This is a genomic window from Giesbergeria giesbergeri (genome assembly GCF_054779375.1).
The window spans coordinates 442,719-555,709 of sequence record NZ_BAAGYJ010000001.1 but is presented as its reverse complement, the minus strand read 5'-3'; the positions used below and the strand labels follow the sequence as shown (position 1 = coordinate 555,709).

Annotated in this window: 105 protein-coding genes, 1 tRNA gene and 1 riboswitch (2 of these 107 cut by a window edge); of the genes, 40 read left to right on the top strand and 66 right to left on the bottom strand. The window is 57.7% G+C overall.

The genetic code is table 11. The features are described from left to right. The 9 genes from ACYVB2_RS02515 to ACYVB2_RS02475 form a co-directional block, all read right to left on the bottom strand. On the bottom strand, nt 1-445 hold the 5' portion of the coding sequence (locus ACYVB2_RS02515) for a precorrin-8X methylmutase (RefSeq protein ID WP_382429339.1). The gene continues 245 nt to the left of window position 1, outside the view; the window shows 445 of its 690 coding nt (coding positions 1-445); its start codon is at nt 443-445; the stop codon falls past the left edge of the window. After that, complete coding sequence (locus ACYVB2_RS02510; RefSeq protein ID WP_382429341.1) at nt 442-1,344, bottom strand: sirohydrochlorin chelatase; 903 nt, start codon at nt 1,342-1,344, stop codon at nt 442-444. Before ACYVB2_RS02510 ends, ACYVB2_RS02515 begins: the two co-directional genes overlap by 4 nt. Continuing rightward, complete coding sequence (cobM, locus tag ACYVB2_RS02505; protein WP_382429343.1) at nt 1,341-2,135, bottom strand: precorrin-4 C(11)-methyltransferase; 795 nt, start codon at nt 2,133-2,135, stop codon at nt 1,341-1,343. The genes ACYVB2_RS02510 and cobM overlap by 4 nt, the downstream gene beginning before the upstream one ends. Next, nucleotides 2,132-2,992 (bottom strand): energy-coupling factor ABC transporter ATP-binding protein, encoded by an 861-nt coding sequence (locus ACYVB2_RS02500; RefSeq protein WP_382429345.1) that lies wholly within the window; start codon nt 2,990-2,992, stop codon nt 2,132-2,134. The genes cobM and ACYVB2_RS02500 overlap by 4 nt, the downstream gene beginning before the upstream one ends. Then, nucleotides 2,989-3,732, bottom strand: coding sequence for a cobalt ECF transporter T component CbiQ (gene cbiQ / locus ACYVB2_RS02495; RefSeq protein WP_382429347.1), 744 nt, complete (start codon nt 3,730-3,732; stop codon nt 2,989-2,991). Before cbiQ ends, ACYVB2_RS02500 begins: the two co-directional genes overlap by 4 nt. Further along, the gene (locus ACYVB2_RS02490) at nt 3,722-4,060 is read right to left on the bottom strand and encodes an energy-coupling factor ABC transporter substrate-binding protein (protein WP_382429349.1); all 339 of its coding nucleotides are present in this window, start codon (nt 4,058-4,060) and stop codon (nt 3,722-3,724) included. The genes cbiQ and ACYVB2_RS02490 overlap by 11 nt, the downstream gene beginning before the upstream one ends. Next, nucleotides 4,057-4,725, bottom strand: coding sequence for an energy-coupling factor ABC transporter permease (locus tag ACYVB2_RS02485; protein WP_382429351.1), 669 nt, complete (start codon nt 4,723-4,725; stop codon nt 4,057-4,059). The genes ACYVB2_RS02490 and ACYVB2_RS02485 overlap by 4 nt, the downstream gene beginning before the upstream one ends. A 126-nt stretch (nt 4,726-4,851) precedes the next feature. Next, nucleotides 4,852-5,065, bottom strand: a riboswitch (cobalamin riboswitch). 5 nt (nt 5,066-5,070) lie between these two features. Further along, nucleotides 5,071-6,342, bottom strand: a complete 1,272-nt coding sequence (locus ACYVB2_RS02480) for a CaiB/BaiF CoA transferase family protein (protein WP_382429353.1) — start codon at nt 6,340-6,342, stop codon at nt 5,071-5,073. An 85-nt stretch (nt 6,343-6,427) separates the two neighbouring features. Continuing rightward, entirely contained in the window at nt 6,428-7,621 is a 1,194-nt protein-coding gene (locus tag ACYVB2_RS02475) for an acyl-CoA dehydrogenase (RefSeq protein ID WP_382429355.1), read from the bottom strand. Between the two features lie 131 nt (nt 7,622-7,752). On the opposite strand from ACYVB2_RS02475, the gene ACYVB2_RS02470 reads away from it, so the two are divergent. Further along, the gene (locus tag ACYVB2_RS02470) at nt 7,753-8,712 is read left to right on the top strand and encodes a LysR family transcriptional regulator (RefSeq protein WP_382429357.1); all 960 of its coding nucleotides are present in this window, start codon (nt 7,753-7,755) and stop codon (nt 8,710-8,712) included. Nucleotides 8,713-8,720: 8 nt separating this feature from the next. Here ACYVB2_RS02470 and ACYVB2_RS02465 read toward each other — a convergent pair whose 3' ends face one another. The 4 genes from ACYVB2_RS02465 to ACYVB2_RS02450 all read right to left on the bottom strand — a co-directional run bounded on the left by ACYVB2_RS02465 (nt 8,721) and on the right by ACYVB2_RS02450 (nt 12,194). Then, on the bottom strand, nt 8,721-10,754 hold the full coding sequence (locus tag ACYVB2_RS02465; RefSeq protein WP_382429359.1) for a CHASE2 domain-containing protein: 2,034 nt from the start codon (nt 10,752-10,754) through the stop codon (nt 8,721-8,723). Between the two features lie 14 nt (nt 10,755-10,768). After that, nucleotides 10,769-11,416 carry an OmpA family protein gene (locus tag ACYVB2_RS02460; protein WP_382429361.1) on the bottom strand — a complete coding sequence of 216 codons (648 nt, stop codon included), beginning with the start codon at nt 11,414-11,416 and terminating at the stop codon, nt 10,769-10,771. Continuing rightward, nucleotides 11,413-11,865 carry a FecR family protein gene (locus tag ACYVB2_RS02455; protein ID WP_382429363.1) on the bottom strand — a complete coding sequence of 151 codons (453 nt, stop codon included), beginning with the start codon at nt 11,863-11,865 and terminating at the stop codon, nt 11,413-11,415. The genes ACYVB2_RS02460 and ACYVB2_RS02455 overlap by 4 nt, the downstream gene beginning before the upstream one ends. A 77-nt stretch (nt 11,866-11,942) precedes the next feature. Continuing rightward, nucleotides 11,943-12,194: a YfhL family 4Fe-4S dicluster ferredoxin gene (locus ACYVB2_RS02450; RefSeq protein ID WP_382429365.1), complete on the bottom strand. Its 252-nt coding sequence runs from the start codon at nt 12,192-12,194 to the stop codon at nt 11,943-11,945. Between the two features lie 144 nt (nt 12,195-12,338). Here ACYVB2_RS02450 and ACYVB2_RS02445 point away from each other — a divergent pair, with 144 nt between their 5' ends. From ACYVB2_RS02445 to ACYVB2_RS02415, 7 genes are all read left to right on the top strand, one after another. Next, nucleotides 12,339-13,301 carry an ABC transporter permease gene (locus ACYVB2_RS02445; RefSeq protein ID WP_382429367.1) on the top strand — a complete coding sequence of 321 codons (963 nt, stop codon included), beginning with the start codon at nt 12,339-12,341 and terminating at the stop codon, nt 13,299-13,301. Nucleotides 13,302-13,310: 9 nt separating this feature from the next. After that, complete coding sequence (locus tag ACYVB2_RS02440) at nt 13,311-14,195, top strand: ABC transporter permease (protein WP_460535124.1); 885 nt, start codon at nt 13,311-13,313, stop codon at nt 14,193-14,195. Nucleotides 14,196-14,218: 23 nt separating this feature from the next. Beyond that, nucleotides 14,219-15,232 carry an ABC transporter ATP-binding protein gene (locus ACYVB2_RS02435; protein ID WP_382429369.1) on the top strand — a complete coding sequence of 338 codons (1,014 nt, stop codon included), beginning with the start codon at nt 14,219-14,221 and terminating at the stop codon, nt 15,230-15,232. A 53-nt stretch (nt 15,233-15,285) separates the two neighbouring features. Next, entirely contained in the window at nt 15,286-16,206 is a 921-nt protein-coding gene (locus ACYVB2_RS02430; protein WP_382429785.1) for an ATP-binding cassette domain-containing protein, read from the top strand. Nucleotides 16,207-16,239: 33 nt separating this feature from the next. Continuing rightward, nucleotides 16,240-17,724, top strand: a complete 1,485-nt coding sequence (locus tag ACYVB2_RS02425; protein ID WP_382429371.1) for an ABC transporter substrate-binding protein — start codon at nt 16,240-16,242, stop codon at nt 17,722-17,724. A 97-nt stretch (nt 17,725-17,821) separates the two neighbouring features. Next, the gene (locus ACYVB2_RS02420; protein ID WP_382429373.1) at nt 17,822-19,816 is read left to right on the top strand and encodes a methyl-accepting chemotaxis protein; all 1,995 of its coding nucleotides are present in this window, start codon (nt 17,822-17,824) and stop codon (nt 19,814-19,816) included. A gap of 55 nt (nt 19,817-19,871) precedes the next feature. Further along, nucleotides 19,872-20,486, top strand: a complete 615-nt coding sequence (locus tag ACYVB2_RS02415; protein WP_382429375.1) for a hypothetical protein — start codon at nt 19,872-19,874, stop codon at nt 20,484-20,486. A gap of 14 nt (nt 20,487-20,500) precedes the next feature. On the opposite strand, the gene ACYVB2_RS02410 is transcribed toward ACYVB2_RS02415, so the two are convergent. The 4 genes from ACYVB2_RS02410 to mutM all read right to left on the bottom strand — a co-directional run bounded on the left by ACYVB2_RS02410 (nt 20,501) and on the right by mutM (nt 25,775). After that, a complete protein-coding gene (locus ACYVB2_RS02410; RefSeq protein ID WP_382429377.1) occupies nt 20,501-21,862 on the bottom strand; it encodes a glycosyltransferase in 1,362 nt (453 codons plus the stop codon). Between the two features lie 20 nt (nt 21,863-21,882). After that, nucleotides 21,883-22,914, bottom strand: a complete 1,032-nt coding sequence (mutY, locus tag ACYVB2_RS02405) for an A/G-specific adenine glycosylase (protein ID WP_382429380.1) — start codon at nt 22,912-22,914, stop codon at nt 21,883-21,885. Continuing rightward, the gene (locus ACYVB2_RS02400; protein ID WP_382429383.1) at nt 22,911-24,869 is read right to left on the bottom strand and encodes a dynamin family protein; all 1,959 of its coding nucleotides are present in this window, start codon (nt 24,867-24,869) and stop codon (nt 22,911-22,913) included. The genes mutY and ACYVB2_RS02400 overlap by 4 nt, the downstream gene beginning before the upstream one ends. A 90-nt stretch (nt 24,870-24,959) precedes the next feature. Beyond that, nucleotides 24,960-25,775 carry a bifunctional DNA-formamidopyrimidine glycosylase/DNA-(apurinic or apyrimidinic site) lyase gene (gene mutM, locus ACYVB2_RS02395; protein WP_382429385.1) on the bottom strand — a complete coding sequence of 272 codons (816 nt, stop codon included), beginning with the start codon at nt 25,773-25,775 and terminating at the stop codon, nt 24,960-24,962. A 46-nt stretch (nt 25,776-25,821) separates the two neighbouring features. On the opposite strand from mutM, the gene ACYVB2_RS02390 reads away from it, so the two are divergent. The 7 genes from ACYVB2_RS02390 to pth all read left to right on the top strand — a co-directional run bounded on the left by ACYVB2_RS02390 (nt 25,822) and on the right by pth (nt 31,550). Next, nucleotides 25,822-27,594, top strand: coding sequence for a tetratricopeptide repeat protein (locus tag ACYVB2_RS02390; protein ID WP_382429387.1), 1,773 nt, complete (start codon nt 25,822-25,824; stop codon nt 27,592-27,594). Then, nucleotides 27,594-28,115, top strand: coding sequence for a lipoprotein insertase outer membrane protein LolB (locus tag ACYVB2_RS02385; RefSeq protein ID WP_382429389.1), 522 nt, complete (start codon nt 27,594-27,596; stop codon nt 28,113-28,115). Before ACYVB2_RS02390 ends, ACYVB2_RS02385 begins: the two co-directional genes overlap by 1 nt. An 11-nt stretch (nt 28,116-28,126) precedes the next feature. Beyond that, nucleotides 28,127-28,981, top strand: coding sequence for a 4-(cytidine 5'-diphospho)-2-C-methyl-D-erythritol kinase (gene ispE / locus ACYVB2_RS02380; protein WP_382429391.1), 855 nt, complete (start codon nt 28,127-28,129; stop codon nt 28,979-28,981). A gap of 37 nt (nt 28,982-29,018) precedes the next feature. Further along, nucleotides 29,019-29,095: transfer RNA gene (locus tag ACYVB2_RS02375), tRNA-Gln, on the top strand. Nucleotides 29,096-29,145: 50 nt separating this feature from the next. Next, nucleotides 29,146-30,117: a ribose-phosphate pyrophosphokinase gene (locus tag ACYVB2_RS02370; RefSeq protein WP_382429393.1), complete on the top strand. Its 972-nt coding sequence runs from the start codon at nt 29,146-29,148 to the stop codon at nt 30,115-30,117. Nucleotides 30,118-30,214: 97 nt separating this feature from the next. Continuing rightward, nucleotides 30,215-30,841, top strand: a complete 627-nt coding sequence (locus tag ACYVB2_RS02365; RefSeq protein WP_382429395.1) for a 50S ribosomal protein L25/general stress protein Ctc — start codon at nt 30,215-30,217, stop codon at nt 30,839-30,841. 94 nt (nt 30,842-30,935) lie between these two features. Next, the gene (gene pth / locus ACYVB2_RS02360; RefSeq protein ID WP_382429397.1) at nt 30,936-31,550 is read left to right on the top strand and encodes an aminoacyl-tRNA hydrolase; all 615 of its coding nucleotides are present in this window, start codon (nt 30,936-30,938) and stop codon (nt 31,548-31,550) included. On the opposite strand, the gene ACYVB2_RS02355 is transcribed toward pth, so the two are convergent. Continuing rightward, nucleotides 31,547-32,809 carry an RNA-guided endonuclease InsQ/TnpB family protein gene (locus ACYVB2_RS02355; RefSeq protein ID WP_382429399.1) on the bottom strand — a complete coding sequence of 421 codons (1,263 nt, stop codon included), beginning with the start codon at nt 32,807-32,809 and terminating at the stop codon, nt 31,547-31,549. The two genes, pth and ACYVB2_RS02355, sit on opposite strands and share 4 nt — an antisense overlap. A 113-nt stretch (nt 32,810-32,922) precedes the next feature. Between ACYVB2_RS02355 and hrcA the strand changes: the two genes are divergently transcribed. From hrcA to ACYVB2_RS02295, 12 genes are all read left to right on the top strand, one after another. Then, the gene (hrcA, locus tag ACYVB2_RS02350) at nt 32,923-33,927 is read left to right on the top strand and encodes a heat-inducible transcriptional repressor HrcA (RefSeq protein ID WP_460535111.1); all 1,005 of its coding nucleotides are present in this window, start codon (nt 32,923-32,925) and stop codon (nt 33,925-33,927) included. 72 nt (nt 33,928-33,999) lie between these two features. After that, nucleotides 34,000-34,896 carry an NAD kinase gene (locus tag ACYVB2_RS02345; protein WP_382429403.1) on the top strand — a complete coding sequence of 299 codons (897 nt, stop codon included), beginning with the start codon at nt 34,000-34,002 and terminating at the stop codon, nt 34,894-34,896. A 2-nt stretch (nt 34,897-34,898) separates the two neighbouring features. After that, a complete protein-coding gene (gene recN, locus ACYVB2_RS02340) occupies nt 34,899-36,572 on the top strand; it encodes a DNA repair protein RecN (RefSeq protein ID WP_382429405.1) in 1,674 nt (557 codons plus the stop codon). Further along, nucleotides 36,569-37,432: an RNase adapter RapZ gene (rapZ, locus tag ACYVB2_RS02335; RefSeq protein WP_382429407.1), complete on the top strand. Its 864-nt coding sequence runs from the start codon at nt 36,569-36,571 to the stop codon at nt 37,430-37,432. Before recN ends, rapZ begins: the two co-directional genes overlap by 4 nt. Before the next feature lie 93 nt (nt 37,433-37,525). After that, on the top strand, nt 37,526-38,443 hold the full coding sequence (locus tag ACYVB2_RS02330) for an MBL fold metallo-hydrolase (RefSeq protein ID WP_382429409.1): 918 nt from the start codon (nt 37,526-37,528) through the stop codon (nt 38,441-38,443). Nucleotides 38,444-38,674: 231 nt separating this feature from the next. Beyond that, nucleotides 38,675-40,066, top strand: a complete 1,392-nt coding sequence (locus tag ACYVB2_RS02325; protein ID WP_382429411.1) for a phenylacetate--CoA ligase family protein — start codon at nt 38,675-38,677, stop codon at nt 40,064-40,066. A 324-nt stretch (nt 40,067-40,390) separates the two neighbouring features. Continuing rightward, nucleotides 40,391-42,208 carry a PHA/PHB synthase family protein gene (locus tag ACYVB2_RS02320; RefSeq protein WP_382429413.1) on the top strand — a complete coding sequence of 606 codons (1,818 nt, stop codon included), beginning with the start codon at nt 40,391-40,393 and terminating at the stop codon, nt 42,206-42,208. Further along, nucleotides 42,198-42,626 carry a hypothetical protein gene (locus ACYVB2_RS02315; protein WP_382429415.1) on the top strand — a complete coding sequence of 143 codons (429 nt, stop codon included), beginning with the start codon at nt 42,198-42,200 and terminating at the stop codon, nt 42,624-42,626. Before ACYVB2_RS02320 ends, ACYVB2_RS02315 begins: the two co-directional genes overlap by 11 nt. 81 nt (nt 42,627-42,707) lie before the next feature. After that, nucleotides 42,708-43,487 (top strand): enoyl-ACP reductase FabI, encoded by a 780-nt coding sequence (fabI, locus tag ACYVB2_RS02310; protein ID WP_382429417.1) that lies wholly within the window; start codon nt 42,708-42,710, stop codon nt 43,485-43,487. A gap of 45 nt (nt 43,488-43,532) precedes the next feature. Further along, nucleotides 43,533-44,963 carry a bifunctional enoyl-CoA hydratase/phosphate acetyltransferase gene (locus tag ACYVB2_RS02305; RefSeq protein WP_382429419.1) on the top strand — a complete coding sequence of 477 codons (1,431 nt, stop codon included), beginning with the start codon at nt 43,533-43,535 and terminating at the stop codon, nt 44,961-44,963. Between the two features lie 9 nt (nt 44,964-44,972). Then, nucleotides 44,973-46,211: an acetate/propionate family kinase gene (locus tag ACYVB2_RS02300; RefSeq protein ID WP_382429421.1), complete on the top strand. Its 1,239-nt coding sequence runs from the start codon at nt 44,973-44,975 to the stop codon at nt 46,209-46,211. A gap of 247 nt (nt 46,212-46,458) precedes the next feature. Next, complete coding sequence (locus ACYVB2_RS02295) at nt 46,459-47,736, top strand: MgtC/SapB family protein (protein ID WP_382429423.1); 1,278 nt, start codon at nt 46,459-46,461, stop codon at nt 47,734-47,736. A gap of 18 nt (nt 47,737-47,754) precedes the next feature. On the opposite strand, the gene ACYVB2_RS02290 is transcribed toward ACYVB2_RS02295, so the two are convergent. The 5 genes from ACYVB2_RS02290 to ACYVB2_RS02270 form a co-directional block, all read right to left on the bottom strand. Next, complete coding sequence (locus tag ACYVB2_RS02290; RefSeq protein ID WP_382429425.1) at nt 47,755-48,483, bottom strand: ABC transporter ATP-binding protein; 729 nt, start codon at nt 48,481-48,483, stop codon at nt 47,755-47,757. Beyond that, complete coding sequence (locus ACYVB2_RS02285; RefSeq protein WP_382429427.1) at nt 48,480-49,283, bottom strand: ABC transporter ATP-binding protein; 804 nt, start codon at nt 49,281-49,283, stop codon at nt 48,480-48,482. Before ACYVB2_RS02285 ends, ACYVB2_RS02290 begins: the two co-directional genes overlap by 4 nt. Next, nucleotides 49,280-50,380 (bottom strand): ABC transporter permease subunit, encoded by a 1,101-nt coding sequence (locus ACYVB2_RS02280; protein ID WP_382429429.1) that lies wholly within the window; start codon nt 50,378-50,380, stop codon nt 49,280-49,282. Before ACYVB2_RS02280 ends, ACYVB2_RS02285 begins: the two co-directional genes overlap by 4 nt. An 11-nt stretch (nt 50,381-50,391) precedes the next feature. Next, entirely contained in the window at nt 50,392-51,324 is a 933-nt protein-coding gene (locus ACYVB2_RS02275) for a branched-chain amino acid ABC transporter permease (RefSeq protein WP_382429431.1), read from the bottom strand. 72 nt (nt 51,325-51,396) lie between these two features. After that, complete coding sequence (locus ACYVB2_RS02270; RefSeq protein ID WP_382429433.1) at nt 51,397-52,509, bottom strand: branched-chain amino acid ABC transporter substrate-binding protein; 1,113 nt, start codon at nt 52,507-52,509, stop codon at nt 51,397-51,399. A 162-nt stretch (nt 52,510-52,671) separates the two neighbouring features. Here ACYVB2_RS02270 and dbpA point away from each other — a divergent pair, with 162 nt between their 5' ends. Genes dbpA through dtd form a run of 3 tightly spaced genes read left to right on the top strand, consistent with a single transcriptional unit; the run spans nt 52,672 to nt 55,531 of the window. Beyond that, the gene (gene dbpA, locus ACYVB2_RS02265; protein ID WP_382429435.1) at nt 52,672-54,069 is read left to right on the top strand and encodes an ATP-dependent RNA helicase DbpA; all 1,398 of its coding nucleotides are present in this window, start codon (nt 52,672-52,674) and stop codon (nt 54,067-54,069) included. 35 nt (nt 54,070-54,104) lie between these two features. Then, on the top strand, nt 54,105-55,067 hold the full coding sequence (locus ACYVB2_RS02260) for a cation diffusion facilitator family transporter (protein ID WP_382429437.1): 963 nt from the start codon (nt 54,105-54,107) through the stop codon (nt 55,065-55,067). Then, entirely contained in the window at nt 55,064-55,531 is a 468-nt protein-coding gene (gene dtd, locus ACYVB2_RS02255; protein WP_382429439.1) for a D-aminoacyl-tRNA deacylase, read from the top strand. The genes ACYVB2_RS02260 and dtd overlap by 4 nt, the downstream gene beginning before the upstream one ends. A 9-nt stretch (nt 55,532-55,540) precedes the next feature. Here the strand turns inward: dtd and gspD are convergent, their stop codons facing one another. The 16 genes from gspD to ACYVB2_RS02175 form a co-directional block, all read right to left on the bottom strand. Beyond that, a complete protein-coding gene (gspD, locus tag ACYVB2_RS02250; RefSeq protein WP_382429441.1) occupies nt 55,541-58,021 on the bottom strand; it encodes a type II secretion system secretin GspD in 2,481 nt (826 codons plus the stop codon). Next, a complete protein-coding gene (locus ACYVB2_RS02245) occupies nt 58,018-58,665 on the bottom strand; it encodes a GspMb/PilO family protein (RefSeq protein ID WP_382429444.1) in 648 nt (215 codons plus the stop codon). The genes gspD and ACYVB2_RS02245 overlap by 4 nt, the downstream gene beginning before the upstream one ends. Then, nucleotides 58,662-60,023 (bottom strand): hypothetical protein, encoded by a 1,362-nt coding sequence (locus tag ACYVB2_RS02240; RefSeq protein ID WP_382429446.1) that lies wholly within the window; start codon nt 60,021-60,023, stop codon nt 58,662-58,664. The genes ACYVB2_RS02245 and ACYVB2_RS02240 overlap by 4 nt, the downstream gene beginning before the upstream one ends. Nucleotides 60,024-60,076: 53 nt before the next feature. Then, nucleotides 60,077-61,021 carry a hypothetical protein gene (locus ACYVB2_RS02235; RefSeq protein ID WP_382429448.1) on the bottom strand — a complete coding sequence of 315 codons (945 nt, stop codon included), beginning with the start codon at nt 61,019-61,021 and terminating at the stop codon, nt 60,077-60,079. Continuing rightward, nucleotides 61,021-61,665 carry a type II secretion system protein gene (locus tag ACYVB2_RS02230; protein ID WP_382429450.1) on the bottom strand — a complete coding sequence of 215 codons (645 nt, stop codon included), beginning with the start codon at nt 61,663-61,665 and terminating at the stop codon, nt 61,021-61,023. Before ACYVB2_RS02230 ends, ACYVB2_RS02235 begins: the two co-directional genes overlap by 1 nt. Next, on the bottom strand, nt 61,662-62,159 hold the full coding sequence (locus ACYVB2_RS02225) for a prepilin-type N-terminal cleavage/methylation domain-containing protein (RefSeq protein ID WP_460535091.1): 498 nt from the start codon (nt 62,157-62,159) through the stop codon (nt 61,662-61,664). Before ACYVB2_RS02225 ends, ACYVB2_RS02230 begins: the two co-directional genes overlap by 4 nt. Further along, the gene (locus ACYVB2_RS02220) at nt 62,125-62,607 is read right to left on the bottom strand and encodes a prepilin-type N-terminal cleavage/methylation domain-containing protein (RefSeq protein WP_382429454.1); all 483 of its coding nucleotides are present in this window, start codon (nt 62,605-62,607) and stop codon (nt 62,125-62,127) included. The genes ACYVB2_RS02225 and ACYVB2_RS02220 overlap by 35 nt, the downstream gene beginning before the upstream one ends. Nucleotides 62,608-62,612: 5 nt before the next feature. Next, nucleotides 62,613-63,065: a type II secretion system major pseudopilin GspG gene (gene gspG, locus ACYVB2_RS02215; protein WP_382429456.1), complete on the bottom strand. Its 453-nt coding sequence runs from the start codon at nt 63,063-63,065 to the stop codon at nt 62,613-62,615. A gap of 16 nt (nt 63,066-63,081) precedes the next feature. Then, complete coding sequence (locus ACYVB2_RS02210) at nt 63,082-64,290, bottom strand: type II secretion system F family protein (RefSeq protein WP_382429458.1); 1,209 nt, start codon at nt 64,288-64,290, stop codon at nt 63,082-63,084. Continuing rightward, nucleotides 64,287-65,885 (bottom strand): GspE/PulE family protein, encoded by a 1,599-nt coding sequence (locus ACYVB2_RS02205; protein ID WP_382429460.1) that lies wholly within the window; start codon nt 65,883-65,885, stop codon nt 64,287-64,289. Before ACYVB2_RS02205 ends, ACYVB2_RS02210 begins: the two co-directional genes overlap by 4 nt. Before the next feature lie 121 nt (nt 65,886-66,006). Further along, complete coding sequence (locus ACYVB2_RS02200; RefSeq protein ID WP_382429462.1) at nt 66,007-66,321, bottom strand: STAS domain-containing protein; 315 nt, start codon at nt 66,319-66,321, stop codon at nt 66,007-66,009. Continuing rightward, nucleotides 66,305-66,943, bottom strand: coding sequence for an MlaC/ttg2D family ABC transporter substrate-binding protein (locus tag ACYVB2_RS02195; RefSeq protein ID WP_382429464.1), 639 nt, complete (start codon nt 66,941-66,943; stop codon nt 66,305-66,307). Before ACYVB2_RS02195 ends, ACYVB2_RS02200 begins: the two co-directional genes overlap by 17 nt. Nucleotides 66,944-66,977: 34 nt before the next feature. Next, on the bottom strand, nt 66,978-67,766 hold the full coding sequence (locus ACYVB2_RS02190; protein ID WP_382429466.1) for an MlaA family lipoprotein: 789 nt from the start codon (nt 67,764-67,766) through the stop codon (nt 66,978-66,980). Further along, nucleotides 67,766-68,251 carry an outer membrane lipid asymmetry maintenance protein MlaD gene (gene mlaD, locus ACYVB2_RS02185; RefSeq protein ID WP_382429468.1) on the bottom strand — a complete coding sequence of 162 codons (486 nt, stop codon included), beginning with the start codon at nt 68,249-68,251 and terminating at the stop codon, nt 67,766-67,768. Before mlaD ends, ACYVB2_RS02190 begins: the two co-directional genes overlap by 1 nt. A 37-nt stretch (nt 68,252-68,288) precedes the next feature. After that, a complete protein-coding gene (gene mlaE, locus ACYVB2_RS02180; protein WP_382429470.1) occupies nt 68,289-69,071 on the bottom strand; it encodes a lipid asymmetry maintenance ABC transporter permease subunit MlaE in 783 nt (260 codons plus the stop codon). Then, entirely contained in the window at nt 69,068-69,901 is an 834-nt protein-coding gene (locus tag ACYVB2_RS02175) for an ABC transporter ATP-binding protein (protein ID WP_382429472.1), read from the bottom strand. Before ACYVB2_RS02175 ends, mlaE begins: the two co-directional genes overlap by 4 nt. 137 nt (nt 69,902-70,038) lie before the next feature. Here ACYVB2_RS02175 and speD point away from each other — a divergent pair, with 137 nt between their 5' ends. Next, nucleotides 70,039-70,449 (top strand): adenosylmethionine decarboxylase, encoded by a 411-nt coding sequence (gene speD / locus ACYVB2_RS02170; protein WP_382429474.1) that lies wholly within the window; start codon nt 70,039-70,041, stop codon nt 70,447-70,449. Nucleotides 70,450-70,476: 27 nt separating this feature from the next. Here speD and ACYVB2_RS02165 read toward each other — a convergent pair whose 3' ends face one another. Together ACYVB2_RS02165 and ACYVB2_RS02160 are read right to left on the bottom strand one after the other, a co-directional pair. Then, on the bottom strand, nt 70,477-72,150 hold the full coding sequence (locus ACYVB2_RS02165) for a methyl-accepting chemotaxis protein (RefSeq protein WP_382429476.1): 1,674 nt from the start codon (nt 72,148-72,150) through the stop codon (nt 70,477-70,479). 18 nt (nt 72,151-72,168) lie between these two features. Then, nucleotides 72,169-72,594 carry a cache domain-containing protein gene (locus ACYVB2_RS02160; RefSeq protein ID WP_382429478.1) on the bottom strand — a complete coding sequence of 142 codons (426 nt, stop codon included), beginning with the start codon at nt 72,592-72,594 and terminating at the stop codon, nt 72,169-72,171. 465 nt (nt 72,595-73,059) lie between these two features. On the opposite strand from ACYVB2_RS02160, the gene ACYVB2_RS02155 reads away from it, so the two are divergent. Both ACYVB2_RS02155 and ACYVB2_RS02150 read left to right on the top strand, forming a co-directional pair. Then, a complete protein-coding gene (locus ACYVB2_RS02155) occupies nt 73,060-74,424 on the top strand; it encodes a hypothetical protein (RefSeq protein WP_382429480.1) in 1,365 nt (454 codons plus the stop codon). Between the two features lie 10 nt (nt 74,425-74,434). Beyond that, nucleotides 74,435-74,860, top strand: a complete 426-nt coding sequence (locus ACYVB2_RS02150; protein ID WP_382429482.1) for a phosphate ABC transporter substrate-binding protein — start codon at nt 74,435-74,437, stop codon at nt 74,858-74,860. A 121-nt stretch (nt 74,861-74,981) separates the two neighbouring features. Here ACYVB2_RS02150 and ACYVB2_RS02145 read toward each other — a convergent pair whose 3' ends face one another. The 14 genes from ACYVB2_RS02145 to ACYVB2_RS02080 form a co-directional block, all read right to left on the bottom strand. Continuing rightward, the gene (locus ACYVB2_RS02145; RefSeq protein WP_382429484.1) at nt 74,982-76,460 is read right to left on the bottom strand and encodes a glutamate synthase subunit beta; all 1,479 of its coding nucleotides are present in this window, start codon (nt 76,458-76,460) and stop codon (nt 74,982-74,984) included. Nucleotides 76,461-76,505: 45 nt separating this feature from the next. Further along, on the bottom strand, nt 76,506-81,233 hold the full coding sequence (locus ACYVB2_RS02140) for a glutamate synthase-related protein (RefSeq protein ID WP_382429486.1): 4,728 nt from the start codon (nt 81,231-81,233) through the stop codon (nt 76,506-76,508). 168 nt (nt 81,234-81,401) lie between these two features. Continuing rightward, nucleotides 81,402-82,127, bottom strand: coding sequence for a transposase (locus ACYVB2_RS02135; RefSeq protein WP_382429488.1), 726 nt, complete (start codon nt 82,125-82,127; stop codon nt 81,402-81,404). Nucleotides 82,128-82,209: 82 nt separating this feature from the next. Then, the gene (locus ACYVB2_RS02130; RefSeq protein ID WP_382429490.1) at nt 82,210-83,121 is read right to left on the bottom strand and encodes a class I SAM-dependent methyltransferase; all 912 of its coding nucleotides are present in this window, start codon (nt 83,119-83,121) and stop codon (nt 82,210-82,212) included. After that, nucleotides 83,118-83,753, bottom strand: coding sequence for a DUF1415 domain-containing protein (locus ACYVB2_RS02125; RefSeq protein WP_382429492.1), 636 nt, complete (start codon nt 83,751-83,753; stop codon nt 83,118-83,120). The genes ACYVB2_RS02130 and ACYVB2_RS02125 overlap by 4 nt, the downstream gene beginning before the upstream one ends. 36 nt (nt 83,754-83,789) lie before the next feature. Continuing rightward, entirely contained in the window at nt 83,790-84,437 is a 648-nt protein-coding gene (locus ACYVB2_RS02120; RefSeq protein WP_382429494.1) for a hypothetical protein, read from the bottom strand. Between the two features lie 47 nt (nt 84,438-84,484). Beyond that, nucleotides 84,485-85,630: a 3-dehydroquinate synthase gene (gene aroB / locus ACYVB2_RS02115; protein ID WP_382429496.1), complete on the bottom strand. Its 1,146-nt coding sequence runs from the start codon at nt 85,628-85,630 to the stop codon at nt 84,485-84,487. A gap of 57 nt (nt 85,631-85,687) precedes the next feature. Continuing rightward, nucleotides 85,688-86,293 carry a shikimate kinase gene (locus ACYVB2_RS02110; protein ID WP_382429498.1) on the bottom strand — a complete coding sequence of 202 codons (606 nt, stop codon included), beginning with the start codon at nt 86,291-86,293 and terminating at the stop codon, nt 85,688-85,690. After that, entirely contained in the window at nt 86,293-89,040 is a 2,748-nt protein-coding gene (locus ACYVB2_RS02105; RefSeq protein WP_382429500.1) for a beta strand repeat-containing protein, read from the bottom strand. Before ACYVB2_RS02105 ends, ACYVB2_RS02110 begins: the two co-directional genes overlap by 1 nt. 25 nt (nt 89,041-89,065) lie before the next feature. Then, nucleotides 89,066-91,210, bottom strand: a complete 2,145-nt coding sequence (gene pilQ / locus ACYVB2_RS02100; RefSeq protein WP_382429502.1) for a type IV pilus secretin PilQ — start codon at nt 91,208-91,210, stop codon at nt 89,066-89,068. Then, nucleotides 91,207-91,746, bottom strand: coding sequence for a pilus assembly protein PilP (locus ACYVB2_RS02095; RefSeq protein WP_382429504.1), 540 nt, complete (start codon nt 91,744-91,746; stop codon nt 91,207-91,209). The genes pilQ and ACYVB2_RS02095 overlap by 4 nt, the downstream gene beginning before the upstream one ends. Further along, nucleotides 91,743-92,417: a type IV pilus inner membrane component PilO gene (locus ACYVB2_RS02090; protein ID WP_382429506.1), complete on the bottom strand. Its 675-nt coding sequence runs from the start codon at nt 92,415-92,417 to the stop codon at nt 91,743-91,745. The genes ACYVB2_RS02095 and ACYVB2_RS02090 overlap by 4 nt, the downstream gene beginning before the upstream one ends. 3 nt (nt 92,418-92,420) lie before the next feature. Then, on the bottom strand, nt 92,421-93,044 hold the full coding sequence (locus ACYVB2_RS02085) for a PilN domain-containing protein (RefSeq protein ID WP_382429508.1): 624 nt from the start codon (nt 93,042-93,044) through the stop codon (nt 92,421-92,423). After that, complete coding sequence (locus ACYVB2_RS02080; RefSeq protein WP_382429510.1) at nt 93,041-94,120, bottom strand: pilus assembly protein PilM; 1,080 nt, start codon at nt 94,118-94,120, stop codon at nt 93,041-93,043. Before ACYVB2_RS02080 ends, ACYVB2_RS02085 begins: the two co-directional genes overlap by 4 nt. A 257-nt stretch (nt 94,121-94,377) precedes the next feature. Here ACYVB2_RS02080 and ACYVB2_RS02075 point away from each other — a divergent pair, with 257 nt between their 5' ends. Next, entirely contained in the window at nt 94,378-96,804 is a 2,427-nt protein-coding gene (locus tag ACYVB2_RS02075; protein WP_382429512.1) for a PBP1A family penicillin-binding protein, read from the top strand. 24 nt (nt 96,805-96,828) lie between these two features. On the opposite strand, the gene cyaY is transcribed toward ACYVB2_RS02075, so the two are convergent. Next, nucleotides 96,829-97,164 (bottom strand): iron donor protein CyaY, encoded by a 336-nt coding sequence (cyaY, locus tag ACYVB2_RS02070; RefSeq protein WP_382429514.1) that lies wholly within the window; start codon nt 97,162-97,164, stop codon nt 96,829-96,831. Between the two features lie 11 nt (nt 97,165-97,175). Here cyaY and lptM point away from each other — a divergent pair, with 11 nt between their 5' ends. The 3 genes from lptM (at nt 97,176) to ACYVB2_RS02055 (ending at nt 99,536) form a co-directional block, all read left to right on the top strand. Further along, entirely contained in the window at nt 97,176-97,346 is a 171-nt protein-coding gene (gene lptM / locus ACYVB2_RS02065; protein ID WP_382429516.1) for an LPS translocon maturation chaperone LptM, read from the top strand. Then, nucleotides 97,343-98,626 (top strand): diaminopimelate decarboxylase, encoded by a 1,284-nt coding sequence (gene lysA / locus ACYVB2_RS02060; RefSeq protein ID WP_382429518.1) that lies wholly within the window; start codon nt 97,343-97,345, stop codon nt 98,624-98,626. Before lptM ends, lysA begins: the two co-directional genes overlap by 4 nt. A gap of 79 nt (nt 98,627-98,705) precedes the next feature. Next, on the top strand, nt 98,706-99,536 hold the full coding sequence (locus ACYVB2_RS02055) for an oxygen-binding di-iron domain-containing protein (RefSeq protein WP_382429520.1): 831 nt from the start codon (nt 98,706-98,708) through the stop codon (nt 99,534-99,536). On the opposite strand, the gene ACYVB2_RS02050 is transcribed toward ACYVB2_RS02055, so the two are convergent. From ACYVB2_RS02050 to ACYVB2_RS02020, 7 genes are all read right to left on the bottom strand, one after another. Further along, a complete protein-coding gene (locus ACYVB2_RS02050) occupies nt 99,537-100,370 on the bottom strand; it encodes an SDR family oxidoreductase (protein ID WP_382429522.1) in 834 nt (277 codons plus the stop codon). 70 nt (nt 100,371-100,440) lie between these two features. After that, nucleotides 100,441-101,370, bottom strand: coding sequence for a DMT family transporter (locus ACYVB2_RS02045; RefSeq protein ID WP_460535063.1), 930 nt, complete (start codon nt 101,368-101,370; stop codon nt 100,441-100,443). A 101-nt stretch (nt 101,371-101,471) separates the two neighbouring features. Beyond that, nucleotides 101,472-102,983, bottom strand: coding sequence for a tripartite tricarboxylate transporter permease (locus tag ACYVB2_RS02040; protein WP_460535060.1), 1,512 nt, complete (start codon nt 102,981-102,983; stop codon nt 101,472-101,474). Nucleotides 102,984-102,998: 15 nt separating this feature from the next. Beyond that, complete coding sequence (locus ACYVB2_RS02035) at nt 102,999-103,487, bottom strand: tripartite tricarboxylate transporter TctB family protein (protein ID WP_382429528.1); 489 nt, start codon at nt 103,485-103,487, stop codon at nt 102,999-103,001. A 111-nt stretch (nt 103,488-103,598) separates the two neighbouring features. Further along, on the bottom strand, nt 103,599-105,401 hold the full coding sequence (locus ACYVB2_RS02030; RefSeq protein ID WP_382429530.1) for a GspE/PulE family protein: 1,803 nt from the start codon (nt 105,399-105,401) through the stop codon (nt 103,599-103,601). A 32-nt stretch (nt 105,402-105,433) separates the two neighbouring features. Continuing rightward, nucleotides 105,434-106,204, bottom strand: coding sequence for a class I SAM-dependent methyltransferase (locus ACYVB2_RS02025; protein WP_382429532.1), 771 nt, complete (start codon nt 106,202-106,204; stop codon nt 105,434-105,436). Between the two features lie 98 nt (nt 106,205-106,302). Further along, nucleotides 106,303-107,151, bottom strand: coding sequence for a TatD family hydrolase (locus tag ACYVB2_RS02020; protein WP_382429534.1), 849 nt, complete (start codon nt 107,149-107,151; stop codon nt 106,303-106,305). Between the two features lie 92 nt (nt 107,152-107,243). On the opposite strand from ACYVB2_RS02020, the gene ACYVB2_RS02015 reads away from it, so the two are divergent. Next, nucleotides 107,244-108,320 (top strand): HNH endonuclease, encoded by a 1,077-nt coding sequence (locus ACYVB2_RS02015; RefSeq protein ID WP_382429536.1) that lies wholly within the window; start codon nt 107,244-107,246, stop codon nt 108,318-108,320. Between the two features lie 88 nt (nt 108,321-108,408). On the opposite strand, the gene ACYVB2_RS02010 is transcribed toward ACYVB2_RS02015, so the two are convergent. From ACYVB2_RS02010 to ACYVB2_RS02000, 3 genes are all read right to left on the bottom strand, one after another. Beyond that, complete coding sequence (locus ACYVB2_RS02010; RefSeq protein ID WP_382429538.1) at nt 108,409-108,954, bottom strand: helix-turn-helix domain-containing protein; 546 nt, start codon at nt 108,952-108,954, stop codon at nt 108,409-108,411. 82 nt (nt 108,955-109,036) lie between these two features. Continuing rightward, entirely contained in the window at nt 109,037-109,756 is a 720-nt protein-coding gene (lolD, locus tag ACYVB2_RS02005; protein WP_382429540.1) for a lipoprotein-releasing ABC transporter ATP-binding protein LolD, read from the bottom strand. Beyond that, on the bottom strand, nt 109,749-111,002 hold the full coding sequence (locus tag ACYVB2_RS02000; protein ID WP_382429542.1) for a lipoprotein-releasing ABC transporter permease subunit: 1,254 nt from the start codon (nt 111,000-111,002) through the stop codon (nt 109,749-109,751). The genes lolD and ACYVB2_RS02000 overlap by 8 nt, the downstream gene beginning before the upstream one ends. 58 nt (nt 111,003-111,060) lie before the next feature. Between ACYVB2_RS02000 and ACYVB2_RS01995 the strand changes: the two genes are divergently transcribed. Together ACYVB2_RS01995 and ACYVB2_RS01990 are read left to right on the top strand one after the other, a co-directional pair. Continuing rightward, entirely contained in the window at nt 111,061-112,746 is a 1,686-nt protein-coding gene (locus ACYVB2_RS01995; RefSeq protein ID WP_382429544.1) for a SulP family inorganic anion transporter, read from the top strand. A 56-nt stretch (nt 112,747-112,802) separates the two neighbouring features. Then, a protein-coding gene (locus ACYVB2_RS01990) for a phosphoglycerate mutase (RefSeq protein WP_382429546.1) crosses the window boundary here: on the top strand, nt 112,803-112,991 show its 5' portion. It continues 813 nt past the right edge of the window; 189 of the gene's 1,002 nt are visible here — the first part of the coding sequence; its start codon is at nt 112,803-112,805; the stop codon falls past the right edge of the window.

Genomic DNA, 112,991 nt, shown 5'->3' with positions numbered 1-112,991 from the left:
TGGGTGCATTGCCAATGCCGACGATGGCCCCTTGCAGCAAGCCTTGGCGATGGGCTTTGCGCATGGCCTGTACGGCACGGGTGGTGTCTTGGGCTTGGGCTTGGGCAATCACATCCGCATCGCTGATGAATTGGTGGGTTTTTATGCCAAAGTGGGCCAAACGCGGTGCTGACAGCCCGGAGCAGATCATCTCGACATCGGCCACCACGGGCGTGCCACCGCGCAATATGGCTGCCACCCCTGCGGCCACTGCCTGTGGGTGGAAATCGGTCAGGCCATTAAAGTCAAAATCGGCATTGGCATGGATCATGCGCCGCACAATCGGCCACTGCGCATCGGTGTAGGCGTGGGGGCCGACTTCGGCATCAATGATGGCAAAGCTGTCGTGCTCAATCACTTGCCCGGCGCGGGTGAGCTGTTCGGTCACGGTGTTGATGGTGCTCATGCCAAGGCTCCTTCCAGTGCGCCATGCAGATGCACCACCGCGGGGGCAGCGTGGGTGTGTTCATGGGAATGGCCGTGGCCCATGTCGTGGGCAATGTCACGGAAGCTGCAACCATCGCAGGCCATCTTGCTCTCTGGGGTGCCTGCTTGCAGGTCGGTCACCCGTTGCTCCAGCAAGGCAAAAATTTCTGGCTCAAAGCCAAAATGCGTGCCACAGACAAAACGCAGTTGCGGGTACTGCGCGCGCAGGTGTTCTACTTGGCGGTGGATGCGTTGCATCAGCGTGCCGGTATACAGGTAATAGGGCAACACCACCACCTGCTTGATGCCAATCAGTGCTTGGCGCTGCACTACGCGCTCCAAGCGCGGAAAGGTGATGCCGGTAAAGGCCAGATCGACCATTTCATGGTCGCCCGCCTCTTGCAACCAGCGGGCCATTTTGGCCATATCGCCATTGGCGGCCCGGTCGGACGAGCCGCGCCCCAGCAGCACCACGCCCGTGGTGGTGGGGTCGGGCATATCGAGGGCGCTCATCGCTTGGCGCAAGCGTCGCTTCAAAATTGCCAGAATGGGGTCACAGGCACTCAGGTGGGGTGCGTACAAGAACTCCACTTGCGGCGCATGGGCACGGGCGTGTTCAATGGCTTCGGGTATTTCCATCTTCACATGCCCAGCCGCATTCAGAATCAATGGCAGCACCAGCACGCGCTTGGCCCCTTGGGTGGCCGCCAACAGGCCATCGTGCAAAGAGGGCGGTGCAAACTCAATAAAGCAAACTTCGATGCGCCACTGAGGGCAACGCGCACGCCATTGCGCGGCAAAGGCCAAAATCTCTTGGTTGCCTGAGGCTTCGCGCGAGCCGTGGCCCACGAGCAAAATGGTGTCAGATGGGGCGCTCACAGCGTAGCCTTTCGAAAACGGTGGGTAAATGCAGGGTCGTAGAGCTTGGAGCGGGCCAGTGTTTCCCAATCACGCGCGCCCAAGGTGGGGCTGGCCACGATCATGGCTTGGCTGACGATGCCCGCCTCGCGGCAGCGTTGGCGGATGTCGGCCAAGGTGCCACGCACTATCTTTTCCTCGTGCGGCCAACTGGCTTTGTGTACCACCAGCATCGGCGCATCTTCGGGCCAGCCCGCAGCACGCAGTCCCGCTTGCACCTTGTGCAGCAGCGTGATGGACAAGAAAATGCACAAGGTGGTGCGGTGGGCCGCCAGTGAGGCCAAATCTTCTCCGGGTGGCATGGGCGTGCGGCCCTCTACGCGGGTCAGGATCACGCTTTGCGTGACTTCGGGCAGGGTCATGGATTCGCCCGCCGCTGCCATCGCGGCCATCGCCGAAGAAACGCCCGGCACCACCGCCCAGGCAATGCCCGCCGCATTCAAGGGGCGGGTCATTTCGATCAATGCGCCGTACAGGCCCGGATCGCCAGTTTGCAGCCGCACTACGGTGGCATGTTGTTGTGCTTGGGCTATCAGCCATGCCGTCATCTCTTCTAAGGTCATGTCCTTGGAATCACGAATCAGGCAGTTGGGGGGCGTATATTGGGTGGCGGCTTGGTCTACCAAAGAACCAGCAAACAGCACAGCCCCCGCTTGGGCCAATAGGTTGCGCCCCTTGATGGTGATGAGTTCTGGGTCGCCGGGGCCAGCCCCAACAAACCAGATTTTTCCTGAAGACGAACAAGGATTCATGGGATTGACTCTGTTGACATAATGGGGTGGCCGCAGTGCAGGGCCGCCAACACCGCGTCCACACTGCGCGCAATCGGGTGTTCTGGCACCAGCCCTCGTTTGGCCAAAGCGGTGTGCAAACGCATGGCAGTGGGTAGCGGTTGGGCAGCGGCAGACAGTGCCTCGCTGTGCTGTGCCAGCGCCGTGGCGGCAAACGAGCCTACGCAACGGCCTGCGGCCATTAGGTGGATGTCATCGGCCCAGTGGTAGGCAAAATCCATATCGTGCGATGTCAGCACCACCGTCACACCTTGGGCGTGTAGGCGATCGAGTAGCGCGGCCAGTTCGGTCTGCATGGGCATATCCAGCCCAGCCATCGGCTCATCGAGCAGCAAGGCGCGGGGCTGCATTGCCAGCACTCCGGCAATACACACCCGTTTTTTCTGACCAAAGCTGAGTTCATGCACTGGTCGGTTTGCATGGGTGGCCATGCCCACGGCCTCCAGTGCCTGCGCTACGCGCTGGCGCACTGTGGCCTCATCCAGCCCCAGATTGAGCGGCCCAAAAGACACATCTTCATAGACATGGGCCGAGAACAACTGCCGGTCGGGGTTCTGAAACACCATGCCTACCTGTTGGCGCACCGCCAACAAGCCACGCCGTCCGTAGTCGATACGGGCACCATCCATATAAACCGCCCCCGTTACTGGGCGCAGCAAACCGTTGAGGTGTTGCAGCAGCGTGGTCTTGCCGGAGCCGTTCGGCCCCAAAATGGCATGGCGACCAGCACGGCGCAGGCTCATCGAGCACGCTTGCAGGCCGGGGCGGCCATCGGGGTAGTGGTAGTCCACCTGCCGCAGTTCAAACAGGGCACTCATGGCAAATACCTCACGAGCAGCAACAGCCCCAGCCCGGCCACCACGCCAATGGCGGTGTCGCGGCGGGCATGGGCAAACACCGGCATCACAAAATGCAAGCGGCCATCGCTACAGCGGGCATCGGCGGCCCACTGCAAACCCCGCGCCCGCAGCGCCACCTGTGCCGCTAAATTAGCCACTAGCAGCCCCAGTGAGCGCAAAGCACGGCCTCGGTTGCTAAAGCCTAACCTGGCTGTTTGGGCAGCCACGGTGTCGTGGCAGGCCTCAGAGAAGACAAAAATCAGCCGATAGCACAGCACCATCAGGTCGAGCAGAATGTCGGGCAGCCGCAGCTGGCGTAGCAGTGCAATCAGGTGCGCCAATGGTGTGGTGAGCACCAGCGTCAACAGTGCCGCTAGCGCCGCCACCGAGCGCGCGGTCACCATCGCCACATCCGATAACGCATGGGGCGCAATATGCCAAGCCAGTGCCCCTGGTGGCTCCCACACCACCGAGACCAGCAAGGAAGCACCCGACAACAGCAAAAAACCCAACGGCCCTGCTGCCACCCGGATGTAGCAACGCCAAGGCACCCCGGCCCCACGCCACACTAGCAGCACACAAACCAAGGCCACCCCCAAAGCGGCACTGGGGGTGCGCGCTACATAGGCGGCCAACAGCGCAGCCAAGGTAAAAATAGCCTTGGCGCGGGGGGTAACGTGGCTCCAGTGGTTGTGGTGGGCGGCTCGTTCAATCCACACGGCCTGCTGCCTGTGGGGGCGTGGTATCCGCTGGGGCTTGGCGTAGTTTTTCCCGGGTGACAGAAGCGCCCAGCCAATAACCAATCACCCCAGCCCCCAATGCGGCTTGCAACGCAAACAACAGGGAGGCGATCTCGCCACTGGCAGGCTCGATCAGTGGCGCAAACCATGCTTGGTAGTCTGGTGCGATGGTCTGAATCAGGTTTTGTGCCTCGGCATCGGCACCGCCAAAGGCTTCAGTGCCGGGGGCTGGAGCAGGCACCCACCACAAAGGAAAAACCGACAGCAGCAGCACCGCAGCCCAAATCAACCAGTTTGACTTTTTCATGCCTGCCCCTTGGTGGGTTGCAGCAGGTGCATACCACGCATCTCATCTTGGTTAAAACGCTGCAAGGCGTTCATCACCAGCACGGTGAGCAAGCCTTCACTGATGGCTAAAGGAATTTGGGTCAGGGCAAAAATGCCGCCAAACTTGGTCAGAGAGCCTGCAAAACCACCCACCGGATCAGGAAAGGCCCACGCCAATTGCACCGAAGTGGTCAGGTAGGTGGACAAATCACCCAGGCATGCAGCCAGAAACACCCCCAACGCCAAAGAACAGCCCAGTGCCTTGGCTAGCCGAAACACCGCATAGGCGCAAAACGGCCCGACGATGCCCATAGCAAATAAGTTGGCTCCTAGTGTGGTCAGGCCGCCGTGCGCCAGCAGCAGGGCTTGAAACAACAACACCACCAAAGCGATGGGCACCATAGCCCCAGGGCCAAACAGCAACGCCCCCAAGCCAACGCCGGTTGGATGCGAGCAACTGCCCGTGACCGAGGGCAACTTGAGTGCCGAGAGCAAAAAACTGAAAGCCGCCGCCACGCCTAACAACATCCGTTGTTCTGGGTGCTGGCGAATATCGCGGCGCATGGCGTGCAAGCCATAGGCCAAGAAAGGCGCAGAGGCGATAGACCAGCCCAGCGCGTGCTCCAGTGGAAGAAAGCCTTCCATGATGTGCATTCGAATCCTCCCGTCGAATGGTTCATAAAAACACCATGCGGGGGCGATCAAAGCACACAAGCACTCCAGTAGGGCCGGAGTGCGATTGCAGGCAGTTTTCCCGTCACCCCGGGGAATGGTGCTGACATTTTTCGGGCCGGTCTTCTGGCTCGCCATCATCCTTGTCCGCGCCTTCCCATGTTTGGTAACACAGTGGCATGTGCGGGGTCGTCTGGCTTACAGCAGCGGGGGCTGCGCCGGAATGGCTGCACTGCTGTGCAACGTCACCGGCTTCCCGTTTAACGCAAACACCCTCAGAAGGAGTTTGCGCACCCGAAAGTCGGGCATTCTACAGGCTCAAGCGCCAATGGCTCCTGTAGCGCGCAACTGCGCACGTTGTGCTGCATCCAGCCCCCACTCCTGCAATACCTCGTCGGTATGTTGGCCCAAGGCCGGAGGGGCACTGCGGTAGCGCACCGGAGTGGCGCTCAGGCGCATGGGGTTGGCTACCCCCGCCACCTGTGCAATGCCATCGCCTGCATAGCGCGGCAGGTTGATACGCAAGCCACGGGCCTGCACCTGTGGATCGTCAAAGGCTTGGGCAATGGTGTTGATGGGGCCACAAGGCACCGCCTTGTCTTCGAGCAAAGCGACCCATTCCGCGGTGGTGCGGGTTTGCATCACTGGCACCAACAACTCCAGCAGTGCCGCCCGGTGGCGTACCCGTGCTGTGTTGCTGGCAAAACGTGCATCCTGTGCCCATTGTGGTTGGCCAATGGCAGCACAAAAGCGGGCAAACTGGCCATCGTTGCCAATGGCCAGCAGCACGTTGCCATCGCTGCTGCGAAAGTCTTGGTAAGGGGCCAGGCTCGGATGGATATTGCCTCCCCGGCCAGGTGCTTGGCCGGTTGCCAAAAAACCTGCTGCTTGGTTGGCTAACGTTGCCATGCCCACATCGAGCAAGGCCATGTCGATGTGCTGCCCTAGCCCGGTGGTGTGGCGGGCCTGTAGTGCGGCCAAGATGGCGTTGCTGGCATACAGGCCGGTGAAAATATCGATCACGGCCACCCCTACACGCAGCGGGCCACCACCGGGCTGGGCGTCTGCGTGGCCGGTGATGCTCATCAGGCCGCACAGAGCCTGCACCATCAAGTCGTAACCGGCGCGTTCGGCATAGGGGCCATCCTGCCCAAAACCCGTGATGGAGCAATAAATCAGGCGGGGGTTCAGGGCTTGGAGGCTGTCGACATCGAGGCCATACTGCTGCAAGCCGCCCACCTTGAAGTTTTCTACCAATACATCGGCCTGTTGGGCCATGCGGCGCAGCAAGGCTTGCCCCTCTGGGTGGGCCATATCGATGGTGATAGAACGCTTATTGCGGTTGCAGGCGGTAAAGTAGCTTGCTTGATCGGTGTCGTTGCCATCCACATCCTGCAAGAAAGGCGGCCCCCAGTGGCGGGTGTCATCACCCACGCCGGGGCGCTCCACCTTGACCACGTCGGCGCCCAGATCGGCCAGCATCTGTGTACACCAAGGCCCGGCCAGCACCCGCGATAGATCTAGCACTTTGATACCGGCCAAAGCACCCGCTGGAGTGGTGGCGGCGCAGGGGAAATCGGCAGTATTCATCAGACTATCCAGCCTCAAAAAACAAGGGAAAAGCCCCGCAGAGCGCACGGCACTGCGGGGCAGGAGTCACCGTGGCAAGTGTGGGTTAATTAGCAAAGGCGGCAATGCCGGTTTGGGCACGGCCCAAAATCAGGGCGTGGATGTCGTGGGTGCCTTCGTAAGTGTTGACCACTTCCAAATTGACCAAGTGGCGGGCCACACCAAATTCGTCGCTGATGCCATTGCCGCCCATCATGTCGCGGGCCAAGCGGGCAATGTCCAATGCCTTGCCGCAACTGTTGCGCTTGATGAGTGAGGTGACTTCCACCACGTTTTGGTGTTCATCTTTCATGCGGCCCACGCGCAGACAGGCTTGCAGGCCGAGGGTGATTTCGGTTTGCATGTCGGCCAGTTTTTTCTGGATGAGCTGGTTGGCGGCCAAGGGGCGGCCAAATTGTTTGCGATCCAGGGTGTATTGGCGGGCCATCTGCCAGCAAAACTCTGCGGCCCCCAGCGCCCCCCAAGCAATGCCAAAGCGGGCGCTATTGAGGCAGGTGAACGGGCCTTTGAGGCCGCGCACTTCAGGAAAGGCGTTTTCTTCGGGCACAAACACGCTGTCCATGACGATTTCGCCGGTGATAGAGGTGCGCAAGCCCACCTTGCCGTGGATGGCTGGAGCCGATAGACCCTTCCAGCCCTTTTCGAGGATAAAGCCGCGAATGGGGCCGACAGCGCCGCCTTCGGAGACCTCTTTGGCCCAGACCACAAATACATCGGCCACCGGGCTGTTGGTGATCCACATTTTGGCGCCAGTGAGCTGATAGCCACCCGGCACCTTTTGCGCACGGGTCACCATGCTGTTGGGGTCGGAGCCGTGGTCGGGTTCGGTCAGGCCAAAGCAGCCGATGTATTCACCGCTGGCCAGTTTGGGCAGGTATTTTTGCTTTTGCGCTTCGGTGCCAAACTCATAGATGGGCACCATCACCAGCGAGCTTTGCACGCTTGCCATAGAGCGGTAGCCCGAATCAACGCGTTCAATTTCGCGGGCAATCAGGCCATAGCTGACGTAATTGAGGCCGGGGCCGCCGTATTGCTCGGGGATGGTAGGGCCCAGCAGACCCAACTCGCCCATCTCACGGAAGATGCTGCTGTCCATCTTTTCGTGGCGGAAGGATTCAAGCACACGCGGGGCCAGCTTGTCTTGGCAATAGGCGGCAGCGGCATCGCGCACCATGCGCTCATCATCGGTCAATTGCTGGTCGAGCAAAAAAGGGTCGTTCCATTGAAAGTTGCTGGCCATGGGTGTCTCCTGAAAAATAGAATGTGCCGGTTTTGCATGAATAACTGGCAGGCACCAGATAGTAGCTTTGGAGATAACCAACAAGCAAACGAGAATGTGGCATCCAGTTATGAGTATTGATCATATTTTTTATGCGCCGTACCTTGCCATCCACCCAAGCCTTGGCCTGCTTTGAAGCCGCTGCCCGCCACGAAAGTTACACCCGTGCTGCCCAAGAGCTGGCCCTGACGCAAAGCGCGGTGTCGCGGCAAATTTTGGCTTTGGAGGATTTTTTGGGTGTGGCGCTGTTTCGGCGCACGCGCCACGGTGTCGCTTTGACCCCCGCAGGCAACCATTACGCCCGCCAAGTTGCCCAACGGTTGCAGGCGTTGGAGCGCGACACCTTGGACATCATGGCGCACCAAGGCCACGGCGGTGCTTTGTCTCTGGCTGCCGTGCCCACCTTTGCCACACGTTGGCTCATTCCGCGGTTGCCCCAATTGGCCGCCCTGCACCCCGACATCGTGGTGCATATCGATACGCGCACGCGCCCTTTTTTGTTTGCCGACACGGGCTTGGACGCTGCCCTCTACGCGGGCACCCCCGAGCAGGTGGCGCAGTGGCCGGGCATCCAAGCGCAATTGCTGTTGCACGAAGATGTGCTGCCAGTATGCAGCCCACGCCTGTTAGAAGTCGCTGCCCAGCGGGGGCTGGGGCGGGCCTACCAGCCAGTAGCGCCGCAAGCCCTGACACAACTGCCACTGTTGCAGCAGAGCACCCGCCCTTATGGCTGGCGGCAGTGGTTTGAGGCGATGGGAATTGAGGCCCCCCATGCACTGGATGGCCCCCGCTATGAGTTGTTCTCGATGCTGGCAATGGCTGCTACCCACGGCTTGGGGGTGGCATTGATACCCCCGCTGCTGATTGAGGCGGAACTGGCCTGTGGCGAACTGGTGGTGGCCTGCGCCCAACCGCTGCGTGGTGAGCGGGCCTATTATTTGGTCTACCCGGCACCCACACCAGCCCCCTCGCCGGTGTTGGTGGCGTTCAGTGCTTGGCTGGGGGCCGTGGCTGCACAGGCTGCAATGGCCAGCACCACCAGACCGGGGTAAAGAGGCGCTTAGGCCGCCAAGGCGGCAGCTTCTTCGGGGGGGTCGGCCAGCTCGTGGGCAATGCGGACAAACACATCCTCTTGGGCCACAAAAGCGGCCACTATATCGGGATCAAATTGACGCCCCGATTGTTCGATCAGCATTTGGCGCACCTGCTCATGGGCAAACCCCTCTTTGTAAACCCGGCGGCTGACTAATGCGTCGTACACATCGGCCAACGCCATCAGGCGGCCCGCCAGAGGGATGGCCCGCCCTTGCAGGCCGTGGGGGTAGCCAGTGCCGTCCCAACGTTCATGGTGGGCTTCAATCATCTGGCGGGCATAGTCCAAGAAGTTTTGCTTTTCTGGGCGGGCACTGCCTGCCATGATGCGCTCTAGGGCTTGCGCACCAATCAAGGGGTGCGTTTGCATGACGGCAAACTCCTCTGGGGTCAACTTGCCCGGTTTTTTCAGAATGCTGTCGGGAATACCGACTTTGCCAATATCGTGTAGTGGTGCCGACTTGGCCAGCAGTTCAATGTCAGACACCGTGAGGTGGCGGTAGCCTGGCATGGTGGCCAATTGGCGGGCCAATACCTTCACATAGCATTGGGTGCGCAAAATGTGTCGCCCAGTTTCTTTGTCGCGTGCCTCTGCCAGCACCGATAGGCTGATGATGATCTCGTCTTGCGCCTCCATCAGGTCACGGGTGCGCAAGCGCAGCTTGTGCGCGGCTACGCCATATTTGAGCAGGTTCAGAAACAAACTGGTTAGCACCAATGTCAGCATGGGCAGCAATGGGGACAGGTGTAGCCCTTGTTGCACCAGCAGTGCTTGAGCACCGGCATACACCCCCGCAGTACCCAGCAAGACCAACACCACGGAGCCTCGTACGCCCGCACGGGCCAGCCACCAAGTAGACAATGCCCCCGCCAACAATACCGCCAGCAATTCAGCCCCTGAAGCCCAAGCGGGCCGAGCGATAAAGTGGCCCGCCAATAGGTTGTCGATCACGGTGGCGTGAAACACCAAGCCATGCACGGCCGCGCCCGAGGGCGATAGGTGTAAATCCCCCAACCCCAGAGCCCAAGTGCCTACCAGCACGATTTTGTTTTTCAGGCTTTCGGGTGGCACGGTGCCCTGCAATACGGCCCGTGCCGATACATAGGTGGGGGGCTGGCTGCGCCAGTCCAGCATCAGATTGCCGCTACGGTCTAGTGGAATTTGCCGCCCGTTCCAATCCAATCGGGCTTCGGCAGGGCTGGCCTCCAGATGCAACTGGCGTCCTGGAGAGGACAGCAACAACGCCGATAAGGCCAAGGAGGGTTGATAGTCGCCACTATGGGGCCAGGGCAACAACAGGGGCACCCGGCGCAATTTGCCATCCACATCCTGTAGGGCATTGGTAAACCCCTCGGCAGCCGCCGCTTGGGTCAGGGCCGCTACGCTGCGAATGTGCCCCTGTGGCTGGGGCCAAGACAGAGGCGCTTGGATATTGCGCGACAGCACCATCCCGGCCGGCACTGGTGCTGGTGTGTTGGGGATGGACTGAGACGGCCCAAACTGTAGATAGGAGCCGATCACTATAGGCATGCTCTGCATGGCCTGTGCCAAGCGTTGCGAGTTGCTATCGGTGCTGGGGCCTGTGGGTAAGGCTTGTCCTTGCAGATCGCGCCGGCGTTCGTGGGCAATCACATCGGGCGAGCTGCGATCTGGCTCGGGCATCAACACATCCAAGGCCACCACGGTGGCCCCCAATCGCTGCAATTGCTCTACCAACAAGGCCAACCGATAACGCGGCCAAGGCCATTGACCAAAAGCGGCCAAGCTGTCCTCATCCACACCCACCAACACGACGGCGTTGGATTGGGGGGGCTGGGCGCGCGCGGCCAGCATCAGGTCATATACCGCTAGGTCGGCTTTGCGCAGTGCCAATGGCTGCCATACCGAGAGCGCACCAAGCACCAAGGTCAGTAGCAAACCAATGGCGTAGGGGCCCGTTTTTTCATCTGTCCAGACGGCACGCAACTGGCGCAGCAAACGGGAGACAAGCGGCTGGCGCATGCGGCCTGTGGCTCTTAGCGCACAATGACCATCACGCGGCGGTTGCGTGGCTCGGGCACTCCGTCAGGGGTGGGCACCAGTGGGTTGCCCTTGCCGTGGGAGCTGACATCCACCAAACGTGCGGCAACGCCGCGCTCTAGCAGCAGCCCCCGAACTTGCTCGGCCCGCTGGCGCGAGAGCGCATCATTGAGTTGCACCGAGCCCGTGGCATCGCTGTGGCCGCTGATGCTCACACGCACCGTACCTTGGCGCTTGGCTGCGTTGGCAATCTCATCGAGCTGTGCCAAGGCATCGGGCCGCAATTGGGCGGCACCACTCTCAAACAACAAGGTAAACACCCGTGCTGGCGCAGGCTCAATGGCCAGCACCTCGCCAAAAGTGGCGGTAATAAAGTCGGCTTGGGCTGTGGTAATCGCCGAAGGCGCCGCTTCAGGGCGGCTGATTTGTGTCATATCCCCCGCTTTTTGCAGCACCTGCCGGCCTGCAGCAGTGCTCACCTCGGCGGTGCCTACATGACCGGCCGGGTCGGGCACCAACACCACCGATTGGCGGGAGGCGCAACCACCCAAGGCCAGGAGCAAGGCGCCTAGCCCCAGCCATGCCCAACGGGGGCGAACCATAACCACTGGGGCGCGGGCAGAAGAGAAGCGGATGGTGGTCATTCTTGCACCTCAATCAGCAATTTGGTACCGCGCACCGCAATGGTGGCCGTGGGGGTCTGCACATGCGCTGCCTCGGGGGCCAACTTGACGATCTGTCCTGTCACATAGGAAAAAGTGCCCTTGAGCAGTTTGAGTGCCAGTGCAAATTTGCCTTCTTGTGGTGCAAAGGCATAGTCATTGAGCAGCAGCTCGCTGCCAGAACCCAGAGAAATCGAGGTGTCATCGGTCAAAACGATGCCAGCAGCTCCCGGACGTCCGGTGCGTATCCGGTCTCCTTGCAACAGCACCATGCCTGCGGCAGCGGGTAAGGGCGTGCCTGCACGATCGACCGTAGCACTGCCCGAGAGATTTTGCAGATGGCCGATGGTGTTGGTGGCTGGCTGTTGCGCCATGGCAGCAGGGGTTACAGCAGCCAATGCCAGCACCCACGTACACAGGTGTTTCTTCATGAAAAAGCCCCCCAAAACATCAGACGATGGGACATTGTGGCGCATATTGCCACATGGGCAAGCGCAGGGCGCCACACTCAGGCGGCGCTTTGTAAACGCTGAAACTTCTGCCAGAGGGTTTCGTGGCTTTCTACATGCTCTGGGTTGACCGGAATACACGACACAGGGCAGATCTGCACACACTGCGGCTCGTCAAAGTGGCCCACACATTCGGTGCAGCGGTTGGGCTCAATTTGGTAGATCTCTGGCCCCATAAAGATGGCATCATTGGGGCATTCAGGCTCACACACATCGCAGTTGATGCACTCATCGGTAATCATCAACGCCATCGGGCACTCCTAGCAAGAACGGATTTCATGAGCGCGATTATCCTGTGGCCTGTGTCCGCTCCTATCGCGCCACCCGCAAGCTGCCACAACGCATAAGGCTGTTTTGCCGCTATGCTGCCAGCCCTGATTTGAGTGCCAATGCCTATGGGACATTTCCTCCTCCAACGCCTAAGCCTGCTGCTGGTTGCACTACTGGCTGCTTCTGCGGCCATCTTTGGTGTGCTGGATGTGCTGCCGGGCAATGCGGCCCAAGTGCTGATGGGGCCAGATGCTGATCCGCAGGCCGTCGCGGCCTTGGCCGCTGAATTAGGGCTAGACCAGCCCATACTGCAACGCTACGGCCAATGGCTGGGGGGGGTGTTGACCGGCGATTTGGGCCTGAGCTATGCCTATAGCACCCCGGTGGCCGAGTTACTGCTAGAGCGGCTGGCCGTCACTGTGCCCTTGGCGGTGCTGGCAATGGCGCTGTGTACGGCATGGGCATTTGCCGCGGGCCTGTATGCCGCAGCCCGCCATCGCCGCTGGGATGCGCTGGTGGTGATGGGGCTGGTGCAATTGGGCATGGCAGTCCCCAGCTTTTGGCTGGCTATAGGCTTGATTTGGCTGTTCTCCATCCAACTGCCTTGGTTGGCAGCGGGAGGCTTTCCGGGGTGGACGGTTGCTGAAGGCGGTGGGCTGTGGCCTGCCTTGCAGGCACTGCTGCTGCCTGCTCTGGCCCTGGCGGTGGTACAAGGGGCGATTTTGGCGCGTACGCTGCGTTCGGCATTGCTTGAAGTGCTGCACGAAGACTTTGTGCGTACGGCACGGGCCAAGGGGCTGTCCTATCGGCAGGTGCTGTGGCGCCATGCGTTGCGCAACGCCATGATTCCGGTGCTCACGGTGATGGGGTTGCAATTTGCCAACCTGCTGGCGGGGGCCATTGTCATTGAAAATGTGTTTCAGTTGCCGGGCTTGGGGCGGCTGCTGTTTCAGGCCATTGCCAATCGGGATTTAATAGTTGTGCGCAACGGCGTGTTGTTGTTGGCAGCCTTGGTCATCTTGGTGAATTTTGTGGTCGATATCCTTTACGCCCTTATTGATCCGCGCCTGCAAGGGCACCCGCGCTAACGTCCTGCCGTGAACCCATCCCCCGATCCCGTTTCTGCCCCTGTGGCACCATACCCGCCATCCTCTGGGTGGGGCCACTGGAGGCAGCACCCCAGTTTGGCCTTGGGTGCACCGCTGGTGCTGCTGTGGTTGCTGGCCGCTGCACTCGGGCAGCTCTGGACGCCCGGCTCGGCCTACGAGGTCAATTTGTCGCTCAAGTTGCTGCCACCCAGCGGGTTGCACTGGCTCGGCACCGATGCTTTGGGCCGCGATGTGGCCTCGATGTTGCTGTTGGGCGCAGGGCAGTCTTTGATTGTGGGGGTGGTGGCGGTGGGCATGGGGCTGGTGTTGGGCACCGCGTTGGGCTTGGTGGCGGCAGCACAGCGTGGCTGGGTGGAGCAGCTGGTGTTGCGCATAGCCGATCTGGCCTTTGCTTTTCCGGCCGTGTTGCTTGCCATTATGTTCACGGCCCTCTATGGCCCCAGCATGGTCAATGCGATGGTGGCGATTGGCCTTTTTAATATTCCCATATTTGTACGGGTGGCGCGGGCCTCGGCCCGCGTGGTCTGGGCGCGTGACTTCATCTTGGCCGCACGGGTGTGTGGCAAAGGGGGTTGGCGCATCACCTTTGAACACATTTTGCCCAACATTGCCCCGGTGCTGTTGGTGCAGGCTACGGTGCAGTTTGCCGTGGCTATCTTGGCTGAGGCGGCATTGTCTTACCTAGGCCTGGGCACCCAACCTCCCGAGCCTTCGTGGGGCCGAATGCTCAGCGAGGCCCAAACCCTGCTTTGGCAGGCTCCCCTGCTGGCCTTGTGGCCCGGCTTGGCCATGGTGTTGACGGTGCTGGGTCTAAACCTCTTGGGCGATGGCCTGCGCGATGCCCTAGACCCGCGCTTGTCGCACCTGCGCTAATCTATTGTTGGGTGCCATTGCCTATGTCTCTACTCGAAGTGGCTGATCTGCACATCACCTTGCCCACACCCCAAGGCCGGGCCGCTGTGGTACGCAGCCTCGGTTTTACCTTGGAGCGCGGCCAAGTGCTTGGGCTGGTGGGGGAGTCGGGGAGTGGCAAATCACTTACCGCCTTGGCGCTGCTGGGCCTGTTGCCCGCAGGGGCACAAGCCCGTGGCAGCGTGCGCCTGAACGGCCAAGAACTGCTGGGGTTGCCTGAAGCGGCGCTGTGCGGCATTCGGGGCCAACGCATTGGCATGGTGTTTCAAGACCCCATGACGGCCCTGAACCCACTGCACCGCATTGGCGACCAAGTGGCTGAGCCATTGCGTTTGCACCAAAAGTTGGGGCGGGTCGCAGCCCGCCAGCAGGCACAAGCCCTGTTAGAGCGGGTGGGCCTGCCCGAGGCCGCCCAACGCATGGAGGGCTATCCGCACGAGTTCTCTGGCGGCCAGCGCCAGCGCATCACCATCGCGATGGCACTTGCCTGCGGCCCGGATCTGCTTATCGCTGATGAACCCACCACGGCGCTGGATGTGACTTTGCAGCAGCAGATTTTGGATTTGCTGCAAGACTTGGCCGCCGAGCGTGGCATGGCGCTGCTGTTGATTTCGCACGATTTGGGGCTGATTGCGCAAAACACCGACCAGATGCTGGTGATGTACGGTGGCAGCGTGATGGAAAGCGGCCCCACGGCAGCCGTTTTTACCCACTTGGCCCACCCCTACAGTCGTGGCCTGTTGGCGGCCCGTCCGGTGCTAGGTCAGCGCCAACCACTGCGTCAACATTTGCCTGTGATGAGCGGTACCCTGCCCGCTTTGGCAGATTTGCCTGTGGGGTGCCCGTTTGCTGGGCGCTGTGAATTCACCTTGGCCGTTTGCCACCGCGAAGCGCCCTCCGCACAAATCGGCGCAGACGATGGGCACAGTGTGCGCTGCTGGCGTGTGGAGCCCACCTTGTATGCTGGGCTAGGGCAAGCCGCCTGGAGGCTGCGATGACTGCCAAAACCGATGCCAACGCGGTGGATGTGCCCTTTCGGGATTTGCCCGGCATGGCTTGGCACGCCCCCAACCTAGACCGTCTGCCTGAATTGCCCCTGCTGCAAGCACAGGGGTTGGGGTTCAGCTACCCCTTGCACCGGCGCTGGCCTTGGTCGGTGCCAGAACAACGGGCGGTGCTGCACGATGTGAGTTTTACCCTGCACACCGGACGCAGCTTGGGCATTGTGGGGGCGTCTGGGTCGGGAAAATCCACATTGGCTCGGTTGGTCATGGCCTTGCTGCAACCTGCCACAGGCTCTGTGCGGCTACTGGGCCGCACACTGCACACCTTGGCCCCATCGGCATTGCGCCAAGCACGGCGCAATATGCAGATGGTGTTTCAAGACCCCTACAGCTCTCTCGACCCGCGCCAGCGCATTGAGCGCATCGTCACCGAGCCGCTGCGGGCGTTAGGGCAAGCGATTCATCCCACAGCACAGCGGGAACAGGCTGCGCAGGTATTGGCGCAAGTGGGCCTGCGCAGCAGCGATCTGGACAAATACCCCCACCAATTCTCAGGCGGACAGCGCCAACGCATTGCCATTGCACGCGCGCTCATTACCCAACCTCTGCTCATCGTGGCTGACGAGCCAGTCAGTGCGTTGGATGTATCGGTGCAAGCGCAGGTGCTCAATTTACTGATCGATTTGCAACAGCAGCATGGCTTGGGTTATTTGCTCATTAGCCACGATCTTGCCGTAGTGCAGCATTTGTGCGATGAGGTTCTGGTGCTCGATCAGGGCCGGGTGGTAGAGCGCGGTGCGCCACAGGCGCTGTTTTCTGACCCCCGCCACCCCTGTACCCAAGCCTTGGTGCAAGCGGTGCCACAAATCGATCCAGGCCGTGCTCGCCGACGCCAGACCTTGCGCCAGCGCATTGCCAACACAGGCGATGAGAATCTGCCTGCACACCACCGCCCCTTGGTTGGGTAGGTGCCCTCTCTTGCCCTCAAAACTGTTCCATCCATGTTCAACCGCCGCACCCTTTTGGCCAGCAGCACCTTGGTCAGCGCCTCTTTGGCCCTACCTGCCTTTGCACAACCCCCCAAAGATACGCTGGTATTGGCGCTGCACCTAGAACCACCGGGCTTAGATCCAACCTCTGGCGCGGCCTCGGCCATTGGCGAGATCGTTCATTACAACCTGTTTGAGACCCTCACCAAAATCAATGCCGATGGCAGTGTCTCGCCACTGCTGGCCGAGAGCTGGGAGGTCTCCCCCGATTTGAAAACCACAACTTTGCGGTTGCGCAAAGATGCCAAATTTCATAACGGCGTACCGTTCAATGCGGCCACAGCCAAATTCTCACTAGAGCGTGCTGGCAGTGCCAAAAGCACCAACAAAGACAAAAGCAGCTTTGCTCGGCTGCGCACCGAGGTGGTAGATGAGCACACCATCATCATCCGGCACCAAGACATCGACCCCGACTTTTTGTTCATGCTCGGCCAAGCCAGCGCCGCAATGGTGGAGCCACAAAGTGCTGCCACCAACGCCACCCGGCCAGTGGGCACTGGCCCTTATCAGCTCAAACAGTGGCGCAAAGGTTCCTCGTTAACGTTAGAGTTGTGGAGCGGCTTTCGCAACACAGCGCCACTGCGCATTCGCCAGGCCTCCTTTCGCTTTATTGCCGATCCGGCAGCTCAGGTGGCGGCGCTATTGGCGGGCGATGTAGATCTGTTTGCCCGTGTAGCCCCACGCAGTGTGGCCCAGTTCAAGGTCAATCCACGCTTTCAGGTGGTAGTGAGCAACTCGCGCGCCAAAACCATCGTGGCGATCAACAACGCGCGCAAACCGCTCCATGATGTGCGGGTGCGTCGTGCTATTGCGGCCGCCATTGACCGCAAAGCCTTGATCGACGGTGGCGCCGATGGCTACGGGGTGCCCATTGGCAGCCACTACGTGCCGGGCATGTTTGGTTATGTCGACACCACTGGCATCAACCCTTATGACCCCGATAAAGCCCAGCGGCTGTTGCGTGAGGCAGGCATCCAGCAGCCACTCAAGCTCAGCATGACCTTGCCCCCGCCACCCTATGCCCGTCAGGGGGGGGAGATCGTGGCGGCCCAATTGGCTAAGGTGGGTATCCAGGTCAAATTGCAAAACGTGGAGTGGGCCCAATGGCTCAGTGCCACTTATCAGCACAAGAACTACGACCTCACCCTCATCTCCCATGTGGAGCCGTTTGACTTGGCAAATTTTGCCAAGCCTGATTACTACTGGGGTTACCGTTCACCGGCTTTTCAGGCACTGTACGCACAAATCCAAGCGGCCGCTCGCCCGGTAGACCGCGCTCGGCTGTTGGGTGATGCGCAACGCATGTTGGCCGAAGACGCGGTACACGCCTTTTTGTACCAACCGCAATGGGTCACGGTGGCTGACAAGCGCCTGAAAGGCCTGTGGAAAGACATGCCCATCTTTGTCAACGACCTCTCGAGCCTGTTCTGGTCTTGATCTTGCTTGCTCCGATCTCTTCTCGCCACTGGCACCGCATTGTCATGACACCGTCAATGCCGCCTTGGATATTTGGCATACAGGAGATCTGCCACCGATGTCGTTCCCGCTTCGCTCATCTATTCCGGCCAAGGCTAGGCTTGCCCACCATCACATTTTTTATCCCCACGGATTTTGGGCGCCTGGCGTCAAATGGATGCGTAACATGGGGTTTGGTGCCAAGGCCAGTTGGATTTCACTGGCCTTTCTCATACCGTTGCTCTATTTGGGCATGGTAGCCATTCAGGCCAAGCAGGAACAGATTGATTTCACCCGCCAAGAACGGCTGGGTGTCATGGCCATACAGCACTACGCCCCTGTGATGCAGGGGATTTTGCAAGCCCGCAATGCCACACGCGCCAGCATGGGGGGGCTAGACCCATCGGCAGACTACATGGCTGCACGCACCAAAGTAGATCAGTCTTTGCACCAATTGGCGCAATTTTTGGCGGCAGAGGGCGCACCCTTGCAACTGCACGGCCAGATGGCCCACCTACAGCAAACATGGACGGACACGGCCAGAGCCAGTCGGGGTGTCGATGCGCAAGGCCGTACCGTTTTTGGCCCGGTCACAGAAGCAGGGGTGGCACTGCTGCGTGACATAGGCGACAACTCCCAGCTGATGCTCGATCCCGAACTCGACAGCCTGTATTTGGCCAGTGCCTTGGTGCTGTCTATGCCCCGTGTGGCCGAGGATTTGGGCCAGCTCTGGGGTTGGAGCAGCTTTGGTGTTGCCAAGGGAGGGCTTAGCCTGCAGGAGCACCGGCGGTATGCTGTTTGGGAAGCTGGAGTGGCATTGGGCTTAGCCGATATGCAAAGCCATCTGGATCGGGCCACCAAGGCACAACCTGCGCTGCGCGATCAACTCGGGCTCGATTTGCTGGTGCAGGCCCGGGCCTACCACCAACAAGTGAGCGACCCGGCCCACCTGATCAGTGCGGCTCGCAGCGCCCCAGAAGTCTATGCCTTGGGTAGCCAAGCCTTGTCTTCGTTTTTGGGCTTTTATCAGCAAGGTCTGCCAGCATTGGACAGTCTGCTGGCTGAGCGCGAAACCCGTTTGCTCCATGAACGCAACGCCCTAGGGACGGTCGCTACCGTCTTTGTCGCACTGGCGGCCTATTTGTTTTATTCTTTTTATCTTGTGACCCGAGGTGGGCTGGCGCTGATCAGCACACATCTGCGAGAAATGGCCTGTGGAGACTTGCGCCGCGCTCCCAGCAAGCCTTGGGGTAAAGACGAACCGGCACTGCTGATTGCCGATTTGCGCATTGCCTACGAATCGCTCCATGCACTGATCGACAAAGTCTCACACTCGGCCACCGAGCTGGATGCGGCAGCCAACCAAATTGCAGGGGCGAGCCTGGAGCTGTCGGACCGTACCGATTCTGCCGCCGCCAGTCTAGAGCAGCAGGCCGCTGTTATGCGACAAATAGGCTCCACCGTAGGCTCCACGGCAGAGCGGGCGCAACAGGCCGCACAGGCAGCACAAACCAATGCTGCGGCTGCCAATCGGGGCGGCCAGGTGATTGCCTCGGTGGTGGAAGTCATGAGCGGCATCAATGCCACCTCTAGCAAGGTCAGTGACATCATTGGCGTGATTGACGGCATTGCGTTCCAGACCAACATTCTGGCCCTCAACGCGGCTGTGGAGGCTGCACGCGCGGGTGAGCAGGGCCGGGGCTTTGCAGTGGTGGCCAGTGAGGTGCGGGCGCTGGCACAGCGCAGCGCCGAAGCGGCCAAAGAGATCAAGCACCTGATCACCGACAGTGTGTCCCAAGCCGGGCAAGGTGCCAGCGTGGCCCGTGATGCAGGCGAGACCATGCGTGAGTTGCTAGACAATGCCCAGCACATTCGCACATTGTTGTCCGACATTGCCCGCAGCGCCCAAGAAGAAGCCGCTGGGGTAGAGCAAACCAGCCAAGCTATCCACCGGTTAGACCAAGATACGCAACAAAACGCCAGCATGGTGGAGAACACCATGGCGACAGTGCAACAACTCAAAACACAGGCCAATGGGCTGCTGTCGGAAATTGCCAACTTCCGTCTGGCTTGAATCTGGCCCGCATAGCTACACTTGGCGCTTTTTTCAACGGCGCTGCGCATCTGCAATGGATATTCTGACCCTGACCTTGGTGCTGACGCTGGGGCTGTACTGGCTCAACAACCGCCACCAGCGCCGCCGCATTGTGCTGCTAGGCCACTATCTGCACCCCTATCAAATCGAAAAATTGATGGAGGCGCTCACGGAAGGTTATCTTCGTGCTTTGGGTGAAAGCACCCCCGAAAGGCGCGAGCAAATCTGGCATTTGCTCGCTACTACGGAGAACCAATTGTGTGAGCAATTCAGCCGCTTTGCCACAGACTTCGCTCAGGTGGACGCCGCCAGCGCCCGCATCAGTCGGTTGGCGCTGCCGTTGCCTCTGGCCGATGTTTGGTGGCCCAAGGCCACTTTTGACATGCGCAAGGCATTGGCTATCCATGCGCGCGGACTGACCCGTGCCGCACAAGCACACCCCGGTCAATCCGAGCGAGACCGCGCCTTCACCATGTCGGCTGAGCTGTTCTTGATGCAGCACACCTGCCACTGGTTTTGTAAATCGCACGCTATGGCATCGGCACGAATGCAAGCCCGCCACCAAACACCCTATGCGCAACTGGTCGCCAGTGTCTCGCCAGAAACTCGGCGCGACTACTTGGCACTGGTGCGTGGCACCACTGCGTGAGCAGGAGTGGCCTGCTACTGATCCTCTTCTGCGAGCAACGCCCGCACCTCAGCCAATGATTGGCGCAATTGGGCCAAAACCGTGAGCGGAGGGGGCAGCGGCGTGGCGGCTGGCATAGCGGTTGCTGCTGGCAACACTGCATCCGCTAGCGCCTGTAACCATTGCCGTTGTTGGGGCAGAGTCACTTGGTGTAGATCAGCGTGGGCCTGCACCCATTGCCGAGCTTGGGCACCCAAATGCTGGCGTGTGGGGACATCGGCCAGCAATTGGGCCACGGTGTGGGCCAGCGCAGGGGCATCAAAAAAGTGGACTAGCCAACCATTGTGACCATGCTGCAATACCTCCCGCACCGGGGCCGTATCGCTGCCCACAATGGCACAGCCTACGCTCATTGCCTCCAACAGACTGCGGCCCAACACAAAGGGGTAGCTCAGGTAGACATGCACGCTAGACAACTGCAACAGACCGATCAAGCTGGCATGGGGCACCTGCCCAACAAAATGCACCCGTGCCCAATCGGCAGCTTCTAGTTGCGGCTGCAGCTCCTGCACCAGCACATCACGCCAACTTTGGCCGCTGTCGGGTCGGGGGCCATAACCACCTTCTGTGCCACCGGCAATCATGATGTGTGCTTGGGGCCGTAGCCGCAACAACAGTGGCAGGCTGCGCATGAAAACATGAAAGCCCCGGCAAGGCTCCAACGTGCGGCTGGCAAATGTGACTACCTCTTGTGTGCGCGTCAGGGTCAAAGCACCATTGAGCGTGAGGCTGATGTCTGGATGGGGGGCAATGGCTGCTGTGTCTATGCCATCACGAATCACCGTGATGCGCTCGCGCAAAGCAGGGGCAAAGGTGTCCGCTTGCCATTGCGTGGGGCTGATGGCGGCTTGGGCGTCCTGCCAGTGCAATAGGTGGGGTAGGTTTTTTAAGCGCAAGGGGGCTGCGGCCAAGGGGCCAAGGGCCGCAAACTCCGGATCAAAACCCGTGGCAACGCTGTCGGGTTGGTAGAACAACTCGGCGTACAGCCCCAGTCGGGCTTGGGGCCAGATCTCTTGGAGAAACAGGCTGTCTCCCCAGCCGGGGTGGGCCACGATGACATCGGGCGTAAAGCCTTGCGCCTGTAGTTGCAATGCTGCATGGCAGGCTGCTTCGCCACGCAAAGTTTGGCGTTCTGCTTCTTGCAACCAAGGGTGCAGGCCTGCCGCGCTGGCACGCGGTGGTGGACAAGCCACCAGCGTGACCCCCTGCCATGTGGCTGCAAGCTCTGCCTGTGCAGCCACCAAAGCCACCAGGGTATGTGTGGCCTCCGTGGTCAGCATGGTTGCCAATGCGGCAAATGGCCCTGGAAAATGGGGGTGAACGAACAATATTTTCATCAACAAACCGTCTCAAGCCTTTACCCGGCCGACAGTAATTTTCGGACAGGCGCGGGCAAGCCCAAATCGGGCCATTGTTTGGGGGTAAACCAGCCACCGTCTTCGTGTGCAAATTCGGACGCGCCCACCCGTCCACGCACCGGATGCAAATGCAAATCACGGTGCGTGAGTACATGCACAAAGGCTGGCAAATGTTCCACCCCGGTGGCTTCTGCCAAGGCCGGGTGCTGGGCCAACTCTTGCGCAGACCCGTGTATTGGCAAGCAGTACAGTCCGGCCCAAATGCCTGATGCAGGCCGACGTTGCAAATACACCCGTCCTTGGTCATCTTGGAGCCACAACAGCCACCACGACTGTGCTTGTCGTTGCAGTTTGCGTGTTTTGACGGGATAGTGTTCGGGCTGTCCTTGTGCCAGCGCCACGCATTGCCTGTTGAGCGGGCACAGCAGGCAACTGGGCTTGCGCACGGCACACACTGTGGCCCCCAAATCCATCAAGCCCTGGGTGTAGCCAGGCATGGTCACTTCCAGGTTGTGCTTGGGCAGCAACGATTGGGCTGCATCCCAAAGCTGGCGCTCATGTGCCGCCACAGCCAAATCGGCACCAAAGCCCAATACACGGGTCAGTACCCGGCGCACATTGGCATCCAGAATGGGCACCCGCTCGGCAAAGCAAAAAGCAGCAATTGCTCCTGCTGTGGAGCGGCCTATGCCTGGCAACTGTGCCAACTGAGCGGCTGTGGGCGGGAACCGTCCTCCATGCTGCTCCATTACCATCTGGGCGCAGCGGTGCAAATGACGCGCTCGGCTGTAGTAGCCCAAGCCACTCCACAGTGCCAGCACATCATCTTGTGATGCGCTAGCCAAGGCCGCCACATCTGGGAAGCGTGCCAGAAAGCGGGCGTAATAGTCCAGCACCGTGCTGACTTGGGTTTGTTGCAGCATGATCTCTGACAGCCAGACCCGGTAGGGGTCGCGCGTTTGCTGCCATGGCAGGTGGTTGCGGCCATGCTGTGCTTGCCAAGCCACCACCTGATCAGCCAACGCACTCATGTGGCCGCAACCATCGCAGCATTTTGTGGCGACACACCAGACAAAGACAACAATTGTTGGGTATGTGCCTGCAAACGCTGCTCTAGGTGCGCCAGGGTGGACTCGCTGTCCTCAATTTCTGCAATGCGCTCTACCAAACCACTGGCCGCTGATTGAATGCGGTCTACCGCCTCAATGCGGCGGGTAAAGCTGCGCCGGCGCTCACGCAACTGCGCATCAAGCTGGGCTGTGGCTGTTTTGCTCCACAGTTCCAAATCGTTGGCAGCCGACTCAAACACGGCCCGCACCCGCATGAACAGCGCCCGGCCCAGACGCTCGGCAAAATCGGGGTTGGCTAACTTGAGGGCGTTACCCAAGCTCAAATACTGCAAGTGGCTCTCTTGAATGCGTACCAAGTCAGCGGCAAACTGTTCCATGCGGGGGGCAGCGGGCACTTGCAAGGAAAAACCAAACTCTGCATTCAGTTGGCTGAAAGTGCCCCCCAGCATGGCCTGAATTTCGGTGGCTGACGCTTGGGCGGCATCCAGCGTGGTGCACAAATGTTCAAAGGTCTCGGCATACTGCTTGCGCACACCCAGTTTGAGGCCTTTTTGCTGCAAAGCCTCCACCAAGGCGCGCATTTGTTCTTTGAGTGCTTTGGCCCCCAATTGCTGAAATACATCTTGCAGCAATTTCAGGTGGACTGTGCGCACCGCCTGTATTTTGGCTGCGCTGTGGTCAAACTCAGTTTGTTCCTGCTCAATGCGACTGCGCATCGACTCAATCACCGAAGCATTTTTGCCCCGCAGGCTGCGTAACTCCAACATCTGATCGTCCAGATCACGACGGCGGATGTTGAACACGCGTGCCATCTCGGCATTCAGACTGGCCACTCCAGCTGCTACAGCCGCCCGCAAAATAGCTTGGCGCTGCCCCATGATGCCGTGCGCCAAGGCGGCCTCCAAGGTTGGCAAACCACTGGCCTGCAAGAGAGCGTCGTCGTTGGTGATTTTGGCCAATAGCCCTTTTTGTGCCGACACCGGCAGCACCTGCCCTATGCCTACACCCAGCATTTGGGCCGAGGTAGCACATTGGCGTTGCAGTTGTGTGCGTACCAACTCCGGGGTGTTAAGGGCATCCCAGAGCGTATCGATCTTGTTGAGCACCACCAACCGCGCATCGTTGCTGCCCTGGGGCGCTGCCAGATGCTCACGCCAGATGGCCAGATCAGAGCGCGTCACCCCTGTATCAGCCCCCAGAATAAACACCACCGCATGGGCTTGTGGGATCAGGTTGACCGTCAGTTCAGGCTCTGCCCCCACCGCGTTGAGGCCAGGGGTGTCCAAGATAACCAGCCCATCCTTGAGCAATGGATGCGGCATGTTGATGATGGCATGGCGCCACATGGGCACTTCCACCTGTCCGTGGGCATCGGGGGCGGGGTTTTCTTCGGGTAGCTCATCATGCCAAAAGCCCAATGCCCGGGCCTCATCCACACTGACACGGCGCACTTGGGCCACTTTTTCAATGGCTACGGCAATCTGGTCAGCGTTGTGAATGTCCAACGGCATGGTGACCCACGTGTCGCGCTTGAGCCGCCACTCGGTCAGGCTGGGCGCTTGCAGGCGGGTTTCGATGGGCAACAGCCGCAAGCTGGGTGGTTCCGCACTGTCATAACCCAGTTCCGTCGGACACATGGTGGTGCGTCCTGGACTGGCGGGCATGATGCGGCGGCCATATTTGGCAAAAAAGATGGCGTTGATCAGTTCGGACTTGCCGCGCGAAAACTCCGCAACAAAGGCGACCATGATCTTGTCTGAGCGCACTTGGGCCTCAAGCCGCTGTAATCGCTCTTGCACTGCGGCATCCATCAGCTCATGGGCGTCCATCCATTGCGCCAGCTGCTTCAACTGCTGGGCAAATGCACGCCGCCAATGGCCATGTTGCTCAAACTGATCGTTGAATGAAGATCCCACTTTATTCCTGGAAATCGAAAAGCTGTCTGCAACAGAACACACTGCTTTTGGCCGTCAGCACGACATCAGCACAGAGCTGTGTCCAAAGATTTACTCATGCTGACAGCGTGGGCAGTAATAGCTGCTGCGCTGCGCCTGGCGCACCATGCGCACCGGCGTGGCGCAAGTATGACAGGGAGCGCCCTCACGTCCATAAACATGGGCTTGCTGTTGGAAATGACCACTCTGGCCATCGGCACTGGCAAAGTCACGCAAAGTGCTACCACCACTGGCCACTGCCTGGGCAAGCACCTGTTGGATTGCTTGGTGCAGCAATCCTACCCGTTTAGGCGTCAGATCGCGAGCGGCCACGGTCGGCAAAATACCTGCCATGAACAGGGCTTCACTGGCGTAGATATTGCCTACACCCACGACTACCTTACCCGCTAGCAGCACTTGCTTGATGCTGGAGCGACTAGCCCGCAGCCCTTGCCCAAAGGCCTCCAGACTGAAATCGCTAGACAAAGGCTCCATGCCCAGATGGCCAAGCAACTTGCACACCACCGGATCTTGCGCACTGCTGGCGTACACCACGGCGCCAAAACGGCGTGGATCATGCAAACGCAAAACACCGTGCGTTGTTTGCAGGTCAAAATGGTCGTGGAGGCCAGGCGGTGGCAATTCTGTGGCAAAACGCAAACTGCCCGACATGCCCAAGTGCAACAGCAACAACCCCTGATCCAGATCGAGCAATAAGTATTTGCCCCGTCGGCGTACCGACTGCACCACTCGCCCGATCAATATGGCAGGCGCACAACCCAGCGGCCAACGCAAAGGCTTGCCAACTCGTACCGCCATAACCTGTGCCCCGACAATTGCTGGGGCAAAACTGCGGCGCGTTACCTCTACCTCTGGCAATTCAGGCATGTATCACCACTTTGAACCGATGTTGAAGCATCGATTATTATGGTTCATGGCTTCCATCCACCGTTTCCTGCTCTCCACCATTGCCGCCGCCCTTACCGCAGGTTCGGCAATGGCTGGGGCGGCCTCCACCAAATCGGATTCTGCAGCGCAGAGTCAACGCCGTGCGGTGCAGGAAGCACGCCAAGCGGCGCTGGATGCCGAAGTGTTCTATGAAATCCTGCTGGGCGAAATGGCCGCTCGCACGGGCGATCCGGCCACCGGCTTTGCCTTAATGCTGGAGGCCGCTCGCAACAGCAATGACGAAAAGCTCTACCAACGTGCGGCAGACATGGCCTTGCAAGCCCGCTCGGGGGAGTCGGCATTGGCAGCGGCACGCGCTTGGCAACAGGCCTGGCCCCAGTCGCGTGAGGCCAACCGCTATGTACTGCAAATCCTTGTGGCACTCAATCGTATCCGCGACACTGTCGGGCCCTTGACCCGTGAACTGGCACTCACCCCGTCTGCCAGCCGGGTGAGCGCCTTGTTGGCGTTGCCGCCGTTGTACCGCCGCGTTAGCGACAAAGCACTGGCTGCTAGTTTGGTGGAGCAGGTGCTGGCCCCCTATTTGACACAGCCCGAGACGGGGGCTGCCGCATGGGCTGCTTTGGGCCGGTTGCGTCTGCAAGCCGAAGACCCGCCCGGCACCTTGCACGCAGTGCAACAAGCCCAACGCTTCGCCCCTGCCGACGAAGCCGCCGCCCTGCTGGCACTGGAGTTGTTAGAGCGCGGTGAGGCCACTGCGGCTGCTTCGGTAGAGCATTACTTCTCACAACCTCAAGCCAGTGCCAACCTGCGTTTGGGCTATACCCGTATCTTGTTAGCCACTCAACGCTATCCTGAAGCACAGGCACAGCTGCAAGTGCTCACCAGCCAGACACCCGAGCAATCCGAAGCGTGGTTTCTCTTGGCGGCGGTCTACTTACAAAACGGCCAATTGCCCGAGGCAGAAGCCGCACTCCACAAGTTCACTACCCTCACGGCCACAGAAGAAGAACCGGGCAGTAAACCCAGCAAAAGCCTGACGCAGGCCTACCTGTTGCATGCCCAGATTGCCGAAAAGCGTGGGCAGTACAGCCAAGCGGATGCTTGGCTCAACCGTATTGACCACCCTGATGATCGCTTGGGTGCCCAAACGCAACGGGCTGCATTGCTGGCCCGCCAAGGCAAATTGGCCCAAGCCCGGGCGTTGGTGCGCAGTCTGCCAGCCGAGACCCCCCAAGAAGAACAACTCAAATTGCAGGCTGAAGTGCAATTGCTGCGTGATGCCAAGCAATATGCCCCTGCCTACGAACTCCAAGCCCGTTTGGCAGCCTTGGCACCAGACAATAATGAGCTGCTCTATGACCATGCCATGCTGGCCGACAAACTGGGCCGGCTGGATGAAATGGAGCGGCTGCTGCGCCAAATTATCGAGCGTCAACCAGATTTTCACCACGCCTACAATGCGCTGGGCTACTCACTGGCCGACCGGGGCTTGCGTCTGACCGAGGCCAAGGCGCTGATCGAAACAGCCCTCAAGTACGCTCCTAACGATCCGTTCATCACAGACAGCCTAGGTTGGGTGCAATTCCGGCTTGGTGAACACACCCTGGCACTGCAACTGCTGGAATCGGCTTTTGCGCGCCGCCCTGATGCAGAAATCGCTGCCCATCTGGGTGAAGTGCTCTGGACTCTGAAGCAACCTGAACGGGCCCGCGCCGTCTGGCAACAAGGCCTACGGCAACAACCCGACAACGAGACCTTGCACAAGACCATGCGCCGTTTTGGCATCCAACCCTGATGCACCACTGCCACCAATCTGCGCTCCCACGCCGCTCGGCGTTGCTGTGGTGCCTGGGTGTACCGCTGGCATTGTGGGGTTGCGCACAGCCACCAGCCGCCCCCAGTAGCCACGGATTGCTGCAGCGCACGCTTTGGAGTGGTCGACTGGCTTTGCAAGTTGAAGGGTATCCCTCGCGCTCATTCATCGCTGCGTTTGAGTTACAAGGCAATGCCCATCTTGGCAGTCTGCAACTGACTGGCCCTTTAGGCCAGACGCTGGCACAACTGCACTGGAACCCACAAGGGGCACGGCTGGAAACCGGCCACACTACCGAAGAAGCCAGCTCTATCGAGGCCTTGCTTGAACGTGACACCGGCGCACCCATCCCAGTTGTCGCCCTGTTCGATTGGCTAGCGGGTCAGCCCACCGCCATCGAGGGTTGGAGCACAGACCTCAGCGCCATTGCCCAAGGGCGTCTGACTGCGACCCGGTTCAGCCCCGAGCCACACACCACCTTGCGCATCACGTTTGAATACTGATTTGCCACACCATGCAAGCTTTGTACGATGTTCCGGCTCCAGCCAAACTCAACTTGTTTCTGCATATCACGGGGCGCCGGAATGATGGCTACCATCTGCTGCAATCGGTCTTCATGCTCATAGACTGGTCTGACACCCTGCACTTTGAATTGCGCCAAGATGGTCACATTAGCCGCGAAGACCTCAACACCCCGTTGCCCGAGCACGACTTGATTGTGCGTGCGGCCAAGGCATTGCAACGCGCCACGGGCTGCACACTGGGGGTGCATATTGGTATTCATAAAAGTATTCCAACGCAGGCGGGTATGGGGGGGGGCTCCTCCGACGCGGCCAGTACCTTGCTGGCACTCAATCGGCTCTGGCGCTTGAATCTAGACCGTGCCACCTTGAGCCGTATTGGGCTGCCCTTGGGCGCTGATGTGCCGTTTTTTCTTGGTGGGCACCATGCTTGGGTAGAAGGTATTGGTGAGCAGATCACCCCTTTGACGGGCGAATATGCCTTGCCCTCCGCACAGTTTGTAGTCGTCAAGCCCGCAGCGGGTTTAGAGACGCCAGCCATTTTTGCAGCGCCCCATTTGAAACGTGATTCAGCCAATGCTACAATGGCGCAGTTCCGTAGCTCGCCGTATGCGTTTGGACACAATGACCTGCAACCTGTAGCTGAGTCTTTGTGCCCTGATATAAAAAAGGCACTCAGCTGGCTCAACCTTCAAGGGTTAAATGCTAGAATGACGGGATCAGGAAGTGCTGTGTTTGCACAGCTATCACATGCCGACAATCTTGCCGATGCGCCAAGCACTTGGCAAGTAAAAAAATGTGAAAATCTGAAAATTCATCCACTCAGCAGTTGGATTTCAGGTATATAATTTAAGGCTTGCTGAATAACGTTCAGTAGGCCTGTGTAGGGGAGTCGCCAAGCTGGTTAAGGCACCGGATTTTGATTCCGGCATGCGAAGGTTCGAATCCTTCTTCCCCTGCCAAATTCGCCTCTTGCAGGCACACACTCTTCAGTCAGATTGCTGGGCAGCTCATGCAAGCCAATCCTCCCGATTTCATAGTTTTCACTGGCAATGCCAATCCTGGTATGGCTGCTGACATTGCCAAGCACCTTGGCACTACCTTGGGGGCCGCTGATGTCAGTCGGTTCTCTGATGGTGAAGTCACCGTGGAAATCAAGGAAAACGTCCGTGCCCGTGATGTTTTCGTGGTGCAATCCACCTGCGCCCCCACCAACGAAAATCTGATGGAACTGCTGATCATGGTCGATGCGCTCAAGCGCGCCTCGGCAGAACGCATCAGCGCCGTCATTCCCTATTTCGGTTACGCCCGTCAAGATCGCCGCCCACGTTCCACCCGTGTGCCCATCTCGGCCAAAGTGGTAGCCAACCTGTTGCAAACCGTGGGTGTGGCCCGTGTGCTCACTATGGATTTGCACGCTGACCAAATTCAGGGCTTTTTCGATATCCCTGTAGATAACATCTATGCTTCGCCCGTGTTGTTGGGTGATTTGCGCCAAAGAAATTACGAAAACCTGATCGTGGTCTCCCCTGACGTGGGGGGGGTGGTGCGCGCCCGTGCGCTGGCTAAACAACTCGGTTGTGATTTGGCCATCATCGATAAGCGTCGCCCCAAGGCCAATGTCTCTGAAGTGATGCATGTCATCGGCGAGATCGAAGGCCGCAACTGCGTGATCATGGACGACATGATTGACACGGCTGGTACGTTGGTCAAAGCCGCCGAGGTACTCAAGGCGCGTGGTGCCAAGAGCGTGTATGCCTACTGTACGCACCCCATCTTCTCTGGCCCTGCCATTGACCGCATTACCGCATCCGCATTGGATGAAGTGGTCGTGACCAACACTATTCCCTTGAGTGCTGCCGCCAGTGCCTGCACCAAGATTCGCCAACTCTCTGTGGCACCGTTGATTGGCGAGACCATCCAACGCATTGCCAACGGCGACTCGGTGATGAGTTTGTTCTCAGACCAGAACGACCAGTTCTGATTCTGACCAAAAGCCTGGCCCTCTCCTGTTGTTGGCGAGGGTCTTTTTACAACCGAAGGTGACACTGGTCGCGGTGCACCTCTCACGGAGAAATCCCATGAACATCGTCGCTTTTGAGCGCGCCAAGCAAGGCACGGGTGCGAGCCGCCGTCTGCGTAATTCTGGCCGTACCCCCGGCATCATCTATGGTGGTGAAGCCCAGCCCCAAGCCATTGAAGTGGATCACAATGATCTGTGGCATACCCTGAAGAAGGAAGCCTTCCACTCCAGCGTGCTTGACATGGACTTGGGCGGTCAAACCATCAAGGTTGTGCTGCGCGATGTGCAATACCACCCCTACAAGCAACAAGTATTGCACATCGACTTCCAACGTGTCGATGCCAAGACCAAGCTGCACCTGAAGGTGCCTGTGCATTACACAGGCGCTGACGAATCTACCGCTGTCAAGGTTGAGCACTGCACACTGAACATCGTGGTGAATGAGCTGGACGTGACCTGCATGCCTTCGGATCTGCCCGAGTTCATCGCAGTGGATCTGAGCGGCCTGAAGAAGGGTGCTGCTCTGCACCTCAAGGACATCAAGCTGCCCCGTGGCGTTACTGCGGTTACCCGTGGCAGCCAAAACAACCCCGTTCTGGTCTCCGTGGTGGCTCCTGTGGCCGTGGTGGAAACACCCGTGGCTGCTGCCGCTCCCGCCAAGGGCAAGGGCAAGGGCAAGAAGTAATTTCTTGTCTGTGGTGGCAGCTCCGGCAGCCACCGTCTTGCACAACGGCCCACCCTGCGTGGGCCGTTCGCTTTTTTGATCCCCTTTTGCGCACATGATCAAGCTGTTTGTTGGCCTGGGTAACCCAGGGCCGGAATATGAAGCCACTCGCCACAATGCGGGTTTTTGGTGGATTGATGCCCTAGCGCGTGAACTCAAGGTGCATTTGCAGCCCGAACGCAGCTATTGGGGTTTGGCCGCACGGGCCAATGTGCATGGTCACACGGTCTGGCTGTTGCAACCCCAAACCTTCATGAACTTGTCGGGCAAATCGGTGGCTGCTTTGGCGCGGTTTTTTAAGATTGCCCCTGACGAAATCTTGGTGGCCCACGACGAATTGGATTTTTCTCCTGGTCAGATCAAGCTCAAGCGTGGTGGTAGCCACGGCGGCCACAATGGTCTGCGCGATATCCATGCCCAATTGGGGGCTTCTGACTATTGGCGGCTGCGCATCGGCATCGGACACCCTGGTGTGAAAACCGAGGTGCCACATTGGGTGCTGAAAAAGCCGGCACCTGAGCAGCGTACCTTGATAGAAGACAGTATTTCCCATGCGCTGAAGGCTTGGCCCGCACTGCTGGCCGGAGAGATGGACAAGGCGACTTTGCTCATCCATACCACCAAGCCACCTCGCCCGAAAAAATGCGACTTGACATCCTCCCCTGCCTAAAGGCAGGGGATTCCTACCGCGCCAGTCACAAGCATCGTGTTTGTGCTGGTCGCCTCAGTGGGTTCCTGCTTCACTGAGGCTGCACGCTTAGGTCTTGCAACTTTGGCGCGGCTGACATCCTCTCCACAGGCTAACAAGCGTAATCCACGCTCTAAAACATTCATGGCCCCCACCACATCCGCGTGGTTTTGGTAGCCACAGGCTACACACAGAAACGGCGCCTGTGTGCGCCGATTGTCCTTGGACACATGAGCGCAAGCCGGACAGGTGCGGCTGGTGTTTTGCGGCAATACCGCTACCAGCATCCCGCCCGACCATTGCAGTTTGTATTCCAGTTGCCGCCGAAACTCGCTCCAACCCTGATCCAAAATGGAGCGGTTCAAGCCCGACTTGGCTTGGACGTTCTTACCCGGCTTGTCTTGGCAACCCTGTGCCGATTTCGACATATTTTTGACCTGCAAGTCTTCGATACAAACGAGCGCGTGGTTTTGGCTGATCGCTGTAGTGGCTTTGTGCAGGAAGTCTTTGCGGCAGTTTGCAATCCGCGTGTGAATTTTTTGGACCTTGGCTTTTTCTTTTTTCCAGTGGCTGCTAAATTTGACTTTGCGCGCCATGCGCCGCTGGTAGCGTGCCAGCCGGACTTGGTGGCGCTTGAAACTGTTCAGGGGTGCTAGAAAAGCGCCATCGCTGAAGGTGGCAAAGCGGGCAATACCTAAGTCGATGCCGATGGCGGTGGTCGCAGTGGGGACAGGGGGAGCCACTTCGCGTTCGGTTTGGATGCTGGCAAACCACTTGCCAGCCGAGTGGCTTACCGTGATGTTTTTGGCTGTTCCAAGGAGCTTGCGGCTTGGCCGAAAGCGTACCCAGCCCAGCTTCGGTAACTTGATACGGCGGTTGCCTAGGTCGATCTCAAAGCCCTGTGGAAAACGAAAACTCTCCGCACGGCCTTTGTGCTTGAAGCGCGGAAAACCTGCACGTTTTTCAAAGAAGTTTTTGAACGCACGCTCTGCATCTTTGAGCGCTTGTTGCAAGGTTTGGGAAGGCGATTGCCTGAGCCAAGGCAACTCATCCTTCCGCTGTGGTAGCTGGTTGGCCATTTCCACATAACTGATAAATTTGCCACCCGCTGCATAGTTGGCTTTTTGCAGTGCCAACGCCTTGTTATAGACAAACCGACGCGCCCCAGCAAAGCGGCACATGTCGCGCTGCTGCGCACTATTGGGCATGAGCTCGAACTTGAAGGCTTGCAAGCGTTGCATACTTTGATTCTATGCAGTCCCTATGCTTGCACAAAAAATACCTTTGGTATCCGCGCGCTACATCTCCACCCTGAAGAACGGGATTTTCCGCGCAAGATGGATAAAATTGCCCGATGCTGGATGATCGTGCCAAGTTGTTGCTCAAGGCGCTGGTAGAGCGTTATATCGAAGATGGGCAGCCCGTAGGCTCCCGCACTTTGTCACGTGCCTCGGGGCTGGATTTGTCGCCAGCCACCATTCGCAACGTGATGGCGGATTTGGAATACTTGGGCCTTATTGCCAGTCCGCACACCTCTGCGGGGCGGGTTCCTACCGCCAAAGGCTATCGGTTGTTCGTCGATACCATGCTCACGGCAGACCGTAGGTATATCTCTACACCCCAATTGGCCCCTGACCAACCACAGAAAGTGATTGCCAACGCGGCTCAACTGCTATCGAGCTTGTCGCAATTTGTTGGCGTAGTGATGGCGCCCCGGCGCACTTCTGTGTTTCGGCATATCGAATTCTTGCGCCTGTCGGAGCGGCGCTTTTTGCTCATCATTGTCTCGCCCGAAGGCGATGTGCAGAACCGGGCGATTCTGTCTGAAACCGATTTCACCCAAAGCCAGTTGGTGGAAGTAGCCAATTTCTTGAACATGCACTATGCAGGCATGGCGATGGAGCAGGTGCGTGAGCGGTTGGCTACAGAGGTAGACCAACTGCGCGGCGAGATTGCCACGCTGATGCAGGCTGCGGTGCAGGTCAGTTCCGAAGCCTTTGAGCAGGCCCAAGAAGAAGTGGTGATTTCGGGTGAGCGCAATTTGCTGTCGGTGAGCGATTTTTCTCAAAATATGGGCAATTTGCGCCGTGCGTTTGACCTGTTTGAGCAAAAAACCCAAATTTTGCGCCTGCTGGATGTATCGCAGCAGGCCGAAGGGGTGCGCATTTACATTGGTGGTGAGAGCCAAGTAGTTCCCTTTGAAGAGTTGTCGGTTGTCAGTGCGCCTTATGAGGTGGATGGGCAGGTGGTAGGCACATTGGGGGTGATTGGCCCCACCCGAATGCCCTACGACCGGATGATCCAGATTGTGGACATTACCTCGCGGCTGGTCTCCAACGCGCTCAGCCACCACCACTGAGCCCAGTTGGTGTTGGCCCCAATGGCGCTGGCCCGTCAGCGGCTTGACGCGCAACAATGATGTAATTCGTCCATGAAGTCCCGTTTTGAACACATTGCCTTGGTAGGCAAGTACCAGAGTCCGACCTCTGGAGTCATGGCCGAACATGCGCGCAAGACGCTAGAGGGTATTGCCCTGTTTCTGCGTAGCCAAGGCTGTACCGTTTCGCTAGAAGCACAGACGGCAGCCCATATGGACATGCCCGGATATCCGGCTTTGGATGTGGACGAAATCGGCCATCAGTGCGATTTAGGTCTGGTGGTTGGGGGCGATGGCACCATGTTGAGCATTGGCCGCCAAGTGGCCCGTTATGGCACTCCATTGATTGGAATCAACCAAGGGCGGTTGGGCTTTATCACCGATATTCCACTAGACAATTACCAGTCCACTCTTGCGCCCATGCTGCATGGGCAGTTTGAGGAAGACCACCGTCCTTTGATGCACGCGCGCGTGCTGCGTGAGGGCGTGTGTGTGTTTGATGCCTTTGCCATGAATGATGTAGTGGTCAACCGGGGGGCTACCTCTGGCATGGTGGAGTTGCGGGTGGAGGTGGATGGCCATTTTGTGGCTAATCAACGTGCCGATGGTCTGATTGTGGCTTCCCCTACGGGTTCGACGGCCTATTCATTGTCGGCGGGGGGGCCTATGCTGCACCCGTCTTTGCCTGGCTGGGTGTTGGTGCCTATTGCGCCCCACACGTTGTCAAACCGCCCGATTGTGCTGGCTGACATCACGGAGATTGCCATCGAAATTGTCAATGGGCGCGATGCCAGTGCCAATTTTGATATGCAGTCCTTGGCCTCTTTGCACCACGGTGATCGTATTTTGGTGCGCCGGGCTGAATACTGCGTGCGCTTTTTGCATCCGCGCGGCTGGAGTTACTTTGACACGTTGCGCAAGAAACTGCGCTGGAACGAAGGAGGTTCCTGAACATGTCGCTCAAGAGCATCACGTTGCACGATTTTGTCATTGTGCAGCGGCTGGATCTGGAGCTTGCAGATGGATTCACGGCCCTGACCGGAGAGACGGGGGCGGGAAAATCCATTCTGATTGATGCCCTGCAATTGGTATTGGGTGCCCGTGCCGATGCGGCTCTGGTGCGTGAAGGTGCAAGCCGCACAGATGTTTGTGCAGAGTTTGACACGCCCCTCGGCCTGCGCTCATGGCTGGAAGAGGCTGGTTTTGGCATCGAAGAGCACTTGTTGCTGCGCCGCACGGTGGACACCCAAGGCAAGAGCCGGGCCTGGATCAACGGCACCCCAGCCACAGCGGCCCAGTTGCGTACGGCGGGCGAGTGGCTGTTGGACATCCACGGTCAGCACGCTTGGCAAAGTTTGACGCGGCCCGATGCTGTGCGCAAGCTGCTGGACGCCTATGCCGGTACTTCCACCCTAGAGGTGGCACGTTGCTGGCAACGTTGGCGAGTGGCCCGCAAAGCCTTGGAGCAAGCACAAAATGCCCAAGAACATGGGGAGCGTGACCGTGAACGGCTCCAATGGCAAATTGCTGAGTTGGACAAGCTGGCCCCTGGCATGGATGAATGGGAAGAACTCAATGCCCAACATACGCGATTGAGCCATGCCCAAGCCTTGCTTGATACTGCGCATGCTGCGTTGGAATGGCTCGATGGTGAAGAGCGTGGCGCACTGTCGGGCTTGTCGCGGGCTAGCGAGTTGTTGCAAGCTCAGGAGCATCTGGAGCCAGAGTTTCGCAATTTGCAAGACATGCTCACCTCTGGTTTGGCACAAGCCGAGGAGGCCGTGCGTTCATTGCAGGCTTACTTGCGCCATGTGGATCTAGACCCGCAAGGATTGCTTGTGTTGGATGGCCGGGTCTCGTTGTGGCTGACATTAGCCCGCCGCTACAAACGCCCCCCCGCCGAGTTGCCTACGCTGCTGGCGGGTTGGAAACAGGAGTTGCAAAGACTAGAGAATGGTGCCGATCTGGTGACGCTGGAGGCTTCTGCACAACAGGCGGCAGAGGCTTATCACGCAGCGGCTAGACAGTTGTCACACCAACGTGCCAAGGCTGCGCCCCGGCTCTCACGGGCCATCACAGAAGCCATGCAGTTGCTGGGGATGCGCGGGGGGCATTTTGAGGTGGCCCTGCAACCCAGTCATAGCCCTGGTGCTGATGGTATGGACGAAGTGGTTTTTCTCATGGCAGGCCATCCGGGGGCAACGGCTCGCCCGCTGGCAAAAATTGCTTCGGGGGGAGAGCTGTCACGGATTTCGCTGGCCATTGCCGTGACTACCAGTGCTTTGGGTGAGGCACCCACCCTGATTTTTGATGAGGTAGATGCGGGGGTGGGGGGGGCCGTGGCTGAAGCGGTGGGGCGTCTGATGCGTCAGTTGGGCCAAGACCGGCAGGTGCTGGCCGTAACGCATTTGCCCCAGGTGGCGGCACAGGCCCATCGGCACTTGCTGGTGGCCAAAAGCAGCAATAGCCAAGGCACCAGCAGCACTGTGCAAGCGGTGGCTGCCGCACAGCGCGTACGTGAGATTGCCCGAATGTTGGGCGGCCAGCAACTCTCGCCCACCAGTTTGGCCCATGCCCAAGAAATGCTCGACATGGTTGCCCCCACGCCAATGGAGATAGCCCCATGAGTCTGGAAATTGCCTTGATCACTGGGCTGTCGGGCTCCGGCAAATCGGTGGCTCTGCGGGCCTTGGAAGATGCAGGTTACTACTGCGTGGACAATTTGCCTCCTGAGTTGCTGTCGGCATTTTTGGCGCTGGAGCACCACCACCACGGCAACCGTGTTGCTATTGCGATGGATGCGCGCAGTGGCACTTCTTTGGCACAGGTGCCACAAGAGTTGCTGCGTTTGCGCAACCAAGGCGTGGTGGTGCATGCCATTTTTCTCGATGCCACCACCGACACTTTGGTACGGCGTTTTTCAGAAACACGTCGCCGCCATCCCTTGTCGCATGATGATAGCTTGGATGGGCGCCGCGTATTGGTGCAGGCCATTGAACTGGAACGCGAATTGTTGGCCGATTTGCGCGAGCATTCGCATGTGATTGATACCAGCACAATTCGGGCTGCCCAGTTGCAGGGCTATATCAAAGGGCTGATGTCGGTGGTGCCGCAACAGTTGACGTTGGTCTTCCAATCGTTTGCCTTTAAGCGGGGCATCCCGGTGGATGCAGACTATGTGTTTGATGTGCGCATGTTGCCCAACCCACACTACGAGCCAGGATTAAAAGACTTGACTGGGTTGGATGCCCCCGTGGTGGATTATTTGTACCAACAACCCGAAGTCTCACGGATGCAGAGCCATATCGAACAGTTTTTGGAGCACTGGCTGGGGTTGTTGGCCAGCAACCACCGCAGCTATGTCACAGTGGCGATTGGCTGCACAGGGGGCCAACACCGTTCGGTTTATTTGGTGGAGCGCCTGGCAGAGCATTTCCAGTCCCGTTGGGTGGCACTGCGCCGCCATCGGGAAATGGATGCCCGTTGAGCCATCCATTGCGCACTAATGGGCCAATAGCGCCATTGTGACTATGGCACGATTGACACCACACCCCTGTAGAAAGACGAGAGCCATACTGCCATGTCCCTGTTACCCCCAGAAATGACCGTTATAGAGCGCGGCTGGCTCTCTGCCAACACCATTGTGTTTACGGATGGGCCTGCAGGCACGGCGGTGGTGGACACAGGTTATTGCACCCACGCTGCCCAGACCGTGGCACTGGTGGTGCAAGCTCTGCAAGGCAGGGTGCTAGAGCGCATCCTCAACACCCACCTGCACAGCGACCATTGTGGTGGCAATGCTGCATTGCAGCAGCATTGGCCCCAAGTGCAAACGGCTATTGCCCCTGGACTGGCCTTGGCTGTGGGGCATTGGGATGCCCACGCCTTGAGTTACACACCTACGGGCCAAGATTGCCCGCCCTTTCGCCATGATGCGCTGTTACAGCCCGGCACTGAGGTGAAATTGGGTCATCAAGCTTGGCAAATTCATGCTGCACCAGGGCATGACAGCCATGCCATTTTGCTGTTCGAGCCGCAGCAGCGCATCTTGATCTCGGGAGATGCCCTGTGGGAAAACGGGTTTGGTGTGGTCTTTCCGGAGTTGGATGGGGAGGCGGCTTTTGCGGATGTGGCCGCTACTTTGGACTTGATTGACAATTTGGCACCTGCCATCGTGGTGCCGGGGCATGGTGCTATGTTTCAGGATACCCCCCGTGCCATTGACACTGCCCGCCGCCGCTTGGACAGTTGGGCACGCGATCCAGTCAAACACGCGCGCCATGCAGCCAAGGTGCTGCTGAAGTACAAATTGCTGGAGTGGCAGCAAATTGCCTTGGAGGATTTGCAGCATTGGTTTGCCAGCACGCCCTATTTTGGACAGCTCCATGCGGCTTATTTTGCCAACGTGCCGTTGCAAACCTGGTGCCACACCCTGATCGATGATTTGGTGCGCTCTGGTGCAGCCCATCAGCACGGGCAGAGTTTGCACAATGTCTGATGGGTTGTTCTTTGTCAGACTATCGGGGCAGAGGGCTGCATAACCAGTTTTTTGCCCAAGATGGCACCCGCTCCTTCTATGATGGCTGCCGATGGTGCTATACACCACCGCTTTCATTGTTCAAGTATTCAAGATAGCCCAAAAAGAAAGGATGCGGGAAAGGGTCGTGCTTTGGCACGATGCGCTATCCACCCCAGGCATTTGTCGCCAGGGCATCCCGCGAGTCACCAGATGCACACTGTGTTCGACCCGCTGCGCCTGTCCTCGATTTCAATGGATGTCATGGCCGTGAACCGGGGCACGCCGCAAGGTATTGCCCAGCGTCAGCAGGCCCGTTTGGCCCAGTTGTTGGAGTCTACCCTGCGTGGCTCGCGTCTGTACCGGTCGCTGTGGCCCACAGGTGTTACGGCGGGCACGGCACTGGAGCAATTGCCAGTGGTGACGCGCGGCCAGTTGATGTCTGAATTTGATAGCTGGGTGACTGATCCGCAGATCACGCTGCAGGCGCTGCGCCAGTTCACCGCAGATCCTACCCGTATTGCCGAGCCTTGGCTGGGGCGCTATATGGTGTGGGAGAGTTCGGGCACCAGTGGTGAGCCGGGTATTTTTGTGCAAGATGTAGCCACCATGGCTGTTTATGATGCCTTGGAAGCGTTGCGGCGTTGTGCCACCCGCCCTTTGGCGCGCTGGCTAGATCCGTTGGGGCTGACGGAGCGTATTGCCTTTGTGGGGGCCACAGGGGGCCATTTTGCCAGTTACGCCTCGGTGCAACGGTTGCGGGCTATCAACCCGGTGCTCTCCAGTACCATGCGCAGCTTTTCCATTCAGGTACCTACCCACATGCTGGTCGCACAGCTCAATGCCTTTGCGCCCTCGGTGGTCGTCACTTACCCGACGGTGGCAGCCTTGTTGGCCGATGAGGCACGGTGCGGCACTTTGCGCGCTCGCCCACGTGAAATCTGGACGGGCGGAGAGTCCTTGAGTCCTGCAGTCCGTACGCATATTCAACAGAGCTTGGGCAGTTTGGTGCGCAACAGCTATGGCTCTTCAGAGTTTCTGGCCATTGGTTGGGAATGCGCGCACGGCCAGATGCATGCCAACACCGATTGGGTGATTCTGGAGCCTGTGGATGAACGTTTCCGTCCAGTGCCTCCCGGCCAGCCCTCCTGTAGTGTGTTGCTAACCAACCTGGCCAACCATGTCCAGCCTTTGGTGCGTTACAACGTCAGTGACCACATCACAATGCACCCTGAACGCTGCGCCTGTGGTTCGCCCCTGCCTGTCATTACGGTACAGGGCCGCCAGGATGAGCCTTTGGTGATGGCAGGTGCCAATGGGCAGAGTGTGACACTGTTGCCCTTGGCCTTGTCCACTGTGCTAGAAGACGATGCAGGTGTGTTTGACTTCTATTTGCATCAATTGGATGACAGCACCTTGGTGCTGCATGTGCCCCTAGAGGGTGAAGCAGGGCGGGCTGCTTTGGTCAGAGGGTGTGCTGCCCTCACGGCTTTTGCCACAGCCCAAGGGGTTGTTTCTATCCAGGTGCTGGCCGAGCTAGGCCAATCTGTGCCCAGAGGCCGTAGTGGCAAGGCCTGCCGTATTACGGCCTGTACGCCCGACTGAGACCTTTCTCTTCCTCCGCTCTTTGTTTTTGGTCTTGTTTGGCAGCAGGTGCTGCCCTGTAGGGATGTGCGCCTCTTGCAGCACAGGTGGGACTGCGTCAGCACATAAACGTCATGCAATGCTCATGTTTCTGTCATGGCTTTGTCGCGAAGCATCGCATACCATGTGTCAAACGTAATTTCAGCACAGGCGGGATGAAACCAGTATTGGGTTAGGGGTATCCTGAAAACCACAGGGTCTTTTACGGACTGATCTATATGTCAGTCACAAATGGACTTTGGCATACTGCCTTTTTTGTAATGTATTGAGCCTGAAGGGTTTGCAATGGACAAAACTACTGCCTCCTCTCTGCCATTTGAACACCAGCGTGAAGCCACCAAGGCGCTGGACGAAACGTTCCACGGCTTTCTGTCACGAACCACTATGGGCCTGTCTCCTATTGCGTTGGCGTTGGCGGCTGCTGACTGGGCCATGCATCTGGCGGCCTCGCCTGGTCGGCAAATGGTGCTGGGGCAACGGGCTTTGGCTTTGGGGCAGCAAGCAATTGCCACAGCTATGTCTCCCCCTGAAGATGCGCAAGGCCAACCCATCGTAGATAACGACAACCGATTCACCGATCCCAGCTGGCGCCAGTGGCCTTTCAGTGTGCTCAAAGAAAGCTACAAAGCCAACAGCACTTGGTGGCGTGAAGCGGTGCAGGTTGATGGTATGTCCCGTCACCACAACCACATGGTGGAATTTTTCACCCGTCAGATCACAGATACTTTTACGCCTTCCAATTGGCTGCTGACCAACCCTGAAGCCTTGAACAAGGCCCAAGAAACCCAAGGCCAGAGCCTGATGCAGGGTTTTGAGCACTTTACTGAAGATCTGCGCAAAGCTGAGGTGGCACGCAGTGAGCCCGAGGCCTTGGAGCCACTGACCTTTGCTGTCGGCAAAGACGTGGCCATTACCCCCGGCAAGGTGGTGTACCGTAACCACCTGATTGAGCTGATCCAGTACAGCCCCAGCACCGACAAGGTCTATCCTGAGCCCTTGCTCATCGTGCCCTCGTGCATCATGAAGTACTACATTTTGGACTTGTCGCCGTCCAATTCGATGGTGCGCTATATGGTGGGCCAAGGCTACACGGTGTTCATCATTTCTTGGCGCAACCCCGATGCTTCCGACCGCGATTTGGGGATGCAAGACTACCTGCACAGAGGCGTGATGGATGCCTTGGCTGCCGTGAAGGAGCGCACTGGGGCACCCCGTGTCCATGCCCTTGGTTACTGTCTGGGGGGGACTTTCTTGGCGATTGTGGCGGCTGCTATGGGGCGCCACACCCGCATGCTGGAACAGCACCAAGGTGGTGCGCGTCGCCGTGCGGAAGACCACTTTATGGACAGTTTGCCCGAGCTTGCCACCGTGACTTTGCTGGCAGCACAAACGGATTTCACAGAGCCGGGTGAAATGGGTGTGTTCATTGACGATGAGCAACTCAAGACCTTGCGTCAGCAAATGGATCGCAAAGGGTACTTGCCCGGTAGCGTTATGGCGGGCTCCTTCCAGTTCCTGAACATGCGCGAGTTAGTGTTCATGCGCAATACGCGCCGCTACCTGCTGGGCCAAGAAGAAGCGGACTTTGATCTGATGAGCTGGAATGCTGACCTGACCCGCTTGCCAGCCCGGATGCACTCGGAATACCTGTCCTCGTTGTTCTTGAACAATGCACTGGCCACGGGTAAATACCGGGTAGATGGTCAAGGCATTGCGCTGATGGATATCCACGCACCCATGCTGGTGGTGGGCACCACCCGTGACCATGTTTCACCCTGGCGTTCGGTCTACAAGATTCACTTGCAAACCGACACCCATGTCACCTTTATTTTGGCTGCTGGTGGTCACAACGCCGGGATTGTTTCGGAGCCTGGCCGTCCGCGCCGCAGCTATCAGATCAATAGCGTAGAAGACAACCAAGGCTGGATTGACCCCGATGACTGGGTGGCCAGCGCCCCCACCCGTCAAGGTTCTTGGTGGGAAGCCATGGATGCTTGGCTCAAGGAGCGTTCGGGCAAGCCCATCGCGCCCCCGGCCTTTGATACGGCCCATGTGCTTTGCGATGCTCCTGGTGAGTATGTGATGGTGCGCTATGTCGACTGAAGAAATTCACCCCTCTGATGCCCACCTGACAGGGTATTTGCAGCGCATGAGCGAGTCGATCGAGTCGATCAACGCCCGCATTGCCCGTTTGGCCACTGCGTTGGACATCAATCTGCAAAATGAGAGTGAACTCAACGATGTGCTGTCCCAAGACGACGAGCGCCCCCCTCCAGTAGAGCGGCGCAAACCAGGTGGTGCCCGTCCGGGCATGTCTCCTGAGCGGCGCAAATCGCATTTGCGCCAAGAGTTGCGGGCTTTATTGGTGCTGCGTTATGGCGTAGCCACACGTTATGTGGAACAGGTGGGGGTCGATACCACCCGCCACATTTTGGTCAGTGCGCAGGACAAACTCGAACGCGAGGGCTTCAAGCCCGGTGCAGCCGGGGCAGACCTGCGGCGTGTATTCAATGGGCATTAGCCCATCTTTCTGGCACACCTTGTGCTTTGCCAGCAGACGCGGCGCCGCCGCGCCTGGCTTTTCTTTGGAGATTTTTCGTTCATGACGCTCAACACATCCTCTTTCGGTCTGGCAGGCAAAAAAGGTCTGATCCTCGGTGTGGCTAACAACAGCAGCATTGCCTGGGGTTGCACCCAAGTCATGCACCAGCTCGGTGCTGATTTGGTGGTCTCTTGCCTGAACGAAAAGGCCCGTCGCTTTGTCGAGCCTCTGACCGACCCGTTGGGCGTGGAGTTGCTCAATTGCAATGTGGAGGTAGAAGGTGAACTAGAAGCCACGGTAGCACGCGCCGTGGAGCGCCTAGGACATTTGGACTTTGTGGTTCACTCTATTGCCTGGGCACCACTGGAAGATTTGCACGGGGACGTGGTTGACAGTTCCAGCGAGGGCTTTGCCCGCGCCATGAACGTCTCTTGCCATTCGTTTGCCCGCTTGGCTAAGTTGGCATCTCCCCACATGCGCAATGGGGGCTCCATGCTGAGCATGACCTATTTGGGCGCTGACGAGGCGGTGCCCCACTATGGGCTGATGGGGCCAGTCAAGGCGGCGCTGGAGTCTCTGACCCGCTACATGGCGATGGAGCTTGGCCCACAGGCCATCCGTGTCCATGCAGTGTCGCCCGGCCCTATCTTGACCCGTGCCGCCTCGGGTATTGCCAGCTTTGATGATCTGATGGCCAATGCAGCGCAAAAGTCGCCGCTCAAGCGTTTGGTGACATTGGAAGAAATTGCCAATCTGTGCGCCTTCTTGTGCTCCGATGCTTCGTCGGGCATGACCGGCCAGACCATCTATGTCGATGGTGGCTGCCACGCGATGGCCTAAGCCTGTACCGACGCACTCTCTTTCCCAATTTCAAGGATTTGCACCATGAACATGGCAACCCCCACCAACGAATGGATGGAAAACGTCACCTATGACGAAATGAGCGTCGGCCAAAGCGCCCGCTTGTTGCGTACCGTCACACAGGCCGACATCGAGGCTTTTGCCGCTGTGTCTGGCGACATCAACCCGGCCCACCTGAACCCCGAATACGCCGATGCCACCATGTTCCACGGCGTGATCGCCCACGGCATGTTGGGTGCGGCGCTGATTTCGGCCCTGTTTGGCACCAAGTTCCCCGGCCCCGGCACCATCTATCTGGGCCAAGAACTCAAGTTCACCAAACCCGTGCGTATTGGTGACACGCTCACCGTCACCGCCACGGTGTCGGAAAAAGACGATGAGAAAAAGCGCATCAAGATGAGCTGCTTGGTCACCAACCAAAAGGGTGAAACCGTGCTCAAGGGCGATGCCAATCTGATGCCCCCCACGCAAAAGGTGCGCGTCGAAAAAATCAACGCCCCCCAAATTCAGCTGTTTGACCCCGAAGCCCGCTTCAATGACCTGCTGGCCCGTGCAGAAGGTTTGGAGGCTGTGCGCTGCGCCGTGGTGCATCCCTGTGACGAAGGCTCGCTCAGTGGTGCGATGGACGCAGCCCGCCACAAGCTGATTGTGCCGGTGCTGATTGGCCCCGAAGCCCGCATCCGCCAAGTGGCAGCCGAGTTTGAGATTGATTTGGCGGGTGCTGAAATCATCTCGGTCGAGCACAGCCACGCTGCCGCTGAACTGGCTGCCAGCATGGCCGCCAAAGGCCAAGTGGAAGTGCTGATGAAGGGCAGCTTGCACACCGACGAGTTGCTGCACGCTGTGCTGTCGCAACCCAGCTTGCGTACGGGCCGCCGCATGTCGCATGTGTTCCGCTTTGATGTGCCGCTGTACCCCAAGCCACTGCTGATTACTGATGCCGCCCTCAATATTCAGCCTACGCTGCAAGAGAAGGTCGACATCATCCAAAACGCCATCAACTTTGCCCATGTGATGGGCGTGGCCAGCCCCAAGGTGGCTATTTTGGCCGCGGTGGAGACTGTCAGCCCCAATATGCCGTCTACACTGGATGCTGCTGCACTGTGCAAGATGGCCGACCGGGGCCAGATCAAGGGTGGGGTGCTGGACGGCCCCTTGGCCTTTGACAACGCTATCTCGCGCCATGCTGCAGACATTAAGCACATTCAATCGGTTGTGGCGGGCGATGCCGACATTTTGGCTGTGCCTGATCTGGAAAGTGGCAACATGCTGGCCAAGCAGCTTGAATACTTGGCAGGTGCTTCGGGCTCTGGTTTGGTGCTGGGCGCGCGTGTGCCCATTGCCCTCACCAGCCGTGCCGATGGCCCCATGAGCCGCGTGGCCTCTGCATTGTTGGCTGTGTTGGCTGCCCATGCCGCACGCGCCGCCAAGGCCGCCCCTACCACTATTGCCTGAGGTCACATCATGGCTATTCTTGCTGTCAATGCGGGGTCGTCCTCGCTGAAGTTCTCGCTGCATCCGCTCCAGCATGGCGGCAAGGTGCAGCCTAGTGTGCTCAACGGTTGTATTGAGGGCTTAGAGCCCGGTGGTACGCCCAAGATGGACTGGACTTTTGCTGGCCAGCGCCAAAGCGAGACCATTACCACGCCGGGCGAGTCTTCGTTTCAGCGAGCGTTGGCCCGCCTGCGCGCTTTGTTGGCTGAACTCGAAGGTGCTCCCACCATCAAGGCAGTGGCCCATCGGGTAGTGCATGGTGGTCAAGCATTCAAGCAAAGCGTGGTGGTGGATGCGACTGTGCTGGAGCAGTTGGAACGCCTGAACTCTATGGCACCGCTGCACCAGCCGCACAATCTGGCGGGTATCCGCTCGTTCCAGCAGGCTTTTCCAGCACTGCCGCAGGTGGCCTGCTTTGACACGGCCTTCCACACCAGTCTGCCTGAAGTAGCCAGTGCGTTTGCCTTGCCGCAATCGTTGACTGAGCAGGGGGTGCGCCGCTATGGTTTTCATGGGCTGTCGTACCACTACATCATGGATACCCTGTTGGAGCAATCTCCCCGTGCCAAAGGCCGGGTGCTGATGGCCCATTTGGGCAACGGTGCCAGCCTGTGCGCTACTGTGCAGGGGCGCAGCTGTGCCACCACGATGGGTTTTTCGGCACTCGATGGCTTGATGATGGGCACCCGCAGTGGCACGCTAGATGCTGGTGTGTTGCTCTATTTGATGGAGCAGGGCTGGGATCATGACCGCATTCAGAAATTGCTTTACAAACAAAGCGGTTTGCTGGGGGTTTCGGGCATTTCGGCAGACATGCGCCGTTTGCGTGCCGATGGCAGCGAAGCGGCACAACGGGCCATTGACCAGTTCACTTACCGTGTGGTGCGTGAATCGGGCGCTTTGATCGCCAGCATTGGGGGGCTGGATGTACTGGCCTTTAGCGGTGGTATTGGCGAACATGATGCCGTGTTGCGCGCGCAGGTGTGCGAGCGCCTAGGCTGGCTAGGGGTGCAGCTCGATGCGGGACGCAATGCCCAAGCCACCCGTGACGCCATCAGCGCCATCCATGCGCCAGGCAGCAGTATCGAAGTCTGGGTTATTCCCACCGATGAGGGGCGTGTGGCTGCCCGTGAGGCGGCTGCGCTCTTGCACCAAGGTGACGATGTGCCTGTCATGGCACCAGAGCCTGCGCTTGAAGTGATGGATTAAGCCAAGAGCACCTCACACTATTGGCCGGGGCATTGCCCCGGCTTTTTTATGCCCAGATGCTCCACTCCTTCTAGTGTGCAGTGACAACAAAAATATTCTTGATTTAACGGACAGCCGCCTCCGATAGTGCCAGACTTAGCAACCTCATGTGTCCAATACGTCACAGACGTTTGGCTGCGGCCCTCAAGGCTGACAGGATGAGGACGATAGACAACCAGATCTGTCAATACAACAAAGGAGAGACTCCATGGAGGCATCTAATTTTTCAGGGGATATGTCTGCTCTCACAGGGTTGGCTGTCGCGCTGGGCTGCGGTCTATTGATGGGGATTGAGCGTGAACGCCGCAAGGGAGCGAAAGCCCAAACGGTGATGGCTGGGATGCGCTCATTTGCACTGTCCTCGCTGACGGGCGCTTGCACGGCCTTTTTGGGCTCTCAAACGCTGATGGCGGTGGGGGCTGCTTTTGTCGCGTTGATCAGCGTGGTGGCTTATGCCTACGACCGTTCAGACTCTCCAGGCATTACCACTGAGATTGCCTTGTTCATGGCCTACCTGATCGGGGTATTGGCAGTGCAGGCACCCATGTTGGCATCAGGATTGACGGTGATGGTTACAGGGCTGCTGGCCGCGCGGGATTCTCTGCACCAGTTTGCCCGTGACTGGTTGCGCCCTGGTGAAGCGCAAGGGGGGTTGATTTTGGGGGCGCTGGCCTTGTTGGTCATGCCCTTGGTGCCTGACCGTGCGTTGTGGGGGCCGGTGCTCAACCCCCAATTGGTGATGAAGCTGTTGATTGTGCTGCTGCTGATCCAGTCATTGGCCCATGTGGGGCGGCGGCTGTTGCAGGCCCGCCAGGCGGTCGCCCTGTCGGCATTGGCTTCGGGTTTTGTCTCCAGTACCGCCACCATTGGCAGTTTGGGCATGGAGTTGCGCACCACACAAGGGTCGTACAAGCTCCAAGCTGGGGCTGCCCTGTTGTCGTGTGTGGGCACTACCACCCAGATTCTGATCATTGGCGGCACGATCCAGCCTGCTTGGATTGTGCCGTTGTGGCTGCCTGCACTGGCGGGTAGTTTGGTAGCAGCCCTTTGGGGTGGGTGGATGGTATGGCGCCATGCCGCGCCCCCCGGCAGTGAGGTGGCTGGCTCCAAGACGCCAGATACCAAACTGTTTCGCTTGCGTGATGCCGCTTTGATTGTGTTGTTGCTGACAGCCATCCAAGCGGGCGTCCACGGGTTGCGTTTGTGGTTGGGCGATGCTGGGGTGATGGCCGGTACTTTGGTCGCGGCACTGGCCGATATCCATGCCGTCACGGCAGCATTGTTGACGATTGGTATGCCTGGCACCCAAGAGGCCACCAATATTGTTTGGGCGTTGGGCGCAGCGATGCTGGTGCATGCTTTTAGCAAAAGCGCGGTGGCCTGGGCCAGTGGGGGCTGGCGCTATGCGCTGGCATTGGCGCCGGGTCTGTTTGCCCATACTTTTGCATTTGTGGGCATTTTGATGTTGGTGACGTTGCGCGGCTGAAATGGCCTTGCCGCTCGACTACAGCTCCCCCAAGTAGGCAGAACGCACCTTGGGGTCGGCCAATAGTTCTTGCCCTGAGCCGGTCAGGGTGATGCGGCCAGACTCCATCACATAGGCCCGTTGTGAAAATTCCAGTGCCAAGGTGGCGTTTTGCTCTACCAGCAAAATCGTCACCCCTTCGGCAGCCACTGAGCGAATCACCTCAAAGATTTTTTCTACCACCAAGGGGGCCAGCCCCATCGATGGCTCATCTAGCAGCAGCAAGCGCGGGCGTGACAACAAAGCCCGGCCAATGGCGACCATTTGCTGCTCTCCGCCCGAGAGCGTACCGGCCACTTGGCGCAGGCGCTCCTTCACCCGTGGCAGCATGGTAAACACCCGCTCTATATCGGCCTCAATGGCGGCAGCACCATCGCGGCGGGCATAAGCGCCCATGCGCAGGTTTTCTTCTACCGTCAGGCGGGTAAAAATGCCCCGGCCCTCGGGCACTAAGGCAATGCCTTGGCGCAAGCGGTGGTGCGTGGGTAGCCGCTCAATGCCACTGCCTTCATAAAGCAAACGGCCTTGGCTGAGGGGCAACAAACCGGCAATGGCGTTGAGGGTGGTGGTTTTGCCAGCACCATTGGCACCAATCAGTGACACCAGCTCGCCGTGGTGCAGTAGCAAGTCTATGCCCTTCACAGCCAAGATGGCCCCATAGGCTACCTGCACCTCTTGCAATTGCAACAAGGGTGGTTGCTCATTCATGCGCTGGCTCCTGTGCTGGTGGCTGCCACTGGAGGATGGCTGGGCCGCCCTAAGTAGGCGGTGATCACGGCCTCGTTTTGTTGCACTGCCGCAGGCACATCTTCGGCAATTTTGCTACCAAAATCCAACACGGCAATGCGGTCGCACAAGCCCATCACCAGTTTGACATCATGCTCAATCAACAGCACGGTGATGCCATCGTGGCGGATGGTTTGCACCAACTCGCGCAGCCGGGCGGTTTCGGTGGCGTTCATCCCTGCCGCCGGTTCATCCAAGGCCAGCAGTTGTGGCTCGGTCGCCAGCGCACGCGCAATTTCTAGGCGGCGCTGATCGCCATACGATAGATTGCGTGCGAGGGTGTCGGCAAAGCGTTCAATGCCCACGTATTTGAGCAGTTCGTAAGCTCGCTCGGTAATCAGGTCTTCTTCCATGCGGGCCGCGTGGGTCTGCCAGAGGATAGACCACAGATTGGCCCGCGTGCGAATGTGGTGCCCAGTCATCACGTTCTCTAGCGCCGTCATTTCACGAAACAGGCGGATATTTTGGAAGGTGCGCGCAATGCCTGCCGCCACGATTTCATCGGGGCTGCCTGCGGGCAACTCCGTACCATTGAACACCAGCTCGCCACCATCGGGGGTATAAGCGCCCGTCAAGACGTTAAAAAAGGTGGTTTTGCCTGCGCCGTTGGGGCCAATCAGGCCATAAATCTCGCCCTTGCGGATGGTCAGGGACACCTCTGACAAGGCTTGCAGACCGCCAAAACGTTTGGTGATGTGGCGTGCCTCTAGCAAAGAGATCATGGTGTACCCTCCTTGCCAAGCACCTGCTGTGGGCGCGAATAGCGGCTATACGATGGAATCAAACCCGCTGGCCGCCACAGCATCATGCCAATCATGGCCAGCGATAGCAGCAGCATCCGCAGCACTTCGGGGTCTAGCAGTACCTGATTGAATACCGCCTGCTGCACTGGCACGGCCAAGTGGCGCAAAATTTCGGGCAGAAAGCTCAATAACAAAGCGCCCGTAATCACCCCAGCCAAATTGCCCATGCCGCCAAACACCACCATCGTCAGCACAGCAATCGACTCCATCAGCGAAAAGCTCTCGGGCGAGACAAAGCCCTGAAACGCGGCAAACAGGCCACCAGCCACACCGCCAAAGGTAGCCCCCATGCCAAAGGCCAGCAGCTTCATGTTGCGTGTGTTGATGCCAATGGCCTTGGCGGCCAGCTCATCATCGCGAATAGCGGCCCAAGCCCGGCCCATGCGCGACACTTGCATCCGCTGCACCAGCACAATCGACAGCACGACACAGATTAAAAACACGTAGTAATACAACAACAGGGAGGGGATGGTGATGCTGTCGCCAATCTTCAAGGGCCGCGAAATATCCCAGCCAAACAGCACCAGCGGGTCAATCATGTTGATGCCTTGGGGGCCGTTGGTGATGTTGATGGGGTGGTTGAGGTTATTCATGAAGATACGAACAATCTCGCCAAACCCTAATGTGACGATGGCTAAATAGTCCCCCCGTAGCCGCAGTGTGGGCAAGCCCAACACCACCCCAGCCAGTGCGGCAAAACAAGCCCCCAGCGGCAGCACTACCCAAAACGGCCAGTGCAAATCAAACTGTGGCGAGCCTAAAAAAGCAAAGGTGTAAGCACCTACGGCGTAAAAGGCGATGTAGCCCAAATCGAGCAAACCGGCAAAGCCTACCACCAGATTGAGGCCAATTGCCAGCATGACATAGAGCATGGCAAAGTCCAGCACCCGCACCCAAGTGCGGCCAAACAGCAGCGCCAGCAAAGGCGCGCCCAGTGCCAATGCCAACAGCAACCAGCGGGCGGCCACAGGGTTGCGCTTGCCAATCCAAGGCAGGGCCAGAGCAATATCGTTCATGGTGTGCGGCCTCAGGCGCGGTCGGCCACACGCTCACCCAACAGCCCCGTGGGCCGGAAGATGAGCACGATGCCGAGAATAATGAAAGCAAAAATATCTTGATAGGCGGAATTGAGGTAGCCAAAAGTCCAGTCGCCGATATAGCCTGCGCCAATCGACTCCACCAACCCCAGCACCAAGCCCCCCACCACCGCACCGGCCAAATTGCCAATGCCGCCCAGCACCGCTGCGGTGAATGCCTTCAGGCCCGGAATAAAACCCATAGCGTAATGGGCCACGCCATAGTTGGCGGCATACATCATCCCGGCAATGGCCGCCAATGCCGACCCCAAAATAAAGGTGATAGAGATGATGCGGTTGGTGTCCACCCCCATCAAACTGGCTACGCGGTGGTTCTCTGCCGTGGCACGCATGGCCCGGCCTAATGAGGTTTTGTTCACTAAAAACAGCAGCGCCACCATCAAGGTGGCTGATACCAACAAAATAATGATTTGCACTGGGGTGATAAAAACCCCATCCAGCGGCTGCAAGGGCGTGCTGGGTATTAAAGAAGGGAAGGTGTGGTAGTTGCGCCCCCAAAGAATCATCGCCAGCGTTTGCAGTAAGAAAGACACCCCAATGGCCGTAATCAGCGGTGCCAAACGCGGGGCATTGCGCAAGCGGCGGTAGGCGGTGCGCTCAATGGCATAGCCCAAAGCCATGCACACCAGCATAGCCGCCGCCAAGCCTATCAGCAAGGTAGGAATGGCCCCCAGCCCCGGCGCATGGAGCAGCAAAAAATTGACGGTGGAATAGGCTACCAGCGCCCCCACCATCAACACATCACCGTGGGCAAAGTTGATCAGGCCCAAAATGCCATAGACCATGGTGTAGCCCAGGGCAATCAGCGCATAAACGCTGCCCACCACCAGGCCATTGACAATTTGCTGGAGCAGGGTTTCCATCAGTGCATCTTTAACAAGGCTTGCCAAACCCGGCAAGCCGGGCGCGTGATTCTCTGGGGGAAGTGGGCAAATTTACCGCAGGGCTTCCCACTTGCCAGCCTTAAACTGGTACACCGTTACGGCTCCGTCTTTGATGTCGCCCTTGGCATCAAAGGCCACCGTGCCAATCACGCCAGGAAAGTTGACCTTGCCCAACTGGGCGGTGTATTTGGCTGGGTCAGCCGAGTTGGCGGCTTTCATGGCCTCGATCAGGGCCGAAGCGGCATCGTAGGCATAGGGGGCGTAAATTTGCACTGGGGCATTGAATCGCTTGCTATAGCGGGCCGTAAAGTCTTTACCGCCCGGCATTTGTTCTAGCGGCAGGCCCGGCTGGGTGCAATAGGCATTGGTGCTGATGGCATCGCCAGCCAGTTTGATGATTTCGCCTGTGCAGCCGCCATCGCCGGTGATGAACTTGCTGTTCAGCCCCAGTTGCTTGATTTGCTTGAGCATCGGGCCGCCTTGGCTGTCCATGCCGCTGTACACAATCACATCGGGGCTTTGTGCCTTGACGCGGGTCAGGATGGCTTGGAAGTCGGTGGCTTTATCGCTGGTGAACTCGCGCCCAGTCACGGTGCCGCCGCTGGCCTTGACGGCTTTTTCTACCTCGTCGGCCAAGCCTTGGCCGTAGGCGGTGCGGTCGTCAATGATGGCAATTTTCTTGCCCAGTTGGGTGGCTGCATATTTGCCGATGGACAGCCCCTGCTGCACATCGTTGGCAATGGTGCGGAAGGTGGCCTTAAAGCCTTGTTGGGTCAGTTTGGGATTGGTCGAGGCGGGCGACACTTGGGGCAGGCCCGCATCGTTGTAAATGCGCGAGGCTGGAATAGAAGCCCCCGAATTCAGGTGGCCCACCACGCCTTTGACGCCGCTGTCGGCCAGCCGCTGCGCCACCGTGGTGGCGGTGCGGGGGTCGGCTTGGTCGTCTTCGGCTTGCAGTTCAAACTTGACTTTTTTGCCTGCCAGCGTCACCCCTTTGGCGTTGTACTCCTCAATCGCTAGGCGGGCACCGTTTTCGATGTCTTTGCCCAAGTGGGCTTGGCTGCCCGTTAAAGGGGCAGCAACGCCGATTTTGACAACTTCTTGCGCCTGGGCCACTGTAGTGAGCAAACCCAAAATCGCGATAGAGACCAGACTACGCTTCATGAATATTCCCCTGCATCAAGATCAATGGTGAATGAAAGCTACGCGTACAAAGCGCCCCGACGGGCAATGTCGAGGGCCGCACAGACTATACGCAAAAACCATGCCTTATCTAGGGATTTTGTGGCAAGGGTATGCCCTGAGTCTGGAGCCGATAATCGCCCTATGACCTCCATCCCCGCGCACCGCGCCACCGATTTCAGCGCCTTGGCGCTCAGCCCGGCCACCCTGGCCAATCTGCAACAACTGGGCTACTTGCAAATGACCCCGATCCAGGCGGCGAGCCTGCCAGCTGCTTTGCAGGGGCAAGACCTGATCGCCCAAGCCAGCACGGGTAGTGGGAAAACGGCCGCTTTTGGGCTGGCCCTGCTGGCACGGCTCAATCCGCGCTGCTTTGGTGTGCAAGCCTTGGTGCTGTGCCCCACGCGTGAGCTGGCCGACCAAGTGAGTGCTGAAATTCGGCGCTTGGCGCGTGCGGCAGACAACATTAAGGTGGTGACGCTGTGTGGTGGTGTGCCCTTGCGTGGACAAGCACAAAGCCTGTCGCATGGCGCGCACATTGTGGTGGGCACACCGGGGCGTGTCATGGATCATCTGGAGCGCCAAAACTTGGCCCTGGATCAACTCAATACCTTGGTGCTGGACGAAGCCGACCGCATGTTGGACATGGGGTTTTTTGACGATATTGCCACCGTGGCCCGCCAATGCCCCAAGGTGCGCCAAACGCTGTTGTTTTCGGCCACCTACCCCGAAGGGATTGCCAAACTCAGCCAGCAGTTCATGCAGAACCCGCAGCAAATTACGGTGCAGGCACAGCACAGCGCCAGCAAAATTGACCAGCGTTGGTTTGAAGTGAAAGAAAGTGAGCGTCTGCATGCCGTTGGGCAATTGTTGGCGCACTTCCGCCCCGAATCCACATTGGCCTTTTGCAACACCAAACAACAATGCCGTGATGTCGTGGCGGTGTTGCAGGCCCAAGGCATCAGTGCTTTGGCCTTGTATGGTGAGCTAGAGCAACGCGAGCGCGACCAAGTGCTGGTGCAGTTTGCCAACCGCAGTTGCTCGGTGCTGGTAGCTACCGATGTGGCCGCACGCGGCTTGGATATTGCCCAACTGGCCGCCGTTATCAACGTAGACGTCACGCCCGACCCCGAGGTGCATATTCACCGCATTGGCCGCACAGGCCGGGGCGATGCCGAAGGCTTGGCGCTCAATTTGGTCAGCATGGATGAGATGGGCAGCGTAGGCAAAATTGAAGTGCTGCAAGGGCGCCCTTCGGAGTGGACGCCCTTGGCTGGGCTTACCCCTGCCCCCGGTGGCCCCCTTGTGCCTCCCATGGCTACGGTACAAATTATTGGCGGGCGCAAAGAAAAAATCCGGGCCGGTGATGTGCTGGGTGCCCTGACGGGCGAGATGGGCTTTACGCGCGAGCAGGTAGGCAAAATCAATGTGAATGAGTTTTCTACCTATGTGGCGGTGGAGCGCGGCGTGGCTGCCCAAGTGGTAAATCGTTTGAATGCGGGCCGTGTCAAGGGCAAGAGTGTTAAGGCACGGCTGGTATAAGGCTGGGCTTTGCCACTGCCTTGTCTGAACAGGCCATGTTGATATCCCCTCCTGCTGCATTACTTGCATGGTTGACACCCCGCAACTTGTTGTGGGCCTCTGTGGGGATGGCACTGACCACTATGGCCCTCAAAACGCTGGCTTGGTATGTGACCGGCTCAGTGGGCCTGTTGTCCGATGCGATGGAGTCTTTGGTCAACTTGGCCAGTGCCATGTTTGGTGTCACGATGGTGACAGTGGCGGCCCAGCCTGCGGATGACAACCACCCCTATGGGCACCATAAGGCAGAGTATTTCGCCTCCGGTTTTGAGGGCATGCTTATCTTTGTGGCGGCAGGCGCCATTTTGTGGACTGCGGTGGAGCGTCTGCTAGCGCCCCAACCTCTGGCGCAAATGGGCTGGGGTTTGGCCTTGTCCGTGTTTAGCTCGCTGCTCAATGGTGGTTTGGCCTGGGTTATGTTGTGGGCATCACGCCGCCATCGCTCTATTGCACTGGAAGCCGATGCCCGGCATTTGTTCACCGATGTCTGGACTTCTGCGGGGGTTGTGCTGGGGTTGGGGGCGGTTGCCCTGACGGGCTGGAATTGGCTAGACCCGATAGTGGCTATTGGGGTAGCGTTGAACATTCTTAAAGAGGGGGTGCATTTGGTGTGGCGCTCCTCCCAAGGGCTGATGGATGAGGCGGTGGAGCCGCAAGTGCGTGACACTATCCAACACACCTTGACGGCTTTTTTGCACCAACACAATGCCGGTGCGACACCTGCGGGTTGTGTGCGCTTTGACCACATCACGACCCGCATGGCAGGTCAGCGCCGATTTGTGGAATTGCACATGCATATTCCTGGGCATTGGACGTTGACCCATGCCGCCGAACTGCGTGGACAGGTGGAGCAAGCACTGATGCAGGCGGTGCCTGGTCTGCGCGCTAGGATTGAGCTGTTACCCTGCCATGTGGAGTCTTACCTTGATCCTGCCGATATGTCGGAGCCTTCCCCATGATGAGCCTTTTGCAACGCGTGCGCCAAGCCCATGTAGACATTGAGGGGCAGGTGGTGGGCCGTATTGGCCCCGGTTTGTTGGTGCTGCTGTGTGCCGAACGTGGCGACACCCAAGCCCAGGCCGACCGATTGTTGGCCAAGTTGCTCAAGCTGCGCATCTTCAGTGATGAGGCTGGCAAGATGAACCGCAGTCTGCAAGATGTGCAAGGTGGTTTGCTGGTCGTGAGCCAATTCACGCTGGCAGCCAATACCAATACGGGCAACCGGCCTAGCTTTACCCAAGCAGCCTCCCCCGAGGAGGGGCGACGCTTGTATGACTACTTTGTGCGCCAAGCCAAGGCCATACACCCTGTGGTGCAGACAGGTGAGTTTGCAGCCGACATGCAGGTGCATCTAGTCAATGATGGCCCCGTAACCATCCCATTGCGCATGGCACCCGACCTCCCTACAAACGGGGGGCCGTGAACTTGAGGCTTAGTTGGCGTAGTACCCTGGCTGCGCCACCGATTGTGGCTTGGCCGTGGGCAGTTCAAAGGCGCCAGCGGGGAGTGCATCGCTGTTGAGGGCTGGCGTGGTGGTGTTGTTCAACAACATGCCCCGCAACTTTTGCAAACTCTCTTGGAAAGAGCCGGTCAGGCGTTCACCTTCAGCACGGTTGGTGACGATATAGGGCGTGATAGTGATGAGCAGTTCGGTCTTGTCACGCACCTTTTTGGTGGAGCCAAACAGGCCACCAAAAACGGGAATGTCTTTGAAGCCTGGCACGCCCGTGACCACGTTGTTGCCCTTGTTCTGAATCAGACCGGCCAGCATGATGGTCTTGCCGTTCTCAATGGTCACATCGGTGGTGACTTTGCGCTTAGAAAAGCTGGGGTACTCTGAGCCGCCGGTAGTGACTGGATTACCCACGCTGCTGACCTCCTGAGAGATGCTCAGGGATACATTGCCCGACGAGGTAATGCTGGGCTTGACCTCTAGCAAAATGCCTGTTGGACGGTATTGCACTGAGTTGGACGTAGAAAAAGAGCTGCTCAACAAAGTGCCGCTGGACGGGGTAGATACGGTTTGTGTGATGACCGGAATTTCGTCGCCCACTTCCACCTTGGCAACCTTGCCGTCACTGGCCAGCACATGGGGTGTGGACAAGATATTCACGTCTGTATCTTGGCCCAACAAATTCAACATGCCAATCACTTGTCCGGCACTGCCAAAGATTGCATAGTTGAGACCCGAGCCGGAGCCAGCTACTGCGGGCGTGGCACCACTGGCACTGCTGACATTGGGCTTGATGGCCCCTTCCAGACCCACAAAGCCGGGCCAGCTCTTACCGTTGTACGACAGTGCCGACTTGAGCCACCACTCCACACCGTATTGCAGGGTATCGGTCAGGGTGACTTCGGCCACCATCACCTGAATCAGCACTTGGCGGGGCACAGAATCAAGGCGCTCCAGCACTTTGCGAATCTGTTGGTAGTCTGGTGCCGAGGCCCGAATAATCAGGGAGTTGGTCACCTCATCGGCAATGACCTGCACCGAGCCACCCAGCCCCGTACCTGTGCCGGTGCTGCCCTGTGCGCTGGGCACATTGCCGCCGCGTTCAATGGTGCGCGTGGTGCCTGCGGCGGCGGCGTTGGCCGTGCTGCCGGTGCTGCTGCCCCCCAAAGTTCCGGTAGTGCCAGCACTGGAGTTGCCAAAGGCCGAACTGTTGGCCGATGGCAGGGTGGAAGCACCTGCATTGCCCGCCGGTGCTGCGGCGCCTCCAAACAATTGCTGCAAGATGCCCGATAGATGTTGGGCATTGCTGTTGACTACTGGATAGACATGCACATAGGCACCCAGGCCATTGCGCGGCTCGGCGTCCAATGTCTTGACCCAGTGCTCGGCGGCTTGCATCAGCTTGTCGTTGGCCGTGGCTACGAGCAACGCATTCATGCGCACCACGGGCAGCACGTACACTTTGCTGGCATCGGTTCCGGCCCAGTTGAACAACCCTGAGGTTTTGAACAAGCCATCAATTTCCTTGGCCATATCATTGGCCTCGGCGTGCTCGATGGGCAACAGCTTGATCTGGACATGGTTGAAATAGTCCACATCCAGCGTTTTGACCATTTCAATGATTTTGTCTACATTGGCCTGCCGGTCGGTCACGATCAAGTGCTTGTTGGCCGCATCGTTGGTAATGGCGGCTTGGGGGCCAACAAAGTTGCGCAGTGTATTGACCAGCTGGTTGGCTTGCACAAAGCGCAGTGGAATGATCTGCATGACCATAGAGGCGGGCCCGACGCCTTGTTTGCCCACCGAATCGCGCACGGCAGTAGCGTCGCGCAGCACCTTGTAGGTTTTGCCTTGGCGCACGATAGCAATATTGCTGGTAGACAGTGCTGTCTCTAGTGCGCTAAAGATGTCGGCCATGCTGATGGCCCCAGTGCTTTTGAGCGTGACCCGGCCCTGTACGGATGGATCAATGATGTAGTCGAGCTTCAGAATATCGCCCAGCACGACCTGCAACACATCATAGATGTCGGCGTTGTCAAATTTGAGCGTCACGCCAGGATTAGGCGTATTGGATAGCTCTGCCCCCGATGGGGGGGGCGCACTGCTGGTGGCAGCACCGGGTGTTGGGGTGCTGGCGGGGGCGGCGGCGTCTGCGCTCGGTGGCTTGGCAGTGGGGTTGGGGGCCGTATTGCTTGGAGGGGGTGCTGCTGATGGGGTTGTGGGTGCCGGTTTGTGGGTTCCCAACAGCGTGGAGAGGGGGGTGTTGCCTGCCGCCTCTGGCGTTACCGGTGCCGCCTTGTCAGGGGGGGTGGGGGTGGCCGCACGCATCGGCTGTCCGGTGAAGGGGTTGACCAGTGGTTGTGGCTGTGCCAGCACGGTGGAGGCCATAAGAGCCACACCGGGGGCCAACAGGCTGGCTATGGCGATTTTGCGTAGCACGGGAGGGGACAGTTTGTTCATTGTTGCTTACGAGAATTCTGGGGATCGCTGTTGCCTTTGGCGCCAGCGGCAGCTACGGTGTCAAATCCGGCGGGCATGGGGTTCATGTGCAGGCCTGTCAGACGCAGGCTAATGTCCAACTGCTGACCGCCACGTTGGGGGTCTTGCACCACTTTGAGTTCCAGATTTTCTACGCCGATCTGTTGGGGTGAACGGGCCAAGGCCGCTTGCAGACGGGGCAGTTGCTGCGGTACACCGTTGAAGTGCGCTGTCATGGCAATGCGGCTGACCACAGTATTGATGGGCGTGTCTTGGATGTCGGTGAATTCGATGCCATCAAAATACAACGATTGCAGCAGTTGTTGCAACTGCGCCTGCATTTTTTGCGTGGCGGCCTGAACATCGGCCTCGACAAACAGTTTTTGCTGTAGTGGCAGGAATTCTGGTTCCAGTTTTTCGTGGCTGGTCGTGATCTTTTTGTTCAGCTCCAGCACGCTCTGGTTGTTTTCTGCCGTCATCTGTTGGTCGAGTGTTTCTTCGCGCTTTTCTAGGTAGCCACCCACATGCTCATCGAACAGGGAGGCCAGCAGCAACAGCACCACGACCGGAAAGGCAAAATATTTGATACCGTGTTCACGGTAAACACGTTGGACGGCACGTTTCATGGTTGGGCGGCCTTTGCTGGCGCAGTGGCTGGAGTAGCCTCCGCAGGCACCTGTGCGGGTGTGGCCTGTTTTTCTGTCTGTAGATGAATGGTGATGTCCTGCTGGGAGGCCAGAAAATCGGGCACAGGCATCTCAGTAAAAGGTTGGTATTCTGGCAAAGGATGCTCGTGCAGCCATTGCACGGCCGCTTCGTCACCCGTACCGGCCATCAACACCTTGTGGGCATCTAGTCGTAAATAGAGCAATGCTGCTGGCGCAGGAGGAAACACGGCCAATACTTGGGGCAGCGGTGGCAGTGTCAGACTCTCTTTCTCCTGTGCTTGGACGGCCTGCACTACGTCGGCCATCCACAATGTTTTGGCCTTGAGCAGTTTGGCTGCCTCGACTTTAGGGGCTTCTTTGCGCAGGCTCTCATGTGCTTGTTCAATCTGGCGTTCGAGCTTGCCATCGTGCCAGAGCATGCCAGCCAGACCCACCAGACCGACCACCCCCCACACCATGCTCCAGAAGTTGATTTTCTGCACCAGATACTGGTGGGTGGCTTGCAAGACGATGCCCCCGTATGGGGAGCGCCACAGTTGCTCCAACAAGGTAGCCTCAGACTGGGCCGGAAGGGGCTGGGTGGGGTGGTGCCAATCGTTGCCCACTGGCAGGCAGTCGGTGGACGCCCACAAGCCGACAGCACCCTCTTTGTGGCCCACTGTGCCTTCGGGCAAACTTGCCAGTTCGATTTTGAGCAAGCCCCCCAAGCCCTCAGCAAGGGCTGCAGGCTCGACGATGCGGCTGCGCAGTATGGCTCCATCTGGGGCAAAAATATGCAAAGAATGGGGTTGCCCTTTGTCCCCTTCGAGCACCATGCAAATTTGCCCTTTGGCCTGGCTAGACAAAGGCTGGAACAGTTGTGCCCGAGAAAAAAGCTCCACTGCCTGTAAACCACAGGCTGCGGTGATGCGCTCGATTTCGGCAACCCAGTCTTTGTGTATCCAGAGCAAGGATTTTTCTGTGCCTTGACCAAAGTGGGTGGTTTGGGTCAGAACGTTGCTGGGGGCAAAGGGTAGCAACGAGCCCACTTCTGCGCTGGCAGTGGCTGGGGTGGGCGCCAGTACGCCCATGATGTCACCTGCCAGCACCCAATGCACATCGCTGGATGCCGGAATTTGCCATTGCTGGCTGCACTCCTTCAGTGCAGACTGCACCTTCTGTAGGTAGTCATCCCCCTCGGGCAATGGGGTCTGGTGCGTGTGGGTTTGCTTCCAGCCCAGCCAGCCACGCCGAAAGTGCAGCACATGCAGGCAGCCAGGAGAGAGAGAGACGACCAGCTGGTGTCGTCGTGGTGGAGGAATGAGCCGATTGTGCATGGGGTGAGAAGCGTCAAAATCCTAAAATTGATCGTCAATGGTGTGTAGTGACTTCAAAAGGGCAGGTGGCGTTCTGTCCATTGGTCACCCACTTGCAGTGCCCCGTTTTTTTGAACCACTGTAGCCACGAGGGTATTGCCGCCCACTACGGGTTTGGCCCGGTGCAAGCGGGCGCGCAGCGTTAGCACAGGGCTGTCGGGCGTGGTCGCTGTCAGGCCGCTGCCCTGAAGCCATGCCTGAAACTGTGCTGGTGCCACAGCACCTGCGCGCCGCCACTGGGTCAACTGCTGCAGTTGTTCATCGCTGACATGACCCAGCACTTTGAACAGTGGCAAGGGAGTCAGGTCTCGGTCTACTTTTTTTTGCTCAGAGCCAACTACCAGCCAATGTCGCAAGCCTTGGGCGCCTGTGCCGGTGCCAGTGGACACCATGTAGCGTGGTATGTCGGGCCATTCCAGCAATTCTTGCAGACTGGCAAACCCAGCCCCACCCCGCATCCGGATCAGCTCCTGTTTGAACTCCACCAAGCGAGCCGCCAAGGTTTGGGCAGTTTGGGGGGAGGAGGCACCCAGCAGAACAAAAAGTCGCTGCCATTCCAAGGTTGTCAGTGTATTGGCATCGGGCAGCCCGCTGCTGTCTTCAATCAGCACATCAATGTGGTGCTGGCCTACAGCAATGGTGTAGGGCGTTGTTTGGGGGTGCCAGCGTTGCCAGTTGCGCAGCAATTCATCACGGGGGTCAAGTTGTAGCGCATCCACCGCAGAGGCGATGGCGAGTTGGGCCGTGGCATATTGCACCGCGCCTTGCAAGGCATAGTTCTCTTGGAGCAGTTCTTTTTCTCGTGCCAGCAGTTGGGTGTCTAGCCGCAGGGCTGCACTCACACCCAGCACCAGTGTGGAAACCACAGCCAGCAAGCCCAGCGCAAACAGCAACACATAACCTTGCTGTCGGCGGTCAGCACGGGAGTGGTGGCGGTGCAATCGTGGCAATGGTGGCATCAACGGGCTCCATCCCGATGGGCGGTATAGACCACCGCAGGCACATCGGCGTGCAAACCTGACAAAGCCAGACGCATCAGACGAGGGGGGGGTTGTTGGGCATCCCAGCCTTGTATCCAGCGCGGTTGGGGCTTGCCCTGTGCGTCCAGACCTTGCAACAGAAATGAGAAAGCACAGACTTGCAATGCAGAGGCCAGCACCTTGCGCGGGCCGTTGGGTTCGGTGGGGGGGCGCCGGGCTGCCGAGGTGCCTAGGGCCGTGGCTGGGGGCAGGGGCTGCGCTTGGTATACCAGAGACCAGCCTTTGCTGCCCGCTGTGGGCTCACAGCTGTAGCGTACCCTGGCCAGTGGCAGGCTGGCATTTTGTGCGGGCAGTAAGGGGTGTGCAGTATCAAATTCCAGCATGGCACCATCGGAGTGCACCCGCAGACCCCGCCCGGCCCATTCGTGGTGCAGAATGCGCTCCACCGCCCGAACGCTGTCTCGGGCAGGGGTGCGGGCCTGATGGCGGGCATAAAAATCCGAGGCCATCGACAACGCAATAGTTCCCACCATCGCCACCAGTGAGGACAAGGCCAGGGCGACAATCAGTTCCAGCAGCGTAAAACCCTGCTGTGGGTGTCTGGGCAACAGCCGTCTCGTCATGGTTTGGGGGGCGTTGTGCCTGCCGGGGGAGGCGTGGGAGCCGAGGGCGCTGCATTGTCCAGACGGTAAGTGACCAGCCGATACGACTGGGGTGCCGTTTTCGGCCCCCAGAACACTTCAATTTCTACCGTCTGCAATTTTTGGGTAAACCCGGTGAGTTTGGCCTGTTGTCGTGGTTCCAGCAAGGGTACAGGGCGTATTTGGACGCGATAGCCCAGATCCATGCCTGCAAAGCGTTCTTCTCCAGCATCGGCTGCCAGCAGGTAGTCTGGGTGGCTGAGCACCTCGTCAAGTTTGGCTTGGGCCAGTGCCATGGCTGCCGCATGGGCGGTGGATTTGGCCTCTAATTGTGTGCTGCCAGAGATGGCAGTGAACGCAATCGCCAGACCAGAACCCAGCAATACCATCGCCACTAGCACTTCAAGCAGGGTGAAGCCTTGCTGGCGCTGGTGGGTAGTTTTAGGGGGCAGCTGCCACCCAGTCTTGTCGTTCAATGCGGCCACTGATTTTTGCCAAATGAAAGATTTGCTGCATTCCTGTGGGAGTACGGATCAGGAAACGGGCCTCAGACAGACTGCCATCGGGATAAAACACCAGCGGCATGGCTGCCATCACCTCATCAGAGGCAGGCCGGAACTGGTAGCCAGGCGGCAGTTCTAGCACTGGGCGCCGTTCTTGGGCTGCCAATTGCAGCACGATGGCGTGGTGCTTGAAGTCCACCAGCGCCTGCACAGTGCCTCCACCCAGCACAGCCTTGTTGCGTAAACGCTTCAGATCAAGTTGGGTTCGGTCTAGCCAGTGCTTCTCATTGGCACGCAGGGCCATTTTGTCTACCGACACAATAGCCAGCCCCGTACCAATACCGATCAGCACCAGCACCAGCAGCAGTTCAATCAGCGTAAAACCCGATGACCTGAGCACAGCAGGGTGGCGGCAGGCCAAGGGGTTCACTCCCAACTGTTGATGTCGGCGCTGTCGCCGGTGCCTCCCTCTTTGCCATCGGCACCCAACGACGACAGCTCGTAGTCTGCCTTTTCGCCTGGTGCCTTATAGACATAGGAATTGCCCCAAGGGTCTTTGTCTACCCGTTTTTTCAGGTAGGGGCCACGCCATTTGAGTGCCTCGGCCTGATCAGCGGGTTTGTCCGATAGGGCACGAAGACCCTGCTCGGTGCTCGGGTAGCGCGACATATCCAGCCGGTATGTGTCCAGCGCCGCACCCACCATCTCAATTTGGGTGCGGGCCGCTTTGATTTTGGACGAATCGAGTTGCCCAAACAAGCGGGGGCCAACCAGCGAGGCCAGCAGACCCAAGATCACCATGACGATCAGCAGTTCGATCAGTGTGAAGCCGCGCGAGTGGCGCGCAGAGAAAGACGAGTTCTTGTGGTGGAATAGCATGTGTGTCAAAGCCTGCTCACAAAGGCATGTCATTGATCGAAAAAATGGCGGTTAGCATCGAAACCACAATGCCCCCAATCAGGCCGCCCATTAGCAGAATCATCATGGGTTCAAACAGGGCTACCAGATTGCGGGTGGCTTTCTGGATGTCCTTCTCATACTGGTCTGCCACCTTGATGAGCATGGTGTCTAGCGCCCCCGACTCTTCCCCTACAGTGGCCAATTGCCCTAGCAGTTTGGGAAAGAACGGATCAGCACGCACTGGCGCTGACACGCCCCGGCCTTCTTGTACTGCACGCACCAATCGATCCAGCGCCTTGCGCAGGGGGATGTGGTCGGTCAACTCACGCACGATGCGCATCCCGGTGAGTATCGGAACCCCGCTCGACAGCAGAGTTCCCCAAGTGCGGCACACATGGGCCAACTGCACCTTCAGCAGCAGTGGCCCCAGCACCGGCAGGCGCAACAGTGTCAGTTGCCAGCGTTCACGCCACAACTCATCGCGCAGCGCCATCATGAAGCCCACGACTGCCAGCACCAGCCCGATGACAAAGAAAATGCCATAAGACTTGAGAAACTCGCCCACACCAATCAAGACCGCTGCGGGCAATGGCAGGCTCTGGTTCATGTCCGAAAAGATTTGGCCGAACTTGGGCAGCACAAACACCGTCAGACCGAGCAAAGCACTCATGCCAAAGACGAACAACAAGATCGGATAGATGGACGAAGTGACCAGAAACGAGCGAAACTCCATGCTACGGGTGTAAAACTCTACCAGTCGCCGCATCACTACTGGCAACACCCCGCCTTCTTCGCCGGCCCGCACCATATTGATGTAAAGCCGTGGAAACACCTTGGGGTGCTGCATAAAGGCATCGGCCAAGGTGTTGCCCTTTTCTACCTCGAGCACCACCTGCTGCATGACAGCGCGGAAATGGGCTTGCTCTAAGCTGCCGGTGCTGATGTGCAATGCCCGGTCTAGGGGCAGTCCGGCATCCAGCAAAGTGAGCAATTGTTCGGTCATTGCCAGCACATGCTTGATGCTGACCCGTTCTTGGCCCCAACGCCCTGCCGCAGGGGAGAGGGGTGAAGACGGCGTGGTTGCCGTGCGCCCTTGCGCAGCCGCAGGCAAGGCTGCACCTACAGGCCGGGCGCGCGATGGCACCGTGGCCGAGGCAGACGGCAAATCGCTCTCTGTGGTGTGGGCGGTGGGACGTGGCCTCACTGTATCTCCTGGCGCGTGACGCGGGCCAGCTCTTCCAGCGTGGTGATACCGGCCAGCACCTTGCGAATGCCATCAGCGCGCATGGTGCGCACGCCCTGCTCGAGTGCCTTTTTGCGCACCCCTTCAGCGGGGAGTTTTTTGATGATGGCCTCTTTGATGGCGGTGGTCATGGGCAGCAGTTCATAAATGCCAGTGCGACCGGTGTAGCCCGATTGTCCGCAATGGCTGCAACCGCGGCCATGAAACAGTTGTGGCACTTGATCCGCAGACACGCCTTCTTCTGCCAAAAACAGCAAGTCGGCCTCAGTGGGCACAGTAGCCTCTTTGCAATGTGGGCAGACCATACGCACCAACCGTTGGGCCACAATCAGCACCACCGAGGAGGCAATCAGGTAGCTCTCCACGCCCATGTCCATCAGCCGGTGTGCCGCACCAAAAGAATCGTTGGTGTGTAGGGTAGAAAATACCAAATGGCCTGTGAGTGCCGACTGGATGGAGATTTCGGCCGTTTCTTGGTCGCGGATTTCCCCCACCATGATGATGTCGGGGTCTTGGCGCACGATAGAACGTAGGGCACTGGCAAAGGTCAGGCCAATCTGGGATTTGACCTGAATCTGGTTGATACCATCGATTTGGTATTCCACCGGATCTTCTACCGTGATGATTTTGTTCTCTGGCACGTTAACGCAGCCCAGTGCCGCATACAAGGTACTGGTTTTGCCGCTGCCGGTGGGGCCAGTGACCAAGATCATCCCATGTGGTTGGGCAATGGCCTGCTGCAAGGCTTGTAGGGTTTCGTCGTCCAACCCCAAAGACTCTAAGCCCATCAAGCCTGGCCCTTGGTCTAACAGACGTATCACCATGCTCTCACCATACACGGTGGGTACGGTAGAGACGCGCATATCTACTTGGCGCGCGGCCACTTCCATTTTCATGCGGCCATCTTGCGGCAGGCGGCGCTCGGCAATGTTCATTTTGGCCCGCAGTTTCAGGTGCGAGATGGCCGGGGTGTACATGCGCCGAGGAGGGGGTTCTGATTCGCACAACACCCCATCGACCCGATAGCGCACACGAAACTGCTGTTGCGAGATTTCTAAGTGCAAATCAGAAGCACGGCGTTCTACAGCACGCAGGAGCAGAGCCTGCACCAAGCGTACTACGGGAGCATCCTCGGCCAGTGCCTTGAGGGTCTCTAGGTCGTCATCAGGGTTGTCGCTGCTGCTGCCCACCTCGGCTTCGGTAAAGGCATGGGCGCCAGCACTTTCTGGGTGGTAGGTTTGGGCCAACTGGGCCGTAAGCCAAGCTTTGGGCACCAGGGTCAATTGGACAGGGGCGTTAAAAAACTGCTTGAGTGCATCCAAGGCTGCCATGCGCACAGGCACGGTAGCAGCCACTTGCACTGCAGCGTCATCGACCAAGAGCGGCAATAAACCGTTGGCCCGCAGAAAATCGGGCGACAGGCCGGCCACGGGCTGTATTTGTGCCAGCGGGGGCCGTGCAGTATCGAGCACGGTGGCCCGAAGGGTGCGTGCAAACTCGGCCAGAAGTTCTGCCTCCGCAGCGTCCGTTGCGGTGCCGGGGGGATGGCTGCTCATATTCAGGGAAATGGGGATGTGTTGCCAGAGGCTGTCTGGCCACGGTTATATGGGGCCGTGGGGACAAAGGAAAAGGGGATTCAGCGTCACAGCCAACCGCTGTGGTGGTCAGGCTGACATTCTACCGATTCGGCTCTGTTGACCCTAACAGGCTATCCACCCCATACAACACGGCCATGCGCTCTAGCGCCGATGGCAGCCCACACACGCGCAGGCGGCCACCTTGTGCCACCACCGTGCGGCGGCATTCGAGCAACACCGCCAGTGCCGAGGTATCAAATTGGCGCAGTGCCGATGCGTCCAACAGCAGCTCCCCCTCGGGCTGTATGGCCAAGGCCTGTTGTAAGTCCGCCAAGGTGGTGGCGGCTTGCCGGTGGGTCAATTCTGTTGGCAGTGCCAAGGTGGGGGGCACAGGGGCGTTAACGCTTGGTGGCATTGCTCAGGTTGCGGGCCGCTAGCGATTGAATCAGGCCATCTACGCCCTTGGCGTTGATTTCTTGGGCAAACTGGGTGCGGTAGGTATCGACCAGCCATACGCCCAGCACATTGAGGTTGTAGATTTTCCAGCCAGCACCTACACCAGGGGTTTTTTCCAATCGGTAGTCCAACTGCACAGGATCGCCGCGCCCCCGCACCTCGGTGCGTACCAGCACGTCCTTGTCTTCAGGGGTGGCACGCAGTGGCTTGACGGTGATGGTTTGGTCATTGACCTGTGCCAAGGCACCCGCATAGGTGCGCACCAGCAGGGTTTTGAACTCCTCCTGTAGGCGTTGCTGTTGTTGTGTGTTGGCTTGGCGCCAGCCTGGGCCTACAGCAGCCGCCGTCATGCGGCGAAAGTTGACGTTGGGCATGATGGTTTTGTCTACCAGCATGATGATTTTGTCGATTTCACCGGCCTTGATGCTTTTGTCGGCCCGCAAAGCATCCAGCACCTCGGTGGAGAGGCGGCGGATCAAGGCGTCTGGTGCTTCATCGGCAGCTTGGGTGGGTAAACTGACCCCCATGACCAAAGCTGCCAGTGTGGTGGCGGCCCAGCGGCCCAAAAAACGTCGTTGCATGAACTTCCTTTAAAACATCCAGTGTGTGATGGCCTTATTGTTCAGGCTCTGGAGGTAGGCTGCCATCGGATGCACCCCCTGTGGTTGGGCCGTTGTTGATGCCCGCACGTTGGTTGCGTACCCGCAAAAAAACATCGCGGGTAAAGGTGTATTTTTCCAGGGCTGCGCTGTCGAGTACCTCGCCAGCACGCAAAAAATTGGCACGGGTATCGACCAGACGCAACGCGTACAGGCTGTTGCGGGTGGCGACGTCGTCTACCCCATTGAGCAAGCTGCCTTGGCGGTCTATGGGCAGGGCCAAGGTGTCGCGCACAGTGGATGGCCCTAACAAGGGCAAAACCACATAAGGGCCAGTGGGCACGCCCCAACGGCCTAAGGTCATGCCAAAGTCTTGCTTGTGTCGCTCCAAGCGCATCTCGCTGGCAATATCGAGCACCCCCCCGAAGCCCAAGAAGGTGTTGATGCCAAAGCGGAACAGACTGCTCATGGCGCCCTCACCACGCAGTTGCAGGGTGTTGTTCACAAACGACCAAGCATCGCCCAAATTGGCAAAAAAATTGCTGACGCCTGTGCGGGCCAGCGCAGGCACCGCCTGTTGGTAACCCGTGGCGACGGGTTTGAGCACGGCCTCATCCAATGCGTCATTGAATTGGCTCATGCTGCGGTTGTAAGACTCAAAGGGGTCTTGTGGATGGGCCTGTGGGTGGGTGGCACAACCGGCCAGCACCAAGGTGGAGACGGCCAAGGCACCCATCCAACGGCGGGCCAGGGGGTAAGGAGCCTGACTGTGGCAGGCGGTAGCAGGAGGGAGAGTGGATGTCATTATTTTTTGTTGTCTGTGGTGGCGGGCTCGGACTCGGCGGCCTTGCTAAACAGGAACTGGCTGATCAGGTTTTCCAGCACCACAGCCGATTGGGTGGCCGTTACTACATCACCAGAGGCCAGAGAGGCTTCATCGGCCCCAGCCTCGATGCCAATATATTGCTCACCCAGCAAACCGCTTGTGAGAATTTTCAGCGAACTGTCTTTGGGGAAAGCGTAACGCTTTTGCAACATCAGTGTGACTTGGGCTTGGAAGGTTTTGTCATTGAACGTGATGGATTCAACCCGGCCCACCACCACGCCAGCACTGCGCACCGCTGCCTGGGGCTTGAGTCCGCCGATGTTGTCAAAACGTGCTGTGACACGGTAGCCCGACTCAAAGTTGAGCGTGAGCAGGTTGGCCGATTGCAAGGCCAGGAATACCAGCGCCAGCGCCCCCAGCATGACAAACAGGCCCACCCAGACATCGTTCTTGGATTGCTGCATTGATTCTTCTTTCTTGTGACGCACGCCATGGCAGGCGTCAGATACTGAACATGGTGGCTGTGAGCACAAAATCCAGCCCCAGCACCGCCAATGAGGCCATCACTACGGTGCGTGTGGTAGCCCGTGAAACCCCCTCGGGGGTGGGGTTGGCGGTGTAGCCTTGGAGCAGTGCCACAAAGGTGACGGTAAAACCAAAGGCCACGCTTTTGATGACACTGTTGCCCAGATCACTGAACACATCCACCCCGCCCTGCATTTGGCTCCAGAAGGCGCCACCGTCCAGGCCCAGCATGGGTACAGCCACAGCCCAGCCACCCATCACGCCCACGGCATTGAACACCAGTGAGAGCACGGGCATGGCTATGACACCCGCCCAGAAGCGCGGTGCCAGAATGCGTTGCACGGGGTCTACGGCCATCATCTCCATGGCACTGAGTTGCTCACCGGCCCGCATTAGGCCAATTTCTGCGGTGAGGGAAGTGCCTGCCCGCCCTGCAAACAGCAACGCGGTGATGACGGGCCCCAGTTCGCGCAGCAGGCTCAGGGCCACCAGTTGGCCCAGTGCCTCGGTGGAGCCAAAGTCCTGCAAGGTGTAGTAGCCCTGCAAGGCCATGACGAAACCCACAAACAGACCAGACACTGCAATGATGGCCAGCGAGTAGTTGCCCAAAAAATGCACTTGGTCACGCACCAGCCCAGGGCGTGCCAATGTGGCGGGCAGCAGTTGCAGCAAGCGGCCCAGCAGTCGGGCACTTTGGCCTGTGGCAGCGAGCTGGCGGCGCACAGCCAAACCTACAGTGGCAGGGTGGTACCAGCTCATGGGTGGCCTTTGTCTATGGGGCCAAAATCCTGCGCCACATGGGGGCCAGGGTAGTGGAATGGCACGGGCCCAGTGGGCAGGGCGTGAACAAACTGGTGTACCAGTGGGTCAGTGCTGTGGCGTACGTCGTTGGGGGTGCCTTGGGCCGCAACGGTACCAGGGCCAAGAATCACCACATGGTCGGCAATCTGAAAGGTGATTTCTACATCGTGCGAGACGATGATGGTGGTTAACCCCATGGCATCATTGAGTTGGCGGATCAGCTGTGCTGCCGTCCCTAAAGAAATGGGGTCTAACCCGGCGAAGGGTTCGTCGTACATCACCAGCTCTGGGTCGAGGGCAATCGAGCGAGCCAAGGCCACCCGTCGGGCCATGCCCCCAGAGATTTGGGCTGGCATCAGGTCGCGTGCGCCACGCAAGCCCACTGCATGTAGCTTCATGAGCACAATGTCACGGATCAGGGCAGCCGGAAGGTTGGTGTGCTCACGCAACGGAAAAGCCACGTTGTCAAACACCGTCATATCGGTAAACAACGCACCAAACTGGAACAACATGCCCATGCGCCGACGGGCTGCATACAGTGCATTGGTGTCCATGCGGCCTACCTCTTGGCCATCAAACAGCACCTGTCCTTGCTGGGCTTTTTGTTGGCCGCCAATCAGGCGTAGCACAGTGGTTTTACCACCGCCCGAAGCACCCATGATGGTTGTGACTTTGCCGCGCGGCACTGCCAAAGACAAGCCGCGCAGAATGGGGCGATCGCCATAATTGAAATGGACATCGCGCAGCTCGACAAAAGCGGCAGAAGAGGGGGGAAGGGATGAGAGCATGAAAAGGCGAAACGCAACCTGCAATGATATGGGTTAAGGACTGGCCCTATGGTGCATTAGGTTTATTGGCCTTGGAGGGGTGGCTATGATCAGATTCTTTGCCCGTTCCTCTGTCAGGTGGTGAAAGAGGTTTTTTCATGGTTCATGCCCCGCATCCAGCTTTGTCTCCAGCATCCTCTGTCGGCGGTCAGGCCAGTGGCCTGCACCTGACGGCCGATTTATATGGTTGCCAAGGCGACCAGCATCTGATGCACGATGCGGCCGGTTTGCAGGCATTTTGCCAAGCCAGTGTAGAAGCAGCAGGGTTGACAGCGGTGGGGTGCTTGTTTCACCATTTTGGTGAGCAAGGGGGGGTCACTGGCGTGGTGGTGCTGGCCGAGTCCCATTTGTGCATTCACACTTGGCCCGAGGCCGCCTATGTGACGTTGGATGTGTATGTTTGCAATTATTCCAGCGACAACCGGCATAAGGCAGAGCAATTGTTTGGCACTTTACAGCGGGCCTTTCAGGCTGGTGATGCCCGGCTGCACCGCATTGAGCGCGGTTGAATGCGTGCCACAGAGCAGGGCATCTGCTCAAACAGGCGCTGACAGCCGTGCCTTGCCTTGGTGCAGATGAAAAACGCTGACCACTTGGGTGAGGCTGTCGGCCTGACCGTGCAGGGCATCGGCAGCAGTGGCTGCCTGCTCTACCATCGCTGCATTTTGTTGTGTGGCGACTTCCATCTGCTCAATCGCCAGATGTACCTGTTCGATCCCTGCGCTTTGTTCGGCGCTGGCCGCCGTGATTTCGCCCATGATGTCAGTGACACGGCTGATACTGGCCACAATTTGCTCCATGGTGTGACCCGCCTGCTCTACCAGATGGCTGCCAGTTTCGACTTTATCGACCGAATCGCTGATCAATGTTTTGATCTCTTTGGCCGCCTCGGCACTGCGCCCCGCCAAGTTGCGCACTTCAGATGCCACCACGGCAAACCCTCGGCCTTGTTCGCCAGCACGGGCGGCCTCAACGGCGGCATTGAGCGCCAGAATGTTGGTTTGGAATGCGATGCCATCAATCACACTGATGATGTCCACAATCTTTTTCGATGAGGTGTTGATGGAGCGCATGGTATCGACCACCTGTGCCACCACTTCTCCACCTTGGGTGGCTACCTGTGATGCGGATTGTGCGAGCTGGTTGGCCTGACGGGCATTGTCGGCATTTTGCTTGACCGTGCCTGTGAGCGTCTCCATCGAGGTTGCTGTTTCTTCCAAAGAGGTTGCTTGCTGCTCGGTGCGCACCGACAGTTCAGTATTGCCTGCGGCAATTTGGCTAGAGGCAGTCGCGATGGTGTCGGTACTGGTGCGTACTTGCTGCACGGTATGGAGCAAACTGGTATTCATGTCTTTGAGGGCTTGCATCAGCTCGCCCGTTTCATCGCTGGACTCGACAACGATATCCATCGTCAAGTCACCGCTAGACACATGCCGTGCCACCTCCACTGCCTTGTGCAGCGGGCGGGTGATGCTGCGGGTGGTGCCCCAAGCCAGTGCGCTGCCCACAAGCACGGCTACCACTGCGACGGCATACAGAAACTGGCCCAAATGGCGACTGGCGGCCTCTGCCTGTGCGCGCATTTGCTGCTCGGCGGTTTGTTGCAATTGCACCAGTTGGTTGATTTCTACCAGCACTTGGCGATAAATGGGGTCGATTTGCTTGGCAATAATGCGGGCGACGCCTTCGGTATCAAAAGCCAAGGCTTGGCCAATTGCCTGCGCCGTAGGTGCCTCTAAGCCTTTTTCCAGTTGTGTGATACGGCCAAAGATGGCTTTTTCTTCTTCATTGGCCCCCAAGGCCATCAGTTGCTCGCGGGCTTGGGCAAACAGCTTCCATTGTTCTTTGAGCCGCGCCTCCTCCTTGTTCATTTCTACCACTTCGGTGTGTAGGCCAATGCTGCGGATGGATACGACCCCTTCGAGTTGCGCCGCCTTCATGGCGGTCGTCCATTTGAGCTTGGCACTGGCCAGCTCTAAGCCTTGAAACAACTGTGCTTGGTTGCGGGCATTGCTGATATTGACCAGTGCCACCACGGCAATCAACAGGGCGAGGATGATGCCAAAGCCGATTTTTAGGCGCGTGCCAATACGCAGGTCATTGATCTTCATATTTTCATCCACGCCCTGTTGGGGCGCTATCCAACCACAGCGGGTTTGGGCTAAGGAGCGATAACGCTGACCCATGCCACCACAATGCTGTGCTGGCATGGAGGAGAGAGAGGCAACTTACTTGTAGATGCCGACCCCGATCAGCACATCGTCAATTTTCTCGACATAGGTGGATTTGGGCTCTACCACCTTGGTCAGGGCATTGGGCCATTTGTAGTCTACCCAGCCTTTGCCACTTTTTTGTGCAGTTTCAATAAAGCCCTTGACGATGAACTTGCCGTCTGCATCCTTGATTTCAAGCAGGTTTTTGCCAATGAGCTTAGGGTTGGAGCCGTGGCACTTGTTGTTGCCCGACATGTCGTAGCACATGACATACAGGTCTTTTTGTACGAAGGTGCCTTTGGGGTTGTTGAATTCGGCAAAAGCCTTTTCTTGTCCGCCCGACTTGATCAGGGCCACTCCCTTTTTGACCATTGCCATGGCCTCTTCGGCCGTACCTTTTTCAGAGGCCACTGCACCAAAGGCCAGAGTGAGTGCAGTCATACCAACTGCCATATGCTTGAACATGGTTTTCATCGGAACATCCTTTTTTTGACTTGAGACACTGCCATGAGGTGCCATTGGATGTCAGTTGAATGACAGGACAATGGCAAGCAAAATCACCTCGGTTCCAGTATCACACTATGGCCTGTCGTGAAGTTGACGGCTCTTCCCTGCCTTGCATTATCTGTGCCTGAAAGACAGGGCTTGGCATGGCAAAGTGGCAACACAGGCCACACATGGTGTGTGCTGTGGTGCCTTTGGGGCCAAGCATGATGGACAATCTGTGGCGGTGCAAGGCATTAGCCACCAGCATTGCCGCGTTATGCAACATGGCAGTGGTGATGGCTATTTTCTCAACCGGGCCAACCATACTAGTCGTGAACAGGCAAGGCCCACAGCCTCGGATGTCTGGCATCCGGCGCTCTACCTCTCCGGCATACATGCTGGGGTTCCACGCGCATCTTGATGAAAAATTACTTTTCAGATCCCCGCAAGGTAGGCCATCCTTTGGGTTGGTTCCTGTGTGCATTATTGGCCTGTGCGTCGGCCCACGCCGAAGAAGGCAGTATTGCCGCAGATGTGTCCACCACAGAGCGAAAGCTGGAGTTCTCAGGGTTTGGCACACTGGGACTCACCCACCACAATAACCACAGTGTGGGGGTTATTTCTTCTTTTGGGCAGGCATATCCTGCCAACAGTGGATTGTCTGAAAACCTTGACAGTGTTTTGGGTGCCCAGCTGAACTGGCAAGTGGGCGATGCCACTTCTTTTGTGCTGCAAGCGGCAGGCCGTGCCGGAGAGGGCATGAAGCCCGAGATACGCATGGGTTATGTGCGCCAACAATTTGGCCAAGATTTGTCGGTGCGTGTGGGGCGTTTTCGTAGCGCATTGTTTTTTGATGCCGATGTCACTGAAATCGGTTATGCCAACCTCACAGCACGCAAGCCCTTGCCTGTGTATTGGATCAGCAACAATGTACCTGCCATCGATGGCATAGATGTGCAATGGCACCATACCACCGGCAATGCAGGGTGGCTGCTAGATGTATATGCGGGCGAAGGCAGTGCCAAACAGAATTGGCCTTTGATCAAAGGTAAAACCCAGCTCCATGATATCAGTGGCATTTCTCTGACCTACATGTTGTCTAACCTGTCTTTGCGTGCTTCCAGAACGTGGGTAGGTAAATATGCAGTGCGATCCTCCCAACAGGTGGATCAGCTCAATGCCAATTTGTCGCAAGCTGCTGGCGGTCTGGCCTTGTTAGCAACAACACCAGCGTTGCCTGCACCACTGCGGGCCCAACTGGCAAGCAAAGCCAGCGAAATTGCCAGCTACACCAGCCCATTTGACAACCAACCGATTTATACCAGTATTGGTTTTAATGCCAACTTTAACAATTGGTCTGTGATGGGCGGCTGGGTAGGCTTTGATTCTCAATCGGCCATGATTGGCAAGTACAACAGCTACTCTATCACCGTGGGACACAGCATTGGCAATGTCACACCGTATATTGAGTTTGCACGCCAACGCCGTTCTGATCCTATTTTTAATACCAATGCCTTAAATCCAACGGGGCTACATCCACAACTGGATGCTGGTTTGGCGCAGTTGCAAGGGCTGCTGTCTGAGGCGGCCCAGTTTGCCGATTTTTCTATGCAATCGGCCAGTGTGGGTGCCCGCTGGGATATACAAAAGAATATGGCTCTGAAACTGCAATACGATCGAATTAAAACCCCCAGTCCTTACCGTTCTGCCGGTTTTGCTACCAATACGCTGCCCATTAAAAACAAGGTGAATTTGGTCTCTGTCGTGCTTGATTTTGTTTTTTAAGGACAGGGCAATGAAAAACTTTTACATCGCATTATTAGGATGCTTTATAGCTACCGGTGCCTTGGCCCAAAATTCACTGGTTGTGATTGCCAACCCCACAGTGGCAGTTGACAAAGTAGATGCCAGTCAAGTGACGCAGATATTCCTCAAGCAAATTCAAACCTGGCCGGATGGCAAGCCCATACAGCCTATCGATATCAAAGAAGGATCGCCGCTGCGCACTGATTTTTATAGCAAAATCACTGGGCGTAGTCCAGGCCAGATGCGTTCTTATTGGGCACGTCAAGCCTTTACGGGCATGGGTTTTCCGCCAAAAGAGCTGGCTACTGCAGATGATGTCAGCAAAGCGGTGCAGGCCACACCGGGTGCTATTGGCTACATCGACAAGAAAAACGCCACCGGCTCGGCCAAAATCGTGCTAGATCCACGCCCCTAGTGGTGCCGTTGCTTTTATCCGTTGTCATCAGCAGTAGGCTGCGCCAAAAAGGCACAGCCTAAAAAAAGGCCGCCAGCACTTGCTTGGGCAAGCACTGACGGCTACCGCAGAGGGGGGCTACTTAACGCGGCAGGCTTGATTGGCCCATCAAGAAGCTATCAACTGCACGCGCCGCTTGGCGGCCCTCACGAATCGCCCAGACCACCAAGGATTGACCCCGGCGGATGTCGCCAGCGGCAAACACCCTGGACACATTGGTGGCATAGCCGCCGTTGTCTTCGGTGCTGGCGCGGGCATTGCCCCGGGCATCTTTGTCAATGCCAAAGGCATCGAGCACGGCCGCCACGGGATTGACAAAGCCCATTGCCAGCAACACCAAGTCGGCTTGGTAGTGCTTCTCGGTACCGGCAATTTCAACCAGCTTGCCATCTTTCATCTCAACTTGCACAGTGGTCAAGCCTTTGACCTTGCCCTTTTCGCCCAAAAACTCTTTGGTAGAAATGGCAAACTCGCGCACGCAGCCTTCGTCGTGGCTGGAGCTGGTACGCAGCTTGAGCGGCCAGTAGGGCCAGACCAGTGGCTTATTTTCTTGCTCGGGCGGCATGGGCATGACTTCAAACTGGGTCACACTGGCTGCACCGTGGCGGTTGCTAGTGCCCACGCAATCGCTGCCGGTGTCGCCACCGCCAATCACAATCACATGCTTGCCATCGGCGCGCAGTTGGCCTTTGAGCTTGTCACCGGCATTGACTTTGTTTTGCTGGGGCAAAAACTCCATCGCAAAATGAATGCCGTCCAAATCGCGGCCCGGCACGGGCAAATCGCGCGATTGTTCAGCGCCCCCCGTCAGCAGCACCGCATCAAACTCGGCTTGCAGTTGTTCTGGGCTGATGGTTTCTTTGGCCCAGTTGGTGACTTTGCTGCCTTTGCCCAAGCCTTCTTTGGGGTCGGCCACCAGCACACTGGTGCGGATGGTCACGCCTTCGGCTTCCAATTGCTTGGCACGGCGGTCAATGTGCGACTTTTCCAGCTTGAAGTCGGGGATGCCATAGCGCAACAGTCCACCGATGCGGTCGTTCTTTTCGAACAAGGTGACATCGTGGCCCACGCGGGCCAGTTGCTGTGCGGCAGCCATGCCCGCTGGGCCTGCCCCCACCACCGCCACCTTTTTGCCGGTTTTTTGCGCGGCTGGTTGCGGCTGCACCCAACCGTTTTCCCAGGCTTTGTCGATGATGGCGTGTTCAATGCTCTTGATGCCGATAGCAGCACCATTGATGTTGACAACGCAGGCGGCTTCACAGGGTGCAGGGCAGATGCGGCCCGTGAACTCAGGGAAGTTGTTGGTGCTGTGCAGCACGTCAATCGCGTTTTTCCAGTCGCCTTGGTACACCAGATCATTGAAGTCTGGAATGATGTTGTTGACTGGGCAGCCGTTGTTGCAAAACGGGGTGCCGCAATCCATGCAACGGGCACCTTGCACTTTGGCCTGCTCGGGGGCCAGGCCAATGACGAACTCCTTATAGTTCTTCAGCCGTTCTGGTACCGGCAGGTAGCCTTCTTCGATGCGGTCGTATTCCAAAAAGCCGGTGGTCTTTCCCATGATGTTCTGTCCTTGAAATCTGTGTTCGTGTGAAAGGCAGGGCGCTTATTTGGCAACCACTGCGGCGGCGGGAGCTGCTGGCGCGCTGGCGGCTGGCGTTTCCTTGGCGGTACGTTCATAGATCTCGGCCAGAGCACGTTGGTACTCGGTCGGGAACACTTTGACAAACTTGGCGCGGGCAGCCGCCCAGTTATCGAGCAGATCGCGGGCGCGTTGCGAGCCAGTCCAGCGGCTGTGGGCTTCTACCAGGCTGCGCAGCAGTTGGTCGTCGCTTTGGCCTTTATGCCAGATGCCAGGGCTGACGCTGGCAACAAACTCCTCGTGGGGCAGCACTTTGTCCAGTTTGACCGATGCCTTGTTGCAGCGTTGGGCAAATTGGCCGTCTTCGTCGTACACATAGGCCACGCCACCGCTCATACCGGCAGCAAAGTTGCGGCCTGTCTTGCCCAGCACCACCACGGTGCCGCCGGTCATGTATTCACAGCCGTGGTCGCCCACGCCCTCGACTACAGCCGAGGCACCCGACAGACGCACGGCAAAACGCTCGCCAGCTACGCCGCTGAAGAAAGCTTCGCCAGTAGTGGCACCAAACATTACCGTATTGCCGACGATGGTGTTGCGCACCGATTCGCCACGGAATTCGTGGCTGGGGCGTACCACCACACGGCCACCCGACAAGCCCTTGCCGGTGTAGTCGTTGGCTTCGCCGGTCAGATTCAGCGTGATGCCTTGGCACAGGAAAGCGCCAAACGATTGGCCGCCTGTGCCTTCAAAGTGAATGCGGATGGTGTCATCGGGCAGACCTTCGGGGTGGGCCTTGGTCACGGCACCCGAGAGCATGGCGCCCACAGAGCGATTGACGTTGCGTGCCACTTCCATGATACGAACCGGCTCGCCATGCTCGATGGCAGGCTTGCAGCGTTCAATCAGCTTGACGTCCAGTGCTTTTTCGAGCAAATGGTCTTGCTTGGTGGTGTGGTAGCGCGGCACATCAGCGGGCACCGAAGGCTCGGCAAACAGGCGCGAAAAGTCCAAACCTTGGGCTTTCCAGTGCTCAATACCTTTGCGGGTGTCTAGCAGATCGACACGGCCAATCAGGTCGTCAAACTTGCGGATACCCAGTTGTGCCATGAGTTGGCGCACTTCTTCTGCAATGAAGAAGAAGTAGTTGACGACGTGCTCGGGCTTGCCGGTAAACTTTTTGCGCAGCACGGGGTCTTGCGTGGCCACGCCCACCGGACAGGTGTTGAGGTGGCATTTGCGCATCATGATGCAGCCTTCCACCACCAGCGGTGCGGTGGCAAAGCCAAATTCATCGGCACCCAACAGAGCACCAATCACCACATCACGGCCTGTCTTCATTTGGCCGTCGGCTTGCACGCGGATGCGGCTACGCAGGCGGTTGAGCACCAAGGTTTGTTGGGTTTCAGCCAGACCAATTTCCCACGGGCCACCGGCGTGCTTGATAGACGACCAAGGCGATGCACCGGTGCCACCATCGTGGCCGGCAATGACCACATGGTCGCTCTTGCACTTGGCGACACCCGCAGCCACTGTGCCTACGCCCACTTCAGATACCAACTTGACCGAGATGTCAGCGTGCGGAGCCACGTTTTTCAAGTCGTGGATGAGCTGGGCCAAATCTTCAATCGAGTAGATGTCGTGGTGTGGTGGTGGCGAGATCAAACCAACGCCGGGCACCGAGTGGCGCAGGAAGCCGATGTAGTCAGACACCTTGCCACCGGGCAATTGGCCGCCTTCGCCGGGCTTGGCTCCTTGGGCCATCTTGATTTGCACTTGGTCGGACGAGGACAGGTACTCTGCTGTGACACCAAAGCGCCCAGAAGCCACCTGCTTGATGCGCGAGCGCAGGCTGTCACCGGCTTGGAGTTCGATATCGGACTCTACCTTGTCGGCACCAATGATGGAGGCCAAGGTTTCACCCTGCTGAATCGGGATGCCTTTGAGCTCGTTGCGATAACGCTTGGGGTCTTCGCCACCTTCGCCGGTGTTGCTCTTGGCACCAATGCGGTTCATGGCCACCGCCAAGGTGGCATGGGCTTCGGTAGAAATCGAACCCAACGACATCGCCCCTGTGGCGAAACGCTTGACGATTTCTGTGGCGGGTTCTACTTCCTCGACCGGGATGGCCTTGGCAGGATCGCACTTGAACTCAAACAGACCGCGCAGCGTCATGTGGCGCTTGGTTTGGTCGTTGATGATTTGTGCGTATTCTTTGTAGGTACTGAAGTTGCCCGAACGGGTGGAGTGTTGCAATTTGGCAATCGCATCGGGCGTCCACATGTGTTCTTCGCCACGGGCACGCCAAGCGTACTCGCCACCCGCATCCAGCATGTTAGCCAGCACGGGGTCGTCACCAAAGGCCGCACGGTGGGTGCGGATAGCTTCTTCCGCAATTTCAAACACACCGATACCTTCAACACGGCTGGCTGTGCCGGTGAAGTATTTGTCTACGGTGTCGCTGTTGACGCCCACGGCCTCAAACAATTGCGCACCACAATAAGACATGTAGGTGCTCACGCCCATTTTGGACATGATCTTGGACAGGCCCTTGCCAATCGCTTTGACGTAGTTGTAGATGGCCTTGTCTGCCGACAGATCACCACCCAGTTCTTTGTGCATTTCGGCCAGGGTTTCCATCGCCAGATAGGGATGGACGGCTTCGGCCCCATAGCCCGCCAGCACGGCAAAGTGGTGGACTTCACGGGCGGTGCCGGTTTCTACGACCAGACCTGTGCTGGTGCGCAGGCCTTCATGCACCAGATGCTGGTGGATGGCAGACAGTGCCAACAGTGCTGGGATAGCCACTTGGGTGGCCGACAGGTTGCGGTCACTGATGATGAGGATGTTGGCCCCACCCTTGATTTCGTCTACGGCTTGCGCGCACAGCGAGGCCAGCTTGGCTTCTACGCCTTGCTTGCCCCAAGCCAGTGGGTAGGTGATGTCAATGGTGGCGCTCTTGAACTTGCCGTGCGTGTATTTTTCAATGTCGCGCAGCTTGGCCATGCCCGCAAAGTCCAGCACCGGTTGGCTCACTTCCAAGCGCATGGGGGGGTTGACTTGGTTGATGTCCAGCAGGTTAGGCTTGGGGCCGATAAAGCTGTTGAGCGACATGACGATGGCCTCGCGAATCGGGTCGATTGGCGGGTTGGTCACTTGCGCAAACATCTGGCGGAAGTAGTTGTACAGCGGCTTGTTTTTGTCCGACAGCACGGCCAGCGGGCTATCGTTGCCCATAGAGCCTGTGGCTTCTTCGCCGTTTTGTGCCATGGGGGCCAGCAAGAATTTGATGTCTTCTTGGGTAAAGCCGAAGGCTTGTTGGCGCTCTAACAGTGCCAAGTCAGAGGCGGCAAGCTGCACGTCTGCGGGAGCCTGCAAGGCATCGAGTTTGATGCGCAGGTTTTCAATCCATTGCTTGTAGGGCTTGGTGTTGACGATGTTGGCTTTGAGCTCGTCGTCTTCAATCAGGCGGCCTTGCTCCAGATCAATCAGCAGCATTTTGCCCGGTTGGAGGCGCCACTTGCGCACGATTTTGCCATCGGGCACGGGTAGCACACCGGCCTCAGAACCCAGAATGACCAAATCGTCATCGGTGATGCAGAAGCGCGAAGGGCGCAGGCCATTGCGGTCTAGCGTGGCACCAATTTGGCGGCCATCGGTAAAGACGATGGAGGCAGGGCCATCCCAAGGCTCCATCATGGCGGCGTGGTATTCATAGAAGGCGCGGCGGCGCTCGTCCATCGACTCGTGCTGTTCCCAAGGCTCGGGAATCATCATCATCACCGCTTGGCTGATGGGGTAGCCCGCCATCGTCAGCAGTTCGAGGCAGTTGTCAAAGGTGGCGGTGTCGGACTGACCGGCAAAGCTGATGGGATAGAGCTTTTTCAGGTCTTCGGCCAGCACGGGCGAGGCCATCACGCCTTCACGGGCCAGCATCCAGTTGTAGTTGCCACGCACGGTGTTGATTTCACCGTTGTGGGCGACATAACGGTAGGGGTGGGCCAGCGGCCACTCGGGGAAGGTGTTGGTAGAGAAGCGTTGGTGCACCAGACCAATGGCCGAGACGCAACGCTCGTCAGCCAAGTCTTTGTAATACACGCCCACTTGGTCGGCCAGCAGCAGGCCTTTGTAGACCACAGTGCGGCTGCTCATGCTAGGAACGTAGTATTCCTTGCTGTGTTGCAATTGCAGTGCCTGAATGGCGGCGCTGGCCGTTTTGCGGATAACGTACAGCTTGCGCTCCAAAGCGTCTTGCACGATGACGTCATTGCCCCGACCAATAAAGACTTGGCGCAGCAGGGGCTCTTTTTCGCGCACGGTGGGGGACATGGGCATGTCCAGATTGACGGGCACATCGCGCCAGCCCAGCAGCACTTGGCCTTCGGCCTTGATGGCACGCTCCATCTCTTGCTCGCAGGCCAAACGGCTGGCGTGCTCTTTGGGCAGGAAGATCATGCCCACGCCATATTCGCCAGCGGGGGGCAGATTGACACCTTGCTTGGCCATTTCTTCGCGGTAGAGCTGGTCAGGGATTTGGATCAGGATACCTGCGCCATCGCCCATCAGCGGGTCTGCACCTACAGCACCTCGGTGGTCGATATTTTCCAGAATCTTCAGGGCTTGGGTCACGATGTCGTGCCGCTTCACGCCTTTGATGTGGGCGACAAAGCCCAGTCCGCAAGCATCGTGCTCTTGGGCCGATGAATACAAACCGTGTTGTTGCAGATGCTGGATTTCGGCAGCCGTGGTCATGGGCGCATTCCTCATTGTTTTCGCAGGGATGTGTAGGGTAGTGCAATGCAGCAAAACCATGCAAGTAATTTAATTAGGGTCAGATACGAATTAATTTCAAAAATTAAAGTTCTTTATTTATTTGGGGACAAATCAAATAGCATAGCAAGAAATCCTGATTCCTCAGGGTCAACGGGTGATTCTTATGGTGTCTTGTACAGACTGCCTGTGCGTGAGGCGTGGCCTGCCAGGTTTGGCTTTGGTCACGCGGCGCTGCGCCTTCTTTTGTAATTCCGCCACAAATTTCTCTCCTCCCAACGCCCAGCCATTCAGGGTTGCATCGGTCAGGGCCGCTTGCACATCCGTATGCACACCTGTTTGCACCAATGCGTTGTAGGCAGCCTCTCGGGCAAACGGGGTGTTGCCCAACATCCAGTACAAAGGGTGTGCCGTGACCATACGATCCTGCCGCATACCTGTGTAATGGGCATGACTAGACCACGGCCAAGCCGCTGCTTGTGCTACCAACCCCGCCCGTACAGGGTTCAGGTCGATATACGCCATACAGGCAAGCAAATAACGTTCCGGCTCTATCAGCGTGGCACGGTAACGGCCTTCCCAGAGCGTGCCGCTGCGACCGTGTCGGTTGTTGAAGTAGCGCACATAGCTTCTGCCCACCGCCTGCATCATTTTGGGTAGGGCATCTACAGTGGCTGGTGTCGCCAGCAGATGGAAATGGTTATCCATCAGCACATAGGCGTGGAGCGTTACAGCAAACTGCCGCACATTCTCCGCCAGCAAGGCCAACATGCGCTCGAAATCCTGGGTATCGATAAAAATGGGCTGGCGGTTATTGCCCCGCTGGATGATATGGTGTGCGTGGTCGGGCAGAGTCAAGCGCGGCAAACGGGCCATCAATAGCTCCAAACAGAAACAGTATCTGGCCCTCTTGTCTGGAGGGGAGCTTGGGCTGCTCCCATCAGCCAGTTGGGCGGGGTTACGTTGTGGCGGGTGTCGCAGCAGCTACTCCAAAGCGTGCCCCCAGCATTTGCTCCAGTCCGAACTCTCGCAAAATGGCTCCTAGCCGCTCTGCTGCACTGCGTTTTTTTTGTCCGGTATAGCGGGCAATGATCAGTTCGTTCTTCATGCTGTGCTCCCAGCCTACCAGTTCTGTCACGGTGACTTGGTAGCCACTGGCTTCTAGGTGTAGGCAGCGCAGCACATTGGTGATTTGGCTACCCAGCTCGCGGGTGTGCAGTGGGTGACGCCACAACTCTGCCAGAGGGGTACGGGCCAACTGCAATGCTTTGCCTTGGCGCAGGCAGGCGGCCACTTCGGCCTGGCAACAAGGCACCAGCACCATGGCACGCGCTCTCTTTTGCAGGCCAAAGGCGATGGCGTCATCTGTGGCAGTATCACAGGCATGCAGTGCCGTGACCATGTCAATGCGTTCTGGCAGTTCTGCCGCATCGGCACTGTCAGCTACCGACAAATTCAGGAATGACATGCGTTCAAACCCTAGCCGCTGTGCCAACAGGCGAGATTTTTCCACCAAATCAGCCCGCCACTCAATCCCATAAATCTGGCCGCGCCCCAATGCCTTGAAATACAGGTCATACAGGATAAAGCCCAAATAGGACTTGCCTGCCCCATGATCGGCCAGTGTAGGAGCGTGTTCTCCCTGAGAAAACTCTTGCAACAGGGGTTCAATGAATTGAAACAGGTGGTATACCTGCTTGAGCTTGCGCCGTGAGTCTTGGTTCAGCTTCCCATCACGCGTCAGGATATGCAGCTCCTTGAGCAACTCTATCGACTGGCCGGGGCGCAACTCTTGCTGCACGGCTGCTTCAGCCAATGAGGCAGCGGATACGGGCGTGGTGCGCTGGCGATGGGATTTTTGTTGGCTCATGCGCGATCCTTGGCCGCAGTGTGGGGCGCCTCTGTGGCATCGTGCATGGGGCAACGTGCGCCCACATCCAAAGCTTTCCAGCCTTCTGCTCCCAACTGACGCAGCACTTCCATATTGCGCTCATAAATCATTTCTGCTTCTGGAAACGCTTCTACTGCTGCATCCAAGCTTTCTTCACGGATCAAATGCAACGTTGGATAGGGGGCGCGATTGGTGGCATTGGTGATGTCGTCTGGGGTGGTGCCTTCGAATTGAAACTGTGGATGAAAGCTGGCAATTTGCAAAATGCCGCCCAAATCCAGCATGTCCAGCATCTCATCGGCCAATTCCAGAAAATCATTGAAGTCCAAAAAATCTTCCATGCACCCAGGCACTATCAGCAGCGTGGTGTCGCGCTTTTCGGGCGAGGCTTCAGCCAAGGCTTCCAATTCACGTTGCAAATCTTGCAACACACCACGTCCGTCGGTGGCATGGCTGACGGCATAGTGGATTTGTCCTTTAACGTGTACCCCCTTGGCAAAAGGGCACAAATTAAGATCAATCACAGCACGCTCTAGCCAGCGCACCATGTCTTGCACCACTATGGCATCACGGGCAGCAAGATCAGCAGAAGAAACAGCAGCAGAAGACATGGGCAGCGCAATATGAAGAAGCTAAAAATGCGATTGTCACAGGAACCGGCTGGGCTGCTGCACCAGCAATTTGGCCAGCTCATCCATCAGATCCACTGTCACCTTAGCAGCAGGCCACAGTGCATCTTTGACACCAAAGCCTGACACCGTCACTAAGCGAAAAGCCAGCATCCCCTGATCATGGTTGGGGGTGATGGTCACATAGCCACGCGCTTCCACTTGGTAGTCAAAGCGGTAGGCCTGCAAGGTGTTTTTTTCTGGGTGGCGTATATCTTGGCGTTCGTGCGGTACGCTGGCCGTTTGCAAATTGGCCTCGACCCGCTGCAAGTCTGGTGGAAAATTCACAGTCACAGCGCCGCTAGGGTGGCTGCCCGGTTTAGGCTGTATCTTCCAGCCGATGGCAATATAGTCAAACACTTCGCGATTGCGCAGGGTTTTTTTGCGGGCATCTGCCCGGAAATTGACCAGTTGTAAGGCGGGCCAAGTGGTCTTGCCATCCAGCGACAGCGCAGGGCCATCGGGCATCAACACATTCAGCTGCGGTGCCAACTCTTGTAGATAGCGCCAAGCTTCTTTGCAGGCCAGTTCAGTGACGTGGGTGTTGTCCTCCACGCTTTGAATTTGTTGTTCCCGCTGGCTTTGCACCACGCTGGCTTGTGATTTCAATTGGCTCAGAAAACTCATTGGGCATTGATGTTCTATAAGGGTTGCTATGGGGCGCCTTCAATGCTTTAAACGCAGCAGGTGTCAATCACTTCACGCACCAGCGCATCAGGTGCAGCACGCATGACGGCTTGGCCTGGCACTTCGATCAGCACAAAACGGATCTCGCCGCCTTCGGCTTTCTTGTCCACACGCATCAGCTCCAGGTAGCGGCCTGCGTTGTCAGTGGCATCCAATATGGGCCCACGTACCGGCAGGCCTGCACGTTGTACCAAGGTGGTCAAACGCGCCACAAATGACGCATCTACCAAGCCAAGACGGCAAGACAACTCCGCCGCCATCACCATGCCTGCCCCCACCGCCTCTCCATGCAGCCAGACCCCATAGCCCATGCCTGCCTCGATGGCATGGCCGAAGGTATGACCAAAGTTGAGAATGGCACGCAAACCGGATTCGCGCTCATCTTGCCCAACCACCCAAGCCTTGATTTCGCAACTGCGGCGCACAGCATGGGCCAGCGCCTCTACATCCCGGGCCAGCAGGGCATCCATATGGGCTTCAAGCCAATCCATGAAGGCCATATCGGCAATCGGCCCGTACTTGATGACTTCGGCCAAACCGGCACTGAGTTCGCGGGTAGGCAGGGTGTTGAGGGTGGTCAAATCGCACAGTACCAGTCGGGGCTGGTAAAAAGCGCCAATCATGTTCTTGCCCAATGGATGGTTGATGGCCGTTTTGCCACCGACCGAAGAATCCACCTGTGCTAGTAGGGTGGTGGGCACTTGCACGAAGGGCACACCACGCATATAGCTGGCTGCGGCAAACCCTGTCATGTCACCAACCACGCCACCCCCCAAAGCAAACAGCACCGTCTTGCGGTCGCAGCTGTGGCCGAGCAGGGCATCAAAAATCAGATTGAGCGTTTCCCAGGTTTTGTATTCCTCACCATCGGGCAGGGCCACTACATGCACGCTGGCATAACGCTGTTGCAAAATGGTCTGTAGCCGTTTGGCATACAGAGGGGCCACTGTCGTGTTGCTCACGATCAGAGCACAGGTGGCCGCAGGCAGAGATGCATAGAGTGCTGGCTCATCCAAGAGCCCAGTACCAATGGCAATGGAGTAGCTGCGATCATCCAACGCAATAGACACCTGCTGTGTAGCAGTCTGGGCGTTGGGCAAAGAAAAGGAAGGGGAGGAAGAGACGGCTTGCATGGTCAGCAAGTGTAGGCCAGAGTGGCCTACAGTTCTTCCCCCAGGGCCGATGCCGATTCAATCGGTCTCAGACATAAAGCTGGCGTCTTGGAGTGCAGGTGCTTCTGGCACCACACGACCAGACAGCTCCAGCTGCATGGTGATCATGTTGACCAAGGTAGCCACCGAAGGGCGACCTGTCTCAACCACATAGTGGGCCGTCTCACGGTAGAGCGGGTCGCGCTGGGCATAGAGCTTGCGCAATTGTTCCAGCGGGTTGGCTACTTGCAGCAGGGGCCGGGTTTTGTCGTGGCGAATGCGGCGAAACACTTCTTCTGGGGAAGATCGCAAATAAACCACGGTGCCACGCTCATGCAGACACTGCCGGTTGGCGGGCCGCAACACGGCACCTCCCCCCGTAGAAAGCACAGCCGCCTCAGGGGCGGCTGTCAGCTCATCCATCACCGATTCTTCTAGGTCTCGGAAGTTCTCTTCGCCCTCACGGTCGAAGAAAGCCCGGATAGAGCAGCCAATGCGCTGCTCTATCACCTGATCAGAATCGATGAAAGCGACACCTAACCGCCGGGCCAGTTGCCGCCCAACGGTGGATTTGCCGGAACCCGGCAGCCCCACCAACACCAGAAGATGGGTAGGGGCTGCCTCTGCGAGTGGGGCAGTGGGCATCAGCGCAGGGGCACGTTCAGACCCGTGACCGTGTTGGTCTTTGGAGTCTTGACTTCAATGACCACCATGTCACCCGTTGCACATTTGCTCAACGATGCAGCCCACGGGAATGAGTCCAGGGTGTTGGGAATCACTGCAGTAGCACCTGCGGCCACTGCACATCCCATGTCATTTTCGGTGTTGTCTACTGCCGTGACAGTGATTTGGCTGCCAGTAGGCATACTGTTGCCATTGCCGTCTGCCACCACAAAAGCCACCCCACCTGTGGTGACGCTGGTGGTACTGATCACTGCACCACTGGTGGCGAAGATGATGATGTGTTCACCACGAACATCAGCCGCACCCCAGACGCCATCACCACTTGTTGGAGAGGCACCAGTGCGTGGCACAGAGAACTCCGCACTGTTGTCGAAAACATTGTTTTCGTTGTCGTCACGGAAGGCAGTACCCAAGTCGGTAAAGGTTTCACCAGCGTCATGAACGTTGTTGAAATTGCGATCATTGAAGTCTTCTTCACCAGCAGCATAGGCCAAGATGCTCACGCGGCCTGCACGAGGCGTGGCCGTTTGTGGGCGTGGGTTTTGGCTGCGAATCTTCACCATGCATTGTGAGTTGCCTTGGCCATTGGTGCCAGTGGTGCAGACAGGAGGAATCATCACGCCACCTTCGGTGACGAAGTTCACCGCTGTGCCATCGGGCACAGGATTGCCTTGGCGGTCGGCCAAAGACATGGTGACAGTGGATTCATCCCCATCCACATTGAAGCCTTCAATAGCAAACTTCTCGATGGACAGGCTCACACGGGCTTGGGCAGGACGACCCGAGGCAATGGTCAGCACCGCAGAGTCAGTCTGAATGGCCGTATCTGCTGCCAGCTTGGCATTTACCAATACGTTGGTGGGCACTGTGCCTGAGAACACGGGCACCGATACTTCACCATTGGAATCGGTAGGTGTAGTGATGGCACTGATATTGCCCACGCTGCCAAAGGTTGCTTTGTTGGCATCCAGTGTTCCGGTCACGGTCTTGAGCGACAGCACCACATCACGGCCCAGAATCGGTTCACCCTGTGCATTGACCAGTTTGAACTTGAGCAGCGATTGTGTGGGGCCACCAGAGTTGGCCAGATAGATGCGGGTGGGTGTGGCACTCACGAAGGCCATGTTGGTGGCCGGGGCGCCCAGCACGTTCAGTGTTTTGGAGGTCACTGCTGCACCCAAGGTGCTGGCCGAAATCTCCACTGTTTTGCCGCTGCACCCTTGGGTGCTTTGGGCAGTGCCTGTGGCATCTGTGGCCGAATAGCTCACCGTGACTTTGCCTTCGCTGTTGGTCGAGGCAGTGGCTGGCGATATCTGACCACAGGTGGTGGTGAAGTTCACTTGCACAGGGGTGGGTGTAGGCGCACCATTGAGGTTGACCTGTACTGAGACTTGGCGTGTGCCATAGGCTGCAAGGCTTGCAGTGCCCACATCCAAATTGTCCAGTGTGATATTGGCGGTAGCCAATTGGTAACCCACGTAAGTGGACACCACAGTATCTGCCGTGGGTGGTTGGACGCTGGTATTGGGATAGTAGCTGCTCAACGTACCTGCTTTGTAGCTGTAGGTCACGGTCAGGGAGCCTGCGCCCGTAGCAGTGAGGGCGGCGCGCTTGATCTTGATACGGGCCACGCCAGAAGCGTCGGTCAGGCCAGAGGCACCTTCAGGAAAGCCCACTTGGGTGGGATCGCCGCTGACAGTGATCAACTGGTTGGGGATCACTTGACCCGTGGGGCTGGCAAGCGTGACAGCCAAGGTGGTGTAACCCGATGCACTGATGGAGTTGGTGCTTGCGCCGCTGGCGTCTACCAAACCTGCCGATTGCAGAACAGGCGCTTTGTTGACAGGCGTAGTCGAGCCAGAGCCAGAGGTGCCGTCTTCGGTGGTGGTCACTACTTCCATCGCGGCACTGCTGCCTGCGGCATCACGCAACTCCAACGTGGCTGTACCGGCCTTCAGGGCGTGTACGGTCAGTGTGGTGCCTGCAATAGAAGCCGTGGCTACTGTGGGGGTGCTGTTGAACACAGAATAGGGTGTGGTGCCGCCATTGAGCAGGTAGCTTTGGCTGGTGCCAATCTTGATCTGTACGGTGGCTGGGGCATTGACGAAGAAACTGGTGGATGAGCCCACAGTAACGCCGATCGTCAAGGTGGCTGGACGAACAGGGTCACGGTCACTGACGGTGATGGTGGTCTGTCCTGGGCCACGCGCTGTAATAACCAGGCTGCTACCTGAAATGCTGGCATCTGCCACCGTGAGATCGGCACTGGTGACGCTGTAGGGCGTGGTGCCACCTGTCACCTGGTAGGTGCGCGAGGTGCCATTGATGATATTGAGTTGGGTTGGTGCTGTGCTGAACAGAGACTGTGGCGCACCAGCGCCCACCTGTACAGCAATGGCTGTGGAGAACCCACTGTAATCCATCACCGACACCGATGTGACACCAGCGGCTACCCCACTGATACGCAAGGTAGTGCCGTCCACAGCCGCAGTGGCAATGGCTTGGTCTTGGTAGGTGACACGGTAGGGTGGTACACCACCACTGATCTGGTACTGGTTGGTGGCACCCACTGGCAACACTACCGCATCACCTGCAGTGGTGACCAAATTGGGTTGGTTGGGATTGCCTCCAGGCGAGTCTCCTCCACCTCCGCAAGCCGCCAATGCTGTCACCAGCATCAGCATCAGGATTCTGAATATCTTTTGCATTTTCTATCCTATCGATGAAAAATTTTTAACGCTGTGCAGTACGCTCAGTGATGATCTTGGGGGTGATAAATACCAACATTTCCCGTTTGGCGGACTCCTTGGTTTTACTTTTGAAGAGATTGCCTACCACTGGCACATCACCAAAGAAAGGGATTTTGTTTTCTTGGTTGGTTTCTTCCATTTCAAAAATACCACCAATCACAACGGTGCCGCCATTTTCAATCAACACTTGGGTTTTGATGTGTTTGGTATCAATCGCTACGCCTTGCAGGGTGGTTTCACCACGGCTGTCCTTGTTCACGTCCAAGTCCAGAATGATATTTCCCTCAGGGGTAATTTGGGGCGTGACCTCCAGCTTCAAAACGGCCTTTTTGAACGCAATGGTGGTGGCACCATTGGGTGCCGTCACAGAATAGGGATATTCTGTACCCTGTTCAATCAGCGCCTTGACTTGGTCGGCAGTGATCAGGCGTGGGCTAGAAACGACCTTGCCTTGGCCATCGGCCTCCATGGCTGAGAGTTCCAAATTCAGATAACGATTGGCCGCAGAGTTAAAAATAGACAGCGCGAAATTGCCGAAACTGGCTGCGCTGGAGAGGCTGGCAGGCAGATTCACGAAAGAAGAGGAGGTATCTACATTGCCACCCGCACCACTGCTGGCCACTGCGTTGGCATAAGAAGAGCCAAAAGCCACACGGTTGTTGTTACCCAGACTATAGCCACCGTCGCCTCCTCGGTTGGCTCGCAGATCGGAGCCTCCCAAGCGCACCCCTAATGAACGGCCAAAAGTATCACGGGCCTCTACGATGCGGGCCTCAATCAATACTTGGCGCACTGCTACATCCAAGCTGGCGATCAGTTGACGTACTTCTTCCAGTTTACCGGGGGTATCTGAGACAAAAATCTGGTTGGTGCGTGGTTCAGAAATGGCGCTTCCGCGCTCAGACAAAAAGCGTGTGGAGCTGCCGCCACTACCACCACTGCTGGCCGATTTGGTGAGCTGGTCGACGATGGCATCGGCCTTGGCATAGTTGAGCTGGAATGCTTGTGTGCGCAATGGCTCTAATTTTTGAATCGCCAAGGCCGCTTCATAATCTTTTTTCGTGCGCTCATCAATTTCGTCTTTGGGCGCAATCCAGAGCACATTGCCAGTTTTGCGTTGGCCCAGTCCTTTGGCCTCCATGATGATTTGCAGAGCCTGATCCCAAGGCACGTCTTTCAGGCGCAAGGTCATGGAGCCATTGACCGTATCTGAGGTCACAATATTGATGTTGGTAAAGTCGGCAAAGACACCAAGCAGGGCACGTAAATCAATATTCTGAAAATTGAGTGACAGTTTCTCGTTGCTATAACCTGGGCCGGGAGAAAGTTTGCTCAGATCGACCTTTTTTTGCCGAACTTCTACCACGAATTGGTTGTCGCTTTGGTAAGCACTGTGCTCCCATTCGCCATTGGATTCGATGGTCATGCGCACACGGTCACCTTGCTGTGCGGCACTGATCAGTTGCACTGGGGTACCAAAATCGGCCACATCCAAGCGGCGGCGCAAACCTTCAGGCAAGGAGGAATGCAGAAAATCAATGCTCAGCCCCTTGCCTTGCTGTCGCAGATCCACCCCTACTTGGTTGTTGGGTAGTTTGATGATGATGCGGCCCGCGCCATCGGCACCACGGCGAAAATCCACATCCTTGATGGGCAGGGTGGTGGTGTTTTGGTCTTCGGCAAAGGTGGTTTTTTGGACTGCAGGTGCCACAGTGCCAGAGTTGGCCACAGGCTCCAGAATGAGCAACAGAGATTTGCCCTGCAATTCGGCGCGGTAGGAGGTGGCCTGCTTCAGGTTGAGTACTACCCGGGAGCGACCTTGGGCCTGCACCACGTTGGCGGATTTCAGGTTGCCCTGGTTGATATTGACCAGACTGCTGCCCAAAGCATTCAGGGTGTCTGGAAAATCCAGCGCAATACGCGCAGGCGATTGCGTAGCAAAACCATGTGGCAAGGCCGTTAGTGGCTCACTCAGGTCGATGCGCAACACTTCTGCACCTCCCAGAATCGAACCTGTCACGGCCTGAATGGTTCCTTGTGCCAGTGCCGCGGTCGAGACCAGCGCAGCGGCTGCAACAGCCACGGCACGCCGGAACGCTCCCATCATGGCCATGTTTTTCTGTTTCATTTCTTCGCTCCCTCTTGCAGTTCCAGCGATGCAGCACGCTCTACCCAGTCCCCAGTAGCATCCTGGACGATTTCCCGCAGTTGAATGGCCGTCTCTGTGATAGCGGTGATACGCCCGTAGTTTTGCCCCAGATAATGGCCCACCTGCACCTGGTACAAGAGGTTGTCTACCCGGAGCAATGCTGTAGGTTTGCCCAGCTTGTCCAAGCTGCCCACCATCGCCATGGTGTCTAATGGAAATGCTTCCAATGGTTCTTTGCGCCGTGCTAACTCGGGGGCAATAAGGCCCGCGTTGGCAGTCACTTGTGCCGATTCGCGTCGCAAAGCCTGTACCAGTTTGAGCTTGTCAAACGGCTCAATGCTGCTCTCGGCGGTGTAGGGCATTGGCTGAAATTGTTTTGGCTCGGACAGGGGGGTGACTTTGGGCTTGGTTTGGGCACGCTCTTGGGCCATCCAATCGCGCAATTCCTGTTCTCCGGACGATTCACATCCCAGCAGTGGCAAGGTGCAGCAGGCCAGTATCAGCATGCGCTTCATTTCTTCTTCCCTTCAGTCGCCTTGCGCTGGGCCTGTACTTCTTCAGAGTCCAGATAGCGGTAGGTGCGGGCTGTGGCATCCATGGTCAGGTTGGCACCGTCTTTAGGATTGGGGGCGATGACGATGTTGTCCATGGTCACAATGCGTGACAGGTGGGCTACATCTGCCGCAAATGAACCCATGTCATGGTATTTGCCGGTGACGCGCACGGCAATTGGCAATTCGGCATAGTAGTCACGGGCAACCACTTGACCCGGCCGGAACAGTTCAAATTGCAAACTACGACCCAAGCCTGCTTGGTTGATGTCTGAGAGCAACGCGGCCATTTCTGCCTTGCTGGGCAGTTGTTTTTCCAGTTGGATCACATACTGCTGAATTTGCTCACGTTGTTTCTTGAGGGCATCCAAACTGACAGCCTTGAGCAGCTTCTTTTGGTAGTCTTGGCGCAAGGTTTGCTCTTGTGCCTGTGCAGCCTCCAGCTCAGCCTCATAATCGACCAGCACGGCAAACCACAAGGCCACGGCAACGCCCACTGCAATAAAGACACACAACAGAGTACGCGGCAGGGGCGGCCACAGTGATGGGTCTTTGGTGTCTAGGTTGGTGAACTGGCGCTGCACATCCTGTTGCAGTGCTGCAAAGTCAATCTTGGGAATTTGCTTTTTGACCATGCTCTACTTTCCGGTCTGGGCGGTGCCTGTGCCTGTGCCTTGGCCTGTGGCGGTTTTCTCGACTTCACTGGCACGCATCAACTGGAAGTTCATCTTGAAGGCCGCAACACGGCGTTGGTCGCGGGCACCCAAGGCCACATTGCCAGAGACAATCTCCACCAGTTCGGGTTTGGCCAGCCAAGGGGTGTTGTTGCTCAGGTTGCGCAGCATTTCCGAAATACGCTCATTGGACTGCGCCATGCCTTGCATCGTGACAGTACGGCCCTCTTGCTTGAGGTTGGTCACGTACACGCCATCTGGCAGTTGCTTGACCAGTTCGGTCAGCAGATGCACTGGTAGATTGCGATCAGCCTGCAAATCTTCCACCGCCTTTTGTCGTGCGGTCAGGGCAGCAATTTCCTCTTCAATGGTGGCAATTTCTTTGATCTGGTTTTCCAGTACCTTGATTTCGCCTTGCAAAAAGTCGTTTTTGGTCTGTTGTTCACCGATTTGCATCTGGAACCACGAATAGATGCCGCCAGCAATCAACAACCCTACCAGGAACGATGCGAACATCGTGGCCTGGAACATTTCACGCCGGTGCTTGCGGGCGGCTTCCCGGTGGGGAAGCAAATTGATCAAGATCACTGCAAAAACCTCCGCATCGCCAATCCACAGGAGGTGAGATAAGACGGTGCCTCACGCGCCATTTTTTTCATGCGAACACCGCTGCCGATGTCCATGCCTTCAAAGGGATTGACCACACTGCACACAGCACCAGCATGTTGGGTAACTGCTTCGGTCAGGCCAGGCAGGGGGGCTGAACCGCCTGCCAGCATGATGTGGTCTACCCGATTGTGGGGGGTACTGGTAAAGAAGAACTGTAGTGCCCGGCCAATTTCTTGGGCCAGGGTTTCTACAAAAGGTTTGAGCACAGCAGAGGCGTAATCGTCGGGCAGATCACCATTGCGCTTTTTGCTTTCAGCTTCTTCGGGCGAGAAACCATATTGGCGCACGATGAGCTGGGTGAGTTGTGCGCCACCAAAAGCCTGATCTCGGTCGTAGAGCACTTCTTCGTTGCGGATCACCTGCATGCTGGTGGTCAGGGCACCCACCTCAAACAGGGCCACGACCGCATCTACGCCCTTGTTGGGCAAGGCTTCGATCAGGCGGCTGGCCGCCAAACGGGCGGCATAGGATTCGATGTCCACAATAACCGCCTTGAGTCCAGCGGCTTCGGCCAGCCCTTGGCGGTCTTGTACTTTTTCCCGGCGTGACGCAGCAATGAGCACGTCTACATCACCTGGGGAACTTTTATTCGGGCCAACCACACAAAAGTCTAAACTGACCTCGTCCAGCGAGAAGGGGATGTATTGGTTGGCTTCGGACTCAACCTGCACTTCCAGCTCTTGGTCGGTCAGGCCCGCAGGCAATGTGATCTTTTTGGTGATGACAGCCGAAGGCGGCAAGGCCAATGCCACCTGTTTGGTGCGGGTGCCGCTTTTTTTGACCAAGCGGCGTAGGGCCTCGGCGACTTCATCAAATTTTTCGATGTTGCCGTCGGTGATCCAGCCACGCTCTAGAGGCTCGATGGCGCACCGCTCCAGCACCAGCCCGCCGGCCTTGTTGTGCGCAAGCTCCACCAGCTTGGCACTGGAGGAACTGATGTCAATGCCGACCAGCGGGGCGGGCTGTTGACTGAACAAAGCTCCCACAGAAATCAAGATGGCTCCCCCTTATGCTGAAAAAATAGGCAACACGCTCGTCGTTTTGGATGGATGCTATCAGTAAGATAGTCCCGCAGCAAAGGCTTTTGCTGCCACGGTGCCGGGCGTTCGTTGCCAAAAGTAGACGCACTGACCGATGCCATTGCATCACTGGGCTCGTGCATCATCGCTAAAGCACAGGCTGTGCCAAGTGTGGATTTTCCACCAGCAAGCACGCATTTTTATAATGTGCATCCTTACCGATCCGGAGCGTTATGCCGCCCCCCGCCTTTCCCCCCGATAGTTCGCCTATTCCTCCAGAGGAAACTCCTTCGCCTCCAGCGCCTGTTTTACCCCAAAAGCGGCATTGGTTGCTGCGCCTGATTCTTTGGAGTCTGGGGTTGGTGGTCGCTGGTGTTCTGGCTGCCATACTGGTGGTGGGGGTCGCGCTGGCAATGGCTTACCCCAATTTGCCTGACATTTCAGACTTGGCTGATTACCGGCCCAAGCTGCCATTGCGGGTCTATTCGGCTGAGGGGGCGTTGTTGGGTGAGTTTGGTGAAGAGCGCCGCAATTTGACGCCAATCCAAGACATTCCAGAGGTGATGAAAAATGCGGTGTTGGCCATTGAAGACACCCGCTTTTTTGAACATAACGGGGTGGATTTCAAGGGGATTTTGCGTGCAGGTCTGGCCAATATTGGGCGGGTGAAAAGCCAAGGCGCATCTACCATCACCATGCAGGTGGCACGCAATGTTTACCTCTCATCCGAGAAAACATTCACCCGGAAGATTTACGAAATCTTACTGACCTTCAAGCTCGAACATTTGCTGACCAAAGATCAGATTCTGGAAATCTACATGAATCAGATTTTCTTGGGCAATCGGGCCTACGGTTTTGCGGCTGCCGCAGAGGTGTATTTTGGCAAGCCGCTCAAGCAGGTGTCGGTGGCCGAGGCGGCCATGCTGGCAGGGCTGCCCAAAGCACCATCAGCCTACAACCCGATCAGCAACCCTAAACGGGCGCGGGTGCGCCAGTTGCACATCATCGACCGGATGGAGGAAAACAATTTCATCACGTCTGAGCAGGCTGCACAGGCCCGCGAAGAGACGCTGCGTATTCGCAGCAGCTCGGATCAGACCCGCACCCATGCAGAGTATGTGGCTGAGATGGCACGTCAGCTCATTTTTGCGCAGTATGGCAATGAGGCCTATACCCGTGGGCTCAATGTGTACACCACACTGAATGCAGGTGACCAAGAGGCGGCCTATCAGGCATTGCGCCGTGGCATCATGGACTATGAGCGGCGCCAGCCTTACCGCGGGCCAGAAAAGTTTGTCACCCTGCCCAGTAATGCGCAGGCACTGGATGATGCGATTGATGAGGCGCTGGCTGATCATCCAGACAATGGCGATGTGTTATCGGCCATCGTGTTAGAGGTCAGCCCACGCAAGGTGGTGGCTGTGCGTGGCAATGGCGATGTGTTGGAGATCACTGGCGAGGGCTTGCGGCCTGTGCAGTCGGGCCTGAGCGACAAGGCACCACCCAATACCAAGTTGCGCCGCGGGGCCATCATCCGGGTGACCAAAACGGCTAAGAAGACTTGGGAGGCGACACAGCTGCCAGAAGTTGAGGGTGCCTTTGTGGCCTTAGACCCTCGCACGGGCGCTATCCGGGCGCTGGTGGGGGGGTTTGACTTTGATAAGAACAAGTTCAACCATGTGACCCAAGCATGGCGCCAGCCTGGGTCGAGTTTTAAGCCATTTATTTACTCTGCTTCGTTGGAGAAGGGGTTCACTCCGGCCACGATCATCAATGACAGCCCGTTGTTTTTTGATGCTGGTGTGACAGGGGGGCAGCCTTGGGAGCCAAAAAACTACGATGGCAAGTACGATGGGCCGATGACGATGCGTACGGGGTTGGCTAAGTCGAAGAATATGATTTCTATTCGTATTTTGCAGGCTGTAGGCACCAAGAATGCGCAGCAATGGGTCACCCGTTTTGGATTTGATGCTGAAAAACACCTGCCCTACCTGACGATGGCTTTGGGGGCTGGTTCGGTCACGCCCATGCAATTGGCAGTGGGGTATTCGGTGTTTGCCAACGGGGGCTACCGGGTCAATCCTTGGCTGATTGCCAAGGTCACAGACCACAAGGGGAAGGTGATTTCAGAAATACAGCCACCGGTGCTGGACAAGCAAGAGCGAGCCATTGATGCCCGCAATGCTTTTATTATGGACAGCCTGTTGCAGGAGGTGACCCGTTCAGGCACTGCGGCCAGAGCACAGGCCACACTGAAACGCCCTGATTTGTATGGCAAGACGGGCACCACCAATGATGCGATGGATGCTTGGTTTGCTGGGTTTCAGCCGACCTTGGCCGCTGTGACTTGGATTGGTTATGACACACCACGCAACTTGGGCAGCCGCGAAACTGGCGGCGGGCTGAGTTTGCCAGTCTGGATCTCATTCATGGCCCATGCCCTGAAAGATGTGCCCGTGATGGAGCCTACTGTACCCACAGGGGTGGTGCAAAGTGGTGGTGAGTGGTTCTACACCGAATATGCGCGTGGTGGCGGAGTGTCTAGCTTAGGAACAGAGGGGCGATCCACCACCACTGGCACCGGTGCTGCTACCGAGGCCGCCCCACAGCCACCCGCTGCTGAGGAGCGTAACCGGATCATGGATCTGTTCCGCAACTGAGGGTTATGCTGGGTGCAAATGGTTTCAAGCGCCTGCCGTGAAGCGCAATGCCAGCCCCGCTTGGGTGCTGGCATCAGCGTCTAGTCGGGCAAAAAACTCGCCACTGCCTTTGGTGCATTGCCACTGGCTGCCATCAAAACGGTAGTGATAGCCTCCAGAGCGGGTAGCCAACCAGATTTCATGCAGCGGCTTTTGCTGGTTGATAACAATTTGGCTGCGGTTGCGGAATGTGAGTGTGACCATGCCACCACTGCGTTGGCTGTCGATGTCTGCGTCGGTGGTGTCGTTGATACGGTCGCAGGATTGTTCGACGGCCAGTAACAATTTTTCAGCTTGGGCCAAGAATTCAAGGTCGGTCATACAATTTCACCATGTTGAAAGCGTTTCAAATTCTAGTCAGGCGCTTTGTCCTTGTTGCCAGCGTGGCAGCGGCATTGTCGGCTTGCGGTCAGCGTGGCCCACTGTATTTGCCATCGTCTGCGGCAGTGCCTGCCGTTACGCCGGCCCCAGCCACCCCAGTCCCTTCTTCTGTTGCTCCATGACGTCTACTGTATTGCCTGGTCATCCCCACATCGCCTATCGGGGCGCTGATTTGTTTGTTGAAGCAGTGCGTGTCACAGAACTGGCACAAACCCACGGTACGCCGTTGTTTGTCTATTCCAGCGCCGCCATGCAAGAGGCGCTGGCTGCCTACCAGCGCGGTTTTGCGGGGCGCAAAGTGCAGATTTGCTATGCCATGAAGGCCAATCCGTCATTGGCTATTGTGCAGTTCTTTGCCCGTCAGGGCTGTGGCTTTGATATTGTGTCGGGTGGGGAGTTGGAACGCGTATTGGCGGCAGGCGGCGATGCGGGCAAGGTGATTTTTTCGGGGGTGGGTAAAACCCGCGCCGAGATGCGCCAGGCATTGCAAGCCGGTATCCTCTGCTTTAATGTCGAGAGCGAAGCCGAGCTGGAGGTGCTCAGCGAGGTGGCGGTATCGATGGGTTTGCAAGCGCCAGTGAGTATCCGCGTCAATCCCAATGTGGACCCCAAGACCCATCCCTATATCTCCACGGGGCTCAAGGGTAACAAGTTTGGTGTTGCCCATGAGCGTACCTTGGTCACCTACCAGCGCGCTGCCAGTTTGCCAGGCATCCGTGTGGTGGGCATAGACTGTCACATTGGGTCGCAAATCACAGAAGCCACCCCCTATCTGGATGCCGCCGACCGAGTGCTGGATTTGATCGAGGCTATTGAGGCGGCTGGTATCCCGATTCACCATATCGATTTTGGTGGGGGCTTGGGTATCAACTACAACGGTGACACCCCCCCTGCCGCCGATGACTTGTGGGCGCAATTGCTGGCGAAGATGGATGCACGCGGCTTTGGCGACCGCCAGTTTTTGATTGAACCAGGCCGCTCGTTGGTGGGCAATGCCGGGCTGTGTGTGACCGAAGTGCTCTACCTGAAACCAGGCGAAGAAAAGAACTTCTGTATTGTGGATGCCGCTATGAATGATTTGCCGCGTCCAGCCATGTACCAAGCCTTCCACGGTATTGTGCCGTTGCACCAGCGCAGCGACGTGTTGGCGCAGGTCTACGATGTGGTGGGGCCGGTGTGTGAGAGCGGGGATTGGCTGGGGCGTGAGCGCAGCTTGGCAGTGCAGTCGGGCGACCGCTTGGCGGTGCTGTCGGCGGGAGCTTACTGCATGTCGATGGCCAGCAACTACAACACCCGGGGCCGTGCGGCTGAAGTGCTGGTCAGCGCCGAGACCGCCCAAGTGATTCGTCCACGCGAGTCGGCTGCTGAGAGCTTCCGTAACGAGCGCCTGCTTTCCCTCTGAGTGCCGGTCTGGGCGGCAACTGTCGGCCCGGCCTGGTCTTTCGATCCACCCGATGCGGCAGTTTTATGCCGCTCCCGATATGCCCATTGAACTTTACCGCGACAAAAACCATGCCTGTTACATGTTCACCGATTTGGTGGAAGAAGATGGGCAGGCTGTGCAGGCCAACCAATTCCTGATTGTGGATGACGATACTGGCGCCATCATTGATCCAGGAGGCAATTTGGCCTACAACGAGCTGTATATGGGGATGCTCAAGCATTTCCCGCCGCAAAAGCTCTCGTATGTGCTGGCCTCGCATGCTGATCCTGACATCATTGCAGCATTGGATCGCTGGCTCTCCAGCACCAAGGCATTGTTGGTCATTTCGCGTATCTGGGAACGTTTTGTGCCCCATTTCACCAAGGCGGGCAAGACCGAAAACCGGGTCATCAGCGTGGCTGATGTTGGTGGTCGTTTGCCATTGGGGCGCCATGAAATCTGGATGATTCCGGCCCACTTTATGCACTCGGAAGGCAACTTCCAGTTTTATGACCCGGTCAGTCGCATTTTGTTCACGGGCGATCTGGGGGTGTCGATGATGGATGGCGCCCAAGCGGCCCGCCCCGTGACCAACTTCAAGAGCCACCTGCCGCTGATGGAGGGCTTTCACCGCCGCTACATGGTGTCTAACAAGATTTTGCGCCTGTGGGTAAACATGGTGCGCCAGCTCGACATTGCCATGATCGTGCCACAGCATGGTGCCCCGCTGATGGGACAGCAGGCGATCAGCGAGTTTTTGGCTTGGATTGAGAATCTGGCTTGCGGTATTGACCTGTTTGATGAGCGGTCTTACCAAGTGCCCACCGCAATCATCGACCCGGTGGTGCGCCCGCCTCTGCCGATTCTGCAAGCTTTGCGCGCGCCCTGATCAGAAGGCACCGGGGTAGGCACCGCCATCTAGCAGTAGGTTTTGTCCGTTCAGGTAGCCAGCATGCTGGCTGCAAACAAACGCACAAAAAGCACCAAACTCAGCGGGGGTGCCAAAACGGCCTGCTGGAATGCTCTGCAACATCGTGGTGCGCACGGTTTGCAGACTCTGCCCGGTTTTGGCTGCGCTGCCATGGAGCGTGGCTTCGAGCCGGTCTGTAGAGAACTTGCCAGGCAGCAAGTTGTTGATGGTCACGCCCCGTCCGGCCAGTTCAGGGCTGCGTGCCAACCCAGCCACAAAGCCTGTCAGACCGCTACGAGCGCCATTAGACAAACCCAAGATGTCGATGGGTGCTTTGACGGCGCTGGATGTGATGTTGATGATGCGACCAAAACCCCGAGCGGCCATGCCATCGACGGTGGCCTTGATCAACTCGATGGGGGTGAGCATGTTGGCCTCTACGGCAGCCAACCAAGCCTCGCGTCCCCAATCACGAAAATCTCCGGTGGGTGGCCCCCCCGCATTGGTGACCAGAATGTCAAAGGCGGCACCAGGGCCATGGGGCGCGTGGAGCACGGCCTCACGTCCTTGTGCGGTGGTGATGTCTGCGGCGGCGGTGAGCACTAGCGGAAAGTGGCTGGTTTGCCCTCGCAGACGGGCGCTTTGTTCTGCCTCGGTGGTCAGCAGTGCTGCGGCCTGTGCCAGTGCTTGTGGTTGTCGGGCGTTGATGACTACATTCACGCCTTCTCGCACCAAGGCCTGTGCACAGCCTAGTCCCAGCCCCTTGCTGGCACCACAGACCAGTGCCCATTTGCCTGCAATTCCTAAATCCATGACTTACTCCTTTGGCTACAGCCAGCGCAGGGGCTGACCATGAAGAAACGAAAACCCTCCAGGCTGACCATCAACCAGCAGGGGGGCGGGGTGTTTGTGTGAAGACGAAAATGCCCACAAGCACCAAGGCAGTCCCGCCCAACACAGTCCATGTCAGTGGCTCATCCAGCAGCCATGCACCCATCAATATGGTAGACATAGGCCCGACCATGCCCATTTGCGCTGCCGCTCCGGCACCAATGCGTTCGATGGCCAACATGACCAGTAGAACAGGTGCCGCGGTGCAGAGTGTGGCATTGAGCACTGATAGCCACAGGACTTCGGGGGCTACTGCTGCCGCTGACCACGGGCGCAACAGCACGAACTGCAACAGGCAAAGAATGCACGCCACGGAGGTTGCCAATCCTACCAACCGCAAGGCACCTAGGCGCTGCACCATCTGGCCGCTATAAACCAGATACAACGCATAACTGATGGCACTACCCAACACCAGCACAGCACCCCAGACGGCTTGGGTGCCCTGCCCTTGCAGTTCGGTTCCAAACACCAAGACAACACCACCATAACTGATCGCCATGCCCAGTGCTTGTCCCCAGCGTATGCCGCGACCATACAGCAACCAGCCCAGCATGAGCACAATAGTGGGGTTGAGATAGAGAATGAGCCGCTCTAGGCTGGCACTGACGTAGGCCAACCCGGCAAAATCCAGAAAACTGGCCAGATAGTAACCCGACACCCCTAGGCCCAAAACGCCTAACCAGTCTTTGCGTGTTAAGGGCGGCTTGCCCCGACTGGCCCACCACGCCATAGCGGCAAAAATAGGCAGTGCAAACAGCATCCGATACATGATGAGTGTGACGGCATCTACACCGTGCCTATAGGCCAGCTTGACGATGATGGCTTTGCCACTGAAGGCCATTGCACCCAACACGGCAAAGGTCAAACCTGTGGCTCTGTGGCGCTGGGCTGTATGTGCGGGTGTAGCGTTGGTGGAAGGCACAAGGATAGACAAAAAAGAGGCCACAGGGCGGCCAGTAACAGCAACGGCGCCCAAAGGCGCCGTGGTGGAACGGTTAATACCGTGGGGTTGGGTGGGGCCGATCAGTCATCCACAAAGGCTTCTTCGCGTTTGTTCTTGACGGCAGGCAACAGCACGATGATCAGCAGCAGCAAGGCAGCAGCCAGCAAGCAGGCCGACAGAGGCCGTGTCACAAAAACGCTCCAATCCCCGCGCGATAACAGCAAGGTGCGGCGCAGGTTTTCTTCCATCATTGGGCCGAGAATGAAGCCCAACAGCAGTGGTGCAGGCTCGGTACCTAGTTTGTGGAACAGGTAGCCAATAAAACCAAAGCCCCCCACCATCCAGATGTCCCAAGTGTTGTTGTTGGTGGAGTAAACACCCACCGCACAGAACAGCACGATAGAGGGAAACAACCAACGGTAGGGCACTGTCAGTAGTTTGATCCAAAGACCAATCAGCGGCAGATTCAGAATGACCAGCATAGCGTTGCCGATCCACATCGAAGCAATCAAGCCCCAGAACAACTCGGGGTTGCTGGTCATGACCTGCGGGCCGGGTTGGATGTTGTGGATGGTCATGGCACCCACCATCAGGGCCATCACTGCATTGGGTGGGATACCCAGCGTGAGCAGCGGAATGAAAGAGGTTTGCGAACCCGCATTGTTGGCCGCTTCAGGCGAGGCCACGCCCCGGATGTTGCCTTGGCCAAATGGAACTTCGCCAGCGTGCAGGCGGGTTTTCTTTTCAATAGTGTAGGCCGCAAAAGCTGCCAACAAGGCACCACCACCGGGCAAGATGCCCAGTGCCGAACCCAAGGCAGTGCCGCGCAGCACGGCAGGGGTCATGCGCTTGAAGTCTTCTTTGGTGGGGAACAGACCTTCTACCTTGGCAGTGAACACCTCGCGGTCTTCAGAGGGGCGTGACAAGTTGGCAATGATTTCGCCATAACCAAACACCCCCATTGCAATGGCAACAAAGCCAATACCGTCGGTCAGTTCTGGAATGTCAAAGGAGAAGCGGGCGACACCCGAGTTGACATCGGTGCCGACCAGACCAAGCAACAGGCCCAAGACGATCATGGCGACGGCTTTGAGTAGCGAGCCGGAAGCCAGCACCACAGCGCCAATCAGACCCAACACCATCAACGCAAAGTATTCAGCAGGGCCAAATTTGAAGGCTACTTCTGTCAGTGGAGGGGCAAAGGCCGCCAAGATCAGCGTACCCACCGAACCAGCAAAGAACGAACCCAAACCCGCAGCCGCCAGTGCCGGCCCCGCCCGGCCCTTGCGGGCCATCTGGTAGCCATCGATCACGGTGACGACTGAGGAGGATTCGCCCGGCAGATTGACCAAGATGGCAGTGGTAGAGCCACCGTACTGCGCACCGTAGTAGATACCGGCCAGCATGATCAGTGCCGCTACTGGGGGCAGGGCATAGGTTGCGGGCAACAGCATGGCGATAGTAGCCACTGGGCCAATGCCGGGCAGCACGCCAATCAGGGTGCCCAACAGGCAACCAATAAAACAGCAGATGAGGTTTTGAAATGTAAAGGCGACGCCAAAGCCCATCGCCAGGTTGTCAAGCAATTCCATGAGCGGTACTCCCGATTAGCCAACGATAAAGCTAGGCCAGACTGGGAACTGCAACTTCAGCGCCCAGACGAAAGCCACATAACTGCCTACCGCCAAAACAGTAGCCAATACAAAAACGCCCTTGGCATTGAACTCCGTGCCCGCCAAGCTGGCAATGAAAGTCAGCGCATAGATGGCCACAATCAAACCCATGGCAGGAATGCCCAGACCGGGCAAGCCCGCCAGCAAGATACCAAACACCACATTGGCGCCCAGAATGAAGAACAGTGGCTTCCAGGCCCATTTGCCGATTTTGTCGCCGTCTACGGTTTCAATCACGGTGGCCTTGAACGCAATCACTGTGCCGATGAAGGCCAGCAGGATGCCCAGCACCAGCGGAAAGTAGCCTGGGCCCATGCGGGCACCTGAACCAATGCTGTATTCAGTGGCACCCCAAGCAAAGGCAATACCGACGCCCATGAACATGAGGCCGGAAAAAAAGTCTTTTTGACTTTTGATTTTCATGAACGTGTCTCCCAGACGGAATAACCAGCGGGCGATTGTCCAATCAATCAAGCAGGGTTCTGATGTGGATTCCACCTACAGAAACCCCCAGTGTTTACCCTTGCTAACGGTTTAGGGCTGAGGGGTGGTTGCTACGACTTCCTCTAGGGTGCTGAGGCCTTGTGCCACCCGCAGGGCACCTGCCATGCGCAATGGGCGCATACCGTCTTGTACGGCTTGGCGGCGCAGGGCATCGATGGATGGTTCGCCAGTAATGCCTGATTTGAGGGTTTCGCTGACGGTCAGCAGTTCGTACAGGCCCATGCGCCCGCGAAAGCCTGTCATGCGACAGTCGATGCAGCCCACGGGTTTGTAGGGTTGGTAGCCCCCTGAGAGTTTCCAAGGTTTGATGGCCTCGGTCAGCACTTCCAGTGGTGCATCCGGGTCAGGTTGTTTGCATTGCGGGCACAAGGTACGCACCAGCCGTTGGGCCAGCACCCCTAGCAACGTGGCATTGATCAGGTAGGCAGGCACTCCCAGCTCCAGCAGTCGGGTGACGGCGCTGGGGGCATCGTTGGTGTGCAAAGTGCTAAACACCAGATGGCCGGTCAGGGCGGCCTGCACGGCCATCTCGGCGGTTTCTAGGTCGCGAATTTCGCCCACCATGATGATGTCGGGGTCTTGGCGCATCAGGGCGCGCACACCTTCGGCAAAACTGAAGTCCAGTTGCGGTTGCACCTGGGTCTGGTTGAAGCTGGGTTCGATCATTTCAATCGGGTCTTCTACCGTGCTGACGTTTACCTCTTCAGTGGCTACGCGCTTGAGCGTGGAATACAGCGTGGTGGTTTTGCCCGAGCCTGTTGGCCCTGTGACCAAGATGATGCCATGTGGGCGCTGGATCAGTGCTTCCCAACGCTGTGCATCATGCGGCAAAAACCCCAGCGCATCCAAGTTCTTGATTGCCGTATCGGGGTCAAAAATCCGCATGACCATTTTTTCACCGAAGGCTGTGGGCAGGGTAGACAGGCGCATTTCTACCTCATCGCCACGCTGGTTACGGGTTTTGATGCGGCCATCTTGTGGGCGGCGCTTTTCCACCACGTCCATGCGTCCCAACAGCTTGATGCGGGCCACCATCGCACTCATAACGCCTTGCGGCATTTGGTAGACCGGGTGCAGCACACCATCGATACGGAAACGAATCACGCCTTGTTCGCGCCGAGGCTCTAGGTGAATATCGCTGGCACGTTGGTCAAAGGCGTATTGCCACAGCCAATCTACCACCCGCACCACGCCTTGGTCATTGGCATCGAGTTGCTTGTTGCTGCGGCCCAGTTCTACCAACTGCTCAAAGCTGCTGGCGCCTGCACCCCCGCCCGCTTTTTGTGCTGCCCGCACTGATTTGGCCAAAGCAAAAAATTCAGCGGTGTAGCGCAGGATTTCTTGTGGATTGGCCAATACCCGGCGCACTGTGCGCCGCGATTGGCGCTCGACCTCTGCCACCCAATCGGTAATAAAGGGTTCTGCTGTGGCCACCACCACCTCTGTGGAACTGACTTGTACCGGCAACACCTTGTGGCGCTCGGCATAGCTGGCGCTCATGGTGTCGGCCACCTTGCCTACATCTACGCGCAAGGGGTCGATGCGCAGGTAAGGGATGCCAACATGCCGGGCTACATATTCGGTCAGAGTTTCCAGATCCAGTGATTTGCCATCGCTGGCATGGGTCATGGCTACATTGGCTAGGCGCACCAGCGGATGTTGGCTGCTCTCGGCCTGAGAGCACCGGGCGATGGTGCGTTGGGCTTCTTCTGGCGCAATCACACCATCTGCACGCAGCCACTGCACAATTTGGCGCCACTCCAGCGGGCCATCGTGCGCCACCGTCGATGGCCTAGGGGCTGTAGGCTGTTGTTGTAAATCAGCAAAAGTCATGGGGTGGGGCTTTGAGGCAGGGCTGGCGTGGATCAGGCCAGCACAGGTTTAAAACTGCGCACCCATTTGCGGGTGGGAATGTCCCAGCGTGCTTGCACAGCATCGCAACGGGCCAACAGCTCGCCACGCTTGAAACGGCTGGGGGTACGCTGGGCCAGCACCACGGTGTTGCCTTCACGGGTGGGTTTGAACGACCAGACGGCATCTTCACCAAAGGCTGTGGCGATTTTTTCTAGGCTTTGGTCAAAGCTGGCCGCACGGCCAAACAGGTTGACAGTCATGCAGCCTTCTTCGGTGAGCAGAGCGCGGCAATCGGCATAAAACTCGGCACTGTCGAGCACCGGGGCGGCGGCATTGTCGTCATAAAGGTCTACCGCCAGGGCATCGACGGTGCCTGTCCATTCATCGCGGCGGATTTCTTCTGCGGCATCGGCCAACACCACCCGCAGCATCGGGCCGTCAGGGGGCAGTTTGAACCAAGCGCGGCACACAGCCAGCACCTGTGGGTTTAGTTCTACAGCAGTGGTACACATGCGCAATTTTTTGTGGCAAAACTTGGTGATGGCACCGGCACCCAAGCCCAATTGCATGGCATGACGCCCAGCCACTGTGGCGGGTTCCATAAACAACAGCCAAGCCATCATGCGCTGGACGTATTCCAGTTCAATCTCAAATGGTTCTTTGATACGCATGGAGCCTTGAATCCAAGGCGTGCCCAAGTGCAAATGACGTACGTCTCCATCGTCAGACACGCTGACATCGGGCAGGCTAGCAGGGGTGGTTTTGATCTTGGGACGGGCCATCACAGAGGTTCCAGTAATCCATCAGCAGACAAGGGTTGCACCGAGTCTGCACACATTTGCGCTGCAAGCTCCAGAGGGCATGGCAGCAGCTTTTCCTGCTATTGTGGGCGATGACTGTGGGTTGGTGGGGTGAGCCTTTGCAGTCTGGGGAGGGCTTGCAAGGCATTGGTGCTGGTTTGTTGTGCCAACCAATCCAGGGGCAGACCACGCAATTTGGCCAGCACTTGGGCAATGCGCGGCAGTTCGGCGGGAGCATTGCGCCCCTGTGCCAGCCCTTGGGATCGCTCTTGTGCTGTGCGGTACAGCCAATGTGGTGGCATATCGGGGGCATCGGTTTCTAGCACCAAGGCATCCAAGGGGAGCTCTAGCGCCAGACGGCGCAATTGCAAAGCCCGTTCATAAGTCAGTGCGCCACCAAAGCCTAATTTAAAACCGAGCGCCACAAAAGTTTGGGCCTGTTGCAGGCTGCCATTGAAGGCATGGGCGATGCCACCTTGCACAGGCACTTCGCGTAGCCCCTTGAGCAGTTGGTCGGCGCTGCGGCGCACATGCAAAATGACCGGCAGATCAAAGCGCCGGGCCAGTTGTAGCTGTGCGCGATAGAACTGTGCTTGTCGAGTGGCATCCAGCCCCGGAACGAAGTAATCCAAGCCGATTTCACCCACTGCCACTAAATGTGGATCGTGATGGTACTGCTCTAGCAAACGTTCCAGTGCTACCAGGTCGCCTTCGCCTGCCTGTGGCGTGTACAGCGGATGAATGCCCAAGGCATAGCTGTCGCCATGCTGGTGGGCAAGTTGACGCACCGCCTCGGCATGGGCCAACTCCACTGCCGGAATCACCAAATGTTGTACCCCTTGTGCGCGGGCCTGTGCCCGTACGGTATCCCGGTCAGGAGCAAACTCCAAGGCATCAAGGTGGCAATGGGTGTCGATCCAAGTGGGCATGGGACAATGATTCCGCAGAGATTTCCTGATAAGTTTGGATGTTGTTGAGTGTCGAAACAGACACTTAATCACTTTTAGCGTCAACACACCCTGTGTTCTATGTCTATGATCGTGAGATTTTCTTCAAATTGTTCATGTCTATCTGTCGTATCTGTTTGCAGGATTCCAACTACCTTAAGTTCAAAACAGAGCATATTGGTATTTGTCAAATATGCATTGACCATTTGAACGAAGCACCAGAGCCAGCACAATTTTCCGAAAACAGAATTGGTGACTTGCTTCGGAAAGGTATGGCGAAGCGTAACCCGAGTTACACCGAAGCTGAGTACCAACAAGCGTTGCCTAGATGGCTCAATCGTTTGCTGGCAGACCCAAAAAATAATGGGATTGACTTTAAAAGAGTTCGTGCATACCGACGAGGTTTGCTACGGGCCACTGGTGATCGAAGGTGGGACTATCCATCCGACTGGATAGAACGGACGCGTCGCATTAGGATGCGCGATCAGTGTTGTCAGGCTTGTGGAGAGTGTGGTATCCCTCTGGATGTACACCATATTATTTACTTGTCTAAATACGGTACCAATCGGCAAGAAAATCTTGTCTCTCTGTGTCGGTTTTGCCATGAGGAAGAACATGGAAAAGTCTTTGACTTTGGGGAGGCAGAGGAGCCTGAAGGTTTGAACCCTATCAAACCAAGGTTAGAACAGGTTCCATCGCCGCAGGCACAGCCAGTCATACCATCACCATCCATTACAGCACAGGTTCAGTCGGCAGCTTTCACGAAGCCAACAGAGAGAGCGAGTGACCATTGGCGAACCGTTATTTCTGACCCTGAGCCACTTGCATCATATGTGGACTTCTCATCATGCCCACGGTGTACCACCGAATTGACATTGCCAGTACACAAAGCTGTCCGTGGGCAAAAATTACGTTGCAAACAGTGCGGCCTCATCTTCCTGTACGAAGTCACTACCAGCCTTGCAGGAACTTCCACGTCCTACATGGCACCAGCACCAGTGGTACAACAGGTGCAGGTACTAAAAACTTCAAGAGATGTGATTGATGCACCACGTCCGAAACCGCGCCCACCAGCGAAAATGGCAGCAACCGATCTGTGGGTTCTGTTGGCTATCAGTATTTTTATCCTCGCTATTGTTTTAATGGGTTGAGGCCTGAATGAGGGTAGGTCTTTCCAGACTATGCCATCAGGAATAATCGATGTTGATTGCTGTTCATAGAAAAGGAAAGACCAGACCATCACTGATGGTGTTGGCCGTCTGTGGTGTTCACTGCGTTGCCTGTCGAATTAGGTGGTGCTATACCGAATTGCAAGATACCTGATGCTAGGGCATAGGCTCTGGCTTGATGTGCAGTATCTGGAATTGCATCTAGCATTTGGCCTAAGTCTCTTGCCATTGGGGAGAGTTGGCCTGAAAAATTGGCTTGGGCTAAGCAAAGTTGCAGAACATTGAATGCCAAGCCATAAGCCTTTTCTTGTAGTGCTGTGGTCTGTATAGAGTCCAGCATGTGGCCTAGCTCCATCGCCATTGCTGAAAGCATCGCCTCTGGTGTGTTTATTGGATGGAAGTTCGGATCGAGCAGTTGATGCGGTGAAGTGCTGAAATAAGCAGCAATTTTATCCAGAGTGTCCAAACCCACACTGGTGTTTTGCTTCTTCAATCTAAAGGCAGTCCCTGGACTGACCCCGCATTCTCTGGCAAGGCGATTAAGGTTCTCACCTCCCCATTGGGATTGCATGAGAACAGTTAAGTTCTTCCACAAAGTTTTGTTGCTGTCAATCATGATGTTGCAATTTTATTGACAGAATCGAGTGATTCTAGACAACGGTTTTTCGAGATTATTTGGGGATGGCGAGAGTCTATTGCTATGTTTGAGGGAGTCCTATCCCATCCAATCGCCCTGCCACCAAACGCAGCACCCGGTCGCAACGTGCAGCCAGAGTCTCATCGTGCGTCACCATCACAAAGGCGGTGCCCTGCTCGCGCGCCAGTGCCAGCATGTGCTGGAACACGCCTTCAGCGGTGTTGCGGTCGAGGTTGCCTGTAGGCTCATCGGCCAGCACACAAGCTGGTCGTGTCACCAGGGCGCGGGCAATGGCTACGCGCTGGCGCTCGCCGCCTGAGAGTTCTGCTGGGCGATGCTCGGCCCGCTGGGCCAACCCGACGCTGGTCAACATCTGTGTGGCCTGACGCTCGCATTCAGCCGGTGGCAACCGGCGGATGCGCAAGGGCATGGCTACGTTTTCCAAGGCACTGAATTCGGGCAACAGGTGGTGAAATTGGTACACAAACCCCAGGTGCTGGTTACGCAATTGGCCTTGCTGTGCCGCAGAGCACTGTGCCAGGTTCTGCCCCAGTAAATGCACGCTGCCAGCGGTGGGGCTGTCCAAGGCTCCCAGCAGATGCAACAAGGTACTTTTGCCCGACCCTGAAGCCCCCACAATAGCCAGCGTTTGGCCAGCGTGTATTTCCAGATCGACGCCTTGTAGCACCGTCACGTCTAAACGCCCTTCACTAAAGCGTTTGCTCAAACCCTTGGCTTGTAACACTGGGGCATGGGAATGGGGTAAATGTGGGTTACTCATAGCGCAGGGCCTCGGCGGGGTTGACGCGGCTGGCGTGCCAGCTGGGGTAGAGCGTAGCCACAAAAGACAGCAGCAGTGAAATCAGGCCAATCGGTACGATGTCGCTTGCTTGCGGGTTGCTTGGCATTTGGCTGATGAGGTAGATGTCTTTGGGCAAAAAGCTGGCCCCCAGCAGCCGCTCAATGGCGGGCACGATGACATCGATATTGAAGGCAATGCCCAACCCCAGCAGCAAGCCCGCCAGTGTGCCAATCACGCCCACCATGGCGCCTTGCACCACAAAAATGCCCATGATGCTGCGTGGGCTGCTGCCCAAGGTGCGCAAAATGGCAATATCGGCCCGCTTGTCTTGCACCGACATCACCAGTGTGCTGACCAGATTGAAGGCTGCCACGGCCACGATCAGCGTCAAGATGATGAACATCATGCGTTTTTCCATTTGCACAGCGGCAAACCACGTTTTGTTTTGCTGCGTCCAGTCGCGTATCCACAGATCACCGCTCAGCGTCCCCGCCAAAGCATGCGCTACGTCGCGGGCTTGGTGCAAATCGTGCAGCTTGAGTCGGATGCCAGTCGGCCCCTCTAGCCTGAAGATGCGCTGCGCATCTTCGTGGTGCAGCATCACCAGTGCCGAATCGTATTCATAGTGGCCTGAATCAAAGGTGCCTGCTACCGTCATTTGTTTCAGGCGGGGCACCACCCCTGCGGGCGTGACTTGTCCGGCAGGGGCGATCAGTGTCACGGCATCCCCCACGCGCACGCCCAAGCTGCGCGCCAGCTCTACGCCCAACACGACACGAAATTCGCCTGGTACCAGCTGCGCCAACGTTTGCACGCTGGCTGCAGCCAGATCGGTGACTTCGCCTTCGTGGGTTGGGTCAATACCACGCACCAAGGCACCTTTCATGTCCTCTCCACGCGCCAGCAGGGCTTGTGCTGCCACAAACGGTGCCGCCCCTGCCACCTGCGGGTGTTGGCGGGCTTCTGCCAAGGTTCGGGCCATATCGGGCAGGGCAGTACCACCAGGGGCAAAGATTTCAATGTGCGAGACCACGCTTAACATGCGGTCACGTACCTCTTTTTGAAACCCGTTCATCACTGACAACACGATGATGAGCGCCGCCACCCCTAAAGCAATGCCCAACATGGACACGCCCGAGATGAATGAGATAAAACCATTGCGCCGTGTAGCACGACCAGCGCGGGTGTAACGCCAGCCTAAGGCGAGTTCGTAAGGGATTTGCATGGAGCAACGATTGTGGCACTGCCAAGCACCCAGTAGATTGCCACGGTAGCATTGCCCTATGCGCCCACTGCACCGTTTTTTTCCGTTTCTCCAATGGCCTCGGCCCGATGCGGCCTTGCTGCGCAGCGAGGCCTTGGCAGGGCTGACAGTGGGGCTGATGGTGATTCCCCAAGGTGTGGCCTATGCAGCATTGGCCGGGATGCCATTGGTCACGGGCATTTATGCCTCCATGTTGCCTGCCTTGGTGGCCGTATTGTTCAGTGCCTCTACGCGGCTGTCGGTGGGGCCAACGGCCTTGAGTTGTTTGTTGGTGGGCACCTCCCTGGCCGGACTGGCCGAGCCGGGCAGTGCGCAATGGGTGCAATTGGCGGTTTGGTTGGCACTGTTGAGTGGCCTGCTACAGGCGGTGCTGGGAGGGCTGCGCTTTGGTTGGCTGCTCAATCTGGTCAGTGCGCCAGTGCTGATGGCGTTTACTCAAGCCGCAGCCGTGCTCATTATTGGTTCGCAATGGCCCGCCTTGTTAGGCTGGCAGGGTGATTGGCTGGGTTGGGGGCATGCCTTGCCGGTGCATTGGCCCTCGCTGGCCTTTGGCGTGGGCAGTGTGGCCCTGCTGGTAGGCGTGCGGCGCTGGAAACCAACTTTCCCATCGGTGTTGGTGATTGTGCTGGGCAGTGCGGGCTTGTCGCAGTGGTTGGGCTTTGCCAACGCGGGGGGGGCAGTGGTGGGGCCATTGCCCCAAGGGCTGCCAGCACTGTACTGGCCCACTTTACCGCAGGCCGATGTATTGGGTCAGTTGATTTTGCCCACGCTGGTCATCACATTGGTGAGCTTTTTGGAAACGGCTTCGAGTGCCAAGGTGGATAGCGAACGCGCTGGTAAGCGTTGGAACCAAGACCAAGATCTGATCGGCCAAGGGCTGGGCAAGATAGCCTCTGGCCTGTGTGGTGCTTTTGCGACCAGTTCGTCGTTTTCGCGCTCGGCGCTCAACCTGTATGCTGGCGCACGTACCGGCTGGGCTACGGTGGCCTCGGTGCTGGTGGTGATGGTGGTGCTGTTGTGGTTTACGCCGGTGCTGCGTCATGTGCCCCAGCCCGTGTTGGCAGCCATTGTGTTGGTGGCGGTGGTTGGGCTGATCAAGCCGCGCGAATTTGTTCGGCTGTGGCGTATCTCGCGCACCGAGGCGGCCATTGCTGCCGTCACCTTTGTTGTGACACTGCTGGCGGCACCTCGGTTGTATTGGGGTGTACTGGTGGGCGTACTGATGGCCTTGAGCCAGTTTTTATACCAACGCTTGCACCCACGCATCATTGAGGTAGGGCAACACCCCGATGGTAGCCTGCGTGACCGCCATCTGTGGCACCTGCCACCTTTGGCCCCCCACCTGTATGCGTTGCGCATGGACGCCGCACTGGACTTTGCCACAGCCAACGCTTGGGAGCGTGCCGTTGTTGAGCATTTGAGCACCCACCCCGGCACCCGCCATGTTTGTTGGTTGGCCCAACCCGTCAATCGTATTGACGCCACTGGCGTCGAAGTGTTTACGAAAGTGCTGGCCCAATTGCAACGCCAGCACATCACCTTGCACATCAGCGGCATGAAACTGCCGGTAGAAACCACCCTGCGCCAAGCAAACGCCTTGCACACTGGCCCTGGGCTGGTGCTGTACCGCACCGATGCAGAGGCGCTCAATGCCATGAGTTTGTTGCACGAGTGGCCCAATGATATTGCAGGCAGTGCCATTTAAGTGCCTTTTGACCCGGCACCCCTAGGGGCCAGAGGGCATCCGAGAAAATAACGCCCATGCCCCATCCCGTAGAACTGATTGTTCCCTATGCCGCTTGCCAGACGCCTGCTTGCCAAGAGACCTTGCAATCGCTGGCGCTGCCGTACCTGCACCGCTTATTGGCCCGCCTGTCGCCAGCACCCCAGCCACTGGCCACCATTGACGAGATGGATGCCTGCCTGTCTTTGCCCCATGAACGAGCCTGG

What these genes read in the sequence shown, in the direction of transcription:
- cobM (WP_382429343.1), bottom strand. Translation starts at nt 2,135, where the DNA reads ATGAATCCTTGTTCGTCTTCAGGAAAAATCTGGTTTGTTGGGGCTGGC.
- ACYVB2_RS02500 (WP_382429345.1), bottom strand. Translation starts at nt 2,992, where the DNA reads ATGAGTGCCCTGTTTGAACTGCGGCAGGTGGACTACCACTACCCCGAT.
- ACYVB2_RS02490 (WP_382429349.1), bottom strand. Translation starts at nt 4,060, where the DNA reads ATGAAAAAGTCAAACTGGTTGATTTGGGCTGCGGTGCTGCTGCTGTCG.
- ACYVB2_RS02485 (WP_382429351.1), bottom strand. Translation starts at nt 4,725, where the DNA reads ATGGAAGGCTTTCTTCCACTGGAGCACGCGCTGGGCTGGTCTATCGCC.
- ACYVB2_RS02480 (WP_382429353.1), bottom strand. Translation starts at nt 6,342, where the DNA reads ATGAATACTGCCGATTTCCCCTGCGCCGCCACCACTCCAGCGGGTGCT.
- ACYVB2_RS02475 (WP_382429355.1), bottom strand. Translation starts at nt 7,621, where the DNA reads ATGGCCAGCAACTTTCAATGGAACGACCCTTTTTTGCTCGACCAGCAA.
- ACYVB2_RS02470 (WP_382429357.1), top strand. Translation starts at nt 7,753, where the DNA reads ATGCGCCGTACCTTGCCATCCACCCAAGCCTTGGCCTGCTTTGAAGCC.
- ACYVB2_RS02465 (WP_382429359.1), bottom strand. Translation starts at nt 10,754, where the DNA reads ATGCGCCAGCCGCTTGTCTCCCGTTTGCTGCGCCAGTTGCGTGCCGTC.
- ACYVB2_RS02460 (WP_382429361.1), bottom strand. Translation starts at nt 11,416, where the DNA reads ATGACCACCATCCGCTTCTCTTCTGCCCGCGCCCCAGTGGTTATGGTT.
- ACYVB2_RS02455 (WP_382429363.1), bottom strand. Translation starts at nt 11,865, where the DNA reads ATGAAGAAACACCTGTGTACGTGGGTGCTGGCATTGGCTGCTGTAACC.
- ACYVB2_RS02450 (WP_382429365.1), bottom strand. Translation starts at nt 12,194, where the DNA reads ATGGCGTTGATGATTACCGATGAGTGCATCAACTGCGATGTGTGTGAG.
- ACYVB2_RS02445 (WP_382429367.1), top strand. Translation starts at nt 12,339, where the DNA reads ATGGGACATTTCCTCCTCCAACGCCTAAGCCTGCTGCTGGTTGCACTA.
- ACYVB2_RS02435 (WP_382429369.1), top strand. Translation starts at nt 14,219, where the DNA reads ATGTCTCTACTCGAAGTGGCTGATCTGCACATCACCTTGCCCACACCC.
- ACYVB2_RS02430 (WP_382429785.1), top strand. Translation starts at nt 15,286, where the DNA reads ATGGCTTGGCACGCCCCCAACCTAGACCGTCTGCCTGAATTGCCCCTG.
- ACYVB2_RS02425 (WP_382429371.1), top strand. Translation starts at nt 16,240, where the DNA reads ATGTTCAACCGCCGCACCCTTTTGGCCAGCAGCACCTTGGTCAGCGCC.
- ACYVB2_RS02420 (WP_382429373.1), top strand. Translation starts at nt 17,822, where the DNA reads ATGTCGTTCCCGCTTCGCTCATCTATTCCGGCCAAGGCTAGGCTTGCC.
- ACYVB2_RS02415 (WP_382429375.1), top strand. Translation starts at nt 19,872, where the DNA reads ATGGATATTCTGACCCTGACCTTGGTGCTGACGCTGGGGCTGTACTGG.
- ACYVB2_RS02410 (WP_382429377.1), bottom strand. Translation starts at nt 21,862, where the DNA reads ATGAAAATATTGTTCGTTCACCCCCATTTTCCAGGGCCATTTGCCGCA.
- mutY (WP_382429380.1), bottom strand. Translation starts at nt 22,914, where the DNA reads ATGAGTGCGTTGGCTGATCAGGTGGTGGCTTGGCAAGCACAGCATGGC.
- mutM (WP_382429385.1), bottom strand. Translation starts at nt 25,775, where the DNA reads ATGCCTGAATTGCCAGAGGTAGAGGTAACGCGCCGCAGTTTTGCCCCA.
- ACYVB2_RS02390 (WP_382429387.1), top strand. Translation starts at nt 25,822, where the DNA reads ATGGCTTCCATCCACCGTTTCCTGCTCTCCACCATTGCCGCCGCCCTT.
- ACYVB2_RS02385 (WP_382429389.1), top strand. Translation starts at nt 27,594, where the DNA reads ATGCACCACTGCCACCAATCTGCGCTCCCACGCCGCTCGGCGTTGCTG.
- ispE (WP_382429391.1), top strand. Translation starts at nt 28,127, where the DNA reads ATGCAAGCTTTGTACGATGTTCCGGCTCCAGCCAAACTCAACTTGTTT.
- ACYVB2_RS02370 (WP_382429393.1), top strand. Translation starts at nt 29,146, where the DNA reads ATGCAAGCCAATCCTCCCGATTTCATAGTTTTCACTGGCAATGCCAAT.
- ACYVB2_RS02365 (WP_382429395.1), top strand. Translation starts at nt 30,215, where the DNA reads ATGAACATCGTCGCTTTTGAGCGCGCCAAGCAAGGCACGGGTGCGAGC.
- pth (WP_382429397.1), top strand. Translation starts at nt 30,936, where the DNA reads ATGATCAAGCTGTTTGTTGGCCTGGGTAACCCAGGGCCGGAATATGAA.
- ACYVB2_RS02355 (WP_382429399.1), bottom strand. Translation starts at nt 32,809, where the DNA reads ATGCAACGCTTGCAAGCCTTCAAGTTCGAGCTCATGCCCAATAGTGCG.
- hrcA (WP_460535111.1), top strand. Translation starts at nt 32,923, where the DNA reads ATGCTGGATGATCGTGCCAAGTTGTTGCTCAAGGCGCTGGTAGAGCGT.
- ACYVB2_RS02345 (WP_382429403.1), top strand. Translation starts at nt 34,000, where the DNA reads ATGAAGTCCCGTTTTGAACACATTGCCTTGGTAGGCAAGTACCAGAGT.
- recN (WP_382429405.1), top strand. Translation starts at nt 34,899, where the DNA reads ATGTCGCTCAAGAGCATCACGTTGCACGATTTTGTCATTGTGCAGCGG.
- rapZ (WP_382429407.1), top strand. Translation starts at nt 36,569, where the DNA reads ATGAGTCTGGAAATTGCCTTGATCACTGGGCTGTCGGGCTCCGGCAAA.
- ACYVB2_RS02330 (WP_382429409.1), top strand. Translation starts at nt 37,526, where the DNA reads ATGTCCCTGTTACCCCCAGAAATGACCGTTATAGAGCGCGGCTGGCTC.
- ACYVB2_RS02325 (WP_382429411.1), top strand. Translation starts at nt 38,675, where the DNA reads ATGCACACTGTGTTCGACCCGCTGCGCCTGTCCTCGATTTCAATGGAT.
- ACYVB2_RS02320 (WP_382429413.1), top strand. Translation starts at nt 40,391, where the DNA reads ATGGACAAAACTACTGCCTCCTCTCTGCCATTTGAACACCAGCGTGAA.
- ACYVB2_RS02315 (WP_382429415.1), top strand. Translation starts at nt 42,198, where the DNA reads ATGTCGACTGAAGAAATTCACCCCTCTGATGCCCACCTGACAGGGTAT.
- fabI (WP_382429417.1), top strand. Translation starts at nt 42,708, where the DNA reads ATGACGCTCAACACATCCTCTTTCGGTCTGGCAGGCAAAAAAGGTCTG.
- ACYVB2_RS02305 (WP_382429419.1), top strand. Translation starts at nt 43,533, where the DNA reads ATGAACATGGCAACCCCCACCAACGAATGGATGGAAAACGTCACCTAT.
- ACYVB2_RS02300 (WP_382429421.1), top strand. Translation starts at nt 44,973, where the DNA reads ATGGCTATTCTTGCTGTCAATGCGGGGTCGTCCTCGCTGAAGTTCTCG.
- ACYVB2_RS02295 (WP_382429423.1), top strand. Translation starts at nt 46,459, where the DNA reads ATGGAGGCATCTAATTTTTCAGGGGATATGTCTGCTCTCACAGGGTTG.
- ACYVB2_RS02290 (WP_382429425.1), bottom strand. Translation starts at nt 48,483, where the DNA reads ATGAATGAGCAACCACCCTTGTTGCAATTGCAAGAGGTGCAGGTAGCC.
- ACYVB2_RS02285 (WP_382429427.1), bottom strand. Translation starts at nt 49,283, where the DNA reads ATGATCTCTTTGCTAGAGGCACGCCACATCACCAAACGTTTTGGCGGT.
- ACYVB2_RS02280 (WP_382429429.1), bottom strand. Translation starts at nt 50,380, where the DNA reads ATGAACGATATTGCTCTGGCCCTGCCTTGGATTGGCAAGCGCAACCCT.
- ACYVB2_RS02275 (WP_382429431.1), bottom strand. Translation starts at nt 51,324, where the DNA reads ATGGAAACCCTGCTCCAGCAAATTGTCAATGGCCTGGTGGTGGGCAGC.
- ACYVB2_RS02270 (WP_382429433.1), bottom strand. Translation starts at nt 52,509, where the DNA reads ATGAAGCGTAGTCTGGTCTCTATCGCGATTTTGGGTTTGCTCACTACA.
- dbpA (WP_382429435.1), top strand. Translation starts at nt 52,672, where the DNA reads ATGACCTCCATCCCCGCGCACCGCGCCACCGATTTCAGCGCCTTGGCG.
- ACYVB2_RS02260 (WP_382429437.1), top strand. Translation starts at nt 54,105, where the DNA reads ATGTTGATATCCCCTCCTGCTGCATTACTTGCATGGTTGACACCCCGC.
- dtd (WP_382429439.1), top strand. Translation starts at nt 55,064, where the DNA reads ATGATGAGCCTTTTGCAACGCGTGCGCCAAGCCCATGTAGACATTGAG.
- gspD (WP_382429441.1), bottom strand. Translation starts at nt 58,021, where the DNA reads ATGAACAAACTGTCCCCTCCCGTGCTACGCAAAATCGCCATAGCCAGC.
- ACYVB2_RS02245 (WP_382429444.1), bottom strand. Translation starts at nt 58,665, where the DNA reads ATGAAACGTGCCGTCCAACGTGTTTACCGTGAACACGGTATCAAATAT.
- ACYVB2_RS02240 (WP_382429446.1), bottom strand. Translation starts at nt 60,023, where the DNA reads ATGCACAATCGGCTCATTCCTCCACCACGACGACACCAGCTGGTCGTC.
- ACYVB2_RS02235 (WP_382429448.1), bottom strand. Translation starts at nt 61,021, where the DNA reads ATGCCACCATTGCCACGATTGCACCGCCACCACTCCCGTGCTGACCGC.
- ACYVB2_RS02230 (WP_382429450.1), bottom strand. Translation starts at nt 61,665, where the DNA reads ATGACGAGACGGCTGTTGCCCAGACACCCACAGCAGGGTTTTACGCTG.
- gspG (WP_382429456.1), bottom strand. Translation starts at nt 63,065, where the DNA reads ATGCTATTCCACCACAAGAACTCGTCTTTCTCTGCGCGCCACTCGCGC.
- ACYVB2_RS02205 (WP_382429460.1), bottom strand. Translation starts at nt 65,885, where the DNA reads ATGAGCAGCCATCCCCCCGGCACCGCAACGGACGCTGCGGAGGCAGAA.
- ACYVB2_RS02200 (WP_382429462.1), bottom strand. Translation starts at nt 66,321, where the DNA reads ATGCCACCAAGCGTTAACGCCCCTGTGCCCCCCACCTTGGCACTGCCA.
- ACYVB2_RS02195 (WP_382429464.1), bottom strand. Translation starts at nt 66,943, where the DNA reads ATGCAACGACGTTTTTTGGGCCGCTGGGCCGCCACCACACTGGCAGCT.
- ACYVB2_RS02190 (WP_382429466.1), bottom strand. Translation starts at nt 67,766, where the DNA reads ATGACATCCACTCTCCCTCCTGCTACCGCCTGCCACAGTCAGGCTCCT.
- mlaD (WP_382429468.1), bottom strand. Translation starts at nt 68,251, where the DNA reads ATGCAGCAATCCAAGAACGATGTCTGGGTGGGCCTGTTTGTCATGCTG.
- mlaE (WP_382429470.1), bottom strand. Translation starts at nt 69,071, where the DNA reads ATGAGCTGGTACCACCCTGCCACTGTAGGTTTGGCTGTGCGCCGCCAG.
- ACYVB2_RS02175 (WP_382429472.1), bottom strand. Translation starts at nt 69,901, where the DNA reads ATGCTCTCATCCCTTCCCCCCTCTTCTGCCGCTTTTGTCGAGCTGCGC.
- speD (WP_382429474.1), top strand. Translation starts at nt 70,039, where the DNA reads ATGGTTCATGCCCCGCATCCAGCTTTGTCTCCAGCATCCTCTGTCGGC.
- ACYVB2_RS02165 (WP_382429476.1), bottom strand. Translation starts at nt 72,150, where the DNA reads ATGCCAGCACAGCATTGTGGTGGCATGGGTCAGCGTTATCGCTCCTTA.
- ACYVB2_RS02160 (WP_382429478.1), bottom strand. Translation starts at nt 72,594, where the DNA reads ATGACTGCACTCACTCTGGCCTTTGGTGCAGTGGCCTCTGAAAAAGGT.
- ACYVB2_RS02155 (WP_382429480.1), top strand. Translation starts at nt 73,060, where the DNA reads ATGAAAAATTACTTTTCAGATCCCCGCAAGGTAGGCCATCCTTTGGGT.
- ACYVB2_RS02150 (WP_382429482.1), top strand. Translation starts at nt 74,435, where the DNA reads ATGAAAAACTTTTACATCGCATTATTAGGATGCTTTATAGCTACCGGT.
- ACYVB2_RS02145 (WP_382429484.1), bottom strand. Translation starts at nt 76,460, where the DNA reads ATGGGAAAGACCACCGGCTTTTTGGAATACGACCGCATCGAAGAAGGC.
- ACYVB2_RS02140 (WP_382429486.1), bottom strand. Translation starts at nt 81,233, where the DNA reads ATGACCACGGCTGCCGAAATCCAGCATCTGCAACAACACGGTTTGTAT.
- ACYVB2_RS02135 (WP_382429488.1), bottom strand. Translation starts at nt 82,127, where the DNA reads ATGGCCCGTTTGCCGCGCTTGACTCTGCCCGACCACGCACACCATATC.
- ACYVB2_RS02130 (WP_382429490.1), bottom strand. Translation starts at nt 83,121, where the DNA reads ATGAGCCAACAAAAATCCCATCGCCAGCGCACCACGCCCGTATCCGCT.
- ACYVB2_RS02125 (WP_382429492.1), bottom strand. Translation starts at nt 83,753, where the DNA reads ATGTCTTCTGCTGCTGTTTCTTCTGCTGATCTTGCTGCCCGTGATGCC.
- ACYVB2_RS02120 (WP_382429494.1), bottom strand. Translation starts at nt 84,437, where the DNA reads ATGAGTTTTCTGAGCCAATTGAAATCACAAGCCAGCGTGGTGCAAAGC.
- aroB (WP_382429496.1), bottom strand. Translation starts at nt 85,630, where the DNA reads ATGCAAGCCGTCTCTTCCTCCCCTTCCTTTTCTTTGCCCAACGCCCAG.
- ACYVB2_RS02110 (WP_382429498.1), bottom strand. Translation starts at nt 86,293, where the DNA reads ATGCCCACTGCCCCACTCGCAGAGGCAGCCCCTACCCATCTTCTGGTG.
- ACYVB2_RS02105 (WP_382429500.1), bottom strand. Translation starts at nt 89,040, where the DNA reads ATGCAAAAGATATTCAGAATCCTGATGCTGATGCTGGTGACAGCATTG.
- pilQ (WP_382429502.1), bottom strand. Translation starts at nt 91,210, where the DNA reads ATGAAACAGAAAAACATGGCCATGATGGGAGCGTTCCGGCGTGCCGTG.
- ACYVB2_RS02095 (WP_382429504.1), bottom strand. Translation starts at nt 91,746, where the DNA reads ATGAAGCGCATGCTGATACTGGCCTGCTGCACCTTGCCACTGCTGGGA.
- ACYVB2_RS02090 (WP_382429506.1), bottom strand. Translation starts at nt 92,417, where the DNA reads ATGGTCAAAAAGCAAATTCCCAAGATTGACTTTGCAGCACTGCAACAG.
- ACYVB2_RS02075 (WP_382429512.1), top strand. Translation starts at nt 94,378, where the DNA reads ATGCCGCCCCCCGCCTTTCCCCCCGATAGTTCGCCTATTCCTCCAGAG.
- cyaY (WP_382429514.1), bottom strand. Translation starts at nt 97,164, where the DNA reads ATGACCGACCTTGAATTCTTGGCCCAAGCTGAAAAATTGTTACTGGCC.
- lptM (WP_382429516.1), top strand. Translation starts at nt 97,176, where the DNA reads ATGTTGAAAGCGTTTCAAATTCTAGTCAGGCGCTTTGTCCTTGTTGCC.
- lysA (WP_382429518.1), top strand. Translation starts at nt 97,343, where the DNA reads ATGACGTCTACTGTATTGCCTGGTCATCCCCACATCGCCTATCGGGGC.
- ACYVB2_RS02055 (WP_382429520.1), top strand. Translation starts at nt 98,706, where the DNA reads ATGCCCATTGAACTTTACCGCGACAAAAACCATGCCTGTTACATGTTC.
- ACYVB2_RS02050 (WP_382429522.1), bottom strand. Translation starts at nt 100,370, where the DNA reads ATGGATTTAGGAATTGCAGGCAAATGGGCACTGGTCTGTGGTGCCAGC.
- ACYVB2_RS02040 (WP_460535060.1), bottom strand. Translation starts at nt 102,983, where the DNA reads ATGGAATTGCTTGACAACCTGGCGATGGGCTTTGGCGTCGCCTTTACA.
- ACYVB2_RS02035 (WP_382429528.1), bottom strand. Translation starts at nt 103,487, where the DNA reads ATGAAAATCAAAAGTCAAAAAGACTTTTTTTCCGGCCTCATGTTCATG.
- ACYVB2_RS02030 (WP_382429530.1), bottom strand. Translation starts at nt 105,401, where the DNA reads ATGACTTTTGCTGATTTACAACAACAGCCTACAGCCCCTAGGCCATCG.
- ACYVB2_RS02025 (WP_382429532.1), bottom strand. Translation starts at nt 106,204, where the DNA reads ATGGCCCGTCCCAAGATCAAAACCACCCCTGCTAGCCTGCCCGATGTC.
- ACYVB2_RS02020 (WP_382429534.1), bottom strand. Translation starts at nt 107,151, where the DNA reads ATGCCCACTTGGATCGACACCCATTGCCACCTTGATGCCTTGGAGTTT.
- ACYVB2_RS02010 (WP_382429538.1), bottom strand. Translation starts at nt 108,954, where the DNA reads ATGATTGACAGCAACAAAACTTTGTGGAAGAACTTAACTGTTCTCATG.
- lolD (WP_382429540.1), bottom strand. Translation starts at nt 109,756, where the DNA reads ATGAGTAACCCACATTTACCCCATTCCCATGCCCCAGTGTTACAAGCC.
- ACYVB2_RS02000 (WP_382429542.1), bottom strand. Translation starts at nt 111,002, where the DNA reads ATGCAAATCCCTTACGAACTCGCCTTAGGCTGGCGTTACACCCGCGCT.
- ACYVB2_RS01995 (WP_382429544.1), top strand. Translation starts at nt 111,061, where the DNA reads ATGCGCCCACTGCACCGTTTTTTTCCGTTTCTCCAATGGCCTCGGCCC.